A 114,235-nucleotide genomic window follows, 5' to 3' on the forward strand; every position below is an offset into this window, starting at 1 on the left:
GCCCCCATCACCTTCTTCCGCTCGATCGGCGACGAGATCAACCAGGCGCTGGACCCGGTGGTGACGGCACTGACGGGCGTACGGGCGCGCGACTGAGGTCTGCCGGGTGGCGGTCCGGCGGACGGAGTCCGACGCAGCGGCCCGATACCCGGGAGGCCCCTCGGGGCCGAGCGGTGCGAGGGGCGCGTCGGGGATTGGGTCCCGTACGGCGCCCCCATCACCTTCTTCCGCTCGATCGGCGACGAGATCAACCAGGCGCTGGACCCGGTGGTGACGGCACTGACGGGCGTACGGGCGCGCGACTGACGCCACCACGCGGGCGTACGGGCGCGCGACTGAGGCTCTCGCGCTTCGGCGGGCGGGGTGGGGTTCCGGTGCCTACATTGGTGACATGTCGGTCACCGCTCCACCCGCCGAGGAACTCGACGTCCTGCGTCGGCAGGACCCGGAGGTCGCCGACGTGCTGCTCGGCGAGGCGCGGCGGCAGGCCGACAGCCTGCAGTTGATCGCCGCCGAGAACTTCACCTCGCCCGCCGTGCTCGCCACCCTCGGCTCCTCGCTCGCCAACAAGTACGCCGAGGGCTATCCCGGCGCCCGTCACCACGGCGGCTGCGCGTACGCCGACGCCGCCGAGCGGATCGCCGTGGAGCGGGCCACCTCGCTCTTCGGCGCCGACCACGCGAACGTCCAGGCCCACTCGGGCTCCTCGGCCGTCCTGGCGGCGTACGCGGCCCTTCTCAGGCCCGGTGACACGGTGCTCGCGATGGGCCTGAACCACGGCGGGCACCTCACACACGGTTCCCCCGCGAACTTCTCCGGCCGCTGGTTCGACTTCGTCCCGTACGGCGTGGACGCCGAGACCGGGCTCGTCGACTACGAGCAGGTCGCCGCGCTCGCCCGCCACCACCGCCCCAAGGCGATCGTGTGCGGCTCCATCTCCTACCCCCGCCACCTCGACTACGCGATCTTCCGCGAGATCGCCGACGAGGTCGGCGCCTATCTCATCGCCGACGCCGCCCACCCCATCGGCCTGGTCGCCGGGGGAGCGGCCCCCAGCCCCGTCCCGTACGCCGACGTGGTCTGCGCCACCACCCACAAGGTGCTGCGGGGCCCGCGGGGCGGAATGATCCTCTGCGGCGACGACCTCGCGGGGCGGATCGACCGCGCGGTGTTCCCGTTCACCCAGGGCGGCGCCCAGATGCACACGATCGCGGCGAAGGCGGTGGCCTTCGGCGAGGCGTCCACCCCGGCGTTCACCGCGTACGCCCATCAGGTGGTCGAGCACGCCAGGGTCCTCGCGGCCGCGCTCGCCGCCGAGGGCTTCGCGCTGACCACCGGCGGCACCGACACCCACCTCATCACCGCCGACCCCTCGCCCCTCGGCATCGACGGCCGCACCGCCCGCACCCGCCTCGCCGCCGCCGGCATCGTCCTCGACACCTGCGCCCTGCCCCACGGGGACGCGCGCGGCATCCGGCTCGGCACGGCGGCCGTCACCACGCAGGGCATGGGCACCCCCGAGATGGCCAGAATTGCCGCACTGTTCACCGCCGCGCTACGCGACGACGCCGGGGAGACCGCCCGCGTACGGGCGGAGGTACGGGCGCTGACCGCACGTTTTCCCCCGTATGGGCGCTGAGGGAAGATCGCGGAAAACCCGAACGCAACCGTTCGGCGCCCCCGGGTGTCTCCAAGCACATGGACGGCACGGCTAGGGTGTGGGGCTGAGATGGCCAGCGATTCCTGTGGGGCAGCCCGTGCGTGATTACCTGCTGACGCTCTGTGTCACGGCCGCGGTGACCTATCTGCTCACCGGTCCGGTGCGGAAGTTCGCCATCGCGACCGGGGCGATGCCGGAGATCCGCGCCCGCGACGTACACCGAGAACCGACTCCGCGGCTCGGTGGCATCGCCATGTTCTTCGGGCTGTGCGCGGGACTCCTCGTCGCCGACCACCTGCAGAACCTGAACAGCGTCTTCGAGCTCTCCAACGAGCCCCGCGCGCTGCTCTCCGGTGCCGCCCTGATCTGGCTGATCGGCGTCCTGGACGACAAGTTCGAACTGGACGCCCTGATCAAGCTGGGCGCGCAGATGATCTCCGCGGGCGTCATGGTCGCGCAGGGTCTGACGATCCTGTGGCTGCCGATCCCGGGCGTCGGCGTGGTCTCCCTGACCCCCTGGCAGGGCACGCTCCTGACCGTCGCCCTGGTCGTCCTCACCATCAACGCCGTCAACTTCGTCGACGGTCTCGACGGTCTCGCCGCCGGCATGGTCTGCCTCGCCGCCGCCGCCTTCTTCCTGTACGCCTACCGCCTCTGGTACGGCTACACGATCGAGGCCGCCGCCCCCGCGACGCTCTTCACCGTCATCCTCATGGGCATGTGCCTCGGCTTCCTGCCGCACAACATGCACCCGGCGCGGATCTTCATGGGCGACTCGGGCTCGATGCTGATCGGTCTGATCCTGGCGGCCTCCGCCATCTCGATCACCGGCCAGGTCGACCCGGACGCGCTGAAGATCTTCGAGGGCTCCACCCGTGAGGCCACGCACGCCGCCCTGCCGGTCTTCATCCCGCTGCTGCTGCCGCTGACGATCATCGCGATCCCGATGGCGGACCTGGTCCTCGCGATCGTGCGCCGTACGTGGAAGGGCCAGTCGCCGTTCGCGGCCGACCGCGGGCACCTGCACCACCGGCTCCTGGAGATCGGGCACTCGCACAGCCGCGCGGTGCTGATCATGTACTTCTGGTCGGCCCTGATCGCCTTCGGGACGCTGGCGTACTCGGTCCACTCGGCCTCGATGTGGATCGTCCTCTGTGTCGTCGGGCTGAGCGCGATCGGTCTGGTGCTGCTCCTGCTGCCGCGCTTCACGCCGCGGGCCCCCCGCTGGGCCGAGTCGGTCGTACCGCCCCGCTACCGGCGCCGCAAGCGGATTCCCGTCGTGGAGGCCGTCCCGGAGCCCGTCGAGGCCGAGGAGGAGCGGATTCCGGTGCCGGCCGGGCTCCACGGCTCCACGGCCATCGGCAACCGCGCGCGCTTCACGGACCGGCGGAAGGCCGGAACGCCAAGTTGACGAAAGCCGCAACCGCGGCGAATACCAGACAAGGTGCCTTCCTGTCGCGCACACACGCGCGGAGTAACTCTCATGTGTGACAGTTGGCACACCTTCTGGGTAAAGACCTATTCAAATAGTTTGTGATACGGTTCACGAGACCCGGCGCCAGAGCCGAAAGACCGTAGTGCGACGGTCTGTTGGCCCCGAGACCCACCTCGGACCGGGCATACGCTCGTCCACGACGCACCATCGCCCCCTTCAGCAAGCGGAGACACCGCCATGCCGTCCAACGACGCACGCATCCTTGTGCACACCGCCGTACCCACCGCAGCCGTCGGCGTCGTCGCCACGGTCATCAGCGGGGTGGTCGCCGGTGGCAAGGGTGCGATCGGAGCCGTCGTCGGCACCCTGGTGGTCCTCCTCTTCATGGGGATCGGGCAGCTGGTCCTCCAGCGGACGGCGAAGTCCTTCCCGCACCTCTTCCAGGCCATGGGGCTCATGCTCTACACGGCCCAGCTGCTGGTGCTCTTCATCTTCCTGGCCTTGCTCAAGAACACGACGCTGTTCGACTTCAAGGCCTTCGCCTTCACCCTGCTCGCGGCGACCGTGGTGTGGGTCGCCGCACAGGCCCGGGCGTACATGAAGGCCAAGATCACCTACATCGACCCCGGGAACACGGGGTCGAAGTCGTGAAGGGTAGGCCCGGGATAAAGCCGCGTTCGGCTTCCTGCTATCGTCCGGTGCCAACTGCGGCACTGCGGGCGCGGGCATCCGAGACGCCTGTCCCAGCGCGAGGCTCGATGCCGAACCGCCGCCCCCTTATCCGTAAGACCAGTCCAGTGCCGACCCGCGGCTGCGTGCCGCGCCGACACATCGAGGTTGCCGTACCCATGCGCCACGCTGAAGGAGCCCGCGGTGAGTGCTGACCAGACGCTTGCCTTCGACCCGGATTGCCACATCTTCAGTGGATGTGGCTTCCCGGCGCCGGGCCTGCACACGTTCATGTACGAGCCCGTCGCGACGGTGGCCGGCATCGAGCTCACCAAGCCGATGCTGCTCGCCATCCTCGGCTCCATCGTGATCGTCGGGTTCTTCTGGGCCGCCTTCAGCAAGCCCAAGCTGATCCCCGGCAAGCTCCAGATGGTCGGCGAGGCCGGTTACGACTTCGTACGCCGCGGCATCGTCTACGAGATCATCGGCAAGAAGGACGGCGAGAAGTACGTCCCCTTCATGGTGTCGCTGTTCTTCTTCGTCTGGATCATGAACCTCTGGTCGATCATTCCGCTCGCCCAGTTCCCGGTCACCTCGCTGATCGCCTTCCCGGCCGGTCTCGCGCTGATCGTGTACGTGATGTGGATCTCGCTCACCTTCAAGAAGCACGGCTTCGTGGGTGGCTGGAAGAACATCGTCGGCTACGACAAGTCCCTCGGTGCGATCCTCCCGATGGTCGTCGTCCTGGAGTTCTTCTCGAACCTCCTCATCCGGCCGTTCACCCACGCGGTGCGACTGTTCGCGAACATGTTCGCCGGTCACCTGCTGATCGTGATGTTCTCGCTGGCCACCTGGTACCTCATGAACGGCCTGGGCTTCGTCTACGCCGGCGCCTCGTTCGTGATGGTCCTCGTGATGACCGCCTTCGAGCTCTTCATCCAGGCCGTCCAGGCGTACGTCTTCGTGCTCCTGTCCTGCAGCTACATCCAGGGCGCGCTCTCCGAGCACCACTGAGCCGATCCGTCCCGGATCGTAGCTTCACCCCCAATCCAACAGTCGTCCGGTGGCCAACCCCCACCGGGTCATTGAAAGAGAAGGAAGTAACGGCATGTCCGCTGCTCTCGAACTGGTCAACCTCGCCGCCCCCGGTGACTCCGCCAAGACCACCCTCGTCGGCAACGTCGCGTCCATCGGCTACGGCCTCGCGGCCATCGGCCCCGGCGTCGGCGTCGGCATCATCTTCGGTAACGGTACGCAGGCCCTCGCCCGCCAGCCCGAGGCCGCCGGTCTGATCCGCACCAACCAGATCATGGGCTTCGCCTTCTGTGAGGCGCTCGCCCTCATCGGCATCGTCATGGGCTTCGTCTACCAGTAAGCCGGACCGACTGCCCGATTCTTTTTACGGAAGGCACTGATGTGAACGCTCTGCTTCTTGCGGCAGCGGAGGAGCCCCAGCCTCCTCTGCTCCCGCATCTCGACGAGCTCGTCATCGGCCTGATCGCCTTCGTCATCGTCTTCGGCTTCCTCGCCAAGAAGCTCCTCCCGAACATCAACAAGGTTCTGGAGCAGCGTCGCGAGGCCATCGAGGGTGGCATCGAGAAGGCCGAGTCGGCCCAGATCGAGGCTAAGAGTGTGCTGGAGCAGTACAAGGCCCAGCTCGCCGAGGCCCGCCACGAGGCCGCGCGTCTTCGCCAGGAGGCGACGGAGCAGGGCACCGCGATCATCCAGGAGATGAAGGCGGAAGGCCAGCGCCAGCGCGAGGAGATCATCGCGGCCGGTCACACGCAGATCGAGGCCGACCGCAAGGCCGCCTCTGCGTCGCTGCGCCAGGACGTGGGCAAGCTCGCCACCGACCTGGCCGGCAAGCTGGTCGGCGAGTCCCTCGAGGACACCGCCCGTCAGAGCCGCACCATCGACCGCTTCCTCGACGAGCTCGAGGAGAAGGCCGAGGCGGTCCGATGAACGGAGCGAGCCGCGAGGCAATGTCCGCCGCCCGTGAGTCCCTCGACGCGCTGACCGACAACACGTCGGCCGACGCGACGAAGCTCGCGGACGAGCTGGCCGCAGTCACCGTGCTGCTCGACCGTGAGGTGTCGCTGCGCCGGGTCCTGACCGACCCCGCGCAGTCGGGTGAGGCCAAGGCCGAGCTCGCGCAGCGACTCCTGAGCGGTCAGGTGGGCGGCGCGACCGTCGACCTGATGTCCGGCATGGTGCGTTCCCGCTGGTCGCGTTCGCGTGACCTGGTCGACGCGGCCGAGGAGCTGGCGAACACCGCCGACCTCACCGCGGCGCAGAAGGCGGGCGCCCTCGACGACGTCGAGGACGAGCTGTTCCGGTTCGGCCGGATCGTGTCCTCCAGCCCCGAGCTCCGCTCGGCGCTGACGGACAAGGCCGCCACGGCCACCGCCAAGGGCGCGCTGCTCCGCAGCCTGCTCGGCGGCAAGGCCCACGCGACCACCGAGCGCCTGGTCGTCCGTCTGGTGACCCAGCCCCGGGGACGTAGCCTGGAAGCGGGACTCGAGTCCCTGTCCAAGCTCGCCGCGGCGCGCCGGAACCGGATGGTCGCCGTCGTCACCTCGGCGGTGCCGCTGTCGGACCAGCAGAAGCAGCGCCTCGGTGCCGTCCTCGCCAAGCTGTACGGCCGCGAGATGCACCTGAACCTGGACGTGGACCCGGCGGTCCTCGGCGGGATCACCGTGCAGGTCGGCGACGAGGTCATCAACGGGTCCATCGCGGAGCGCCTCGACGAGGCGACCCGTCGACTGGCCGGCTGAGGCAGCCACCCCGGCACAAGGCATCACAGCACAAGGCATCACAGCATCACAGCACCACCTGCGGCCCGGTTGGGCCGTGCAGAGATTGCAGAAGATTCCTGGGGGTCGGCCCCCAGACCCCTTAAGAAACTTCGGGCCCAACAAGGAGAGCAGGGAACCCAGATGGCGGAGCTCACGATCCGGCCGGAGGAGATCCGGGACGCACTGGAGAACTTCGTCCAGTCGTACCAGCCGGACGCGGCCTCGCGCGAGGAGGTCGGCACGGTCAGCCTGGCCGGTGACGGTATCGCGAAGGTCGAGGGTCTTCCCTCGGCCATGGCGAACGAGCTGCTGAAGTTCGAGGACGGGACCCTGGGTCTCGCGCTGAACCTCGAAGAGCGCGAGATCGGCGCGATCGTCCTCGGCGAGTTCAGCGGCATCGAGGAGGGGCAGTCGGTGCAGCGCACCGGCGAGGTCCTCTCCGTCGGTGTCGGTGAGGGATACCTGGGTCGCGTCGTCGACCCGCTCGGCAACCCGATCGACGGTCTCGGCGAGATCGCGACCGAGGGCCGCCGCGCCCTCGAGCTGCAGGCCCCGGGCGTCATGGCCCGTAAGTCGGTGCACGAGCCGATGGAGACCGGTTACAAGGCCGTCGACGCCATGACGCCGGTCGGCCGTGGCCAGCGTCAGCTGATCATCGGTGACCGTCAGACCGGCAAGACCGCGCTGTGCGTCGACACGATCATCAACCAGCGTGACAACTGGCGCTCGGGCGACGTGAACAAGCAGGTCCGCTGCATCTACGTCGCCATCGGCCAGAAGGGCTCGACCATCGCGTCCGTTCGCGGCGCCCTGGAAGAGGCCGGCGCGCTCGAGTACACGACGATCGTCGCCGCCCCGGCGTCCGACCCGGCCGGCTTCAAGTACCTGGCGCCGTACACCGGCTCCGCCATCGGTCAGCACTGGATGTACCAGGGCAAGCACGTCCTGATCGTCTTCGACGACCTGTCGAAGCAGGCCGACGCCTACCGCGCCGTGTCCCTGCTGCTGCGCCGCCCGCCGGGCCGTGAGGCCTACCCGGGTGACGTCTTCTACCTGCACTCGCGTCTCCTCGAGCGCTGCGCGAAGCTCTCGGACGAGCTCGGTGCCGGTTCGATGACGGGTCTCCCGATCGTCGAGACCAAGGCGAACGACGTGTCGGCGTTCATCCCGACCAACGTCATCTCCATCACCGACGGCCAGTGCTTCCTGGAGTCCGACCTGTTCAACGCCGGCCAGCGTCCGGCCCTGAACGTCGGTATCTCGGTCTCGCGTGTCGGTGGCTCCGCCCAGCACAAGGCGATGAAGCAGATCTCCGGTCGCCTCCGTGTGGACCTCGCCCAGTTCCGTGAGCTGGAGGCGTTCGCTGCCTTCGGTTCCGACCTGGACGCGGCCTCCAAGGCGCAGCTGGAGCGTGGACAGCGCATGGTCGAGCTGCTCAAGCAGGCTCAGTACCAGCCGATGCCCACCGAGAACCAGGTCGTCTCCGTCTGGGCCGGCACCACCGGCAAGATGGACGACGTCCCGGTGGCCGACATCCGCCGCTTCGAGGCCGAGCTCCTGGCGTACCTCCGCCAGAGCCACTCCGGTCTCATGACCTCCATCCGTGAGGGCGGCAAGATGTCGGACGACACGCTGCAGTCCGTCGCCGACGCGATCGCGGAGTTCAAGAAGCAGTTCGAGACCTCTGACGGCAAGCTGCTGGGCGAGGACGCTCCTGCCGCCGTCAACGTCTCGAAGTGACGACGGAAGGGACCTGACTCATGGGAGCTCAGCTCCGGGTCTACAAGCGTCGCATCAAATCCGTCACCGCGACGAAGAAGATCACCAAGGCGATGGAGATGATCGCCGCCTCGCGTGTCGTCAAGGCGCAGCGCAAGGTACAGGCGTCGACTCCGTACGCGACCGAGCTGACCCGCGCGGTCACGGCGGTGGCCACGGGTGCCAATGACAAGCACCCGCTGACCACCGAGGCGGAGAACCCGATCCGTGCCGCGGTCCTGCTCCTCTCGAGCGACCGCGGTCTGGCCGGCGCATTCAACTCCAACGCCATCAAGGCGGCGGAGAAGCTGACGGCGAAGCTCGAGGGCGAGGGCCGCGAGGTCACCGTCTACGTCGTCGGCCGTCGAGGCATCGCGCACTACAACTTCCGCGAGCGGAAGCTGGCCGGTACGTGGACCGGGTTCACGGACCAGCCGTCGTACGGCGACGCCAAGACGATCGCGGCACCGCTGATCGAGGCGATCGAGCAGGACACGGCCGAGGGCGGCGTGGACGAGCTCCACATCGTCTACACCGAGTTCGTCTCGATGATGACGCAGACGGCGGTCGAGGCCCGGCTGCTGCCCCTCAGCCTCGACGAGGTGGCGAAGGAGGCAGGCGAGTCGGACACGCTCCGCCCGCTGTACGACTTCGAGCCGTCGGCGGAGGACGTCCTCGACGCCCTGCTGCCCCGGTACGTCGAGAGCCGTATCTACAACGCGCTGCTCCAGTCGGCTGCTTCCAAGCACGCCGCCACGCGCCGCGCGATGAAGTCGGCGACCGACAACGCGGGAGACTTGATCAACAATCTCTCCCGACTTGCCAACGCGGCCCGCCAGGCCGAAATCACCCAGGAAATCAGCGAGATCGTCGGTGGCACCGCAGCCCTGGCCGACGCGACCGCGGGGAGTGACAAGTAATGACGACCACTGTTGAGACGGCCGCCGCCACGGGCCGCGTCGCCCGGGTCATCGGCCCGGTCGTCGACGTGGAGTTCCCCGTCGACGCGATGCCGGCGATCTACAACGCGCTGCACGTCGAGGTCATGGACCCGACCGTGGAGGGCGCGACCAAGACGCTGACCCTCGAGGTCGCCCAGCACCTCGGTGACGGCGTCGTCCGCGCCATCTCCATGCAGCCCACCGACGGTCTGGTCCGCCAGGCCCCGGTGACCGACACGGGCACGGGCATCACCGTCCCGGTCGGCGACGTCACCAAGGGTCGCGTGTTCAACACGCTCGGCCAGGTGCTGAACGACGACGAGTCCACCGTGGCCGACGCGCCGCGCTGGACGATCCACCGCAAGGCCCCGGCCTTCGACCAGCTCGAGTCCAAGACCGAGATGTTCGAGACCGGCCTGAAGGTCGTCGACCTTCTCACCCCGTACGTCAAGGGTGGAAAGATCGGTCTGTTCGGTGGTGCCGGTGTCGGCAAGACCGTTCTGATCCAGGAAATGATCGTCCGTGTGGCCAAGCTGCACGACGGTGTGTCGGTCTTCGCGGGCGTCGGCGAGCGTACCCGTGAGGGTAACGACCTGATGGTCGAGATGGAGGAGGCCGGCGTTCTCGACAAGACCGCGCTGGTCTTCGGCCAGATGGACGAGCCCCCGGGCACCCGTCTGCGCGTGGCCCTCGCCGGTCTGACCATGGCGGAGTACTTCCGCGATGTGCAGAAGCAGGACGTGCTGTTCTTCATCGACAACATCTTCCGCTTCACCCAGGCCGGTTCCGAGGTGTCGACCCTGCTCGGCCGTATGCCCTCCGCGGTGGGTTACCAGCCGAACCTGGCCGACGAGATGGGTCTCCTCCAGGAGCGCATCACCTCGACCCGTGGTCACTCGATCACCTCGATGCAGGCGATCTACGTCCCCGCGGACGACCTGACCGACCCGGCTCCGGCCACCACCTTCGCCCACCTCGACGCGACGACGGTTCTCTCCCGTCCGATCTCCGAGAAGGGCATCTACCCGGCCGTGGACCCGCTGGACTCCACGTCCCGGATCCTGGACCCGCGCTACATCGCGCAGGACCACTACGACGCCGCCATGCGCGTCAAGGGAATCCTGCAGAAGTACAAGGACCTCCAGGACATCATCGCGATTCTCGGTATCGACGAGCTGAGCGAGGAGGACAAGCTCGTTGTCCACCGCGCCCGCCGTGTCGAGCGATTCCTGTCCCAGAACACCCACGCGGCGAAGCAGTTCACCGGTGTGGACGGTTCGGACGTTCCGCTCGACGAGTCGATCTCCGCGTTCAACGCGATCTGCGACGGTGAGTACGACCACTTCCCCGAGCAGGCGTTCTTCATGTGCGGTGGCATCGAGGACCTCAAGAACAACGCCAAGGAACTCGGCGTCTCCTGAGCCTCGCGCCACCCGAGGGGGGCGGGACCTGTCCCGCCCCTCTCACCACGCCCACTAGAATTGACCCCAACACCCGGCACGACCGCCGGGTGGTGACCCGAGGAGCCACCCTTGGCTGCTGAGCTGCACGTCGAGCTGGTCGCCGCGGACCGGAGTGTCTGGTCCGGCGAGGCCACCCTGGTCATCGCGCGTACCACCTCCGGCGACATCGGCGTCATGCCCGGCCACCAGCCGCTGCTCGGTGTGCTGGAGTCGGGCCCGGTGACCATCCGTACCAGCGAGGGCGCGACCGTCGTCGCCGCCGTCCACGGTGGATTCATCTCGTTCGCCGACGACAAGCTGTCTCTGCTCGCGGAGATCTGCGAGCTGGCGGACGAGATCGACGCCCAGCGCGCCGAGCGCGCGCTGGAGCGTGCGAAGTCGGACTCCGACGCCGCCGCCGAGCGGCGCGCCGATGTCCGGCTGCGCGCGGTAGCGGTCCGCTGACGGTCCGCGCCGAGTAGTGCCCTCAGCCGCGGCACGGTCCGGAATTTTCCGGAGCGTGCCGCGGCTGAGGCGATGCAGATGCAGGTTGTATTCGGTTCTGCCGGTGATGCCGGCTACGGGACGCAGCGAGGAGGTCGGTGAAGATGTTCCTCGCTCTGCTCGTGTGCGGCCTGGTCGTCGCACTGGTGGTGATCGGGCTCTTCGTCTTCGGCTTGCGCCGGAGGCTGATCCAGCGTGCCGGCGGCACCTTCGACTGTTCCCTGCACTGGAACGTCCCGGACGATCCGGATCCGAGCGGCAAGGGCTGGGTGTACGGCGTCGCCCGCTACAGCGGTGACGAGATCGCCTGGTTCCGGGTCTTCTCGTACTCGCCCCGCCCGCGCCGGGTCCTCGAGCGCTCGTCGATCGTGGCCCTGGAGCGCCGGTCGCCGGAGGGCGAGGAGGAGCTCGCGCTGCTCTCCGACGCGGTGATCCAGCCCTGTATGTACGAGGGTGTGCGTCTGGAGCTCGCGATGAGCGAGGACGCGCGGACCGGTTTCATGGCCTGGCTGGAGGCGGCGCCTCCGGGCCAGAGGGTGAACGTCGCCTGAGTCGCCTCAGGCGTGAAGAAGCGGGGGACGGCGTGCTGCGCCGTCCCCCGCTTCTCGCTTTTCGGGGCGGGGTTACTTCAGGCCGGGTTACTTCAGGCCGGTGTTGATGGCGCCGACGAGTTCGCCGTTGCCGGTGTCACCGCTGAACTCCCAGAAGAACGCGCCGCCCAGGCCCTGGTTCTTCGCCCAGCTCATCTTGGACGTGACCGTGGCCGGGGTGTCGTAGCTCCACCAGTTGCTGCCGCAGTGGGCGTACGCCGTGCCCGCGACGGTGCCGGTGGCGGGGCAGGAGCTCTTGAGGACCTTGTAGTCCTCGATGCCCTGCTCGTAGGTGCCGGCCGCCGGGCCGGTCGCCGTACCGCCGGGGGCGGACTGGGTGACGCCGGTCCAGCCGCGTCCGTAGAAGCCGATGCCGAGCAGCAGCTTGTTGGCGGGGACGCCCTTCGCCTTGAACTTGGCGATCGCCTCGGCGGAGTTGAAGCCCGCCTGCGGGATGCCGGCGTACGAGGTGAGCGGGGAGTGCGGGGCCGTCGGGCCCTTGGCCGCCCAGGCGCCGAAGAAGTCGTACGTCATGACGTTGAACCAGTTCATGTACTGCGCGGCGCCGCCGTAGTCGGCGGCGTCGATCTTGCCGCCGGCGGAGGCGTCGGCCGTGACGGCCGCGGTGACCAGGTTGTTGGTGCCGAACTTGGCGCGCATGGCCTGCATCATGTTCTTGAACGAGGCCGGGCCGCTGGTGTCGCAGGAGAGGCCGCAGGCGTTGGGGTACTCCCAGTCCAGGTCGATGCCGTCGAAGACGTCGGCCCAGCGCGGGTCCTCGACCAGGTCGTAACAGGACTGGGCGAAGGCGGTCGGGTTCTGCATGGCCTGGCCGAAGCCGCCGGACCAGGTCCAGCCGCCGAAGGACCAGAGGATCTTGATGTTCGGGTAGGCCTTCTTCAGCTTGCGCAGCTGGTTGAAGTTGCCGCGCAGCGGCTGGTCCCAGGTGTCGGCGACGCCGTCGACGGACTGGTCGGCGGTGTAGGCCTTGTCGTAGTCGGCGTAGGCGTCACCGATGGTGCACTTGCCGCCCGTGACGTTGCCGAAGGCGTAGTTGATGTGGGTGATCTTGGACGCGGAGCCCGAGGTCACGATGTTCTTCACGTGGTAGTTGCGGCCGTAGACGCCCCAGTTGGTGAAGTAGCCCATCTTCACGGCGTTGGGGTTCGGCTGGCCGCCACCGCCGCCGGTGGTGCGGACGGCGACCGGTCCTGCGGCGGGGCCGGTCTGGTCGATGGTGTCGCGGGCGACGACCGTGTAGCTGTAGTCGGTGCCGGCGGTCAGGCCCTGGTCGGTGTGGGTGAGACCGGTGACCGTGGCGACCTTGGCGCCGTCGCGGAGGACGTCGTAGTTCTTGATGCCCTTGTCGTCGGTGGCCGCGGTCCAGGTCAGCTTCACCGAGGTGTCGGTGATGGCGGAGGCGGTCGGGGCACCGGGGGCCGAGGGGGCGTTGTCGCCGGGCTGGCTGGTGCCGTCGCAGGCCGCGCCGTTGATCTTGCAGCCGGTGGGGGCGCCGGGGCCGGCGCCGTTGTAGCCGAAGGAGACGGAGGCGCCGGGGGCGAGGGTCCCGTTCCAGCCGACGTTCTTGGCGGTCCAGTGGGTGCCGGAGCTGGTGACGGTGGCGTCCCAGGCGGAGGTCACGGAGGTGCCGGCGGGGTAGTCCCACTCGACGGTCCAGGCGCTGATGGTGGTGGTGCCGGTGTTCTTGATGGTCCAGTTGGCACCGAATCCGGTGCCCCAGTCCTGGGTCTTGGTGTACGTGGCGGTGGCCGAGGTGGCGGCTTCGGCGGGGGTGGCGAGGCCGACCATGGCGGCCAGGGGCAGGATCAGGGCGGTCAGTCCGGCGGCGGCCCGGTGTCTGAACCCTGTTCTGCGCGTCGGTGCTTGAGTGCTCAACGGTGCTCCTCAAGTTGCGGACGGACATGGGGTGGGGGTGGTCCGTGGAGATGCGCGCGCCCCGAGAGCGTAGGAAGGTCTGGACCAATCGTCAAGAGGTCCAGACCAACGTCGCCGCCGTCTCCTCAGACGCCCAACTCCTGCGCGAGGACCGCCGCTTGGACCCTGCTCCGCAGCTCCAGCTTCCCCAGCACCTTGCTGACGTGCGTCTTCACCGTCGCCTCCGCCATGTCGAGCCGCACCGCGATCTCCGCGTTCGACAGACCGCGGCCGAGCGCGGCCAGCACCTCCCGCTCCCGGGGCGTCAGCGACGTCAGCACCCCGGGATCCGCCTTCCGCGCGGGCCGGCTCGGCGCCGCGAACTCCGCGATGAGCCGCCGGGTCACCGCGGGGGCGATCAGACCCTCGCCGCGCGCCACCGTCCGTACCGCCTCGATCAGCTCCCCCGCCTCCGCGTTCTTCAGCAGGAAGCCGGACGCCCCCGCCCGCAGCGCCCCGAAGACGTACTCGTCCAGATCGAACGTGGTCAGGACGAGCACGTCCGCGAGCCCCTCCGTCACCACGATCCCCGTCGCCGTCACCCCGTCCATCCGGGGCATCTGCACATCCATCAGGACCAGGTCCGGCCGCAGCTCGCGCGCCAGCTCCACCGCCCGCTCCCCGTCCGCCGCCTCCCCGACCACCTCGATGTCCGGCGCGCTGCCCAGGATGAGGACGAGCCCCGCCCGTACCGCGCTCTGGTCGTCGGCGACCACCACCCGCACCGTCATGCCCGCTCCCCGTCGTTCCTGTCCATGGGCAGCTCCGCCCGTACCCGCCAACGCTTGTGACCCTCGCCGTCCGGCACCGGACCCGCCTCGAAGACCCCGTCGAGCAGGGCCACCCGTTCCCGCATCCCCACCAGACCGGCGCCCGACCCGGGCGCGGTCGGCCCCGGGCGCTCCCCGTACGGACTCGTCACCCGTACGGAGAGCGAGTCCGGCCCCTGCGCGAGCGTGACCCGCACCTCGCCGGGGGCCGCGTGCTTGAGCGCGTTCGTCAGCGACTCCTGCACGATCCGGTACGCGGCCAGCTCCACCGGCGCCGGAAGTCCTCCGGTCGTCTCCCGGGTGTCGTCCAGGGCGAAGGTCAGCCCGGCGGGGCCGCTGTTCGCCCCCGCCTGCGCGACCAGCGCGTCGAGGCCGGCCAGTGTGGGCGCGGCGGCCGGTTCCGTCTCCGCGCCGCTTTCCCGCAGCAGCCCGATGAGCCGCCGCATCTCCGTCAGGCCCGCCACGCTGTTCTCCCGGATCACGGTGAGCGCCTGCCGGGTGGTGGCCGGTTCGTCGAGCGACAGCGCCGCCGTCGAGTGGATCGCGATCGCCGAGAGGTGGTTCGCCACCATGTCGTGCAGCTCGCGCGCCATCCGGGCCCGCTCCGCCACCACCGCCTGCGCCCGGTCCATCTCGGCGAGCAGCGCCGTCTGCTCCGCGCGCAGCCGGGCGGCGTCCGCCGCGTTCCGGTGGTTGCGCACGATCGAGCCGGTCACCGCGGGCAGGAAGGAGATCATGCCGGTGAGCGCGCCCACGAGCAGCGCGATCGCGTTCTGCCACCAGACCAGGAGGACGCCCGTGGTCGCGACGGTGACGAACGCCGTGGTGTACGGGACGCGCCGGGCCAGGCCGGGGGAGCCGTACACCACCGCCGCGTAGACCACGTCCGTGAACATCAGGACCGTGGCGAGATTGCCGTGGGTGAGCTGGTCGCCGGCGATCGCCAGGGTGGCGACGACGAGGGCGAACCGCGGTGCGGTACGGCGCAGGGCCTCCGTCGCGGCCATCACGGTCAGCGGGATCAGCGTCGCCCACCGTTGTCCGAAGACGTGGTCGTGCGTCACGTAGAGACCGAACGACCACAGGAGCAGGCCGCCGGCGAGACCGCAGAAGGCGATCAGCAGGTCGACGCGGTGCGGGCGGGGGAGCCGTGCGAGTGTCACGTACTCATCCAACACGGGCGTCGGCGCCGTGACCTCCTCGTCCGGGTCGATCCGCCCCTCCGTCGAAGGATGTAGACGCGTTTCGTCACCGGCGACGACGAACGCCGCCGAAAGCCACGGGACGCTGAGGGGGATCGAAAGGGGAACCGTCGTGATCGTCACGCTGATCGTCATCTGCGAAATCGGTTTCTGGGTCCTGCTGGCCGCCGGACTCGCCGCCCGCTACCTCCTGAAGATGCCCCGGACGGGTGTCGCGCTCCTCCTGTGCGAGCCGCTCCTGGAGGTCCTGCTCCTCGTCGTCACGGCGATCGACCTGAAGAACGGCGCCGACCCCAGCTGGAAGCACGGCGTCGCCGCCCTCTACATCGGCTACACCGTCGGGCACGGCCACCGCACCGTGAAGTGGCTCGACGGCCACGCCGCGCACCGCTTCGGCGGCGCCCCGCCGCCCCCGAAGCCGCCGAAGTACGGGATGGCCCGCGCGCGCCACGAGGGTGCGATCTGGCTCGGCTCGGTGGTCGCGGGCGCCGTCGCCTCGGGCCTGCTGCTCCTGGCGATGTGGTACGTCGGCGACGACGGGAACACCGACGGGCTGCGCGACTGGATCTTCATCGCCTGCCGGGCGGTGGGCATCCACGGCCTGATCGCGCTCAGCTACGCGATCTGGCCGAAGAAGGCCCCGCACGGCGCCTCACGTGAGGGTTCAGCGGTCCCCGCCCGGGACCCAGAGCACGTCCCCGACCTCCTTGTTGGCCGTACGCGCAAGGATGAAGAGCAGGTCTGACAGGCGGTTGAGGTACGTGGCGGTCAGGGCGTTCATCGTCTCCCCGTGGACCTCGAGGGCCGCCCAGGTGGACCGCTCAGCCCGCCGGACCACCGTGCACGCCTGGTGCAGCAGGGCCGCGCCGGGCGTGCCGCCCGGGAGGATGAAGGAGCGCAGCTTCTCCAGCTCCTCCAGGAAACGGTCGCAGTCGGCCTCCAGCTTGTCGACGTACGACTGCTCCACCCGCAGCGGCGGATACTTCGGATCCTCCACCACCGGCGTGCAGAGGTCCGCGCCCACGTCGAAGAGGTCGTTCTGGACCCGGACGAGGACCTTCGCGACCTCCTCGTCCAGCTGCCCGAGGGCGATCGCCGTACCGATGGCGGCGTTCGCCTCGTTGGCGTCGGCGTAGGCCGAGATCCGCAGATCCGTCTTGGCGGTCCGGCTCATGTCGCCGAGCGCCGTGGTGCCCTGGTCGCCGGTACGGGTGTAGATGCGCGTCAGATTGACCATGGGTCCAGCCTAGTTACGCTCCGGCGCTCCGGAACGTGCGTGTGCCCACTGTCACGGCGAGCGCTGCCACCGCGAGGGCGACGAGGACCCCGTACAGCAGGGTGGGGGTCGTGTAGTGGCCGATGTACGCCTCCCGGACCGCGTCCACCAGATAGCGGAACGGCGTGAAGCGCGAGAGCACGTCGAGCCAGCCGGGGGCGAGCGTCATCGGCAGCATCAGGCCCGAGAGGAGCATCGCCGGCATCGCGAGCGTGTTGATCGCGGGGCCGAACTCCTGCGGGGTGCGCAGCTTCAGCGCGAGGGCGTACGAGAGCGAGGCGAGCGCCACCGAGAGCAGGGCGACGAAGCCGAAGCCGATCAGGATCCCGGCGAGCGGCGCCCTCAGCCCCATCGGCAGGGCCACCAGGACGAGCAGGACCGCCTGGAAGACGAAGAGCGCGGCGTCCCGCAGGACCCGGCCGAGCAGCAGGGCGAGCCGGCTCACCGGCGTGACCCGCATCCGGTCGAAGACGCCCCAGTTCTTCTCCATGATGATCGAAAACCCGGCGAACGAGGCGCCGAAGAGCCCGAGTTGGAGCAGCAGGCCGGGGACGAGGATCTGCCAGGAGTCGCCCTCGCGGCCCAGCGGGAGGCCGGTGAGCAGCGGCCCGAAGAAGAGCAGATAGAGCAGCGGCATGAGGACGCCGAAGAAGATCTGGAACGGGGAGCGCAGGGTCTGGCGGGCGTAGCGCCCGAAGAGGAGCGCGGTGTCACGGAGAAGCATCGGGTGTCCTTGGGGGCTGCGGGGCACGGGCTAGACGGCTACGGGCGTGGTGTCGACGGGGGCCGGGCCGCGCCCGGTGACGGCGAGGAACGCGTCCTGGAGGGTGGCCGCGCCGTGGGCGGCCTTGAGGGCGGCGGGGCTGTCCTCGGCCACGACGGCGCCCTTGTCCACGATCACCAGGCGGTCGGCGAGGGCGTCGGCCTCGTCCAGGTAGTGGGTGGTGAGGACGACGGTGGTGCCGTACTCGTCGCGCAGCCGCCGCACCAGGTCCCAGAGGTCGGCGCGGCTGCCGGGGTCGAGCCCGGTCGTCGGCTCGTCGAGGAAGAGGACCTCGGGCCGGTGGGTGAGTCCCATCGCGAGGTCGAGCCGTCGGCGCTGGCCGCCGGAGAGCGCGGGGGTGGCGCGGTCGAGGAGGTCGGTGAGCCCGAGGTCGGCCGCGAGTTCCTCGGCGCGGGCCGTCGCGCGGGCCCGGTTCATGCCGTAGAGCCTGCCCTGGGTGACGAGCTCGGAGCGGACGGTCTCCTGCGGGTCGAGGCCGCCGGACTGGGCGACGTACCCGATGCGGCGGCGTACGGCCGCGGGGTCCCGTACGAGGTCGTGTCCCGCGACGGTGGCGGCGCCCGCGGTGGGCGGCAGGAGCGTGGTGAGCATCCGGAGGGTGGTGGTCTTTCCGGCGCCGTTGGGTCCGAGGAGTCCGAGGATCTCGCCGGGCCGGACGGTCAGGTCGATCCCGCGGACGGCCTCCACGGGGCCGTTCTTGGTCGAGAAGGTCCGGGCGAGCCCGGCCGTGCTGATGATGGGCATGGCGACTACAGAAACAGAGTGACTGAAATTTTGCAACGTCCCCAAGTTTTATGTGTAGCCAAAAATGGAGAGCCATCGAACTTTCAGGGAGCCTAGGATGAGCGCATGGCCGAGGGACTCAGGGAACGCAAGAAGCGCGAGACGAAGCAGCGGATCTCGGACATCGCGACCGGGCTCTTCCTCGAACACGGCTTCGCGCAGGTGACCGTCGCGGACGTCGCCGAGGCGGCGGACCTCTCCGTCAACACCGTCTACAACTACTTCCCGGCGAAGGAGGACCTCTTCCTCGACCGGATGGACGGCGTCACCCAGCGCCTCGCCCGGATGATCCGCGGCCGCGACAAGGGAGAATCCGCCGCCCAAGCCGTCCTGCGCGGACTCCGCCAGGACATCGGCGCCGTCTCCCCCGCGTACGGACTCATGGACGGCTTCGACGCCTTCATGAACGTCATCGAGCACGCCCCCACCCTCAAGGCCCGGCTCTTCCACGTACAGCAGCAGGTCCAGGACGCCGTCGTCGCCACCCTCCGCGAGGAGACCGGCGCGCCCGCCGACGACCCCCTGCCGCTGCTCGTCGGCGGGCAGCTCACCTGGGTCGAGAACGCCGTCGTCGGGTACATCACCCGCGCGATGACCGCCGGAGGCGGGGCGACGACCGTCTCCCGCGAGGCGCTCGTGCTCCTCGACGAGATCGAGGAGCTGCTGAGCGAGAGGGTGCTGACCTACGCGGTACGGGAGGGCTGACGGGCGGCGACCGCCGCCAGCGCGTGGGCGGCGCGGACCGCCTCCGCCTCCGTGCTGAAGCGGCCGAACGCGATCCGGACGCTGCCCCGGATCCGCTCGGGCGGCAGCCCGATCGCCCGCAGGACGTGCGAGGGCTCCTGCGCCGAACTGTTGCAGGCGGAACCCGTCGACACGGCGAGGTCTGCGACCTCCAGGAGCACCTGCTGCGCGTCCACGTCCGCGAACGACAGGTTCACCGCGTGCGGCAGGAAGCCCGCCCCCGTACCGCTGTTGAGCGTGTACGGGACCAGGTGCGCCAGCTCCGTCAGGAACCGGCCCCGCAGCCCCGCGAGCCGCACCGCCTCCTCCTCCCGGCCCGCCGCGAGCACCCCGACGGCCGCGCCGAGGCCGATGACGGCGGCGGTGTTGAGCGTGCCCGCGCGCAGCCCCCGCTCCTGGCCGCCGCCGTGCAGCAGCGGCACCAGGGGCGCCCGGTCCGAGAGCCGGTTGGAGACGTACAGGACGCCGACGCCCTTCGGGCCGTAGATCTTGTGCCCGGAGAACGTCAGCAGGTCGACCCCGAGGGCCCGTACGTCCACCGGCAGCGAGCCGACCCCCTGGGTCGCGTCGCAGTGCAGCGGGACGCCCGCCGCCCGGGTCAGCGCGCCGATCTCGGCGACCGGCTGGACGGTGGAGACCTCGTTGTTCGCGAGCATCACCGACACCAGCGCGGTGTCCGGCCGCAGCGCCGCCGCCACCTGCCCCGGGTCGACCCGGCCCTCGCCGTCGACGGGCAGCACCGTCACCTCGTGCCCCGCCTCGCGCAGCGAACGGCAGGTGTCGAGCACGGACTTGTGCTCCACCGCCGTCGTCACCACATGGCGGCGCCCGTCCGGACGGACCACCCCCTTGATCGCCAGGTTGTTGCCCTCCGTCGCGCCGGAGGTGAAGTAGATCTCGCTGCGCCCGGCGCCGATGAGCCGGGCGACCGCGCCCCGGGCCCGCTCGACCTCGCGGAAGGCGCGGATGCCGGCGGCGTGCGGGCTGGACGGGTTGGCGTAGCAGTGGGTGGCGGCGAAGTTCATCGCCTCGACGACCGCCGGGTCCATCGGGGTGGTCGCCTGGTGGTCGAGATAGATCGTGGCCATGCCGGTTCTCTCCCTGTTCCGCTGTGACGGGTGGTCGGAAGGCGGGTGGTCAGAAGTCGTACGCGGTGTAGGTCAGGGCCAGCGGATCGGCGCAGGCCGCGTCGGCGAAGACCAGCACGATCTCGTCCCCGGGCGCGCCCAGGGTGCGGAGGTAGATCTCGGCGCCCTTGGTCACCTTGTCCCGGTCGGCGAGCGAGTTGATGTCGACGACATGGCGGTGGGCGCAGTCGGGGAAGGCCCGCAGCCGGGCGAAGTAGCGGGCGAAGTACTCGGCGACGATCAGCGGGCAGCGCGGCACGACGTGGTCGCCCTTGACGACACCGGCGAGCACCTTCTCGTACTGGCGGGAGCGGAAGACGATCTCGTCCCCGTCCCGGGCGAAGAGGGGCTCGGCCGCGGGCTCGCGGAGCCACCGTTTCATCGACCGTGCGGCGCGGTTGCGCAGGTTCCGCTCGCGGGTGACGGTGAAGGCCGTTCCGGCCTCGGCGGCCGCGGCGGTGAGCGGGGAGAGGTCGGTCTCGGCGGGGCCGGCCGCCGGCAGCGTACAGAAGTCGGTGGAACAGGACATGCCGAGGTCGTTGACGATGACGTCGTACAGGACCTTGTTGCCCCGGTGGAGTCGGCGGGCGGCCGCGCCGGTCTCCTGGGCCAGGGCGAAGGAGTTCAGCGAGAACGCGCCGATGCCGGCGGTCGTGTCGAAGTAGCCGCCCGCGACGAGGAGCGCCGAGCGGGACGTGGTGGAGACGGTCTCCAGGAGGGGCGCGACCCGGGCCGGGACCTCGCGGGTCCGGCGCGCGGGCGGGTTGGTCGTGTGCGTCGTGCGGGTGGGGCTGGTCGTGCGCGTCGGGTGGGTGGGGCTGGTCGTGCTGCTGGTCATAACGGCACTCCGTTCTTCCGGGACGGGGATCGATCGGACGGTGCTAGCGGCGGGTCGGGTGACATGTCCGCGGCCCGGCCCGTGCCGACGGCCGCGCCCACCACGCAGAGCACGGCCGCCCACTGGACCCACGAGAGCCGCTCGCCGAGCAGGGCGAGCCCGACCAGGGCCGCGATGACCGGCTCCACCGTCGACAGGACGGCGAAGACCCGCGGCGGCAGCCGCCGCAGCGCGGCGAACTCCAGCGAGAACGGCACCACGGTCGTCAGGACGGCCACCGCGAACGCGAACCCCAGTACCCCCGGATCGAGCAGGACGCCGGGGGAGGGGAGGCCGAGGGCGGGGGCGGTGGGCAGCGCGAGGACGGCGGCCACCGTCAGGCCGAGGGCGAGTCCGGAGCCGCCGGGGACGGCCCTGCCGACCCGGGCGCCGAGCAGGATGTAGCCGGTGAGCGCCGCTCCGGTGAGCAGACTCGCGGCCAGGCCGACCGGGTCGTCCATGCCCTTCGTGCCGCCGAGGACGAGCAGGCCGATGCCCGCGAGCGCCACCCAGAGCCGGTCGAGCGCGCGCCGCGAGGTGAGGGCGGCGAGCAGCAGCGGCCCGCTGAACTCCAGGGTCACCACGACCCCCAGCGGAAGCCGTGAGGTGGCCTCGTAGAACGCGAACTGCATCACGGCGAAGACGGCCCCGTAGGGGAGCAGCAGCCGCCGGTGACGGAGGAGGAGGCGGGGCGCGGGCCGGGAGAGCAGACAGAGCAGGGCGGCGGCGATGAGCAGCCGTAACAGGGTCGCTCCGGTCGGACCGGTCTCCTCGAAGAGCCGTTTCGCGAAGGCGGAGCCGAACTGGAGGCTGACCATGCCGGTCAGCAGGAGCAGCGGGGCGGGGGTGGTTTCCAGGGCGTACGGACGCATGACGGCAGCTCCTCTCGGACGACGACCGCCGGACAAGGTGCACTCGACTATATACCCCCCAGGGGTATACGGCGCCCGTGGGGGCACCCGAACGGGGTGCTGTGAGTGTGACGTCCGTCAAACAAGGCGTGACGCGCATTACTTCGCGGTCACATCACGCCCCCCGACCGCTAATCTCCGCCGGAGAGCCAGAAGTGAACATGCGTTAAAGGGGTGGAACATCGTGGCCAGGAAGCTCGCCGTCATCGGGGCCGGACTCATGGGGTCCGGAATCGCGCAGGTCTCGGCCCAGGCGGGCTGGGACGTCGTCCTGCGTGACGTCACCGACGCCGCCCTCACCCGCGGCACCGACGGCATCAAGGCGTCGTACGACCGGTTCGTCGCCAAGGGCAAGCTGGACGCCGCCGACGCCGAGGCCGCGCTCGGCCGGATCACCGCCACCACCGAGCTCGAAGCCGTCGCCGACGCCGACATCGTCGTCGAGGCCGTCTTCGAGAACCTCGACGTCAAGCACGAGATCTTCCGCTCGCTCGACAAGGTCGCCAAGGACGGCGCCGTCCTCGCCTCCAACACCTCCGCGATCCCGATCACCAAGATCGCCGCGGTGACCGGGCGCCCCGAGGCCGTCGTCGGCACCCACTTCTTCTCCCCGGTCCCGATGATGCAGCTCTGCGAGCTCGTCCGCGGCTACAAGACCAGCGACGAGACCCTCGCCGCGGCCCGGGAGTTCGCCGAGTCCGTCGGCAAGACCTGCATCGTCGTCAACCGCGACGTCGCCGGCTTCGTCACCACCCGGCTCATCGCCGCCCTCGTCGTCGAGGCCGCCAAGCTCCAGGAGTCGGGCGTCGCCACCGCCGAGGACATCGACATCGCCTGCAAGCTCGGCTTCGGCCACGCCATGGGCCCGCTCGCCACGGCCGACCTCACCGGCATCGACATCCTGGTGAACGCCGCCAACAACATCTACACCGAGTCCCAGGACGAGAAGTTCGCGCCGCCGGAGCTGATGCGCCGGATGGTGGACGCGGGTGACATCGGCCGCAAGAGCGGGCAGGGCTACTACAAGTACTGAGCCCGGCCCGCCATCCCGCCCTCACCCCGTGGGGTGAATTTCGGTACCGGTTCGCTGACAAGGCGCAACGCTTCTGCCGGTGTGGCAGTCAGTTGTTGCGAAGACGGAGCACTCTCGGGGAGCGTATATGCACATCAGGGGCGATCATGTCGAGCTGGTCGTCGGGGGCCGCCTCGACGTCCGTAGCGCGGCGGACGCCCGTACGGTCCTGCACTCGGCAGTCGACGACGGAGTCGGCGACCTGGTACTCGACCTGACCGGCCTCGACTCGTGGGACGCGACCGGGCTCGGCGTCATCATGGGCGCCCACCGGCGGGCGGGCCGCTGCGGCCGGCGGCTCGTCCTGCGCGGGGTGCCGCCGCAGATGCAGCGGCTGCTCGTCGCCACCAAGCTGCACCGCATCCTCGCCATCGAGGGCGGCCTCGCCCTGGAGTCCCTGCCCCGGGTGTGAGCCTCCGAGGCTCCCGCCTCTGGGCAGCAGCCGCGTGCAGCAGCCGCGTGCACCAGCTGTGTGAAGCAGCTGTGTGAACCCGGCGTCACGCTCAATCCTCACAAGACCGTGACGTCTTGGTCTCCCGGGGACCCCACCTGTTCCCGAGCGCCTGACCACGGTCTAGGGTTCGGTCGCCTGCACATTGACGGACCCACCCGGCGGGCACCGGACACCGCTTCTTGGGGGCTTGACCATGGACCCGATCAACCGGGCGCCGGAGGAGTACGGACACGAGTCCGAAGGCGACGACACCCGCCAGGGGCGCGGCACCCCCGCCCCGGCCCCCGCACCCGCGCGTGCCCGGGTCGTCCGGCTCGTCTCCGGCGACCTGCTCGTCACCGTCAACCCCGTCGACGGCAGCGAGGTCGAACCCTGCCCGCCCGGACAGGAACCCGCCGCCTCCCGCCCCCGTACCCCCGAGGAACGCGCCGAGGCCGCCCGCGCCGCCGCCCCGCCCGTCCCGCCGGGACCCACCGCGCCCGAGCTGCCCCTCCTCGAACGCCAGGAGGAACGCGAGCGCCTCACCGGCATCCTCGGCCGCGGCCGCTCCGCCCGCCTGACCGGTCCCGCCGGATCCGGCCGCACCGCCCTCCTCGACGCGGTCGCCGCCGACTGCGCCGGGCTCGCCCCCGACGGCGTCGTCCGGCTCTCCGGCCACCACCGCACCCCGGCCGAGCTCCTCCACGAGCTCTTCGCCGCCGTGCGGTACGCCCCCGACCACCGGCCGGGCCGCGACGGCCTCCTCGACCGGCTCCGTGACGTCGGTGCCGTCGTCGTCGTCGACGACCTGGAGTTCGGCGGCGCCGCCCTCGACGAACTCCTCGCCGCCGCCCCCGAGTGCGCCTTCCTCCTCGCCGCGGGGCCCGACGTCCCCGCCCCCTCGCCCGACGCCCACGTCGAGGAACTCCACCTCGCGGGCCTCGGCCGCGGCGCCGCCCTGAAGCTCCTGGAGAGCGCCGTCGGCCGCACCCTCACCGACGACGAGGCCAACTGGGCCGGCGACCTCTGGTTCGAGTCCGAGGGCCTGCCGCTCCGCTTCGTCCAGGCCGGGGCCCTGCTCCGCCAGCGCGACCGGCTGCGCGTCACCCCCGCCGAGTTCGACGCCTTCGGCGCCCTCGAAGAGGCCTTCGGGCCGACCGACCCCGACGCGGCCGCGGCCGCCGCGGCCGCCGCCTTCGACGGCATCGAGGACCCCGACGTCGAACTCCGCGAGATACCCCTCCCGAGCCTCGGCGAGGGCGCGGCCCCCGCCGCCCTGCTCGCCTCCCGGCTCAGCCGCTCCGCCCAGACCACGCTCCGCTTCGCCGTCGCCCTCGGCGGCGAGGTCCCGCACCAAGCCCATCTGCCGGCCCTGGTCGGCGACACCCACGCCGACGCCGCCCTCGGCGAACTCAGGGCCTGCGGCCTGCTCTCCCCGGTCGGACCCCGCTACCGGCTCGCCACCGGGGTCCTCACCCAGCTCCTCGCCCAGGGGTACGAGACCGAGGCCGCCGAGCGCGCCCACACGGTCGCCCAGCACTACGCCTGGTGGACCGCCCACCCCTCCGTCACCCCGGAGCGGGCCGTCGCCGAGTCCGACGCCCTCCTCGCCGCCCTGACCGTCCTCGTCGCCGGAGCCGGAGCCGGAGCCGGGACGGGAACAGGGGCCGGTGCACGAGGTGCCAAGGGGGCGGGAGCCGGTACCGGAGCCGACGCCGGGACCGGCGCCGGGAGCGGCGCCGACGTCACCGCCGAGCACCGCGCCACCGCCCTCCTGCTCGCCCGCGCCGCCGCGCCCGCCTTCGCCGCCGGGCTGCACTGGGGCGCCTGGGAGCGTGCCCTGCGCGCCGGACAGGAGGCCGCCCGGCTCACCGGCGAGGTCGCCGAGGAGGCGTACTTCCACCACGAACTCGGCGTCCTCGCCCTCTGCACCGGCAGCCTGGAGCGGGCCCGCGCCGAGCTGGAGGCCTCCATCGCCCTGCGCGGTGTGCTCGCCGACAAGCGCGGCACGGTCGCGGGTCGCAGGGCGCTCGCCCTCGTCTCCGACCTCTCGGGGGAGCATGGCACCCCGGCCGCGGCCCACGCCGAGGAGCCCGTATCCCCGCCGCGCGGCACCCCCGCCCTGCGCAAGCCGGCCGCCCTCCCCGTACGGCAGGTGCCGGAGCCCGTCACCGCGCCGCTGCCGGGCGGGCCCGTACGGACGTCCCCGCTGCCCGGCGGCGCCGGACGGCCCCCGGCGGCCGCCCCGGTCCCCGCGTTCCCCGACTTCCCCGACTTCGCCGCCTTCGCCGACGAGGGGCCGACGCTCGTCGCCCGTCCCGACACCGCCGGCGGCCGCGGTCGGGCCGGCCTGCGGGGCGGCATCCTCAACGGCGCCCGCCGCAACCTCACCGCTGTCGGCGCGGGCGCACTCCTCGTCGCCGTCCTTGGCACCGTCGTGACCCTCGGCGCCACCTCCGGCAACGGCGAGGACCCGGCCACCAACCGCGTCACCTCCGACAGCACGGCCACCGAGGGCGCCACCGACGACGGCCTGGACGGCGAGGAGGCGCCGGCGGAGGGCGAGGGGGGCAGGCCGGGCGAGACCGGCGACCCCACCCACTCCGGCTCCCCGAGCCCGTCCGGCTCCGACAGCACGTCGACGTCGGACCCGTCGAGCCCGGCCGCCTCCACCACGTCCGGCACCCCGTCGTCCTCGGACAGCCCCACGACCACCACGGCACCCACAGCTCCCACGGAGACGACGGCCCCGCCGTCGAACCCCACCAAGACGACCGGGCCGCGTCCGACGACCACGAGACCGTCGCCCTCGTCGTCGACGCCCAAGCCGCCGAACTCGTCGTCGACGACCCCGCCGCCGACGACCGAGCCGCCCACGGAGACCGCGACGCCGACCCCGAGCAGTTCGTCGACGACGGCGGAGGCTCCCAGCAACTCCGCCTCCACCTCGCTCGACAGCCCGTCCGCCTCGGGCGACTCCACCGCCCCGGAGACACCCGCCTGACCGACGTACGACACGTACCGACGTACGGACACGTAGCGACGTACCGACGTACGGGAACGGCAACGGCCCCGGGTGCGCTCACCGCACCCGGGGCCGTCCCCGTACCGCCGTCCTCGCCGCCGCTAGAACAGCCTCAGCTTGTCGTCCTCGATCCCGCGCATCGCGTTGTAGTCCAGGACCACGCAGCCGATCCCGCGGTCCGTCGCGAGCACCCGCGCCTGCGGCTTGATCTCCTGCGCGGCGAAGACGCCCTTCACCGGCGCCAGGTGCGGGTCGCGGTTGAGCAGCTCCAGGTAGCGGGTCAGCTGCTCGACGCCGTCGATCTCACCGCGCCGCTTGATCTCGACCGCGACCGTCGCGCCGTCCGAGTCGCGGCACAGGATGTCCACCGGGCCGATCGCCGTCGGGTACTCGCGGCGGATCAGGGTGTATCCCTCGCCGAGCGTCTCGATGCGGTCGGCGAGAAGTTCCTGGAGGTGCGCCTCGACGCCGTCCTTGATGAGACCGGGGTCCACACCCAGTTCGTGCGAGGAGTCGTGGAGGATCTCCTCCATCGTGATGATCAGTTTCTCGCCCGCTTTGTTGATCACCGTCCAGACGCCGGCATCGCCGTCGGCACCCTCCTTCAGGGTGCACGGCGGGGACATCCAGTTGAGCGGTTTGTACGCCCGGTCGTCCGCGTGGATGGAGACGCTGCCGTCTGCCTTGATCAGGATCAGACGGGGTGCGGAGGGCAGGTGGGCCGTGAGCCGGCCCGCGTAGTCCACGGAGCAACGGGCAATGACGAGACGCATGGTCGGCAACGCTACAAGACGGGCGCTCTTCCGCGCGATTCGGGCATGGGCCGGGTACCGCCGGGGCATGATCCTGAGCCGAACACCCGTCGGTTATCAGCCGGTTGTGTTCCCAAGCTCCTGGTGCGGTCAGGACTGCGCGCTTACCGTGGAAGCTGGAGGTCGTCGTCCGTGCACGCTGCGTGGCGGCCGACCGGCTTTCGCCCTGCCCGCAAGACCCCGTACGCGGGGTCGCGAGAGGAGAACCCATGTCGCTCGACGTCTCACCGGCACTGTTGGAACAGGCCGAGCGAGGCGAGGTCGACGAAGCCGACTTCGTCGACTGCGTCCGGACCTCCCTGCCCTTCGCATGGGAGATGATCAGTTCTCTGGTGGCTCAGCTGAAGGTCGACGGCGGAGAGTTCGCCGACAACCAGACGCCGCCGCCGAATGAGCAGGCACGTGGTCAGCTGCTGCGCGCGCTCGCGAGCGACGCCATTCGTGGTGCGCTGCAGCGGCATTTCGGGGTGCGTCTCGCCTTCCAGAACTGCCACCGGGTGGCGGTGTTCCCGCTGGACCCGTCCGTGGACGAGCGGCTCGCCCGCTTCACGTCCGTACGGGGGCAGCTGCTGAACCAGTCGCCGGAAATGCGCGACTGCTGAGACATGGTGCTGCCGCTCCGCGTCGCGGGAGACGTGGCCGACGCGTGCCGACACGCGTCGACCACGGACAGATGCCGGAGCGGCGGCACAGTCCCGAACACGGTTCGTGCGAGTCACACGACTCACACGGTTCGCACGCGTCGCACGCGTCGCACGCGTCACACGAGGAGCGGCAGGACCTCCGCGCCGAGCCTCCGGACGTTCTCCTCGGTCGCCGCGAGGTCGCCCGAGCCCTCGGCGAGCAGGGCGAAGCGCGTGATGCCCGTACGCTCCGAGGTCGCCGCGAGCCGGTCCGCCGCGCGCCGGGGCGTGCCCACCGGGTGCAGCCCGCACAGCAGCTCCGTGTACGCCACGGGGTCCCGCATCGCGCGCTCTCGGCCGTCGACCGTCACATGCGCGTCGAGGCCCTGCTTCAGCCAGCCCGGCATCGCCTTCACCAGCGCCTCCGCCGCGTCCGCCCCCCGGTCGGCGAGCTGGGCGACCCCCGCCGAGACATGGCAGGACCCGATCCGCGCGATCTCGTCCGGGTCCCGGCCGGCCTCCCGCGCGAAGCGCGCCCAGGCCGCGACCATCTCGGCCTTGTCCGCGTCGCCGCAGTGCATCCCGAGCAGCATCGGCAGTCCCCGCTCGGCGGCGAGCCGCACGCTCTTCGGCGACGTGCAGGCCACCACCACCTCGGGGGACGCGGCCCCGCCGATCAGTTCGCCGGGGCGGGGCACCACCAGCACCTCACGGAAGGCGAATCGTTCTCCCCCGGCGCCGACGCGCGGCTCGGTGAGCCAGCGCAGCAGCAGGTCGAGCGATTCGGGGAAGCCGCTCTCGTACGCGTCGAGTCCCGCGCCGAACACCTCGAGGTCGACCCAGGGACCGCCCCGGCCCACCCCCAGGGTGAACCGGCCGCCCGAGGTGAGGTGCAGCAGCGCCGCCTGCTCGCCCAGGGCGACCGGGTGGACGGTCGGCAGGACACTCACCGCCGTGCCCACCCGCAGCCGCCGTGTGCGGCCGAGGAGCAGCGCGGCCAGCGTCACGGCCGACGGGCAGACCCCGTACGGCACGAAGTGGTGCTCGGCCAGCCAGACCGAGTCGAGGCCCGCCTCCTCGGCCACCTCCGCGGTCCGCACCGCCCGGTGCAGGGCCTCACCCTGCCCCTGGCCCGGGAACTGGGCGGCCAGAACGAACGTACCCACGCGCATCGCCTTCTGCCTCCTTGCGGCCGACGCGTAACTCCCCTCGCACTGGCAACAACGTCTGACACGTGCCATAGGCAACGGCCGTTCATGAAGTTCTTGCGATTTTCGGCTAAGCCCTGTCGGACGGGGCCCGGGGCACCGCGTCGCGGCCCGTAGGCTTGAGGGAACGGTCCGTGTTCCCAGACCCCGTGAGGTGTGCCCGTGTCCCCGCGCCACAACCGCTCCCGAGGCGGCGTGAAGCCCACCGAGCAGGGCGACCCCGGCGACCGGTACGGCGGTGTGCAGCGCACCGAATCCTGGCAGGGCGAGGAGTGGTACGTCAGCCTCGTCGCCGGGGCGAGCGGGCCCGGCAAGCGCTACCGCTGCCCCGGCTGCGACCAGGAGATCCCCGGCGGCGCCCCGCACGTGGTCGCCTGGCCGGAGTACGGGGGAGTCGACGACCGGCGCCACTGGCACAAGGCCTGCTGGAACGCGAAGGACCGCCGCACCAGCAGGGTGCAGCGGTCCCGTAACGCGCCGAAGTACTGAGCCTCCGGCTCCTCTCACACGTCCCGGTTGTTCAGCACGGCGAACGCGCCGGCGAGGGCGACCCCCGCCACCCCCGTCATGATCAGCAGCGGCTCCCAGCCCGCCGGGCCCTCGGCGCCGAACGGCGGCCGCGCCGCGTACAGCGCGATCATCTGCGAGGGGATGGCATGGGTGAAGAGCCACTCCTGCACGGACCGCAGGGCCTCGGAGAACATGAACATGGCCGCCACCAGCGGCAGCAGCAGCACACCGATCATCACCGTGATCGCGCCCGCCGAGTGGCGGATCAGCGTGCCGAGCGCCAGCGACAGCAGTCCGAGCATCGCCAGGTAGCCGGCCGCTCCGACCGTCGCCCGCAGCCACTCGGCCGCCGTCGGGTCCCTGCCGTCGACGAGGGCGACCTGCCCCGCGCCCACGATCGCCGCGACGACCACGGTCACCGAGAAGACCAGCAGGAAGAAGACGATCGCCTTCGCCATGAGCACCCGGGCCCGGCTCGGGCAGGCCGTCAGGGTCGTACGGATCATGCCCGTGCCGTACTCGGACGCGATCGTGAGCACCCCGAGCGTGATCACACAGATCGAGGCGGGCAGCATCCCGAAGAAACCGAAGCCGAGCGCGGACTCGTCGCCCATCGGGGCCTCGGAGGCCGAGGCGATCGCCGCCACCCCCAGGCCGATGACGAGCATCAGCAGGACCATGACGCCGAGCGTCCACAGCGTCGAACGCACCGAGCGGATCTTCGTCCACTCGGAGGCGAGGGCGTCACCGAGATGCGCCCTGCGGACCGGGATGGGGGAGACGTAGGAGTGCGGCGCCGGGGCGTGGTGCGGGGCGGGGGCGGTCATCGGGCGTCCTTGGGGGTGTCGCTCGGCTGAGGGGTGCCCGGCTGCGAGGCCGGAGGGGCGTACGGGCCCGGCACGGGCGGCTGCCCGGGAGCCCCGGCGTACGGGCCCGGCGCGGGAGCCTGGCCGGGAGCCCCGGCGTACGGGTTCTGTCCGGGCGGCGGCGGGGCGTACCAGCCCTGCTGCGGCGCTTCCTGGACCACCGGCTGCGGCGGCATCCCGTACCCCGGCTGCCCGGGCTGGAGCGGCGGCTGGAGGTGCGCGAGCCGGTCGTCGGTGGAGCGGTAGTCCACGGCGCCCTGCGTCAGCCGCATGTACGCCTCTTCGAGGGAGGCCTGGTGCGGGGACAGCTCCCAGAGCTGTACGTCCGCGCCGTGCGCGACGTCGCTGATCCTGGGCAGGGGCAGGCCCGTCACCCGCAGGGCGCCGTCCGGCTCGGAAAGCACCTGGCCGCCGGCCTCCATCAGCGCCGCCGTCAGCTTCTCCCGCCGGCCCGGATCGGACCCGGCGGTCCGTACCCGCGCGAAGTCGGCGGAGTTCGCCGAGATGAAGTCCGTGACGCTCATGTCCGCGAGCAGCTGCCCCCGGCCGATCACGATCAGATGGTCGGCCGTCAGGGCCATCTCGCTCATGAGGTGACTGGAGACGAAGACCGTCCGGCCCTCGGCGGCCAGCTTCTTCATCAGGTTCCGGACCCAGAGGATGCCCTCGGGGTCCAGACCGTTGACCGGCTCGTCGAAGAGCAGCACCTGCGGGTCGCCGAGGAGCGCCGCCGCGATGCCGAGCCGCTGGCCCATGCCGAGCGAGAAACCCTTGGAGCGCCGCTTGGCCACGTCCTGCAGACCGACCACGCCCAGGACCTCGTCGACGCGCTGCGCGGGAATGCCGGCGAGCTGCGCCAGCGACAGCAGATGGGTGCGCGCGCTCCGCCCGCCGTGCACGGCCTTGGCGTCGAGGAGCGCGCCGACCTGCCGGGGCGCGTTCGGCAGCTGCCGGAAGGGGTGGCCGCCGATCGTGACATGCCCCGCGGTGGGCTGGTCGAGGCCCAGGATCATCCGCATCGTGGTCGACTTGCCGGACCCGTTGGGCCCCAGGAAGCCGGTGACCACACCGGGCCTCACCTGGAAGGAAAGGTTGTACACGGCCGTCTTGGCGCCGTAGCGCTTCGTCAGGCCGACTGCCTCGATCATTGTCCAGCCCCATCGACAGGTCGGTCGCATCCATGTCGGGGCGTGGCGGCCGTCGGCCGGAGCCCCCCGTATGAGCTAGGAGCTTATCGAGCCATTGACGGTTCCGGTGAAACGGACGAGAACCTCCGGGGGAACCCCTGGCCGCCCCCTACGGGTCAGGCGTCACGCTTCTTCAGGACCAGATAGCCGCCGAGCAGCGCGGCCACCACCCAGAGCACCATGATCCCGAGCCCGCCCCACGGGCCGTACGGAGCCTCCTCCGAGTTCAGGGCGTCCGGGACGACCTGCATGATCTTCGCGCCGGCCTGGTCCGGGAAGAACTGGGCCACCTCCTTGGCCTTCGGCACCGCCGCGAGAATGCTCGAGACGAAGAGGAGGAACGGCACCAGGATGCCGAGCGACAGCACCAGCGAGCGCAGCATCGCCGTCACACCCATGGAGAACAGGGCGATCAGACCCATGTAGAGCCCGGCGCCGAACACCGCGCGCAGCACGTTGTCGTCGCTGATCGACGCCCGGTACTCACCCAGCAGCGCCTGCCCCAGGAAGAAGGTGACGAAGCTCGTCGCGAGCCCCACCAGGAGGGCGAGGGCTCCCCCCACCGCGATCTTCGAGAAGAGGAACGTCGCCCGCTGCGGCACGGCGGCGAGCGAGGTGCGGATCATGCCCGTGGAGTACTCCGACCCCACCACCAGGACACCGAAGACCACCATCGCCAGCTGCCCCAGGATCATCCCGGAGAAGCTGATCAGGGTCGGGTCGAAGGTGAGCCGCTCGGCCTCGCTCAGCTGGTCGAAGGTGGAACGCACCAACGCGCTCAGCCCCGCGCCCATCGCCACCGTGACGAGGAAGGCGCTCGCCAGCGTCCAGACGGTCGACGACACCGTCCGGATCTTGGTCCACTCGGACTGCAGGACCGCGGATGCCGCTGCCATCGTTCAGGCTCCCTTGGTGGTCGTGCCCCACTGGGGGCCGGGCGCCGGAGCGCCACCGTGTACGTCCGTGCCGTGCGCGTGGTACTCCACCGCACCGGCCGTCATCTGCATGAAGGCCTCTTCGAGCGAGGCGCGCTGCGGGCTCAGCTCGTGCAGGACGAGACCGTTCTCCGCAGCCAGTTCGCCCAGCTTCTCGGTCGTCGCCCCGTCCACCTCAAGGGTGCCGTTGCCCGCCTCGACCGCGACGAACCCGTGGGCGTGCAGCACGTCCTTGAGCCGCTCCTGCTGCGGCGAACGCAGCCGCGCGTAACTCCGGGAATTCTGCTGGATGAAATCCGCCATCGACGTGTCGGCCAGCAGCTTTCCCTGCCCGATCACGATCAGATGATCGGCCGTCAGCGCCATTTCACTCATCAGATGGCTGGAAACGAAGATCGTCCGGCCCTCGGCCGCCAACGCCTTCATCAGATTGCGGATCCAGTGAATTCCCTCGGGATCCAGGCCGTTGACGGGTTCGTCGAACATCAGGATCTCGGGATCACCGAGCAGCGCGGACGCGATCCCGAGCCGCTGCCCCATGCCGAGCGAGAAACCCTTCGACTTCTTCCGCGCGACCGGCGTCAGACCCACCAGGTCGAGCACCTCGCCCACCCGGCGCTCCGGGATGCGGTTCGCCTGCGCGAGACACAGCAGGTTGTTGTACGCCGAGCGGCCGCCGTTCATCGCCTTGGCGTCGAGCAGCGCCCCGATGTACTTCAGCGGCTCCGCCAGCTCCCGGTAGTGCTTGCCGTCGATCCGGACCGTCCCGCTCGTCGGGTTGTCCAGATCCAGCATCATCCGCATCGTCGTCGACTTGCCCGCCCCGTTCGGCCCGAGGAAGCCGGTGATCACCCCAGGACGCACCTGGAAGGAGAGATGGTCGACCGCGGTCTTCGCCCCGTAACGCTTGGTCAGGCCCTCAAGCTCGATCATGTGTCCCAACCTACGGGCGCGCAAAACCCCCCGCCACCGGAATGACGGGGGGTTCGGGCAACGCTACGCAGTTGTTACCAGATGTGCATCTGCTACCGGGGCTGCGACCGCCACCAGGTGTGCGTCTGCCACCCGGTGCGCGTCAGCTGCCGGGCGTGCGTCAGCGGGACTGCTGGGCCGGGACGCCGGCCGCGCGCTCGTCGTCGATCGGGGAGCCGGCCGCCGCCACCGCGGCACCGGTCAGCGTCGCCAGCATCTCGCGGACGTTGGTCAGCTGCGCGTTGATCGAGTCCCGGCGGTTCGTCAGGGCCGCCAGCTCGCGCTCCGACTCGCTGCGGATCCGGTCGGCCTTCGCGTTCGCGTCGGCCACGATGTCCTCGGCCTGGCGCTGCGCGGTCTCGACCGTCTGACGGGCCCGGCGCTCCGCGTCCGTACGCAGCTTCTCGGCCTCAAGGCGGAGCTGCTCGGCGCGGTGCTCGATCTCCGCGAGGCGCTTCTCGGCCTTCGCCTGACGCGAGGCCAGGTCGCGCTCCGACTGCTCGCGACGCTTCGCCAGGTTCGTCTCGAAGTCCGCGGCGGCCTGGGCGGCCTTGGCGCGGGTCTCCTCGAAGAGGGCGTCCGCCTCCTCGCGCTTCGACTGCGCGTCCTTCTGCGCCTCGGCACGCAGCGAGTTGGCCTCGCCCTGCGCCTTCTCGACGATCCGGACGCCCTCGTCCTCGGCCTTCGACTTGCGCTCGGCCGAGAACGACTCCGCGTCGTTGCGCACCTGCTGGGCCGCCGACTCGGCCAGCTCGCGGTGCTGCTCGGCGGCGCGACGGGCCTCCTCACGCAGGTCCTTCGCCTCCTCCTCGGCGAGCCGGAGGATCTTCTCGACCCGGGCGCCGAGCCCCGCGTACGACGGCTCGGCGTCGGTGACCTGCGCCTGCGCGTTCTGCGTCTCGAGGTGGAGCTCCTCGATCCGCTTCTCCAGAGAGGTGATGCGGGACAGAGCACTGTCACGGTCGGAAACGAGCTTGGTAATGCGGTCGTCCACCTGACCGCGGTCGTAACCGCGCCGCACGAGCTCGAAGCCGAAGGGGGAGGATGTGTCGCTCATGGGTTTCCTGTCGAATGAGACCGGTGAGGTGTTAGAGGGAATCCTAGGGGCCGAAGCGGCGTGTCATCGAGCGTATGCCCGTTTGATCTGGAGAATGTCCAGCCTTTTGAGTGGCTAGCCGTCCTGGGACTTGCCACCCGAACGAGTGGACCCCGCTGAAGCGCCCGCCGCCGCGGTGGACTTCGTACCCGCAGAAGGAGTCTCGAAAGACTCCAACGCCTCCAGGACGTCCTGGACACGGGAGATCTCGGCATTGATGTCCTTGCGACGGCGCACGAGCACCTCCAGTTCGCGCTGGCCCTCCTCGATCGTCTTCTCGGCCTCGGCCTGCGCCTCGGCCCTGATCCGCTCGGCCTCCGCCTTGATGCCCTCGGCCTCCGCGACGAGCGAGGCCTTCTTCTGCTCGGCCTCCTTGAGGAGCGCCTCCGCCTTGCGGACCGCGGCGATACGGACCTTGCTCGCCTCCGAACTCGCCTCGGAGACCAGCTCCTTCGCCTTCTCCTCGGCCTCGGCGCGCTGCTCCGTCGCGGCCGTCACCAGCTTGTCGACCCGCTCGCCCGCCGTCTTCATCTGCTCGGCGTTCTCACGGCGCGCCCGCTCGTGCAGCTCCTCGATCTCGCCCTCGATCCGGCTCCGCAGCTCCTCGGCCCGGTCCCTTATGGCCGTCGCGTCGCCGCGCGCCCCGACCAGGAGCTCGTCCGCGTCCGTACGGGCCTTCTCCACCAGCGAGTTGCCCTCGACGGTGGCCTCGGCGACGATCCGCTCGGCCTCCTTGCGGGCCGCGCCGACCATCGTGTCCGCCTGCGTCTCGGCCTCGGTGGTGGCGCGCAGCGCCTCCTCCTGGGCCTTGGCCATGAGTTGGTCCGCCTGCTCGGCCGCGTCCGAACGCTTCCGGGCCCCGGCCTCCCGCGCCTCGTCGAGGGTGCGGTCCGCCTCCTCGCGGGCCTCCGACCGCATCTGCTCGGCCGCCGCCTCGGCGTTCGCCTTCAGCCGCTCCGACTCGGCACGGATCCGCTCGGCGTCCCGCTGCGCGGAACCCACCGTCGACTCCGCCTCGGCGCGCGCGTCCGCCGTGACCGCGTCGGCGAGCTCGCCCGCCTCACGGGTGACCCGCTCCGCCTCGGCGTTCGCCTCACGCGTGACCCGCTCCGCCTCGGCGTTCGCCTCACGGGTGAGGCGCTCGGCCTCGCTGGTGGCCTTGGCGAGGAGCGCGTCGGCCTGTTCGGCGGCGTCCGAGCGGCGCTTGTCGGCGGCCTTGCGGGCCTCGTCGAGGACCTGCTCGCCGTCCGCGAGTGCCGCGGCCCGCAGGGCCTGGGCGTGCGCCTCCCCGTCGATCTTGACCTGTTCGGCCTCGGTACGGAGCCGCCGGGCGTCCTGCTCGGTGGTCTCCATGAGCTCGACCGCCTCGGCGGTGAGCCGCTCCGCCTCCGCGTTCGTCTCACGGGCGAGGCGCTCGGCCTCGCTGGTGGCCTTGGCGAGGAGCGCGTCGGCCTGTTCGGCGGCGTCCGAGCGGCGCTTGTCGGCGGCCTTGCGGGCCTCGTCGAGGACCTGCTCGCCGTCCGCGATCGCCGCCGTCCGCAGCGCCTCCGCGTGCGCCTCCCCCTCGGCCTTGACCTGCTCGGCCTCGGCACGCAGCCGCCGGGCGTCCTGCTCGGCGGTCTCCACGAGCTCGACCGCCTCGGCGGTGAGCCGCTCGGCCTCGCTCGTCGCCTTCGCGAGGAGCGCGTCGGCCTGCTCGGCGGCGTCCGAGCGCCGCTTGTCCGCGGCCTTACGGGCCTCGTCCAGGACCTGCTCCGCCTCGGCGGAGATCCGGTCCGCCTCCGCGCGCGCCTCACCGACCAGCGACTCGGCACGCTCGGCGGCCTCCGAACGGATCCGGTTCGCGTCCTCCCGGGCGTCCGCCCGGGTACGGGCCGCGTCCTGCTCGGCCGAGGCGAGCGAATCCGTCGCCTCGGTCCGTACCCGCTGCGCGTACTCCGCGGTGTCCGTCCGCAGCTTCTCCGCCTCGGCGATCGCGTCCGTGACCGTCCGCTCGGCCAGCGCCTTCGCGGCCTCCGTCTCCTCCTGGGCGCGCGCCCGGACACGGCCGGCGTCCTCGGTCGCCCGCTCCCGCTCCTCGTGCGCGTCGGCGCGGACCCGGTCCGCCTCCTCCTGCGCCTCGGAACGCGTCCGCTCCGCCGCGTGCTCGGCGGCGCTGCGCAGCCCGGCGATCTCCTCCTCGGCCTGCTCGCGCAGACCCGCCACCGAGTCCCGTACCTCCTGGGCGGTGTGCTCGGCCGCGGTGACCATCTCGGTCGCCCGCGTGTCCGCCTCCTCGACCAGGCGCTGCGCCTCGACCTGCGCGTCCTCGACCCGCTTGCGGGCGGCGGCGAGCAGCTCCTCCGACTGCTCGCGGGCGTGCTCACGCTCCCGGCCGGCCTCGGAACGGGCCGACTCGAGCGTCGACTCGGCCTCCCGGCGGCGCCGTACGGCCTCCTCCTGCGCGGCGGCGAGCGCCTCCGCGGCCTCGGCCGCGACCCGCTCGGCGGCCGCCGCTGCCTCGGCCCGTACCCGGTCGGCGGTCTCCTGGGCCTCCGACCGCAGCCGCTCGGCCTCCTCGGCGGCCTCCGAGCGGAGCCGCACCGCGGCGCTCTCGGCCTCCGTACGCGTGGTGGAAGCGTCCGAAGCGGCCTCGCCGCGCAGCCGCTCGGCCTCCTGCTCGGCCTGCTCCTGGAGGGTACGGATCCGCTCGGCGGCCTCGGTCCGCAGCCGCTCCGTCTCCTCGGCGGTCTCGCGGCGGATCCGCTCGCTCTCGGCGCGCGCGTCGGTGAGCTCCTGACCGGCCGCCGCCACCTTCGCCTCGGCGTCGGTGTGCAGCCGGGTCAGCTCCTCCGCGGCCTCCGCGCGGCGCGCCTCCGCGGCCCGCTCGGCGTCCGCGCGCAGCCCGGCGGCGGCCTTCTCGGCCGCGTCCTTGACCGACTCGGCCTGCTCCTCGGCCTCGGCGCGCAGCCGCTCGGCCTCCGCGCGGGTGCGCTCCAGGGTCTCCTCGGCCTGCGTCCGGAGCGTCTGGGCGCGCTCCATGGCCTCCGACTTGACCCGCTCGCTCTCGGCCCCGGCCTTGGCGCGCAGTCCGTCGGCGTCCGTACGCGCCTTGGTGAGGAGCTCCTCGGCGGTCCTCGCCGCCTCCTCGATCTGCTGGACGGCCTCACGGCGTGCCTCGCCGCGGATCCGCTCGCCCTCGTCGATGGCCTCGGCGCGCAGCTGCTCGGCCTCGCCGCGCAGCCGGCGCGCCTCCTCCTGGAGCTCGACCGTCTTGGCGCGGTACTCCTTGGTGTCGTCCTTCGCCGAGCCGAGCAGTTCGTCGGCCTGCTCCTCGGCCTGGGCGCGCAGCCGGTCGGCCTCGGTCTCGGCCTCGCGGCGGACCCGCTCGGCCTCCTCGGACGCCTTGCGGGTGGTCTCCCGGGCGTCCTCGGACGCCTTGGTGAGGATCTCCTCCGCGTTGCGCGCGGCCTTGGCGAGCGCGGCGGCCGAGTCCTCGGCGGCGGCCGTACGGGCCTTCTCCGAGGCCTCCGTGACGAGCTTCTCCGCCTCGGCGGTCGCCTCGCGCAGCTTCTCCTCGGCCTCGGCCTTGAGGGCCTCGGCGTCCTTGGTGGCCTCGCCGACGAGCCGGGCGATCTCCGTCTTCGCGGTACGGGTGCGCTGCTCGTTGACCGACTCGGCGGAGGCGAGCTGCCGGGCGGCGGTGTCCTTGGCCTCGGCGAGGGCCTTCTCGGCCTCGGCGCGGGCGACCCGGAGCTTCTCCTCGGCCTCCTGCATGCGCTGCTCGGCGGCGCGGGAGAGCTCGGTGGCCTGCCGGCGGGCCTGGTCGGTCTCGGCGGTGGTGGTCGAGCGGAGCTGCTCGGCGTGGCTCGTGGCCTCCTGCGCCTGGCTGGACGCGGCGCTGAGGAGCCGCTCGGCGTCCTTGCGGGCGCGCAGCAGAATCGCTTCGGCCTCGGCACGGGCCGCCTCGGCGTCGGCGCCGACGCGGCGGCTGGTCTCCTCGGCGAGCCGGGTGGCCTCGGCCCGGGCGGCGGCGAGCGACTGCTCGGCCTCCGCGCGGGACTCCTCCATCAGACGGCGGGCCTGGGCCTCCGTACGGGCGCGGAGCTGCTCGGCCCAGGCGACGTTCTCGTTGACGTGCGCCTCGACGGTCTGCCGGCGCTCGTTGAGCTCCTGGTCCAGCTGCTGGCGCCGCTGGACCGCCTCGTTGTGCAGCTCGGCCTGGAGCCTGGCCTGGTGCTCGGCATGCTCCTGGAGGATGCGCTGCGTCTGCGCCCTGGCCTCCCGCAGCTCGCGCTCGGCGTCCTGGCGCAGCTGCTCGGCCTGCGCCTGCGCGTTCCGCAGCAGCTGCTCGGCCTGGTAGCCGATGTCGGCACTGTCGTACGCGGGCCTGGACGCGATGGTGCGCCGCGCCTCGTGGAGCTTGGCGCGCAAGACCTCGACCTGGTATCCGAGGTCCTCGGCGTGCTGGACGGCCTTCTCGCGCTCGGTCTTCAGCCGGTCCATCTCGGCTTCGAACCTGGCGAGATGGTCGTCTTCAGCTCGGTGGCTCTCCTGGCGTTCGTAGCCCCGCACTGCGCGGTCCATCCGTCCCCTGGTCGCAACACTCCAACGAGCACGCCCTCACGGCCGAGGACGGACCCCCGGGGGATCGTGACAGATCGGACGACCCCGACATCCCGACTTCGGTGCCGCACGGAGCGGCCCCGACCGGCCCCGGCCCGGAGTCGCCCACTCTACCGGGCCAGGAATCCGGAGGTCAGTGCTCCGCTGAGGAGTGGTCAGCAGACGGCTCGGCCGAGGTGACCAGTTCCGTGAGCACGCCGTGACAGTCCTTGGGGTGGAGGAAGGTGATCCGGGAGCCCATGGAGCCGATCCGCGGCTCGTCGTAGAGGACCCGGACGCCCTTGCCGCGGATGGCTTCGGCGTCGCCGTCGACATCCGCCGTACCGAAGGCGATGTGGTGCACGCCCTCGCCGTTCTTGGCGAGCCACTTGCCCACCGCGGAGTCCTCCCGGGTCGGCTCCAGGAGCTGGAGGTACGAGGCTCCGCCGTCCGAGGTGTCGTTGATCTTCAGCATGGCCTCGCGGACGCCCTGCTCCTCGTTGACCTCGGAGTGGAAGACCTCGAAACCGTACGTGGCACGGTAGAAGTCGACAGTCTTGTCCAGGTCGAAACAGGCGATCCCGATGTGGTCGATTCGCGTCAGCATGCCTCCAGTGCAGCGCCGGGAAGGTGGTTACGCAACGTGCGCGCCGTCACACCGGCTGCCCGGTGACCGCGCGCGGCGCCCCTCAGTACATTGGCGGTAAACCCTCGTTCACTCCTCATCCCTAGGGGCCGTGCCTCATGTCTGGAACGACCGGTACCACCTCAGTGATCGTCGCGGGCGCCCGCACGCCCATGGGTCGCCTGCTCGGCTCGCTCAAGTCCTTCTCGGGCGCGGAGCTCGGCGGCTTCGCCATCAAGGCCGCCCTCGACCGGGCCGGCATCGGCGGCGACCAGGTCCAGTACGTGATCATGGGCCAGGTGCTCCAGGCGGGCGCCGGGCAGATCCCCGCCCGCCAGGCCGCCGTCAAGGCCGGCATCCCGATGAGCGTCCCGGCCCTCACCATCAACAAGGTGTGTCTCTCCGGCCTCGACGCCATCGCCCTCGCCGACCAGCTCATCCGCGCCGGCGAGTTCGACATCGTCGTCGCCGGCGGCCAGGAGTCGATGACCAACGCCCCGCACCTGCTCCCGAAGTCCCGTGAGGGCTTCAAGTACGGCGCCATCGAGATGCTCGACTCCATGGCGTACGACGGCCTCACGGACTCCATGGAGGGCATCGCCATGGGCGAGTCCACCGAGAAGCACAACACCCGCCTGGGCATCAAGCGGCCCGAGCAGGACGAGATCGCCGCCCTCTCGCACCAGCGCGCCGCCGCCGCCCAGAAGAACGGCATCTTCGAGGCCGAGATCACCCCGGTCGAGATCCCGCAGCGCAAGGGCGACCCGGTCGTCTTCGCCAAGGACGAGGGCATCCGCGCCGAGACCACCGCCGAGTCCCTCGGCAAGCTCCGCCCCGCCTTCCCTGGTGGTGCCCCTGACAGGGCCGGGACGATCACCGCCGGCACCTCCTCGCAGATCTCCGACGGCGCCGCCGCCGTCGTCGTCATGAGCAAGGCCAAGGCCCAGGAGCTGGGTCTTGAGTGGATCGCCGAGATCGGCGCCCACGGCAACGTGGCCGGCCCCGACAACTCGCTCCAGTCGCAGCCGTCCAACGCGATCCGGCACGCCCTGAAGAAGGAGGGCCTGGGCGTCGAGGACCTCGACCTGATCGAGATCAACGAGGCCTTCGCCGCGGTCGCCGTGCAGTCAATGAAGGACCTCGGCGTTACCCCCGAGAAGGTGAACGTCAACGGCGGCGCCATCGCCCTCGGCCACCCGATCGGCATGTCCGGCGCCCGTGTGGTGCTCCACCTGGCCCTGGAGCTCAAGCGGCGCGGCGGCGGCATCGGCGCGGCGGCCCTGTGCGGCGGCGGCGGCCAGGGCGACGCGCTGATCGTGCGCGTCCCCGGCAACGGCAAGTAAGCACCCGGCTCAGGCAAGGAGCAAGCGCAGATGGTGGACGTCCCCGAACTCGTCGCCCAGGCACGGGAGGGCCGGCCGCGGGCCGTGGCCCGGCTCATCTCCCTCGTCGAGGGGGCGTCCCCGCAGCTGCGCGAGGTGATGGCGGCCCTCGCGCCGCTCACCGGCGGCGCGTACGTGGTGGGCCTGACGGGTTCCCCGGGCGTCGGCAAGTCCACGTCGACGTCCGCGCTCGTCTCCGCCTACCGGCGGGCCGGCAAGCGGGTCGGCGTCCTGGCCGTCGACCCGTCCTCGCCGTTCAGCGGGGGAGCGCTCCTCGGTGACCGGGTCCGGATGTCGGAGCACGCCTCCGACCCCGGCGTCTACATCCGGTCCATGGCGACCCGCGGCCATCTGGGCGGGCTCGCCTGGTCCGCCCCGCAGGCCATCCGCGTCCTGGACGCGGCCGGCTGCGAGGTGATCCTCGTGGAGACCGTCGGCGTCGGACAGTCGGAGGTCGAGATCGCCTCCCAGGCCGACACCTCGGTCGTGCTCCTCGCGCCCGGCATGGGCGACGGGATCCAGGCCGCGAAGGCGGGCATCCTGGAGATCGGCGACGTGTACGTGGTCAACAAGGCCGACCGGGACGGCGCGGACGCCACCGCCCGCGAGCTCAACCACATGCTGGGACTCGGCGAGGCACGGGGGGCGGGCGACTGGCGGCCGCCGATCGTCAAGACGGTCGCGGCGCGCGGCGAGGGCATCGACGAGGTCGTGGAGGCCCTGGAGAAGCACCGCGCCTGGATGGAGGAGCACGGGGTCCTCGCGGAGCGCCGCAGGACCCGTGCCGCGCGCGAGGTCGAGACCATCGCGGTCACGGCCCTGCGCGAGAAGATCGGCGACCTGCACGGCGACCGGCGCCTCGACGCGCTCGCGGAACGAATCGTGGCGGGCGGCCTCGACCCGTACGCGGCCTCCGACGAACTGGTCGCGAGCCTGACGGGCAACTGAGTCGCACCCGCGCACGGGTGCACGAGGAAGGGCCTCCCCGGTCACCCGGAGAGGCCCTTCCTCGTATGCGTACGCGTCTGCGTCTATGTCAGGTCACGGCTTGCCGCGCCGTCCGCGCAGCTGCTCGGCGACCGGCTTCAGGGACGCGTGGAGGTCACCGAGGGCGTCTCCGCCGATCTGGTCGATGAAGTGCCTGCGCACCGACTCGACGTGGTGCGGGGCGACCTTGCGCATGGTCTCCATGCCGTCGTCGGTGAGGACGGCGTACAGCCCGCGACGGTCGGACTCGCAGTTCTCACGCCGGACGAGCCCGGCGTTCTCCATCCGGGTGATCTGGTGCGAGAGCCGGCTCTTCGACTGGAGGGTGGCCGCGGCCAGATCGCTCATGCGCAGCCGCCGCTCCGCCGACTCCGAGAGGTTCACCAGGATCTCGTAGTCGTTCATCGTCAGGCCGAAGGGCTGGAGATCCCTCTCCAGCTGGTACGTCAGCATCCTCTGGACGTCCAGGAACGTGCGCCAGGCGCACTGCTCGCCGTCGCTGAGCCACGGGGTGGCGATCTCGGTCTCCATGTATGGATTCTACCTAAGAAGTTGAATGCTTGACGAAATCAGGGAGCGCACGTTCGAGTGCGTCACACTCCGCAGACTACCGCTCACAGACCGAAGCGACGCTGGAGGTCCCCCAGCTGGCCGGGAAGACGCGGTGCCGAGCCCGGGGACGCCTGGCCGGAACCGTGCGCTCCGTGTCCGCCCGGGACGCCCGCCTGGGCCGGAGGCCCGCCGATCGCACGGTCCGCCATCAGCATCTCCGTCGACTGGAGCAGCACCGTGCCCGCGCCCACGAACTCGAACTGGTGCTCCTCGCCCGAGGTGCCGCCGAGGCCCGTCAGAGCCCGTACGCCGCCCATCACGCCCGTCATGTAGCCGTGGTCGTAGTGGTGACACGGCGAAGGGCAGTCCGCCCAGCCCACCAGGGCCTGCGGGTCCACCCGCATCGGCGGCTCCATGAAGACCACGGGGCCGTTCGACGCGGCCACGAACTTGCCCGTACCGATCAGCGTCACGAAGCCCGGCACGATCGACTGCTTCAGGGCCAGCGTCGGCTGGTAGGCGAGCAGGTTCCCCGAACGGATCGTCAGGTTGCCCTGGTCCAGGTCGAACGAGTTCACGTCGAACGCCCGGTCCGCCAGCAGCATCTTCCCGCTGCCCTCGGCCACCACCCAGTCGCTCGCGTGCAGCGGCGAGTGGAAGGACGTCCGGACCAGGCGGTCCAGCCGCCCGAGCCCGATGCCGTTGAACTCGATCCGCCCGTAGTAGGCGATCATCTTGCCCTTCTGCAGGAACCACTGGGAGCCCTTGAGCTCCACGCAGAAGGTGTACGGGTTCACGTTGTCGTCCGACGGCAGGGTCGTCGGGTCGTGGATCACGGGACCGGTCACAGCTTCTCCTCCGAGGCCTGCACGTACACCGCACCACTGCCGCTCAGCTCCAGCTGGAACGCCTCGCCCGAACCGCGCCCCACCATGTCGCGCCAGCCCAGCGCGGTGGACAGCTTGTTCCGTACGTCGCCGTGGTGGGCCACGTACGCCTGCGGGTCCACGTGGACCGGGCGGCCCGGGGTGATCGGCAGCTCGATGACGCCGCCGTGGGCCATGACGGCCACCGCGCCGTGACCCTTGAGGGTGGTGGTGAAGAGGCCCTGGCCGGTGACCTGGCCGCGGACCATGCCCATGACCCCGCCCTGCGAGCCCATGAACATCGTGCCCTGTTCGAGCGTGCCGTCGAAGGCGAGCAGCCGGTCGGCCTCCACGTACAGGGTGTCGCCCGTCAGGCCGATCACCTGGATGTGGTGGCCGCCGTGCCCGAACATCACCGTGCCGTTGCCCTCGACGGTCATCAGCGGCGTCGCCTCGCCGGCCACCCGGCGGCCGATCATCGACATCAGGCCGCCCTGGCCGCCCGCCGTGTTCGGCGTGAAAGTGACGTCGCCGCGGTACGCGAGCATCGCGCCGCGCTGGCTGAACATCCGCTGCCCGGGGATGACGGTCGCCTCGACCATCTTCGAGTTGATCTCGCGGAACGGCATCAGACGTCGCCCCCGATCGTGTTCCGCTCGCTGGGCTGGACGTAGACAAGACCGTCGCCCTCGAAGCGGATCTGGAAGGCCTCGCCGCCGCCCTCGCCCATGAAGGTGCGGAAGGTCACACCGGACTGGAAGTGCTGCTGGAGGTTGCCCTGGTGCGCGATGTACGCGCCGGGGTCGACCTGGAGCGGGTACTGCGGAGTCACCCGCAGCACGACCGCCGGGCCGTCGGACATGAGCGCCGCCTGGCCCGTGCCCTCGACCGTGGTCGTGAACAGGCCGTTGCCGGTGGCGCCGCCACGCAGCCCGGTGAAGGTCGTACCGGTACGGAGCCCCGCGTCGGTGCAGAGCAGATTGCTCGCCTCGACCCAGAGCTTCTCGCCGTGCAGGCTGACGAGGTTGATCTCGGAGGCCCGGTCGGCGAACCAGCAGGTCCCCTGGCCGCGTACCTCCATCACCTCCATCTGCTCGCCGGTGAGCCGGCGGGTCACCATGCCGCGCAGGCCCTCACCACCGCCACTCATCTTCTTGAACGCCATCTGGCCGTCGTAGGCGACCATCGAGCCGTTCTTCGCCTTGACGGCGTCGCCTGTCAGGGAGACGGCGAGCACTTTGCTGCCTTGGAGTCGGAACGTTGCTGCCACCCGTCGAAGGTACTGGGGACCCGGATAAAGAGACAGCAAAGTCGGCGTGCACAATGGACGGGCCCTTGTGCATCCGTTCACAAGATCCCGTTCAAAGATCGAACGAAGGTGACCCCCTCCGTGGACATCAAGACCGCTTCCTCCCTCCACCGGCTCCGGCTCGTCTCCGCGCCGGAGGCCGTCTCGTTCCTGCTCCTGCTGGTCTGCTCGGTGCTCAAGCGGACGACGGACTTCAACGCGGTGCCGGTCATGGGTGCGATCCACGGCGTGCTGTTCATCCTCTACGTCCTGTTCTGGCTCGACGCCTGGAACCGCACCAAGTGGAGCTTCGGCACCGCCGCCCTCTACTTCGCCCTCTCGGTGCTGCCCCTCGGCGGCTTCTACGCCGAGCGGAAGCTGAAGCGCGAGGCCGAGGCCGCGGTCATCGCCTCCCGCGCCCGCGCCGCGGCCTCCGACGGCGCGGTGAAGGCGTGATCGTCGCGTTCTCGGTCACCCCGCTGGGCGTGGGTGAGGAAGTCGGCGAGTACGTCGCCGAGGCCGTCCGGGTCGTCCGCGAGTCCGGCCTCCCGAACCGCACCGACGCCATGTTCACGTCCATCGAGGGCGAGTGGGACGAGGTCATGGACGTCGTGAAGCGTGCCGTCGCCGCCGTGGAGGCCCGTGCGCCGCGCGTCTCGGTCGTCATGAAGGCCGACATCCGCCCCGGTGTGACGGACGGCCTGACCTCGAAGGTCGAGACGGTGGAGCGCCACCTCGGCGCCTGACGCCACGAAGTCCGCGTCGAAGCCCCCGGTCCTGTTCCTCAGGGCCGGGGGCTTCTTCGTATCCCATGGTTGAGCGACCGCTCAAAATCGGTTACCTTCAGCCGCAGGCGGTTTTGAGCAGTCGCTCAAGATGCCGGATGAGCTGGGAGAACACCCCCATGGGTCTCTACGTCGAGACACGGGTCCACGCGGACCTGGAGACGCTCTGGGAACGCACGCAGGAACCCGGCCGCCAGCAGCGGTGGGACCTGCGGTTCACGGAGATCGCCCACCTCCCGCGCGCCGAGGGCGAGCCGCAGCACTTCCGGTACGCGACCCGCGTCCTGCCCTTCCTGGTCGTCGCCGGCACTGGTGTCTCCGCGGGGGAGCGCCACCGGGCCGGCGGCGACCGGGTCTCCGCCCTCCGGTTCGCCTCCGGGCATCCGCGCTCGCTCCTCGCCGAGGGCAGCGGCTACTGGCGGTACGTCCCCACCCCGGACGGCGTCCGCTTCCTCACCGGCTACGACTACCGGCCCCGCTGGGGCCGTTTCGGCCGCGTCGCCGACCGGCTCGTCTTCCGGCCCCTCATGGGCTGGGCCACCGCCTGGTCCTTCGACCGGCTGCGGCTCTGGTGCGAGCGGGGCATCACCCCGGAACGCTCCCGCGACCGCTGGCTCGTCGAGGTCGCCGGGCGCCTGCTGCTCGTGGCCGTGCCGGCCGCCCTGGCCTTCCTGCCGCTCGGCGCGCTGTCGCTCGCCGCCGTGCCGCTCACCGTCCTCGGGCTCGCCGCCGCCGTCCTCGTACCGCCGTCGTCGCGCACCCCCGCGGCCCGGCGCTGTCTGCGCACCCCGCCCGCCCGCACCCGGGAGCCGCGCCTCCTCGCGACCCTGGAGCAGCCGTGACCTCGATCTTCCGTGCTGCCATGGGCGACACCGCCTTCGAGCGGCTGCACCCGGAGCTCCAGCGGCGCTTCTCCGTCGGGCTCACCAGCGGGGAGCTGTGCGTCGGGCGGGGCGTCATGGACCGGATCTGGCACGGCCGGGCGTTCGTGAAGCCGTTCCTCGCGGTCGGCGGGCTGCGGAACATCCTGCTGCCCCGGACCGGCAGGGACGTCCCCTTCGTGATCGAGAACGTGCCGTACGCCGACTCGTACGGACGCGAGACCGTCACCTTCGTCCGGACCTTCGACCTGCCCGGCGGGCCCCGGCGCTTCGACGCCACGATGGTCCACAGCCCCGAGCGGGGCTGCCTCCTCGACTACCTCGGCACCCACCAGCACCTCGCCAGCGATCTGCACCTCTCCGCCGAGCCCGACGGCTCGCTCCTCGTCGTCTCCGGCGAACACCGTTTCCGCGAGGGCCCGTTGGACGTGCGCGTGCCGGAACTGCTGGGCGGCAGGGCCGAGGTGCGTGAGTCCTTCGACGAGCGCACCGGCCGCTTCCGTATCAACGTGCGGGTGGAGAACCGGTACTTCGGTCCGCTCTTCGGGTACGAGGGGTCGTTCGCCGCCGCATACGCTGACGTACGATCCCGCGGGGTGCGCGCGGGGCTGCGCCCGGTGCGCGAGGAGGTGCGGGCATGAGCGGGACGACCGCGGAGGGCGTGAAGGAGCGGGACGCCCGGAGCCAGGAGACCCGGGAGAAGCTGCTCGAAGGCGCCCTGCGCACCCTCGTCGAGCAGGGCATCGCCAAGGCCTCCGCCCGCGCCATCGCGGCCACCGCCGGAGTCAACCAGGCCCTGGTCTTCTACCACTTCGGCTCCGTCGACGAACTGCTCGCCGCGGCCTGCCGGCACGGCGCCGAGCTGCGGGTCGCCCGCCATCGCGAGCGGCTCCGCTCCGTCGGCAGCCTCGGTGAGCTGCTCGCCTTCGGGCGTGCGCTGCACGCGGAGGAGCGGGAGGCCGGGCACGTCGACTTCCTCGGGCAGCTGCTCGCCGGGGCGCGGGCGCATCCCCGGCTCGTGCCGGCCACCGCCGCCGGGCTGGACCTGTGGATCAGCGAGATCGAACAGGTGCTCACGCGAGTCCTCGTGGGGACCCCGCTCGCCGAGTTCACCGACCCCGCCGGGCTCGCCCGCGCGGTCGCCGCCTCGTTCGTCGGGCTCGAACTGTACGAGGGGGTCGACCCGGCCGGCGCGGAGGCGGCCTTCGCCGCGCTCGAGCAGCTCGGCGCGCTGATGGCGGCCGTCGAGGAGCTGAACCCGGTCGCCCGGAGGGCCGTCACGTACGCGCTTCGGCGCCAGGGAGCCCGTACCCGGTAGGCCCCTCGCCCGTACCCGCCAAAAACCCTCACTCGGACGACTCCAGTCGACACGCCGAACGATGTCCCCTTTTGTTGGGGTATCGACCCGTTCGACGACAGCTGGAGGCACCGTGCGGCCGGGAGGCTACGACTACGAAACCTACAGCCGACTCGCCGGCCCGCTCACCGAACCGGACCCGGCGGCCTACAAGGTGCGGTACCGAAGCCTGCTCGCGAAGGAGCCGCACCGAATACGAGCCGTCCTCCTCATGAGCCTCGCGCCGCTCCTCTCGGCGCTGCTCCTCGCCTACCTCGTCTGGCCCAGTCACTGGACCGTCCGCGAGGGCGGCGACCGCTGGCTCGTCCACCTCGACACCGTGATGCTCGTGTCGATCGGGCTCATCTGCTTCTTCATGCTGGTGAACGTCACGTCGATCGCCCACGCCACCATGGTCGCCCGCGACCCGATACCCGTGTACGCCGAGCCGGGAACCCGCGTCGCCTTCCTCACCACGTACGTCCCGGGCAAGGAACCGCTCTCCATGGTCCGCGGCACCCTCGAAGGCGCCACCAGGCTGCGGCACGAGGGGACGCTCGACGTCTGGCTCCTCGACGAGGGCGACTCCGACGAGGCCAAGGCCCTCTGCGTCGAACTGGGCGTCCGCCACTTCACCCGCGCCGGCGTCCCCGAGTGGAACCGCAAGAAGGGCGTGCACAAGGCGAAGACCAAGCACGGCAACTACAACGCCTGGATCGCCATGCACGGCGACGCCTACGACTACTTCGCCTCCGTCGACACCGACCACGTCCCGCTCCCCAACTTCCTGGAGCGGATGCTCGGCTACTTCCGCGACCCGGACATCGCCTTCGTCGTCGGACCGCAGGTCTACGGCAACTACACCAACCTCGTCACCAAGGCCGCCGAGTCCCAGCAGTTCCTCTTCCACGCCCTCATCCAGCGCGCCGGGAACCGCTACCACGCCCCCATGTTCGTCGGCACGAACAACGTCGTCCGGATCTCCGCGCTCAAGCAGATCGGCGGCCTGTACGACTCGATCACCGAGGACATGGCCACCGGCTTCGAACTGCACCGCAGGAAGAACCCGCTCACCGGCCACTACTGGCGCTCCGTCTACACCCCCGACGTCCTCGCGGTCGGCGAGGGCCCCGCCTCCTGGACGGACTTCTTCACCCAGCAGCTGCGCTGGTCCCGGGGCACGTACGAGACGATCGTCAAGCAGTACTGGAAGGCGCCCTTCCGTACCCCGCCGGGGCGCTTCCTGAACTACACCCTGATGCTCGTCTACTACCCGATGACGGCCATCAACTGGCTCCTGGGCATCCTCAGCGGCGTCCTCTACCTCTGGTTCGGCGCCTCCGGCACCCAGGTCTCCACCTCGGTGTGGCTGATGATCTACAGCGACGCCGTCGCCCTCCAGATCGGCCTCTACCTCTGGAACCGGCGGCACAACGTCTCCCCCCACGAGCCCGAGGGCTCCGGCGGCCTCGCCGGCATGGCGATGTCCGCGCTCTCCGCCCCGATCTACCTCAAGTCCCTCGGCTCGGCGATCCTCCGCACCCGCGGCCGCTTCGTCGTCACCCCCAAGGGCGGCGCGGCCAGCCCCGACCGGGTCCTCACCTTCCGCATCCACCTCTACTGGGCGGCCGTCCTCGTCGCCTCGCTCGCCGCCTCCGTGTACTACGGGCACACCCACGCGGCCATGCGCACCTGGGCCGCCCTCGCCCTCGTCATCGCCCTCGCCCCGGTCTCCGTCTGGGCCTGGACGACCTTCCGGGAGCGGCGTGTCCTGCGCGTCCGCGAGCACGCCCGGGCCCGCGCCCGTGCCCGCGGTCTCGCCGACGCCCGCGAAGGGGTCGAGGTCCGGGCCGCCGCCACCCTCCCGCCCACCCCCGCAGCCCCGGCCCCCACGACGACCGGAGGGAACTGAGCCATGGCCTACCGGCCGTCCCAGAAGTTCAAGAAGACACTGCTCGGCGGCGGCGCGGTCGTCGTCCTCGCGGCGCTCAACGCCCCCGCCGCCGTCTCCTTCGCCGAGGAGAAGTACCACGCGTACAAGATCGCCCAGCCCGGCTACAAGCGGGCCTTCGGCTCCTGGGCGCCGGTGAACGTCCCCGCCCCGTACAGCGTCAACGCCATCCACGCGGCCCTGCTGCACACCGGCAAGGTGCTGCTCATCGCAGGCTCCGGCAACAGCCAGAAGAGCTTCGACGCCGGCACCTTCGACACCGTCCTCTGGGACCCGGTGAAGAACACCTTCAAGAAGGTCCCCACCCCCGAGGACTTCTTCTGCGCCGGCCACACCCAGCTCCCCGACGGGCGGCTCCTCGTCGCCGGCGGCACCGCCCGGTACGAGATCCTCAACGGCGAGGTCAAGAAGGCCGGCGGCGGCATGCGGGTCAAGAACGAGAACCCCGACAAGGCGGTCACCCTGAAGAAGGGCACCGTCTTCCGCTCGCCGTCGGGGGTCGAGTACGTCTCCAAGTTCGACGTGACCGTCCCCAAGGCGAAGCGCGAATTCGAGATCTCGTACTTCAAGAGCGGCCAGATGAAGCCGTGGCAGACGAAGGTCACCGCCGCCGAGGCCCGGGTCTTCGTCGAGGCCCGCGAGGAGGGCCCGCAGGCCCTCACCACCGAGGCCGCGCAGTACGAGGTCGTCGGCCTCAAGGGTGACGCGGCCGACGACGTCTACGGCCTCGCGCAGAAGCTCACCACCGAGAAGCAGGACTTCCAGGGCATCAAGAGCGCCTACGAGTTCGACCCGAAGGCGGAGAAGTACATCCCGGTCGCCCCCATGAAGGACGCCCGCTGGTACCCCACCCTCGTCACCCTCGAGGACGGCAAGGTCCTCGCCGTCTCCGGCCTCAACGACGTCGGCGACGTCGTCCCCGGCGACAACGAGATCTACGACCCCGCCACCAAGAAGTGGTCCAAGGGGCCCTTCCGCTACTTCCCCACCTACCCGTCCCTCTTCCTCACCAAGGGCGGCAAGCTCCTCTACAGCGGCTCCAACGCCGGTTACGGCCCCGCCGAGAAGGGCCGCGAGCCGGGCCTGTGGGACCTGAAGAAGAACTCCTTCACCAAGCTCTCCGGACTCACCGACCCCGACCAGCTGGAGACCTCCGCCTCCCTGCTGCTGCCCCCCGTCCAGAACCAGAAGGTCATGGTCCTCGGCGGCGGCGGGGTCGGCGAGTCGTCCAAGTCCACCGCCCGCACCTCCATCATCGACCTCTCCAAGGACAGCCCCGTCTTCACGGACGGGCCGACGCTCCCGCAGGGCACCCGCTACCTCAGCAGCGTCCTGCTGCCCGACGACACGGTCTTCACCACCGGCGGCTCCGAGGACTACCGCGGCCGCAGCGGCAGCGACATCCTCAAGGCGCAGTTCTACGACCCGAAGGCCAACGCCTTCGCCGAGGCCGCCGAGCCCACCGTCGGCCGCAACTACCACTCCGAGGCGCTGCTGCTGCCCGACGGCCGGGTCGCCACCTTCGGCTCCGACCCGCTCTTCGACGACAAGGACAACACCAGGCTCGGCACCTTCGAGCAGCGCATCGAGGTCTTCACCCCGCCCTACCTCCACAAGGCGGGCGACGACCGGCCCGTCCTCGGGGAGGGCCCGCGGGAACTCGACCAGAACGGCCGCGCCACCTTCAAGACCAAGGACGCCGGCCGGATCGCGAAGGCCCGGCTGATGCGACCCAGCGCCGTCACCCACACCACGGACGTCGAGCAGCGGTCCGTGGAACTCAAACTGACGAAGGGGCAGAACGGGACGACCGTCACCTTCGACGTACCGAAGGACCGGACCCTCGTACCGCCCGGCTGGTACATGCTGTTCGTCACCGACGCGAACGGCATCCCGTCCGAGGCCAAGTGGATCCAGGTGGACTGACGTACGCGGGTCAGGCCTGCGCCCCGGCGCGGTCTCGGCTTCCCGGTCAGACCTTCGCCCTGCGCGCCAGGCCCAGGGCGTAGTCCGGCCACCAGGTCCCCGCCGCCGGGCCGCCCCGGCACTGGCCGTCCGAGTCGCCGGGGCGCTTGATCCACAGATACGCGTCGACCAGCGCGTCCCCGGTCCGGTCCGTCGGCGGTACGCCGAGGGACCGGCCCGGCGGATTGCACCAGGCCTCCGCCCGGTCACCCGGGAGGGGTCCTGCGCCGTTGCGGCTCGTGTCCACCGTGAAGTGGATGCCGCCGAGGAGCTCCGAGAGCGAGGCGCCGAAGTCGCGTACGGTCTCGTTCCGCTGGAAGTTCGAGACGTTGAGCGCGAAGCCGTCCGCCCGGGCGACACCCGCCCGGCGCAGCGGCTCCACCAGCTTGCCCGGGTCGTCGATCCAGGCCGGATTGCCCGCGTCCAGATAGACCCGGGTGCGCGGCTGCCGCTTGAGCCGCTCGATCGCGCCGGCGAGCAGCTCGTACCGCTCGTCGTGGTACTGGGCCGGGGTGCAGCCGTCCACGACGTGCGGCACCGCGTCCGGCTCCAGGACGACGATCGCGGAGGCCTCCCCGATCGCGGTGGCGAACGAGTCGATCCAGGTCCGGTAGGCCGCCGCGTCGTGCGCGCCGCCCGCCGAGTACATCCCGCAGTCGCGGTGCGGGATGTTGTACGCGACGAAGACCGCCGTACGGTCCTCCGCCGCCGCTCCCCGGACCGCCCGGGTGATCTCCGGTACGGGATCGTCGCCGGCCGGCCAGTCCGCGACCGGCCGGTCCGCGATCCGCTTCAGGACCCGGGCGTCCTCGGTCCTGCCCTGCGCCTCGTACTCACGGACCTGCTTGGCCGCGTCGCTCTCCGGGTCGACCCAGAACGGGGAGCCGCTCGCGGGGGCGGCCGCGGACGCGCTGCGCGTCGACGGCGGGCCGACGGGGCCCTTCCGGGGCTCGTCCTCGCCGCACCCGGCCAGGAGCAGCGCGGAGACGAGGGTCAGGGCGACGGCGGTGACGGTGCGGCGGGACATCCGGCCCCCAGGGTCGGGTACGGAACGGGACGGAAGGTTACGTTCTGCAATATTCCGGGCCATCGTGACACGGGGGTCCACCGCTGCCGGTCTGCGACACCGCGATCCCGGCCGGGGCCGCCCGGGCGACCGAAAGGCGAGACAGGGCTGACCGCCATATGACCAGTCGGTAAGGTCGACGCGTGCCGAAGCCGCTCAGTCTCCCCTTCGACCCCATCGCCCGAGCCGACGAGCTCTGGCAGAAGCGCTGGGGCCCGGTCCCCTCGATGGCCGCGATCACCTCGATCATGCGCGCCCATCAGATCCTCCTCGCCGAGGTCGACGCCGTCGTCAAGCCGTACGGGCTGACCTTCGCGCGGTACGAGGCCCTGGTGCTGCTCACCTTCTCGAAGGCGGGCGAGCTGCCGATGTCGAAGATCGGCGAGCGGCTGATGGTCCACCCCACCTCCGTGACGAACACGGTGGACCGCCTCGTGAAGTCCGGTCTCGTCGCCAAGCGCCCCAACCCGAACGACGGCCGCGGCACCCTCGCGACCATCACGGAGAAGGGCCGCGAGGTCGTCGAGGCCGCGACCCGCGACCTGATGGAGATGGACTTCGGCCTCGGCGCGTACGACGCGGAGGAGTGCGGGGAGATCTTCGCGATGCTGCGCCCGCTCCGGGTCAGCGCGCGGGATTTCGACGAGAGCTGACCGGGAGCGCCCCTTGGGCGGACCCGCGCGAAGATCGCCCGGAACGTGCCGTTACGCTCGACGGCATGAAATCCAGTGTGTTGACCCGTTACCGCGTCATGGCGTACGTGACCGCCGTCATGCTGCTCGTGCTGTGCACCTGCATGGTCTTCAAGTACGGGTTCGACATGGGCGAGGACGTGACCTTCGCGGTCTCCCAGGCCCACGGTGTCCTCTACATCATCTACCTGGTCTTCGCCTTCGACCTGGGCTCCAAGGCCCGCTGGCCGTTCGGCAAGCTCCTGTGGATCCTGGTGAGCGGCACGATCCCGTTCGCCGCGTTCTTCGTCGAGCGCAAGGTCGCCGCCGAGACGCTTCCGCTGGTCAGCGGCGCGCAGCCGGCTCCGGCCAAGGCGTAACCCCGGGCCCCGCACTGATGTGCGGGGCTTTCCCATCGACATTTACTAGGACGTCCTAGTAAATTTGAAGCATGGACGCTGACGCGATCGAGGAAGGCCGCCGTCGCTGGCAGGCCCGTTACGACAAGGCCCGCAAGCGCGACGCCGACTTCACGACGCTCTCCGGGGACCCGGTCGAGCCCGTCTACGGGCCCCGGCCGGGGGACACGTACGAGGGGTTCGAGCGCATCGGCTGGCCCGGCGAGTACCCCTTCACCCGGGGTCTGCACGCGACCGGCTACCGGGGCCGGACCTGGACCATCCGCCAGTTCGCCGGCTTCGGCAACGCCGAGCAGACCAACGAGCGGTACAAGATGATCCTGGCCGCCGGCGGCGGCGGCCTCTCCGTCGCCTTCGACATGCCCACCCTCATGGGCCGCGACTCCGACGACCCCCGCTCCCTCGGCGAGGTCGGCCACTGCGGTGTCGCCATCGACTCCGCCGCCGACATGGAGGTCCTCTTCCAGGACATCCCGCTCGGCGACGTCACCACCTCGATGACGATCTCCGGCCCCGCCGTGCCCGTCTTCTGCATGTACCTGGTCGCCGCCGAACGCCAGGGCGTCGACCCCGCCGTCCTCAACGGCACCCTCCAGACCGACATCTTCAAGGAGTACATCGCGCAGAAGGAGTGGCTCTTCGAACCCGAGCCCCACCTGCGCCTCATCGGCGACCTGATGGAGCACTGCGCGCAGGGCATCCCCGCGTACAAGCCGCTCTCCGTCTCCGGCTACCACATCCGCGAGGCCGGGGCGACGGCCGCGCAGGAGCTCGCGTACACCCTCGCGGACGGCTTCGGCTACGTCGAGCTGGGCCTCTCCCGCGGCCTCGACGTCGACGTCTTCGCCCCCGGCCTCTCCTTCTTCTTCGACGCCCACCTCGACTTCTTCGAGGAGATCGCCAAGTTCCGCGCCGCCCGCCGCATCTGGGCCCGCTGGATGAAGGAGGTCTACGGCGCGAAGACCGACAAGGCGCAGTGGCTCCGCTTCCACACCCAGACCGCCGGCGTCTCCCTCACCGCCCAGCAGCCCTACAACAACGTCGTCCGCACCGCGGTCGAGGCCCTCTCCGCCGTCCTCGGCGGCACCAACTCCCTCCACACCAACGCCCTCGACGAGACCCTCGCGCTCCCCAGCGCCCAGGCCGCCGAGATCGCCCTGCGCACCCAGCAGGTCCTGATGGAGGAGACCGGCGTCGCCAACGTCGCCGACCCGCTGGGCGGCTCCTGGTACGTCGAGCAGCTCACCGACCGCATCGAGGCCGACGCCGAGAAGATCTTCGACCAGATCAGGGAGCGCGGCCGCCGCGCCCACCCGGACGGTCAGCACCCCATCGGCCCGATCACCTCCGGCATCCTCCGCGGCATCGAGGACGGCTGGTTCACCGGCGAGATCGCCGAGTCCGCCTTCCAGTACCAGCGGTCCCTGGAGAAGGGCGACAAGCGGGTCGTCGGCGTCAACTGCGCCCACGGCTCCGTCACTGGCGACCTGGAGATCCTGCGGGTCAGCCACGAGGTCGAGCGGGACCAGGTCCAGGCCCTCGGCGAGCGCAGGGCCCGCCGCGACGACGCCAAGGTCCGCGCCTCCCTCGACGCCATGCTCGCGGCGGCCAAGGACGGCTCGAACATGATCGCCCCGATGCTGGACGCCGTACGGGCCGAGGCCACGCTCGGCGAGATCTGCGACGCGCTCAGGGACGAGTGGGGCGTCTACACGGAGCCGCCGGGCTTCTAGAACCGGTTTGTGCGGCCGGTGACGGGAGTGTTCGCCTCATCGGGACGGTCGACGTCTGCGCGCCACAGCCCGGGAGGTGACAGCGGCTGTGTCGGTCGGGGCTTCTGCCGGTCGGCCTGGACGACGCCGGGTGCGTCTGCGTGGCTCAGGGCCTGGGTGGCGGTCAGCGCTGCCGTACCGCCGAAGGTGAGTGCTGCCACGACCGCTGCGGCCGCGGCCCTGCGGGTGATGATCATGGCCTGTCCTGAAGGGGAGGGCCAGGAGCGGGCCGCTCGCTCCACCCCTGGCTCTTCCCACCTAACCCTGGGGGTGCCCGGCGGCGCGTGGGCCGTCCCCGCCGAACGCGGACTCCCGGCCGGTCAGACGAGGATGCCGAGGTCGGAGTCGGGCCGGCAGATCTCGCAGGCCGGAAGGCCGCCTTCGGCCGGGGCGTGGCGGGCTTCGTCGCGGGTGAGGGGCCGGGTGTGCCGCCCGGCGAGGTGGCAGTCGCCGATGTGGGCGGCGGCGGGGTACGGGGCGGCCGCCTTCGCGGAGGTGAGCGAGGACCCAGCCGGGCTCTGCCGGCCCGGCGCGTACGGTCCGCATCGCTTCCTCGCGCCGCTCGGCCTCGGCTGTCCGGGCCCGGACACGGGCCAGGGACATCACGAGCCACGTCTCCAGGGTGCGAAGACGGGGAGGTCGGGCGGCAGCTCGGACATCAGAGACCCGCAGGCGTACCGAGCTTCTCGAGCATCTGCTGTTGGTGACGGTGGCCGACCGTCTCGTAGCCGATCACGGTGACGAAGGGCGCGAGCATGACCACGAGCAGGCACACCGCGATGGCAACGCCCGCGGCGGCCAGGAGGACTGCCGCGAGCAGTACGGCGATGGTGAGGGCGACCAGAAGGATGTGGAAGCGGTCTGCCGTGGACAGCAGCAGGGTGTGCAGGAGGTAGACCATCAGCATGTAGAGGCCGACGGGGAGAGCGAGGGCGAGGACGACGGCGGTGCCGGAGATCTTGGCGTGGTGTTCCATGTACAGGCCTGCCACGTGCAGCCCGGCGCCGGCTCCGGCGACGCCGATGAACAGGGGGATGTGACCGTAGCCGAAGAGGTATCCGCGGCCGCGGCGGTGCACCAGGATGTCGCCGAACGGCGTCAGGAAATACATCCACCACATACCGAAGGTCAGACCGACACCGGCGATGACGACGGCGACGGCGTTCCAGGTCCAGTGTGTGCCGTCCCCGCCTCCCAGGAGGTCTCCGGAAGAGGCGACCGTACCGACGACGCCCTCGCCGAGGACGATGATCGCGAAGAGTCCGTACCGTTCGGCGACGTGGTGCGGGTGCCAGGGGGTGCCGCCCGCGGAGCCCTGCGTCAGCACCGGCAGGACAAGTTCGAGGGCGCCCAGGACGGCGAACGCGGCGAAGACGACGCCGATCGGCATGTGCACGAAGGCCACGACGATCCAACCGGCCTGGACGATCACCGTCCAGCGGATGTTGGCCATCCCCACGTCGTGGAACGACGGGGACTGGCGGGCGGCACGCCACCACTGGAGCACCATCGCGATCCGCATCACGACGTAGCCGATGACCATGGCACGCAGTTCGAGGTGGTTGCCCTCCTCGACGGAGTGGAACATCGCGGGCAGGCCGAGCGAGAACACGACGACGCCGATCATCTGCAGCATCGTCACGGCCCGGTAGAGCCAGTCGTCGGTGGCGAACGCGGAGGCGAACCAGCTGAAGCTGATCCAGGCGATGCTGATCGCGAACATCGCCAGGACGAACGCGATGACCGCCTGGCCGGCATGCCCCTCGGCGACCATCTCGGCGAACTGGAACGCCGCCGTACCGACGGCGACCACGAAGGTCAGGTCGAACAACAGCTCCAGCGGCGAGGCGGTCCGGCCGTGCTCTTCCGGGTCACGGCCGGTCATGGGGACCAGCCGTCGCGACAGACCGAGCTTGCCGGGCCTGCCGGTGGGTGGGGAATCATTCATGTGCAGCAGTATTTCTGACGCTGCCCCTGTCGGCCCGGCCGCACTGCCGACGCAGAGCACTCCGGCCACAACGGCGAAACGCTGTACCCGCCCGGCCACAGCGGCATGTGGCTGTACGGGCAGCGGTCTCTCCTGGACATACCTCTGCGCTCGTCCCTGACGTGCCCGTCGGTGTCTGCCAGCAGCACGGCCGCAGGCTCCGGCTGCCAGGCCGTCCTCAATGCCGAGCAGCATCTCGCGGCCCTCGCAGACTCGGAGCAAGGCCGCCGCGAGCGTCACAGCCTGAGGCAGCACCCGGGCCCGTCGGTCCTCGGAACACCACCTCCTGCCCGTCGCGTTGGCGGATCCGACGGGCAGGAGCTGGCTGGTGAACCCGCGACCGTGTGTTCCTCACCCGCGTTGGTCGAGGGCTCGGGTCAGATCACGATTCGCGGACCTCGCGGCGTCGAGTTCCTCCTGGATCTCTTCCAGGCGCCGCTTGACCTCGACGTTGCTGCGCGGGCGGCTCGGGTGATGGCCGAGGCGATCAGCGGTGTGCCGTCACGCAGCGCCGCTGTGATGGCGTCCTGGACGCGGCGACGACGCCGGTCGGTCCCGGCTTGGCGGCCGTCAGCCATCTCGCCGGTCATGCCGGATTCCTCGTGGGCCGGACGTCGGGCAGGGGCTGGCGGACGCGTGGCATGCCGAGCAGGACGGTGCGGCTGCGGCGGACGAGGGTGACAGCCTGATCGATCTGGGTGCGTCTTCGGGGGTGAGGTCGTCGAGATCGTTCTGGACCCGCTCGGCGGCTGCCCTCGGCGCATGAGTGCGCAGAAGGCGATGGCTCTGGCACAGCAGCTAGGGCCCGTCCGGCGGATCATGGCCGGATTCGGAGTACGTCTCATGCGTCAGGGGCGGTACGGGGTACCCCGTACCGCCCCTGACGCGTACGCGGACCGTCAGTGGGCGAGCGCCCCCAGGCCGCCCACGAGGAGTGCGGAGAGACGCGCCACCCACGGCTCGTCCACCGGCTCCGCGCTCACCAGGGCACGGTGCACGACCGCGCCCGCGATCACGTCGAAGATCAGGTCGTCGGTGGCGTCCACCGCGGCCGGGTCGCGGTCCGCCGGAAGCTCGCCGCGCCGCTGCGCCCGTATCCGGCCCTCCAGGACGAGCCGCTTCTGCCGGTCGACGATCGAGGTGCGGATCCGCCGGCGCAGCGGCTCGTCGCGGGTCGACTCGGCCACGACCGCCATCAGGGCCGTCTTGGTCTCGGGGCGTTCGAGGAGGGCCGCGAACTGGAGGACGACGTTCTCGATGTCGGCCTGGAGGGAACCCAGGTCGGGCAGTTCGAGTTCGTCGAAGAGGACGGCGACGGCGTCCACCACGAGCTCGTTCTTGTTGGCCCAGCGGCGATAGAGGGTCGTCTTCGCAACCCCGGCGCGGCCGGCGACGTCTCCCATCGTGAGCTTGGACCAGCCCAGCTCGACCAGGGCCTCGCGGGTCGCCTCCAGGATGGCCGCGTCGGCCTCGGTGGAGCGGGGACGCCCGGTACGGCCGCTCGGGGGGCGGGTGCGGCTACACACCGACGGCATGGACGACATGGACGTCGACCATACCCGCCGGTACGTACGGCGCCAGGGGCGGGGCGTGTGAGGCAGTTCACGACGGAGGGCTCCCGTCGGGCCCCCGCCCCGAGTTACGCTACGACCTGTAGCGAAAGGCATTGAGCGGCCTGAGCGACAACCACTGCACCGGGTGGGGACCCGGTGTGAACCGATGACAAGAACCGTGTCGCCCCACGTCTCGCACACCGGCGGGAGACGTGCGGACGGCACGGTTCAGCCATGGCTTACCGGTTACGCGCGCGGAAGGGGGAGGATGTACGCATGCAGCCCCGAAACATGTCCATGAGCGGCGTCGTCGATCTCGCCGCGGTGAAGGCGGCCGGAGAGGCCAAGGCGAAGGCGGAGCAGGTGCGCGCCGAAGCCGCCCGACAGGGTGGCTCCGCGGCGGTGTCGCCGTCCGCCCTGGTGATCGATGTCGACGAGGCGGGCTTTGAGCGCGATGTGCTCCAGCGCTCCGCCGAGGTCCCGGTCGTCCTCGACTTCTGGGCCGAGTGGTGTGAGCCGTGCAAGCAGCTCGGCCCGCTCCTCGAACGGCTCGCCGTCGAGTACAACGGCCGCTTCCTCCTCGCGAAGATCGACGTCGACGCCAACCAGATGCTGATGCAGCAGTTCGGCATCCAGGGAATTCCGGCCGTTTTCGCGGTGGTCGCCGGTCAGGCGCTGCCGCTCTTCCAGGGTGCGGTGCCCGAGGCCCAGATCCGCGAGACCCTCGACCAGCTGATCCAGATCGGCGAGGAGCGCTTCGGTCTCACCGGGATCGCCGTCGACGCGGGCGCCTCCGAGGGCGCTGCGGCGACCGAGCTTCGCGCCGGCCCGTACGACGCGCTCCTCGAAGCGGCCCTGTCCGCGCTCGACGCGGGCGACCTGGCCGGCGCGGTCCAGGCGTACAAGAACGTGCTCGCCGACGACCCGGCCCACCCGGAGGCCAAGCTCGGCCTGGCCCAGGCCGAACTGCTCGCCCGGGTGCAGGACCTGGACCCGGCCGCCGTCCGTAAGAACGCCGCGGAGAACCCGGCGAACGTCACCGCCCAGATCGCCGCCGCCGACCTCGATCTGGTGGGCGGTCACGTGCAGGACGCCTTCGGGCGCCTCGTGGAGACCGTGCGCCGCACGGCGGGCGAGGACCGGGACGCGGCGCGGCTGCGGCTCCTGGAACTGTTCGAGGTGATCGGAGTCGACGACCCGAGGGTCACGGCCGCGCGCCAGGCGCTGGCCCGCGTGCTGTTCTGAGGTCTTCTCGCCCCGAATTGGCAACGCAGTGACAAATGGCAGCCGTGATTTACCAAATCTTGGTAATCACGGCTGCTGTTACTTGCAGTAAGTCGGTCCTGGTCTTCTGTCCGTATTCATACGGCGATCTCCCGACATTCCCGCGCACGCGAACGTACCCTCTGTGCCCGTTCGGTCCCATGCCGCCATGGCCCGGTTACTCGCCCGTTACCAGTCAGTAATGAGCCCCCTTGTGTCACGGCGCGGAATGGACCACGATCGGCGACGCTCGGTCCGAACCGCACCACCCCGGCAACCACCGGGACCGCGGCGAAGGTCCCCACCGGGCGGACCGGTGTTCCGGCACCGGTCGTGGACAGGGGGGTTCCCGATCTCACCGAACGGGGCCTGTCCAATCAGGCCGCGTGCAAAGGCGTGGCCCATGGTTGTCGCTCGGGGGTGATCGCCGGTGATTCGGACGCGCATCGCGCCGCCTGATGCCTCGGCGCTCTCCTTCCCGAGGACGTAGCTCTTCTCCCATCCCGGGACGGGCCCCCGCCCCTTCCGGAGATGTACGTCCGAGAAGGAGGAATTCTCATGCAGTCCCAGGTTCGTGGCGGAACCAGATGGAAGCGGTTCGCCGTCGTCATGGTCCCGAGTGTGGTCGCGACGGCCGCGATCGGTGTCGGCCTGGCTCAGGGCGCGCTGGCCGCGTCCTTCGCCATCTCCGGCCAGGAGTTCAAGGTCTCCACCGACAGCCTTGTCGGTGAGCAGTTCGTTCAGTACGGCAGCGTCGCCAAGGGTCACACGCTGGACGGCAAGCCCTTCGGGGCCCCGGTCGCAGTGTCCGGCTTCGACAACGCCCGGATCACCAACATGTGCCAGTCGGTCGTGACGCCGGTCCCCGGGCTCGGCAACGTCACCCTCCGTCTGACGGCGGGTAACAGCGACGAGGCCAAGGGCGGTGACGAGGACAGGCAGGTCTACGCCGAGGAGCTCTACCTCGACGTCTCCGACCTCAAGGCCGACGCCAAGTTCACCAACATCGACATCGGTGTCGCGGCTGGCTCCCTCCCCAAGAAGCCCGGTGGACAGGGCACCCAGCCCGGCGTCGACCCGGAGAGCTACAGCAAGCAGGGCTTCGCGCAGCGTGCTGAACACGTCACGCTGACCAACGTCAGGCAGAAGGCATGGGCCACCACGGCCGCCACCTTCCGCCTTCCCGACCTGAGCCTGTCCCTGCACCGGGGCACCGACAAGGAGTGCTTCAAGGGCTGACCAAGTCCTGAAGGTGCGGGCCGCCGCGGCGGCCCGCACACTCTCCGGGGCCCGGCCCCACTTCTCTCCACATCTTTCAGCAACACCGCTTCCAGGGAGCTGTTTTCCATGAGCGCCGAGACCACCGCCTCCCGCGAAGTCCCCCAGGACAATCCGTTCAAGGTCTGGCGGCAGACCCGGCCCTTCTGGGCGGGACTGTTCACCATGATCGGTGGCCTGCCGATCGCGTACCTCCCCTACGGGGACATGCGACTCGGCAACATCACCCTCGCGATGAAGACGACCGCCGGATCCAGCGCGCTGATCATCGGCGTCCTGCTGATCACGCTCGGCCTGACCATGTGGTTCCACTCCATCGTGCGCGTCTTCGCCGGTGTGGCGTCGATCATCCTGGGGCTGGTCTCCATCCCGGTGTCGAACTTCGGCGGTCTGGTCGTCGGGTACCTGTTCGCCCTCGTCGGCGGCGGCATGTCCATCGCCTGGGCGCCCGCGCCACCGGTCGAGGAGGCAATCGACGCCGAGGACGACGGCGAGCGGAGGGCCTCCGCCGAGGTCGAGGGCGTACTGGCCGCCGGCGTCCCGGAGCAGCGCGAGGCGGAGCACCACGCGACCGAAACGACGATCGACGCCAACGGCGGGAGGAACAGTGCGGGGTGACGAGACTCAGTCGGCGCTCGCGAAAGGTGGCCCGCGGCACGCGGCCCCGCGCAAGTCGCTGCTGAACAGGATCCAGGGCCCCGCGGGCAAGGCGATGGCGCTGGCCGCCATGCCGACCGCGGTGTTCATGGGCATGGGCCTCACGCCCAAGATCGCCCTCGCCGACGAGAAAGACATCCCCTTCGCGCCCGGCCCCTGCGTCACCCGCTCCGACGAGCCGGTGACGGAGGAGACGACCAAGCCGGCCGAGACGGCGAAGCCGACCCCGTCCACGACGCCTTCGGTGACCGCGTCGGCCACCCCGACCGCCACGGCCACCGCGACCGCCACCCCCACCCCGACGCCGACCGCGACGGAGACCGGGCAGGCGACGACCCAGCAGACGCAGGAGCAGGCGAAGGTCACCGCCGCGCCGACCGCGACCCCGACGGCGACACCCACGCCGACCAAGTCGGTGAACCCGTTGGACCCGCTGGGCGCGGGTGACGCGCTCAGGGACCTGTTCGACGGCCCGGATCCGAAGCCGACGGTCACACCCACGACCGCGGCCCCGACGACGCAGGCCCCGGCAGAGCCGGCGACGCCCGGCGACGCGCCGGCCACCACGCCCGCGCCGAAGCCGACGACCACCGCTCCGAAGGCGAAGGCGACCGTAGACCCGGCCGCCGAGAAGGCGAAGGCCGCGATCGAGAAGGCCGCCGAGAAGGCGGGCGTCACGGTCAAGGAGCTGCCGGAGAGCGCGAAGGGCCTCGACGCCAAGAAGGACGAGGACATACCCGACGGGGCCAAGCCCCGCTTCCCGTGCCCCGAGCCCGACCCCGAGGCGCTCGCGGCGGCCGAACTGGAGCCCGGCCTCCCGCTGCTCCCGGACGAGCCGTGGCGCCTGGAGAGCTCGCTGCTCAAGCTGTACGGCCTGAAGTACCACGGCATCGTGGAGGTGAAGACCTACGGCGGCAAGATCAAGAAGGTGCTGAAGTTCACCGCGTCCAAGGTGGACATCCACGACCTGCACCAGATGACGGTCCACTCCGACGGGTACACGGCCCACGTCCGCTCCAGCAAGAAGGACGAGTCGACCATCCGCGACGGCACGGTGACCATGTACACGGAGGAGCTGAAGGGCAATCTCTTCGGCCTCATCCCGGTCACCTTCAGCCCGGCGTCCCCGCCCCCGCTGGACGTCCCCTACGCCGAGTTCACCAAGGTGAAGCTGAAGCAGGCCGGCCAGTTCGGCGGCACCCTCAGGGTCCCGGAGCTCAGGAACACGATCGAGCCCGACTGATTCCCGTACCTCTCATGACGAAGCCCCCGTCCACCGGACGGGGGCTTCGTCATGCGTCAGGCGCGGCACCGTCAGGCGTGCTCGCCGCCGCCGAGGTGGTGGACGCGGACCATGTTCGTCGTGCCCGGGACGCCGGGAGGCGAGCCGGCCGTGATGACCATGGTGTCGCCCTCGTTGTAGCGCTGGAGCTTCAGGAGCTCGGCGTCCACGAGGTCGACCATCGCGTCCGTGGTCTCCACGAACGGGACGAGGTAGGACTCGACGCCCCAGCTCAGGGTGAGCTGGTTGCGGGTGTTCTCGTCCGTCGTGAAGGCGAGGATCTGCTGCTGCGTGCGGTAGCGGGAGAGGCGGCGGGCCGTGTCGCCGGACTGGGTGAAGGCGACCAGGGCCTTGCCGCCCAGGAAGTCGGCGATCTCGCAGGCCGCGCGGGCGACGGAGCCGCCCTGGGTGCGCGGCTTCTTGCCCGGGACCAGGGGCTGGAGGCCCTTGGAGAGCAGCTCCTCCTCGGCCGCGGTGACGATCTTCGACATCGTCTTCACGGTCTCGATCGGGTACGCGCCGACCGAGGACTCGGCCGACAGCATGACCGCGTCCGCGCCGTCCAGGATCGCGTTGGCGACGTCGCTCGCCTCGGCGCGCGTCGGGCGCGAGTTGGTGATCATCGACTCCATCATCTGGGTGGCGACGATGACCGGCTTGGCGTTGCGGCGGCACATCTCGACGAGACGCTTCTGCACCATCGGGACCCGCTCGAGCGGGTACTCGACGGCCAGGTCGCCACGGGCCACCATGACCGCGTCGAAGGCCGCGACGACGGCCTCCATGTTCTCGACGGCCTGCGGCTTCTCGACCTTGGCGATGACGGGGACCCGGCGGCCCTCCTCGTCCATCACCTTGTGGACGTCCTTGACGTCGTTCGCGTCGCGGACGAAGGAGAGCGCGACCATGTCGCAGCCCATCCGCAGGGCGAAGCGGAGGTCGTCGACGTCCTTCTCGGACAGGGCGGGGACGTTGACCGCCGCACCGGGCAGGTTGATGCCCTTGTGGTCGGAGATGACACCGCCCTCGACGACGATGGTCTTGACCCGGGGGCCCTCGACCTCGACGACCCGCAGTTCGACGTTGCCGTCGTTGATGAGGACCTGGTCGCCCTTGGAGACGTCGCCGGGCAGACCCTTGTAGGTGGTGCCGCAGATCGACTTGTCGCCGGGGACGTCCTCGGTGGTGATGGTGAACTCGTCACCGCGCACCAGCTCGACGGGGCCCTCGGCGAAGGTCTCGAGGCGGATCTTGGGACCCTGGAGGTCGGCGAGGACGCCGACGGCGCGCCCGGTGTCCGCGGAGACCTGCCGGACGCGGTCGTACCGCTCCTGGTGCTCTGCCTGGGATCCGTGGCTGAAGTTGAATCGGGCCACGTTCATGCCGGCCTCGATGAGAGCCTTCAGCTGCTCATACGAGTCGACGGCGGGGCCCAGCGTGCAGACGATTTTGGAACGGCGCATGAGGCGGATCCTATCGGTTTGTTTCACTGCGGAATATTCCGTCTGGCGGAAAGTACAAATGGGCGCGGGGCCGCTCAGGCGTTCACTCGTTCGAGCCCGCTGTGCTCTGAACGAGCGCGTGACTCTGGCGCGCGATCTCCAGCTCCTCGTCCGTCGGTACCACGGCCACCGCCACCCGCGCGTACTCCGGCGAGATCAGCCGCGCCTCGTCGGACCGCACGGAGTTGAGGCCCGCGTCCACCGCGAGCCCCAGCTCCTCCAGGCCCGCGATCGCAGCCTCCCGCACCGGGGCCGCGTTCTCGCCGACCCCCGCCGTGAACGCCACCGCGTCCACCCGGCCGAGCACCGCGTAGTACGCGCCGATGTACTTCTTCAGCCGGTGGACGTAGATCTCGAAGGCGAGCGCCGCCCGCTCGTCGCCCTCGTCGATCCGGCGCCGGATCTCCCGCATGTCGTTGTCGCCGCAGAGCCCGACCAGGCCGGACTTCTTGTTGAGCAGGACGTCGATCTCGTCCTCGTCCATGCCCGCCACCCGCTTCAGGTGGAAGGTGACCGCCGGGTCGATGTCGCCCGACCGGGTGCCCATGACCAGGCCCTCAAGAGGGGTGAGGCCCATCGAGGTGTCCACGCACCGGCCGCCCCGCACCGCCGACGCGGAGGCGCCGTTCCCCAGGTGCAGCACGATCACGTTCACCTCCTCCGGCTCCTTGCCGAGCAGCCGCGCCGTCTCCCGTGAGACGTACGCGTGCGAGGTGCCGTGGAAGCCGTACCGCCGGATCCGGTACGCGTCCGCCGTCTCCACGTCGATCGCGTACCGCGCGGCCGACTCCGGCATCGTCGTGTGGAAGGCCGTGTCGAAGACCGCGACCTGCGGCAGGTCGGGGCGCAGCGCCATCGCCGTACGGATGCCGGTGAGGTTCGCCGGGTTGTGCAGCGGCGCCACCGGCACGAGCCGCTCGATCTCCGCGAGCACCTCGTCGTCGATCACCGTCGGCTCGGTGAACCGCAGCCCGCCGTGCACCACCCGGTGGCCGATCGCCGCGAGTTCGGGGGAGTCCAGGCCGAGACCGTCCGCCGCGAGCTCCTCGGCGACCGCCTTCAGCGCGGCCGCGTGGTCGGCGATCGGACCGCTCTTCTCGCGCTTCCCTCCGCCGCCCTGGAGCGGGGTGTGCACGAGCCGCGAGGTCTCCTCGCCGATGCGCTCCACCAGCCCCTGGGCGAGACGACTGTCGTCGCGCATGTCGAGCAGCTGGTACTTCACCGACGAGGAGCCGGAGTTGAGGACGAGTACACGAGAGGCGGTCATGCGGTGGGCTCCTGACCCTGGGTGGGGACCTGGGGGACCTGGGGGACCTGGGAGGTCTGGGGGATCGGGGGGACCTGGGACTGGATCGCCGTGATGGCGACCGTGTTCACGATGTCGCTGACGAGCGCGCCGCGCGAGAGGTCGTTCACCGGCTTGCGCAGGCCCTGGAGCACCGGGCCGACGGCCACGGCGCCGGCCGAACGCTGCACGGCCTTGTAGGTGTTGTTGCCGGTGTTGAGGTCCGGGAAGATCAGGACGGTCGCCTGCCCCGCCACCTCCGACTCCGGCAGCTTCGTCGCCGCCACCGAGGGCTCCACGGCCGCGTCGTACTGGATCGGGCCCTCGATCCGCAGCTCCGGGTGCGCCTCGCGGACCAGCTTGGTCGCCTCCCGCACCTTGTCGACGTCCGCGCCGGAGCCCGAGGTGCCGGTGGAGTACGACAGCATCGCGATCCGCGGATCGACGCCGAAGCGGGCCGCGGTGGCCGCCGACTGGGCGGCGATGTCCGCGAGCTGCTCGGCGTTCGGGTCCGGGTTGACCGCGCAGTCGCCGTACACGAGGACCTTGTCGGCCAGGCACATGAAGAAGACCGAGGAGACGATCGAGGCGTCCGGCTTCGTCTTGATGATCTCGAAGGCCGGGCGGATCGTCGCGGCCGTGGAGTGCACCGAACCGGAGACCATGCCGTCGGCCAGGCCCTCCTGCACCATCAGGGTGCCGAAGTAGTTGACGTCCGAGACGACGTCGTACGCGAGCTCGACGGTGACGCCCTTGTGGGCGCGCAGCGCCGCGTACTTCTCCGCGAAGGAGTCCCGCAGCTCCGAGGTCTGAGGGTCGATGACCTGCGTGTCGGCGAGCGGGATGCCCAGGTCGGCGGCCTTCTTGCGGATGGTCTCGATGTCGCCGAGCAGCGTCAGGTCGCAGACGTCACGGCGCAGCAGTACGTCGGCTGCGCGCAGCACCCGCTCCTCGGTGCCCTCGGGGAGCACCACTCGGCGCCGGTCGGCGCGCGCCTGCTCGATGAGCTCGTGCTCGAACATCATCGGGGTGACCCGGCCGCTGCGGGCGACCGAGACCCGCTTGAGGAGGTCGGCCGTGTCCACGTGCCGCTCGAACAGGCCGAGGGCCGTCTCCGCCTTGCGGGGGGTGGCGGCGTTCAGCTTGCCTTCGAGGGCGAAGAGTTCGGCGGCGGTCGGGAAGCTGTTGCCCGGTACGGAGATGACCGGGGTGCCCGGCGCCAGGCGGGCCGCCAGGGTCAGGACCTCCTCGCCGGGCCGCTCGTCGAGGGTGAGCAGTACGCCGGCGATCGGCGGGGTGCCGGCCGAGTGCGCGGCGAGCGCGCCGACGACCAGGTCGGCCCGGTCCCCGGGGGTGACGACCAGACAGCCGGGGGTCAGCGCGTGTAGGAAGTTCGGCAGCATGGCGCCGCCGAAGACGAAGTCGAGGGCGTCCCGCGCGAGACCCGCCTCGTCGCCGAGGACCACGGAGGCGCCGAGCGCGTGGGTGATCTGGGAGACGGTGGGCGCGGCAAGGGCCGGCTCGTCCGGCAGGACGTAACAGGGCACGGGAAGCCGGGCGGTGAGCCGCTCGGCGATGGCCTCACGGTCCTCGCCCGCGACCCGGTTGACGACCATCGCGAGGACGTCGCAGCCGAGCCCGTCGTACGCCCGGAAGGCGTTGCGCGCCTCGGCGCGTACGGACTCCGCCGACTGGCCCTTGCCGCCGACGACCGGTATGACGGAGGCGCCGAACTCGTTGGCGAGCCGGGCGTTGAGCGCCAGCTCGTCGGGGAGCTGGGTGGCGGCGAAGTCGGTGCCGAGGACGAGGACGACCTCGTAGTCGCGGGCGACGGCGTGGAAACGGTCGACGAGCCGCGAGACCAGCTCGTCGGTGCCCCGCTCGGCCTGGAGCGCGGCGGCCTCGTGGTAGTCCATGCCGTATACCGTCGAGGCGTCCTGCGAGAGCCGGTAGCGGGCGCGCAACAGGTCGAAGAGCCGGTCGGGACCGTCGTGCACCAGGGGCCGGAACACCCCCACCCGGTCCACCTGGCGGGTGAGGAGCTCCATGACTCCCAGCTCGACGACCTGGCGGCCGTCTCCGCGGTCGATCCCGGTCACGTACACGCTGCGCGTCACGCCGTGGTCTCCTGTCCAGTCCTGCGGAACTCGGGGTGCTGCCGCCACCGCCGGTCCAGTGCCTGTCGTCCACTGCCTGTCAATCCAGGGCCTGCCGGATCGGGCGCCTGCCAATCCAGCGTCTGTCAATCCAGTGCCCTCAGAATGGCCCGATAGGGCGGCATTACCCCCTTGACAATACCCCCGCCGATGGTTACGTCGCCCGCCGGACGAAGGGCCCGGAAACCCGGGACGAAAGGCCTCCGGGGGCCCGGCCGACGGGGCGCGCGGAGCGGCGGCGAGCGCGCCCGTCAGGTCCGGCGTGTGAGAATTGCGGTGGCTCACCCGGACCGCGACCGAGCAGGAGACAGAGCACGATGCGCATCGGAGTCCTCACCGCAGGCGGCGACTGCCCCGGCCTGAACGCAGTGATCCGGTCGGTCGTGCACCGGGCGCTCACCGGTCACGGCGACGAGGTCATCGGCTTCGAGGACGGGTTCAAGGGCCTCCTCGACGGCCACTACCGCCCCCTCGACCTGAACGCCGTCAGCGGCATCCTCGCCCGCGGCGGCACCATCCTCGGCTCCGCCCGCCTGGAGCGGAACCGGCTGGCCGAGGCCGCCGAGTCCGCGCCCGACCTCGCCCGCGAGTACGGCATCGACGTCCTCATCCCGATCGGCGGCGAAGGCACCCTGACCGCCGCCCGGATGCTCTCCGACGCCGGCATGCCCGTCGTCGGCGTCCCGAAGACGATCGACAACGACATCTCCTCCACGGACCGCACCTTCGGCTTCGACACCGCCGTGGGCGTCGCCACCGAGGCCATGGACCGCCTCAAGACCACCGCCGAGTCCCACCAGCGGGTGATGGTCGTCGAGGTGATGGGCCGCCACGCCGGCTGGATCGCCCTGGAGTCCGGCATGGCCGGCGGTGCGCACGGCATCTGCCTGCCCGAGCGGCCCTTCCAGGTCGACGACCTCGTCAAGATGGTCGAGGAGCGCTTCGCCCGCGGCAAGAAGTTCGCCGTCATCTGCGTCGCCGAGGGCGCCCATCCGGCCGAGGGCTCGATGGAGTACCAGAAGGGCGAGATCGACCAGTTCGGCCACGAGCGCTTCCAGGGCATCGGCAACCAGCTCGCCGTCGAGCTGGAGCGTCGCCTCGGCAAGGAGGCCCGCCCGGTCATCCTCGGCCACGTCCAGCGCGGCGGCACGCCGACCGCGTACGACAGGGTGCTCGCCACCCGCTTCGGCTGGCACGCGGTCGAGGCCGCGCACCGCGGCGACTTCGGCCGGATGACGGCGCTGCGCGGCACGGGCGTCGAGATGGTGCCGCTGGCCGAGGCCGTGACCCGCCTGAAGACGGTCCCGGCGGACCGCATCCGCGAGGCGGAGTCGGTCTTCTAGCGGCAGGCCGGCCGCCCGGCCCCTGACGCGCACGAGTGGCCCCGACCGTACCCCCGTGGACGGTCGGGGCCACTCCGCTGTGCCCGGCATCCCTCCCGGAAATGCCGAGTTCCACTCTTGAGCCGGAGCGCGAGATCAACAAGGCTTGGGGCCTGTCCCGGACATGTCCCAACCCTGTCCGGCGGAAGGGAGAGCCGCGCATGACACCGGGGGAGCACAGCCCCGACCCGCGGGGGGCGGGGACCCCCGCCGAGTTCCTCGCGCGCCTCCAGGCACTCAAGGACTGGTCGGGCCTGACCTACCGCGAGCTCGCGGCCCGGGCGGAGGTGCGCGGGGACGTCCTGCCCCGGTCCACCGTGGCGAACATGCTGGCCCGCCCCACCCTGCCCCGCGAGGAGCTGCTCCTCGCCTTCGTCCGTGCCTGCGGGGTCGCGCCGGCCGCGCTGGAGGACTGGCGGACGGTACGGAGGGAGCTCGCGCGCCGGGGGACGTACGAACCGGTGGAGGAGGGTCCTGCGACGGACCTGACAGCGGATCCGGCGACGGACACGGACGCGAGCGGGGACGGGGGCGCGGGCATGGACGCGAACGGGGACGGGGGCGCGGACACGGACGCGGACGCGGCGAATGCGGGGGTGGTCGGCCCTCCCGACGCGTCCGCCGGTCCCTCGGAGGACTCCGCCCCGCCGCCCGCCTGGCCCGGCTCCCCCTCCCCTTCCCCTTCCCCGGACGGGCGGCCCGGTACGTCGTCCCGGATACGGCGGGCCCTCGTCGCGACGGTCGCGGTCGCCGGGCTCGTCCTCGCCGGCGTCAGCGTCGTCGCCGTCCTCCGGGACGGCGGCACCGGGCACGCCGGGCAGCAGCCTCCCCGTACCCCCACCGCGCCGACCGCCCCAGCTCCCGCCGCAGGGGACGTACGGATCCGGGTGACCGGCACGGAGTTCTGTCTCGGGGAGCGGCGGGGCACCCGTACCGGACAGGTCCATCAGGTGCCGTGCGCCGAGGCGGGCTTCCCGCTCTACTCCCTCGCCGCGGTGGCCGCCGGCCGGTGGAGGATCGTTTCGCACCACCCCGACTTCGGACCCGGCTGCTCCGGCATACCCTCCGGCGGCCGGATACCCGACGCCGCGTACGAGGACTCCGAGTGCGGGGACCCGAGCCGGGTCGAGGCCTTCGCCCTGGAGCCGTACGGCACTCCCGTCCGGGGCCACCGGATCGTCCCGGTCGGCTCCGCGACGCCCGGCAGCTGCGTCACGGTCGTCGGTGACCGCACGGCCGCCTGGGCGCGGCTGGCCCAGGCGCCCTGCGCGCCGGACGCGGCGGGCCAGCTCTTCTCCTTCGAGCGCCGCCCCTGAGGGTGCCCTGGTGCTGCCGATGTCCGCGGCCCGGCCCTAAGGCCGCTCCACCAGCCGGGCCCTCAGCGCCGGCACCACCGCCGGGTCGAGGCCGATGTGGTCGGTGACGTACGCGTCGACCGAGCCGTACCGGGCGCGCAGGTCCGCGAGGAACAGGCGGATGACGTCGGCGGGCGCACGGCCGTAGCCGGGCCAGCGCAGTTCGCGGCCCGGGTGCGTCGCCCGCCAGTCGGCGACCAGCCGTTCGGTGGCCAGCTCGGTGAGCGCGAAGTCGGCGTGGATCTCCTCGTCCGGGACGCCGACGAGGGCGAGGACGAGGGCGGCGAGCAGTCCCGTACGGTCCTTGCCGGAGGCGCAGTGGAAGACGAGCGGTCCGTCGGACGCGGCGATGAGTTCCAGGGCCGTACGGAGTTCCACCGCGCCGTCCTCGGCGACCTCGGCGAACCGGTCGGCGAGGTAGCGCCACGGGTCGAGGTCCGGGTCGATCTCCGCCTGGTCGTACGGGCGGTGCTCGATGGAGAGGTTGTGCCAGGAGACGCCCTCGGTCTCCGGGAGGCGGCCCTTGGCGGCGATCTCCCACGGGTAGCGCAGGTCGATCACCGTGGCCACGCGCAGCGCGCGGAAGCGTTCGAGGTCGGCGGGGTCGGCGTCCGCGAGCTTGGCGAGGGAGTCGGAGCGGTAGAGGGTCTCCCACCGCACGGTCCCGCCGTCGGCGGTCCGATAGCCGCCCAGGTCGCGGAAGTTGTGGAGTCGTTCGAAGGGTACGTGTCGTCTCACGGAGCCAATCTACGGCTCGGATCTACGGCTCCGGTCTGATTCAAGGCTCCGGTTCACGGCCCCGGTCGGCGGCGCCGATGCGCGGCGGCCCGCCCGGGTCACTGACCGACGGCCGCCCAGAAGTGGCCGGTTATCCCGTCCAGATACGCACGCCCCTCGTCGCCGGTCGCGCCCGACGCGCCCCAGCTGCTCGTCGCCACCATCCGGGCGTGGTACTCCGCGTGCAGCCGCTGCAGGGCGAACTCCAGGGTCCGCTTGGGCAGCGGCAGCATCTTCACCGCCGGTTTCACGTACGCCTGCCAGCGGGTGGTGGCGGCGTCGCGCAGCAGCTCGGCGAGGCGTTCGTCGCCGCCGGTCGCGGTGATCAGGGCGCGCGGGCCGAGACCGAGGACCTCCGCGAGCGTGGCCGTCTGGCGTTCGTTGCCGCGCCAGCGGCCCTCGTCCTCCATCCGCTGGTACGCGTGGGCGGTGACGCCCACCAGCCGGGCGAGCTCCTCGGCGGCGAGGCCGCGCGTGAGCCGGTGCTCGCGCAGGGTCGTGGCGGCGGCGATCAGCTCGGAGGGGGAGCACCACAGGACGCCGGCGAGGGCGGTGAGCTCCTGTTCGTCGGGGGCGGCCCGGCCGCGTTCCCACGCGACGACGGTGTCGGGATTGACGAAGAGGCCGTACTGGGCGCGCAGGCCGTAGGCGACATGACCGGGGTCCATGCCGAGGGCTTCGCGCAGCCGGCGGGCGGCCGGGGCGTTGAAGGGTGGTGAGGGTTGGTGCACCCGGCTCACGGTAGGTGCGCAGGGTAACGGCTGGCTACGGTGCGTTCCCCCAACGTGCAACGTCGTAGGAAGGTGGGAACCGGCCGGTAACCGAGCGCGATGATCATGGAAACAATCAGTGACCGCGCACTGGGCCTTCGAGCCAGCGGTACTGGAGCTCCGGGCGCCCGATCTGACCGTACTGCGGGGCGCGTACGGCGCGACCCTCCGTCACCAGGTGCTCCAGGTAGCGGCGGGCGGTGATCCGGGAGATCCCGACCACCGTGGCCGCCTCGGCGGCGGTGAGCCCGGCCGGGGTGGACCGGAGGGTACGGGTGACGGCCTCCAGGGTCGGTGCGCTCAGGCCCTTGGGGAGGGTGGCGGGGTGCGGCGCCCGGAGCGTGGCGAGCGCCCGGTCCACCTCGTCCTGCCCGGAGGCCTCGCCGGCCGTCGCCCGGAACTCGGCGTACCGGGCGAGCCGGTCCCGGAGGGTCGCGAAGGCGAAGGGCTTCAGGACGTACTGGACGACACCGAGGGAGACGCCCTCGCGGACGATCGCGAGGTCGCGGGCGGAGGTCACGGCGATGACGTCGGTGGAGTGCCCGGCGGCGCGCAGCGCGCGCAGCAGCTGGAGGCCGTGGCCGTCGGGGAGGTAGAGGTCGAGCAGGATCAGGTCGACCGGTGTCCGTTCGAGGACCCGCACGGCGGCGGCCCGGGAGTGGGCGACCCCGACGACGGTGAAGCCCTGGACCCGCCCCGCGTACAGCGCGTGGGCGTCGGCGGCGACGGGATCGTCCTCGACGACGAGTACCCGCAGGGAGGCAGCGCTCACGAGGCCACCTCGGCTTCGGGGGAGGGGCGGGGGCTGGGGGCGCGGCCCGGGTTGGGGGGGCCGTCGGGGGCGGGGGCGCTGCCCGGGCCGGGGGGCCCGTCGGGGGCGAGGGCGCTGTCCGGGTTGGGGGGCCCGGCTGTGTCCGGTCCGGGGGCCCCGGGCCGTCCCGCGGCTGTGGCCGGCCTGGGGGGTCCGGCCTGGCCGGTGGCCATGCCCGGCTCGGGTGCCTTGTCGTTCGGCGTCCCGGGCCGCGGGGGCAGGGCGGCGTCCCTGGCAAGGGGCGAGGCGGCGCCCTGTCGCGGCGGCGGCGTCGGCAAGGGCAGTCGTACCGTGAACTCCGCGCCGCCCTCCTCCGCGTCTGTGACGGCGAGCGTGCCCGACGCGCGGGTGACCGCCTGGCCCACCAGGGCCAGGCCGATGCCGCGGCCGGGGCCGCGGGTGGACCAGCCGCGGCCCAGGACCGCGTCCCGGTCGGCCGGGCGGACGCCGGGGCCGTTGTCACCGACCCGGAGCAGCAGCTCCCCGTCACCCGTGCGGGCCGCGACCGTGACGGTCACGCGCGCGTGCGGGGTCCCGCCGGCCGCCTCCACCGCGTTGTCGATGAGGTTGCCCAGGATCGTCACCAGGTCCCGGGCCGGCAGGGCCGCCGGAACGAGCCCGTCGTCGATACGGCTGTCGTCGGTGAGGACCAGCTCCACACCCCGCTCGTTGGCCTGCGCCGCCTTGCCGAGCAGCAGCGCCGCGAGCACCGGCTCCCCGACGGCGTCCACGACCCGGTCGGTGAGCGCCTGGGCGAGCTCGAGCTCCGCCGTCGCGAACTCCACCGCCTCGGCCACCCGCCCCAGTTCGATGAGCGAGACCACCGTGTGCAGCCGGTTCGCCGCCTCGTGGGCCTGCGACCTGAGCGCCTCCGTGAAGCCACGCTCGGAGTCCAACTCGCCGGACAGCGACTGGAGTTCAGTACGGTCCCTGAGCGTGACGACCGTCCCGCGCCGCTCCCCGCCCACCACCGGCCGGGTGTTGACCACGAGGACCCGGTCGGCCGTCAGATGCGTCTCGTCCACGCGCGGCTCCGAGGACAGCAGCGCACCCGTCAGCGTCGCGGGCAGCCCGAGCTCGGCCGCCGGCCGGCCGACGACCCCCTCGTCAAGCCCGAGCAGCTCCCGCGCCCCGTCGTTGATGAGGGCGATCCGCCGCCGCCCGTCGAGCATCACGAGCCCTTCGCGGACCGCGTGCAGCGCCGCCTCGTGGTAGTCGTGCATCCGGCTCAGCTCCGTCGCGTTCATGCCGTGCGTGTGCCGGCGCAGCCGCGCGTTGACCACGTACGTCCCCGCCCCGCCGAGCGCGAGCGCCGCGCCCGCCATGCCGAGCAGCGCGGTGACCTGCTCCCGTACCTGCTCGCTGATCGTGTCGATCGTGATGCCCGCGCTGACCAGCGCGACGACCCTGCCGTCGTCGAAGACGGGCGCCACCGTCCGTACGGAGGGGCCGAGTATCCCCAGATGGGTCTCGGAGTACGTCCGGCCCGCCGCGGCCTCCTCGATGTGGCCGAGGTACGTCCGGCCGATCTGCGCGGGCTCCGGGTGGGTCCAGCGGGTGCCGTCCGGGGCCATGATCACCACGAACGCGACACCCGCGTGGCCGCGCAGGGACTCGGCGTACGGCTGGAGCACCGCCGTCGGGTCCGCGGAGCGGGCCGCCGCGACCACGGACGGGGAGTCGGCGACGGCCGCGGCGGTCGCGGTGGCCTGGCGCCGCGCGGTCTCCTCGGCCTGCGCCCGGTCCGTCACGTACGCGAAGACCGCGCACCCCGCCACGACGACGGCCACGAGCACGACCTGCATCGCGAAGAGCTGGCCGGCCAGGCTGCGGGGGTGGGGGAGGGGGAGGCGGACACGCATGCGGGTAAGTGTGCACGCCGGAATGTGCGCCGGAGCGTGACGTTCCCGAATCGTTCCTTTTCCGCAGTCGCTGCCGTCGCCGCTTCCGTCGCCGCGCGCGATGCCCGCCGACGTGCGCCGATGCCCGCCCGGCGCCAGTCCGGCGTTTCGGTCGTGAACGAAACGTACGCAACCGTGACCCCGGTCACAGGCTGATGAATAGTCGCGGTGGTCCACCGGGACGTGGACATGGACACCCCCAGCGCGAGGAGGACCCCGTGGCCGCACGACGGGACCGCACCCACTATCTGTATCTGGCCGTCATCGGCGCCGTACTGCTCGGCATCGCGGTCGGCTTCCTGGCGCCCGGCGTCGCCGTCGAGCTCAAGCCGCTGGGCACCGGCTTCGTCAACCTGATCAAGATGATGATCTCGCCGATCATCTTCTGCACGATCGTGCTCGGAGTCGGATCGGTCCGGAAGGCCGCGAAGGTCGGCGCCGTCGGTGGCCTCGCCCTCGGCTACTTCATGGTCATGTCCACCGTCGCCCTCGCCATCGGCCTGCTCGTCGGCAACCTCCTGGAGCCCGGCTCCGGGCTCCACCTCACCAAGGAGCTGGCCGAGGCCGGTGCCAAGCAGGCCGAGGGCGCGAGCGAGTCCACGCCGGACTTCCTGCTCGGGATCATCCCGAAGACCCTCGTCTCCGCCTTCACCGAGGGCGAGGTCCTCCAGACCCTCCTCGTCGCCCTGCTCGCCGGCTTCGCACTCCAGGCCATGGGCGCGGCCGGAGAACCGGTTCTGCGGGGGATCGGGCACATCCAGCGGCTCGTCTTCCGCATCCTCGGCATGATCATGTGGGCCGCCCCGGTGGGCGCGTTCGGCGCGATCGCGGCCGTCGTCGGCGCGACCGGCGCCGCCGCGCTGAAGTCCCTCGCCGTCATCATGATCGGCTTCTACCTGACCTGCGCGATCTTCGTCTTCGTCGTGCTCGGGCTGCTCCTCAAGCTGGTCGCGGGGCTCAACATCTGGTCCCTCCTGAAGTACCTGGGTCGCGAGTTCCTGCTGATCCTCTCGACGTCGTCGTCGGAGTCCGCGCTGCCCCGGCTCATCGCGAAGATGGAGCACCTGGGTGTCAGCAAGCCGGTCGTCGGCATCACCGTGCCGACCGGCTACTCCTTCAACCTCGACGGCACCGCGATCTACCTGACGATGGCCTCGCTGTTCGTCGCCGAGGCGATGGGCGACCCTCTGTCGGTCGGCGAGCAGATCTCCCTCCTCGTCTTCATGATCATCGCCTCGAAGGGGGCCGCCGGCGTCACCGGAGCCGGACTCGCGACCCTCGCGGGCGGACTCCAGTCGCACCGGCCCGAGCTGGTCGACGGGGTGGGCCTGATCGTCGGCATCGACCGCTTCATGAGCGAGGCCCGCGCCCTCACCAACTTCGCGGGCAACGCCGTCGCCACGGTGCTGGTCGGCACCTGGACGAAGGAGATCGACAAGGCGCGGGTCTCCGAGGTCCTCGCCGGCCGGGTCCCCTTCGACGAGAAGACCCTCGTCGACGACCACGCCCCGGCGTCCCCCGTCCCGGACCAGCGAGCCGACGACGCCGGGGAGAAGGCCCGCGCGGGCGTCTGAAGACCCCGGGTCCCGGGCCTTGAGCCGGATCCGGGCCCCGGGAGAAGGGCGGCCCCCAACGGGGTCGCCCTTTTCGCGCGCCGACCACCCCCGCCGGCCGGCCACCCCCGACCGGCTGCCCCTCACCGACCACCCCCGGCCGGCTGCCCCTCACCGACCACCCCCGACCGGCTGCCCCTCACCGACCACCCCCGGCCGACTGCCCTCACCGGCCGACCCCACCGGCCACCCCTCACCGGCCGTCCAGTTCCGCCAACTCCCCTCCCGTCAGGACGAGAGCGGCCGCCGCCGCCGAGTCCCGGGCCGACTCGGGACGGCTCGCGCCCGGGATCGGCAGGACCGTCTCCGAGCGGGCGAGCAGCCAGGCCAGTGCCACCCGCTGCGGGCTGACCCCGTGAGCCCGCGCCACCCGGTGGAAGGCCCCGAACTCGGGGTCCTCCTCCCGCGCCGACGCCCCGTCCAGGGAGCTGCGCGAGATCCCGCCCAGCGGGCTCCACGGCAGGAAGGCGAGGCCGAGTTCGGCGCACAGCCGCAGTTCGGGCTCGCTGTCCCGTACCGCGGGCGAGTAGCGGTTCTGTACGGAGACCAGCCGGTCGCCCAGGATCTCGCGGGCCAGCAGGATCTGCGCGGTGTCCACGTTCGAGATCCCGGCCAGCCGGACCGTCCCCGCGTCCAGCAACTCCCGTATCGCGCCGAGCGATTCGGCGTACGGGACGGCCGGGTCCGGCTTGTGCAGCTGGTACAGGCCGATCGGGCCGCCCCCGAGCCGTCGCGCCGACGCCTCCGCCGCCCGCCGCAGGTGCTCGGGCCGGCCGTCGACCGTCCAGCCGCCGTCGTCCGTGCGGCCACGGCCGCCCTTGGTCGCGACCAGGATGCCGTCGGTGCGACCCCCGTACGCGGCCAGGGCCCGGCCCACGAGCAGCTCGCCCTCGCCGGGTTCGCCGCCCGGCGGGTGGTAGGAGTCGGCGGTGTCGAGGAGTGTGACGCCCGCGTCGAGCGCCGCGTGCACGGTGGCGAGGGCCCGCGCCTCGTCCGGCCGGCCCTCGATCGAGAGCGGCATCGTGCCCAGACCGACCGCCCCGACCCGTACGTCCCCCAGCGTCCTTTCGTTCCCCGGCATCCGTGCGTCCCCCGCTGTCCGTGCGTCCCCCGGCATCCCTGCATCCCCCACCATCCGGTCCCGCGTCACAACTTCACCCCCAGCGTCTCCGACACGGCCCGCGGCAGCCACTCCGAGGAATGCGAGAAGGCATAACCGAGCTCACCCGCCCGCGCGTTGTCCATCGCGTACGAACGGGCGAAGGAGAACGGTGAGACCTCGCCGACCTCCACCTCCTGGTAGACCGCCCGGCCGCCCACCCGCTTCTCGATCTCCGCGCAGATCTCGGCCGTGGTCAGCGGGCCATGGGAATGGGCGTTCACCGGGCCGGTGAATTCCGCCTCGACCGCCCACGCGAGGAACGCGGCGATCTCCTCCACGTACACATAGGTCGCCGGACGGTTCACCACAGGGACGGCGATCGGCTCGCCCGCCCGGATCCGCCGCGCGTAGTGGTCGAGCCGGCCGGTGAAGTCGTCCTCGCCGCCGAGCACATGGGCCACCCGCACCGAGGTCCACGCGAAGGGTGGCCCCGCCGCGAACACCGCCTCCGCCTGCCGCTTCCCCTCCCCGTAGTGCGCCTCGCGGAACTCCGGGTGGTCCCAGGCCAGGCCCGTGTCGACGAGGACCGTGTCCAGGTCGAGGACGGACTCGGCGACCGGCACGGCCGAGTCCTCGTACGCGTACACCTCGACCGTCGACGTCATCACGTACCGCCCGGTGCGCGGGCCGAACACGCGCCGGGCGATCTCCGCCTGGCGCGGGGTGTAGCAGACCTGGTCGACGACGACGTCGAAGGTGCGGCCCGCGAGGACGGATTCCAGGGCGGATTCGTCGTCCCGGTCGGCGACGAGGTGCTCGATTCCCGCGGGCGCCCCCGAAGAGCCCCGGTTGAGCATCGTGATCCGATGCCCGGATTCCCGCAGAAGGGCGATGAGCCGCTTTCCGAAATAGCGATTCCCGCCGATGACCAGAACGTCCATCAATTCCAACTCCCTTGTGTCACGGGACAAGTGTTACGTTGATCCGTCGCCGTCTGAAGGGGGAAACATGGGAGTCCCGGCCGCCGTACCGAAGGAACCACGGCCTTCGCGTCCCGCCACCGTCGAAACCTCGGCGGGCGCTTTCGACGCCGTCGACCGGCGGATCCTGGACCTCCTCCAGAGCGACGGCCGCATCAAGCTCAGCGAGCTGGGCCGCCGCGTCCGGCTCAGCCCGGCCGCCGTCACCGAGCGGGTCCGCCGCCTTGAGGCGAGCGGCGCGGTCACCGGCTACGGCGCGCATGTCTCCCCGGCCCGGCTCGGCTACGGCATCCAGGCCTTCATCCGTGTGAACCCGCACGGCGGCTACACCCTGAAGCACCCCAGGACCCTGGAGCTGACCGCGCGCCCCGAGGTCCTGGAGGTCCACCACGTGGTGGGTGAGGACTGCTGGATCCTCAAGGTCGCCGTCACCGACACCATCCACCTGGAGGAGATCCTGGAACAGACGTCGGCCCTCGGCCGGACCACGACCTCGATCGTCCTGTCGTCCCCCGTGTCCCGGAAGCCCCTGCTGCCGCCCGGCTGAGCCCGTTCCCACCACGTCCCCCTTGCCTTGACGTCGGCGTCAAGGCCTACGGTCGGGGACATGCGCATCGGAGAGCTGGCCGAGCGGGCCGGGACCACCACGCGGACTCTGCGGTACTACGAGTCCCGGGGTCTCCTGACCGCCCGGCGCACGGAGCAGGGGTACCGCACGTATGACGAGGACGACCTGCGGCTCCTCCAGCAGATCAGGACCCTTCAGGACTTCGGGTTCGAGCTGGAGGACACGCGGCCGTTCGTCGACTGCCTCCGCGCGGGGCACCCGGCGGGGGACTCCTGTCCCGCGTCGATCGCCGTCTACCGGCGGAAGGTCGCCGAGCTCGACGGCCTCATCGAACAGCTCCAGGCGGTACGCGCCCAGATGGGCGCCCAGCTGCTGCGGGCCGAGGCGGAGCTGCCGCACGGCCCGGAGCCCCGGTGCGCACTCGAAGCGGACACGGATACGGAGGGGTGACGGAGATGACGACGTCCACACAAGGCGTGACCGAGGTGACGGACGCGGACTTCGCGGCGGAGGTGCTGGGATCCGGGCTGCCGGTCCTGGTGAAGTTCACCGCGGAGTGGTGCGGGCCGTGCCGGCAGCTGAAGCCGGTACTCGCCGCGATCGCCGCGGAGGAGGCGGCGCGGCTGCGGATCGTCGAGATCGACGTCGACCGCAACCCGGAGACCACGGTGCGGTACGGGGTGCTCGCGACCCCGACGATGATGGTCTTCCGGGCGGGGGAGCCGGTGAAGTCGATCGTCGGAGCCCGCCCGAAGCGCCGCCTCCTGGAGGAGCTGGAGGACGTGCTCGCCTGACATCCGCCCCGCAGGGCATTCCGGCAGGGCATACGGAAATACCCCGACTAGAATTGACAGTCGGGGTATTTCATCGCGTATATTGATGGATTCCGTGTCTGGAAAGACCACAGACGCAGAGAAGTTCAATAAACGCACTGTATCGCGCCGGGAGTGGAATTGTCAACCGAGGAATTTCGGAACGAGCAGCAATTCATCACCGATCTCTACACGCGGCTCGACGACCTGAGGGACCAGGCCGAGGCCGCCGTCGAGCAGGCCCTGCGCACCCCGGGGGCCGGCAGCAACCAGGGCCGGCTCGAACGGGACGTCATGGTCGCCGAGCAGTCCGGGCTGCTGGCCGCGTTCAACGCGGGGGAGAGCGGGCTCTGTTTCGGGCGTCTCGTCTTCAAGGACGGGCGCGACCACCACATCGGCCGGCTCGGCATCCGCGAGGACGACCCGAACCGCACCCCGCTCGTCGTCGACTGGCGCGCCGAGGTCGCCCGCCCCTTCTACCTCGCCACCGGGTACGAGCCGATGGGCCTCTCCCGCCGGCGGCACATCAGCACCCTCGGCCGCACGGTGACCGCCCTCCACGACGAGGTCCTGGACCTGGGCGACACCACCCGCACCGGGTACGAGAGCCGCGACGCCGACGAGGTGCTGCTCGCCGCGCTCGACGCGGCCCGCACCGGCCGGATGCACGACATCGTGCAGACCATCCAGGCCGAGCAGGACGCCATCATCCGCTCCCCGCACCGCGGGGTCCTCGTCGTCGAGGGCGGCCCCGGCACCGGCAAGACGGCCGTCGCCCTGCACCGCGCCGCGTACCTCCTCTACGCGCACCGCGAGCAGCTCGCCAAGCGGGCCGTCCTCATCGTCGGCCCCAACCCGGCCTTCCTCGGCTACATCGGCAACGTCCTGCCCTCCCTCGGCGAGACAGGCGTCCTCCTCGCCACCCCCGCCGAGCTCTTCCCCGGCGTCCGTGCCACCGGCACCGACACCCCGCGCGCCGCTGCCGTCAAGGGCTCCGCCGCCATGGCGGAGGCGCTCGCCGGGGCCGTACGCGACCGCCAGCAGGTCCCCGAGCGCGGCGAACCGCTGATCGTCCCGCACGAGGACGGCGACCTGGTCATCGACTGGGACATGGCCCTCGAAGCCCGCCACAAGGCCCGCGAGACGGCCCTCCCGCACAACCTCGCCCGCCCCTACTTCGTCTTCCGGATCCTGGACGCGCTCGCCGAGCAGCTCGCCGACCGGATCGGCGCGGACCCCTACGGCGGCCCCAACTTCCTCGGCCCCGACGACATCGCCCTGCTTGCCAAGGACATCGCGGCCAACCCCGACGTCTACGCGGCGGTCGACACCCTCTGGCCCGCCCTCACCCCGCAGGACTTCCTCGCCGACTACCTCACCGAACCCACCCACCTCCCCGAGGCGGACGCCGCCGAGATCCGGCGCGAAGGCGGGCCCTGGACCCCCGCCGACGTGCCGCTGCTCGACGAGGCCGCCGAACTCCTCGGCGAGGACGACTCGGCCGTCCGCGCCGCCGAGGAGGCCGAACGGCAGAAGCAGATCCAGTACGCGCAGGGCGTCCTCGACGTCTCCTACGCCTCCCGCACCTACGAGTTCGAGGACAAGGAGGAGCAGGACAAGGACGCATCCGAGGTCCTCTCGGCGCACGACATCATCGACGCCGAACGCTTCGCCGAGCGGCACGAGGAGGCCGACCACCGCACCGCCGCCGAACGCGCCGCCGCCGACCGCACCTGGGCCTTCGGGCACATCATCGTCGACGAGGCCCAGGAGCTGTCCGCGATGGCCTGGCGGCTCCTCATGCGCCGCAGCCCGAACCGCTCGATGACCCTGGTCGGCGACCCGGCCCAGACCGGCGACCCGGCGGGCGTCGGGTCCTGGGAGCGGATCCTCGCCCCGTACGTGGAAGACCGCTGGGAGCTGGTGCGGCTCGGCGTCAACTACCGTACGCCCGCCGAGATCATGGCCGTCGCGGCCGAGGTCCGGCGGGCCGACGACCCCGGGTTCGAGCCGCCGAGCTCCGTGCGTTCCACGGGAGTGGAACCCTGGGACCGGACCGTCGACGACCCGGTGAAGGAGGCCGCCGACGCGGTGGCGGCCGAGTTGCGCAACGAGGGCCGGATCGCCGTCATCGCCCCGCCGGAGCTGCACCCCGGCCTGGTCGCGGCCCTCCCGGACGCCGCGTACGGCCCGGCACCCGACCTCACCCGGCCGGTGGTCCTGCTCGATCCCCGGCAGGCGAAGGGCCTGGAGTTCGACACGGTCCTCGTCGTCGACCCGGAGGCCGTCGTGGCCGGCGCCGCGCACGGCACCAACGACCTGTACGTGGCGCTGACCCGGGCGACCCAGCGGCTCGGCATCATCCGGACGACGGCGGCGCGACCCCGCCCGTGACGCCGGACGCCCCCGACCACACAGAGTGGGCGGGGGCGTCCGGGGCTCACGCGGGCCGCAGCCAGACCGTCGCGAGCGGCGGGAGCGTCATCCGGATACTCGCCGCGCGCCCGTGGTGCGGCACCGTCTCCGTCTTCAGCGGGTCGCGTCCCACCACGTCCCCGCCGCCGTACCGCCCGTCGTCCGTGTTCAGGACCTCCGTCCAGGCGACCACCGTGTCCGGCACACCGAGCCGGTAGTCGTGCCGCACCACCGGCGAGAAGTTGCAGACGGCGAGCAGCGGCGAGCCGGCCGCGTCGAAGCGCAGGAAGGCGAAGACGTTGTCCTCGGCGGCGTCCCCGACCACCCACTGGAAGCCCTCGGGGGCGGTGTCCCGCTCCCAGAGCGAGGGCGTCGCCGTGTACACCGTGTTCAGGTCGCGGACGAGATCCCGCACCCCCCGGTGGTCCGGCTCCGCCCCGTACGCCGGGTCGAGCAGCCACCAGTCGGGCCCGTGGTCCGCCGACCACTCCGCCCCCTGCGCGAACTCCTGCCCCATGTAGAGCAGTTGCTTGCCCGGATGGGCCCACATGAAGCCGAGGTAGGCGCGGTGGTTGGCGCGCTGCTGCCACCAGTCGCCCGGCATCTTCGACACCAGGGCCCGCTTGCCGTGCACCACCTCGTCGTGCGAGATCGGCAGGATGTAGTTCTCGCTGTACGCGTACACCATCGAGAAGGTCATCTCGTGGTGGTGGTACTTGCGGTGCACCGGCTCCTTCTGCACGTACTCGAGGGAGTCGTGCATCCAGCCCATGTTCCACTTCATGCCGAAGCCCAGACCGCCGAAACCGCCCGGCCCCACCTGGTCCGTCGCCCGCGTCACCCCGTCCCAGGCCGTGGACTCCTCCGCGAACGTGATGATCCCCGGGCAGCGCCGGTACACGGTCGCGTTCATCTCCTGGAGGAAGGCCACCGCGTCCAGGTTCTCCCGGCCCCCGTACTCGTTCGGCAGCCACTCGCCGTGCTCCCGCGAGTAGTCCAGGTAGAGCATCGACGCGACCGCGTCGACCCGCAGGCCGTCGATGTGGAACTCCTGGCACCAGTACACGGCGTTCGCCACCAGGAAGTTCCGCACCTCCTTGCGGCCGTAGTCGAATTCCAGGGTCCCCCAGTCGGGGTGGTGCGAGCGGCGCGGGTCCTCGTGCTCGTACAGCGGACGCCCGTCGAACTCCGCGAGCGCCCAGTCGTCCTTCGGGAAGTGCGCCGGGACCCAGTCCATCAGGACCCCGATCCCCGCCCGGTGCAGCGAGTCGACCAGGAACCTGAAGTCGTCGGGGGTGCCCATGCGGGCCGTCGGCGCGTAGAACCCCGTCACCTGGTAGCCCCAGGAGCCGCCGAAGGGATGCTCGGTGACCGGCATCAGCTCCACGTGCGTGAAACCGAGGTCACGGACGTACGCGGGCAGCTGCTCGGCGAGCTGGCGGTACGTGAGCCCCGGCCGCCACGACGGCAGATGCACCTCGTAGACCGAGAGCGGCGCCTCGTGGTGCGGGCGGTCGCCGCGCCGCTCCATCCACTCCGCGTCGTCCCACGTGTAGTGCGAGGCCGTGACGATCGACGCGGTGTTCGGCGGGCACTCGGTACGGCGGGCCATCGGGTCCGCGCGGAGCGTGTGCGTACCGTCGGGGCGCGTGATGTCGTACTTGTAGACCGCGCCCTCCCCGATCCCCGGCACGAACAGCTCCCACACGCCCGTCGCCCCCAGCGAGCGCATCGGAAGGCCCGTGCCGTCCCAGTGCGTGAACTCACCGGTGACCCGCACCCCGCGCGCGTTCGGCGCCCAGACCGCGAACCGCGTGCCCGACACGCCCTCGTGGGTCATCGGGTGGGAGCCGAGCGCCGTCCACAGCTCCTCGTGCCGGCCCTCGCCGATGAGATGCAGGTCCAGCTCGCCGAGGGACGGCAGGAAGCGGTACGGGTCGTGCACGGCGAGCTCGTCGCCGTCGTAGCGGACGCGGAGCTCGTACGCCGGGACCTTGCGGAGCAGCGGCAGGAGCCCCGAGAAGAGGCCGTCGCCCTCGTCGCGCAGCGGCACGCGCTTGCCCTTGGCGAGGACGGTGACCTCCTTCGCCCACGGGCGCAGCACCCGCACCACGACCCCGCCGCGCACCGGATGCGCGCCGAGCACGCCGTGCGGGTCGTGGTGCTCCCCGGCGAGCAGCCGGGCCCGGTCACCGGGATCGAGCGGTGGCGGGGACGTGGTCCTGGTGGCCTTGGTCTTGGTGCTGCTGCGGGCCGTCTTGCCTGCGGGGCGGGCGGTCACCGGGGGTGCCTCCTAAGGGGTACGGGGCTACTGATGCGCAACGGTGAGGTGCGGGGGCGGGACACGCGGCCGAACGGGTCATGGGGTTGTCGACAGGCGTTCGATGGCGGACATGGGCACCGGGAGCCAGTCCGGGCGGTGGCGGGCCTCGTACACGACCTCGTAGACCGCCTTGTCCGTCTCGTAGGCGCGCAGGAGCGCCGGGTCCGCCCGGGGGTCCGCGCCCGCCGCCTCCGCGTACCCCGCGCAGAACGCCGCCCGGCACCGCGCCGCCCACTCCGCGTTCCACGGGCGGTGGGTGCGGGCCGCGTAGTCGAAGGAGCGCAGCATCCCCGCCACGTCACGGACCGTGGGCTGCGGGCTGCGCCGCTCGTCCAGCGACTTCGCCGGCTCGCCCTCGAAGTCGATGACGGCCCAGCCGCCGTCGGCCCCCCGCAGGGTCTGCCCCAGGTGCAGGTCGCCGTGGATGCGCTGGACCGCGCTGCCCCCGGCCGCACCGCTCGCCGCCGCGAACACGGCCCGCAGGCCGGGCACGTGCGGCAGGAGCGCGGGCACGGCCTGCGCCGCCGAGTGCAGCCGCCGGTCCATCGCGGCCGCGAGCTGCTCGGTCTCGGCCCGGGCGAGCCGCCGGGTCGGCAGGGCCTCGGCGAGGGCGAGGTGGACCTCGGCCGTGGCCCGGCCGAGGTCCCGCGCCTCGGCGGTGAACTCCCTTTCGTCGGCCAGCGAGTCGAGCGCGAGCCGCCAGCCGTCCCGTGAGTCCCGCAGATAGGGCTGGAGGACACCGAGGGTCGATGCCCCCGACTCGAACCAGGCGACCGGCGCGGGGACCCGGTCGCAGCCGGCCCCGGCGAGGGCGAGCGGCAGTTCCAGGTCGGGGTTGGCACCGGGGCTGACCCGGCGGAAGATCTTCAGGATGTACGAATCGCCATAGACAAGGGACGAGTTGGACTGCTCGGCGTCGAGGACGCGGGGCGCGAGCGCGGCCGGAAGGGCCGTCGTGGCGTGGAAGCGCAGGGGGCCGGTCCGGCCCGGTGTGCGCAGCCGCTCGTAGAGGAGGCCGGCGAGCCGCGGGTCGCGCAGCCCTTCGTACACGGCGCGTCCGGCGAGCGGCCCCTGCCGGATGCGCCCGAGCAGGGCGGGCGCGAGCCGGGGCGGTAGCTGGCTCCGTACGCCAAGGAACACCTGGTAGCAGTCGGTGGGTGTGCCGGGCGGGCGGCTCGGCTGTTCGACCCGTACGAGCAGATGGAGGAGTCCGGGGCCCGGGCCGTCCAGGGGCAGCAGCTCGGTGGCCGCTTCGAGCGTGAATCCGGTGACCCGGCGGCCCTTGCCCGCGAACCAGCGCTGCCTGGGCAGCCATTCGTGGAGCAGAGGTGCGAGGGACGGAAGGAGGGCGTCCGGGGCCCGGGTGGTGGATGCGGTCTCCGGCATGGCATCGCGTCCTTTCCCCGGGGCGCGCAGTTGACTTTCGTATGCGTTCAAATGCGCAGAGTGTCCCGGATGGCGGCTAGGGCTGTCCGGATGTGCGGGACGTGTCGGAGGGGGAAGATCCGTATGGGCCCGGCAAGAAGGCCCGGATGGACCTGAATCGTGACGTGGAACCTGTGTGGGACAAAGTGCCCAGAGGGGGACGGGGGAAACCGTCCCACCCCGGACGAATCCGAACTGACCGGCGGTCAGCTCTCCTTGAGACGGAACCAGTAGAAGCCGTGTCCCGCAAGGGTCAGGAGGTACGGCAGCTGGCCGATGGCCGGGAACTGCACCCCGCCGATCAGCTCGACCGGATGGCAGCCGGCGAAGCTCCGCAGGTCCAGTTCGGTCGGCTGCGCGAACCGCGAGAAGTTGTTCACGCAGAGAACGAGATCGTCACCATCTTCCCGGAGGAAGGCGAGCACCGCCGGGTTGGACGACGGGAGTTCGGTGTACGTGCCCGTCCCGAAGGCCCGGTTCTGCTTACGGATCTCGATCATCCGCTTCGTCCAGTGCAGCAGCGAGGACGGTGAGGCCATCCCCGCCTCGACGTTGGTCACCTGGTAGCCGTGGACCGGGTCCATGATGGTCGGCAGGTAGAGCCGCCCCGGGTCGCAGGAGGAGAAGCCCGCGTTCCGGTCGGGCGTCCACTGCATCGGGGTGCGGACCCCGTCCCGGTCTCCCAGCCAGATGTTGTCGCCCATGCCGATCTCGTCGCCGTAGTACAGCACCGGTGAGCCCGGCAGCGAGAAGAGCAGCGCGGTGAACAGCTCCATCTGGTTGCGGTCGTTGTCGAGGAGCGGGGCGAGCCGGCGCCGGATGCCGATGTTGGCCCGCATGCGCGGGTCCTTGGCGTACTCGGCGTACATGTAGTCGCGTTCCTCGTCCGTGACCATCTCGAGGGTGAGCTCGTCGTGGTTGCGGAGGAAGATGCCCCACTGGCAGCCGGAGGGGATCTGCGGGGTCTTCGCCAGGATTTCCGAGACCGGGTAGCGCGACTCGCGCCGTACCGCCATGAAGATGCGCGGCATGACCGGGAAGTGGAAGGCCATGTGGCACTCGTCGCCGCCCGAGCCGAAGTCACCGAAGTAGTCGACGACGTCCTCGGGCCACTGGTTCGCCTCGGCGAGCAGCACCGTGTCCGGGTAGTGGTCGTCGATCTCCTTGCGGACCCGCTTGAGGAAGGCGTGGGTGGCGGGGAGGTTCTCGCAGTTGGTGCCCTCCTGCTGGTACAGGTACGGCACCGCGTCGAGCCGGAAGCCGTCGATCCCCAGGTCCAGCCAGAACTTCAGCGCGGAGAGGATCTCCTCCTGCACGGCCGGGTTCTCGTAGTTGAGGTCGGGCTGGTGCGAGAAGAACCGGTGCCAGTAGTACTGCTTGCGGACCGGGTCGAAGGTCCAGTTCGAGGACTCGGTGTCGACGAAGATGATCCGGGCGTCCGCGTACTGCTTGTCGTCGTCCGCCCAGACGTAGTAGTCGCCGTACGGGCCTTCCGGGTCGCGCCGCGACTCCTGGAACCACGGGTGCTGGTCGCTCGTGTGGTTCATGACGAAGTCGATGACCACGCGCATCCCGCGCTGATGGGCCGAGTCGACGAACTCGACGAAGTCCGCCAGGTCGCCGAACTCGGGGAGCACCGACGTGTAGTCGGCGACGTCGTAGCCGCCGTCCCGCAGCGGGGACTTGAAGAACGGCGGCAGCCAGAGGCAGTCCACGCCCAGCCACTGGAGGTAGTCCAGTTTGGACGTGATGCCCTTCAGGTCTCCGACGCCGTCCCCGTTGCTGTCCTGGAAGGACCGGACGAGGACCTCGTAGAAGACGGCCCGCTTGAACCAGTCGGGATCACGGTCCTTGGCTGGGGTGTCCTCGAAGGTGTCGGGGACGGGCTCGTTGACAGTCATGATGTGGGTGACCCTCCGGTCTGCGGGGACGGTCGCAGGACGAGGACGTGCGCGGGCGTGACACCCGGCTCTAGGCGTACGTAACTGGTCCTGCCCCAGTGATAGGTCTCGCCGGTGAGCTCGTCGCGCACCGGCACGGTCTCGTGCCAGTCGAGGCCGAGTTCCGGCATGTTCAACGAGACCGTCGCCTCCTGGGTGTGGTGCGGGTCGAGGTTGACGACCACCAGAACGGTGTTCGAACCGGAGCGCTTGCTGTACGCGATCACCTGCGCGTTGTCCGTGTCGTGGAAGCTCAGGTTCCGCAACCGGCGCAGGGCCGGGTGACGGCGCCTGATCCGGTTCAGAGCGGTGATGAGAGGAGTGATCGTCCTCCCCGACCGCTCCGCCGACTCCCAGTCACGCGGACGCAGTTGGTACTTCTCCGAGTCGAGGTACTCCTCACTGCCGGCCCGCAGCGGGGTGTTCTCGCACAGCTCGTACCCGGCGTACACACCCCAGGTCGGCGAGAGCGTCGCCGCGAGCACCGCCCGCACCTCGAACGCCGGACGCCCGCCCTCCTGGAGGTAGGCGTGCAGGATGTCCGGGGTGTTCACGAAGAAGTTCGGCCGCATCTGCGCCGCCGTCTCCCCGGACAGCTCCGTCAGGTACTCCGTGAGCTCCTCCTTGGTGTTCCGCCAGGTGAAGTACGTGTACGACTGCTGGAAACCGATCGCGCCCAGCGTCCGCATCATCGCGGGCCGGGTGAAGGCCTCCGCCAGGAAGATCACGTCCGGATCGGCCCGGTTGATCTCCCCGATCACCCGCTCCCAGAACACCACCGGCTTGGTGTGCGGGTTGTCGACGCGGAAGATCCGGACCCCGTGGTCCATCCAGTGCCGCAGGACCCGCACGGTCTCCGCGACGATCCCGTCCATGTTGTCGCCGGCACCGTCGAAATCGATCGGATAGATGTCCTGGTACTTCTTCGGCGGGTTCTCCGCGTACGCGATCGAACCGTCCGGACGGTGGTGGAACCACTCCGGGTGCTTCTCCACCCACGGGTGGTCGGGGGAGCACTGGAGCGCGAAGTCCAGGGCGATCTCCAGCCGCAGCTCCCGGGCCCGCGCCACGAAGGCGTCGAAGTCCTCGAAGGTGCCGAGGTCCGGGTGGAGCGCGTCGTGCCCGCCCTCCGGCGACCCGATCGCCCACGGCACGCCCACGTCGCTCGGCGAGGCCGAGAGGGAGTTGTTGGGGCCCTTGCGGTGGGTCTCGCCGATCGGGTGCACCGGCGGCAGGTACACCACGTCGAAGCCCATCGCCGCGACCGCCGGAAGCCGCTCGGCGGCGGTACGGAAGTTCCCCGGAACCGTACGGCCCTTCACCTTCCGTACGCCCTCCGAGCGCGGGAAGAACTCGTACCAGGAGCCGAACAGGGCGCGTTCCCGCTCCACCTGGAGCGGCAACGCGGGGGAGGCCGAAAGGAGTTCGCGCAGCGGGTGGCGGTCGAGGACCTCGACGACCCGGGGCGTGAGCGCCGCCGCGAGCCGGGCCGCGGCCGACCGGGACGTGTCGCGCAGCGCGTCGGCGGCGGCGAGCACGGACTCCCGGCCGCCGCCCTTCTTCGGGACGCCCTTCGCGGCCCGTTCGTGCAGCTCGGCGCCCTCGGCGAGGACCAGTTCGGAGTCGATCCCGGCCGGGATCTTGATCCTCGCCGTGTGGCGCCAGGTGGCCACCGGGTCGCTCCACGCCTCGACGGTGTACGTCCAGAGGCCCTCGGAGCCCGGGGTGACCACGGCGCCCCACCGGTCGGTGCCCGGCGCCAGTTCGCGCATCGGGGTCCAGGGGCCGGGGCGGCCCGAGGGGCCGCGCAGCACGACATTGGCGGCGACGGCGTCGTGGCCCTCGCGGAAGACGGTCGCCGTCACCTCGAAGGACTCTCCGGCCACCGCCTTCGCGGGGCGCCGACCGCAGTCGACCAGAGGGCGGACGTCCAGTACGGGAATGCGTCCCATGAGCGGATTCACAGCATCACCTGACGGGTTACGGGGGTGCGGGTGGTGGTGCGCTCTTTCTAGCTCCGACGACGGCCGGCGGGTTGCGGGCATGGCCGCTCCTGTCCGCGTTCACTCGGATGGCGGGTTCAGAGGGATGAAGAAGGGGCACGGGGAGACGGGTTCGGGGCCGTACCGCAGGAGCCTTCCCCCGGTTCCCGGGTGGGCAATCCAGACTCTTTGTTAACTACTAGGGCGTAGCCACTCGGGCAAGTCGGGGGCGCGGGGAAAGAAGAAACCCCGCCCTTGTGGGGCGGGGCTTGATTCCGTCGGTCAGCGGCGGGGTGTCGCGTCCGGTTCGTCCGCGTCCGTCGACCAGACCTGCCAGGGTTGGCGGGCCACCCATTCCTCCACCGGGGCCGGTTCCAGGGCCAGGACCTCCGTCGACACCCCGTCGTCGTCCGCCATCAGGAGCGGATCGGCACCGCTCGCCATGTAGTGGTAGATACCGGCCACCCCAGCAGCCGTCTCCGGCCCCAGAAGCTGCGCGAGCCCGCGCTCGAAAGCGGCTGGATCCAGCTCCTCGTACCGCACCGCACGACCCAGCCCCCGGCCGAATGCCGCCGCGAGCTCACCGCCCGTCAGGGAGCGGTCGCCGCCGATGTCGAAGGTCCGCCCGTCCAGGCCCTCCCGGGTCAGCGCCGCGAGCGCCGCCTCCGCGAGGCCCCGGTGCGAGAGCCACGCCGTCCGCGCGGACGCCGGCAGCGGATAGGCGAGCACGCCCTCCTCGACCAGGGCGGGGCCGTTCCACGGCGAGAACAGGTTGTCCAGGTACACCGGCGGCCGGATCACCACCAGCGGCACCCCGCTGTCCCGCAGCACCCGCTCGGCCAGCCGCCGCGTCTCGAACGCCGCCACGTCCGTCGGCCCCAGCGGGATCCGGGTGTTGGCGTTGAAGACCAGACGGACCGTCCCCGCCTCCAGGGCCGCCTCCGCGATGTTCCGCGCGTACGCCTCCACCCGGTCGGCCTCGTACACCAGCGGCATCGTGACGAACCCGTGCGTCGTCCCCTCGAAGAGCCGCCGCACGTCCTCCGGCCGCCCCAGATCACCGGCGACGAAGAAGGCCCCGGGAAGCGGCGGCCGGTCGGCCGCGGGCCGCCGGGTCAGGGTCCGCACCCGGTGCCGCCGCTCGGCCAGCAGACGGGCCACCGCGCCGCCCTGGAACCCGGTCGCGCCCACGACCGCCACCCGCATCGGAATCTCACTGGACATGTGTGTCTGAGGCCCTTCGATAGGCTGTCGTCGCTGCCGTGTCGGCGTCCTCCAGGCTCGCCGGAGCGGCTTTGGCCGTTCAATTAACAAACCGGGGCGGAAGTTGAAGGATCGTCCATGGACACCGTGGGAACCGACCGTCACGCACCGCACGACGAGCCGGAAGACCTGCTGAGCGAACTGCTCAAACCCCTCCGGCTCACCGGGGTGTTCGACAGCCGCTGGCACGTCCGCGCACCCTGGGCCATCGAGGGCGACGCCGAACGCAGCTGCGCCGTCCTCCACTACGTCGTCGAGGGCGACTGCTGGATCACCACCGACGACGAGCCCCCCGTCCACCTGCTCGCCGGAGACCTCGTCGTCTTCCCCACCGGCGCGGCGCACCGCCTCTCCGACCGGCCCGAACGCCAGGGCGTCCCGCTCAAGGCCGTCCTGCCCGAGCGGCAGCCCGGCACCTCGGGCGAGATCGTCATCGGCGGCAGCGGCCCCGAGAGCCGGCTGCTCTGCGCCGGGCTCCACTACGACGCCAGCGCCGCCACCGGCCTCTACACCTCCCTGCCTTGGGCGCTCGTCCTCGACGGCGCCCAGGTCGACCGCGAGCCGCTGCTCCGCGACACCCTCCGGCTGCTCGCCGCCCCCGACCGGCCCGTCGGCCCCGGAGACCGGCTCATCACCCTGCGCGCCTTCGAGATGGCCCTCGTCCTCGCACTCCGCCCGCTGCTCCGCGAACTCGCCGTCAACCCGGCCTCCCTGCCCCTGCTCCAGCACCCCGGGATCAGCAGGGCGGTCGTGATGATGGCGACCCGGTTCGCCGAACCGTGGACCATCGACTGCCTCGCCCGCGAGGTCGGCATGTCCCGCTCCGCTTTCACCGCCGCCTTCCGCGACCTGGTCGGCGAGTCACCGGCCCGCTACCTCGCCGCCCGCCGGATGCAGGAGGCGGGACGGCTGCTCGGCGAGACCTCCCTCCCGCAGTCGGCGGTGCCCGCGCGCGTCGGCTACCAGAGCGCCGTCGGCTTCCACCTCGCCTTCCGCAAGTGGTTCGGGGTGACCCCGGGGGAGTACCGCGCGGGAGGCGCCCGGGCGGCCTGAACGGTTCCAGGTCGGCCGACCTGACATCTTCGGGGCCGCCTGGACGGTTCTTAAGGACCCCTGGACGGACGTTCATTGTCCGGACGGGGGGACGCCGGACAGTCTCGGGACCGGCACAAGCCGTGACACCCGAGGAGAGGCGATACACCGGTGACGAGGTCCGGGCAGGAGTATCTGGAGGGACTGCGCGACGGGCGCGAGATCTGGCTCGACGGGGAACGGGTCAAGGACGTCACCGCCCACCCCGCCTTCCGGGCCACCGCGGCCTCCTTCGCCGGGCTCTACGACCTCGCCGACGACCCCGTCCACCACCCCGTCCTCGTCCAGGGCGGGGTCCGCCGCGCCTACGCCGTACCCCGCTCCTACGAGGACCTCGTCGCCCGCCGCCGCGCCTTCCGGGCGACGGCCGAGGCGAGTTACGGCTTCCTGGGCCGCACCCCCGACTACATGGCCGCCGGCGCGGCCGGATTCGCCGCCGCGCCCGCCGTCTTCACCGGCGAGGCCTTCGACGGCGCCGAGCACGCCCTCGCCTTCCACCGCCGGCTCGCCGAGGGCGACCTGCACACCGCCTTCACCCTCACCAACCCCGCCCCCGGCCACGGCGGCGACGACCTCACCCTGCGGGTCGTCGCGGAACGGGACGGCGGGATCGTCGTCAGCGGCGCCAAGACCATCGGCACCGGCGCGGTCTTCGCCGACGAGGTCCTCGTCGGCACCATCGAACCGCTCGCCGCCGACGACACCGGGCACGCCCTGACCTTCGCCCTGCGCCTCGACACCCCCGGCCTGAGACTGATCTCCCGCACCTCCTACGAGGGGCGCTCCCGGTCCGTCTTCGACCACCCGCTCTCCAGCCGGTACGACGAGAACGACGCGATGCTGGTCTGCGAGAACGTCTTCGTGCCCTGGGAACGGGTCCTGACCTACCGGGATCCGGCCACCACCGGCGCGATCTGGTGGGAGACCCCCGCCTACCTGAACTTCGTCCACCAGTCCGCGACCCGCTTCTGGACCAAGCTGGAGTTCCTCACCGGACTCGCGATCCTCCTCACCCGCTCCCACGGCACGGAGAAACTGCCGCCCGTCACCCAGGCCGTCGGCCGGCTCCTCGGCATGGTCGCCCAGGCCAAGGCGTTCGTCCTCGCCGCGGAGGCCTCGTACGAGGAGGTCGACGGCGGGCGCGGCGGCGTACGCCCCGGACAGGAGATCTCCTTCGCCCAGCGGATCATGGCCGGCGAGCTCTACCCCCGCGCCGTCCAGGACATCAAGCTCCTCGCGGGCGGCGCCCTCGTCCAGCTCCCCGCCAGCGGCCGGGACCTCCTCCACCCCGACCTCGGGCCGCTGGTCCGCCGCTACTTCTCCACCACCGGCCACCCCGCGGAGGACCGGATCAAACTCCTCAAACTCGCCTGGGACGCCCTCGGTTCCGAGTTCGCGGGACGCCACGAGCAGTACGAGCGCTTCTACCACGGCGCCCCCCACGTCTACCTGACCATGCAGACCTGGGCCGGAGCCGCCGGGAACTGCGAGAGCCTCGCGCAGGCCTGCCTCGACGGCTACGACCTGGGGACGACCCGGTGACCGCACCACCACCGGGGCCCCGGCGCGGGGCGCTCGCGCTGCTCGCCTCCACCCAGCTCCTGCTGATCACGGACACCGCGATCGTCAACGTGGCGCTGCCCTCCGTCGGCGACGACCTCGGCTCCGGCTCCGCCGGCCTCTCCTGGGTCGCCAACGCCTACCTCATCACCTTCGGCGGCCTGCTCCTCCTCGGCGGCCGCGCCGCCGACCTCCTCGGCCACCGGCGGGTCTTCCTCGGCGGCCTCGGCCTCCTCGCCGTCGCCTCCGCCGCCGGTGGTCTCGCCCCCGGCGCCGACGCCCTCGTCGCCGCCCGCGCCGCCCAGGGCGTCGGCGCCGCCCTCGCCGCGGCCGCCGCCTTCGCCCTGCTGCTCCTGCTCTTCCCCGACGGCCCCGCCCGGCACAAGGCGCTCGGCGCGTTCGCGGCGATGGGCGGCCTCGGCGGAGTCCTCGGCACGGTCCTCGGCGGCGTCCTCACCGACCTCCTCGGCTGGCGCTCCACGTTCTGGCTGAACGTGCTGCTCGCCGCGGTCCTCGCCGCCCTCGCCCTCCGGGTCCTCGACGACCGCACCGGCCGTCCCCGCCCCGGCGGCTTCGACCTCGCCGGGGCGCTCACCGCGACCGCAGGCCTCGGGCTCGTCGCCTACGCGCTCGTCGGCGCCGCGGAAGCCGGGTGGCTGTCCGCCCGTACGCTCGGCGCCGGAGGAGCGGGCCTGGCGCTGCTGCTCGCCTTCGCCGCCGTCGAGACCCGGGCCGCCGCGCCGCTCGTCCCGCCCCCGGTGCTCGCCCGCCCCGCGCTCCGCCTGGCCAACGCCCTGGCCGCGCTCGCCCAGACGACGCTCTTCCCGATGTTCTTCCTGGTCAGCCTCTACCTCCAGAGCGTCCTCGGGTACGGGCCCCTCGGCGGCGGCCTCGGACTGCTTCCGCTGTCGCTCGTCGTCGTCGCGGTCGCCCCGCAGACCGGCCGGATCATCTTCCGGCTCGGACTGCACCGTTCCATGACCCTCGGCTTCGTCCTGTTGTGCGCCGGCACCCTGTGGCTGGCCCTCGCGCTCACCCCCGACGGCACGTTCGCGAGCACCGTCCTCGGCCCCAGCCTCCTCATCGGCGCCGCCCTGCCCCTCGTCATGGTCACCACGAACGTGGCGGCGACGGCGGAGGCCGCGCCCGAGGAGACCGGACTCGCCTCCGGACTCGTCAACACCAGCCAGCAGTTCGGCTCCGTCCTCGGCCTCGCCGTCCTGGTGGCCGTCGCCACCACCCGTACCGAGGCCGTGGACGCGGCCCGCGCCGCCGCCGAGACGGCCGGCCACCGCGCCGCCCTGCTCACGGGCGCCGCCTTCGCCGCCGTGGCCGCCCTCCTCTCCGTACGCCTCCACCTGCCGAGACCGGGCCCGGCCCCGTCTCCGTCCCCCGACGACCGGATCCCGCACCGGCGCTGACGACCGGCCGACACCCCTACCGCACGATGCCCACGACCACCGGCGGGTGAGCCGTGTTTCCGGCGAACCGAGCCCTGAAAGCAAAGGAGCGTCGTCGTGTTCGGCGATGTGCTTCACACGACCGAGGACATACGCGCCGCCGACCCCCTCGGCGCCGACGCCCTGCTCGCCGCGGTGCCCGCGATGAACGCGGAGGCCGACGTGGCCGCGCTGACCGTCGCGCTGCGCGCCCTGGTGCCGGACCTGGACCGGGCCGCCGAGTGGAGCGTCGACGGGGCCCTCGCGGCGATGCGGGACCTCGGCATCCTGCTCGGCTCGCTGAAACGTCACGGCGTGCAGCCGCTCGCCGCCGTACCGGAGGCGCTGCCCGTCCTCGAACTCCTGGGCCGCCGCACCGACATGGTGCCCCGCGACACCGTCCACCACTACACGACCTGGAACCCGGTGGGCGCCCGCCGCCGCTCGTACACCGGCCACCCGACGGAGGCCCTGCTCCAGGAAGCCGTACGGATGGTGTTCCCCGGTCTCGTCGCGGCGCTCGACGACTGCGGACGGGTCGCCCGCCTCGAACCGTACGACCCGGGCTTCGCCACGGCCCTCGACCGGGTGGCCCGCCACGTGCGGGCGATGGTCGACTCCATCGACCTCACCGTGGCGCGGGTGTCGCCCGAGTACTTCGCGGTCACCCTGCGCCCGTACTTCGAGGAGGTCGAGGTCGGCGGCCACGACTACCTCGGCCCGGCCGCCGCGCAGGTGCCGCTCTGGCTGGTCGACCTGACCCTGTGGCAGTGCGACCGGCCCGACCCGGCCTACGACGCCTTCCTGGACGAGTCCGTGCCGTACGCGCTGCCGGCCTGGCGCGCGTTCCGCGCCCGGCACCGCGGCGGGGTGTCGGCCGTCAGCAAACTGTCGGCGGCCGTGAGCTGGGAGGGCGCCGACCGGCTGCCGCCCGCGCTCACCGCGTCGGCGGAGGCGCTCGGCCGGGTGCTGCGCCTCCTGAAGACCTTCCGCGCCCGCCACCTCGGCATCGCCCGCAAGGCGTACAGCGAGGAGGTGCGCCTGTACGAGGAGGGCAGCGGCGGGGCCCCGGTCGCGCTGCTGCGTTCGGTCCTGGACCTGACCAGGGAGAACGAGACCATGGTGCGCCGCGCGACCGTGCAGCGCCGTCCCGCAGGGGCCCCCGTCGGGCCGTCGGCCGCGTAGCGGCGCCGAAGGAGCAATCGAGATGTCCCTCCCCACCCCCGGCCCGTACGGACAGGGCTTCCCTTCCGGCTACGGGCAGAGCCCGCACGTGGTGATCGCCGGCGGCGGCATCGCCGGCCTCACCGCCGCGCTCGCCCTGCACGCCGCCGGTTTCGAGCGGGTGACGGTCGTCGAGGCGGCGCCGGCGATCCGCCCGGTCGGCGCCGGGCTCAACCTGATGCCGAACGCGGTCCGCGAGCTGGACGCCCTCGGCCTGCTCGACGCCCTGGAGGCGGGCGCCCTGCGCACCCGCGAGCTGCGCTACTACCACCGCTCGGGCGGCCTCATATCCAGGGAGCCGCGCGGGCTCGGCGCCGGCTACCGCTGGCCGCAGCTGTCGATCCACCGCGGGCACCTCCAGCAGGTCCTCGCGGGGGCGGTACGGGCCAGGCTCGGGCCGGCGGCCCTCGTCACCGGGGTCCGGGTGAGCGGGGTGGAGCTGCTGCCCGACGGCAGGCCGCGGCTGCGCCTTGAGCACCGGGAGGGCGCCGTCCGGGGCCGGGCCTCGCTCGAACCGGACGTCCTCGTGGGCGCGGACGGCATCCGTTCGGCGGTGCGGGCGGCGCTGCACCCGGGGGAGGGCGGGCCGCCGTGGAACGGGATGCTGGTGTGGCGCGGGGTGTCCCGGATGCCGGCGCGGGCCGTAGGAGCGTTCATGCTCATCGCGGGCGACGACCGGCAGAAGGCCGTGGTGTACCCGATGGGCCGGCCGACCGGTCAGACCCGGGAGGTCCTGGTCAACTGGGCGCTCGCCAGGCCCGCGGAGCCCACGTGCGCCTCGCCGGAGGAGCGGCTCCGGGGGGACTGGAACCGGCCCGTACCCGTGGAGGCGTTCCTCCCGTACTACGCGGGCTGGGAGTTCGACGGCGTCAGCGTCCCCGACATCCTGCGCGCCGCCGACTCCGCGCACGAGTACCCGATGGTCGACCGCGAGCCCCTCGACCGCTGGACCCACGGCCGCACCACCCTCATCGGCGACGCCGCCCACGCCATGTACCCCGTCGGCTCCAACGGCGCGACCCAGTCGATCGTCGACGCCCGCGCCCTCGCCCACGCCCTCGCCCGGCACCCCGACCCCGCCGAGGGACTCGCCGCGTACGAGCGGGAGCGCAGGCCCGTCACCACCGCGCTCCAACGCGCCAACCGGGAGCGCGGACCCGAGGTCGTCATCGACCTCGCGCACGCGCGCGCCCCGCAGGGCTTCACCGACATCCACGAGGTCATCCCCGCCGAGGAACTCGCCGCGATATCGGGCCGGTACGCCGCCACGGGCGCCTTCGATCCGACGACGGTGAACCAGGGCTCCCCGTACGAGGTGCCGCTCCCCGCCACCGGCTGACCGCGCCGCCGCGCCCCCCGCGCGCCGTGGTCCCGCGGCGGCCCATGCCCTAACGTCGGAGCGGAACGACGGACGCACAGCGTGGTGCGTCCACTCCGCTCCGTACTCGCCTGCGAAGGTGGAACACGTGAAGGCAATCCGTCGATTCACCGTGCGTCCCGTCCTCCCCGACACCCTTCGACCCCTCGCCGACCTCGCGCACAACCTGCGCTGGTCCTGGCACGAGCCCACCCGCGCCCTCTTCGACTCCCTCGACCCCGAGGGGGCGCCCGGCGCCGACCCCGTGCGGACCCTCGGCACCCTCGAAGCGTCCCGGCTCGCCGCCCTCGCCGCCGACCAGGACTTCCTGGCCCGGCTGCGGACCGCAGCCGAGGACCTCGACAGTTATCTGCACGCCCCCCGCTGGTACCAGCGGCAGTCCGGCGACCTCCCGGCCGCCGTCGCCTACTTCTCACCCGAGTTCGGCGTCACCGCCGCCCTGCCCCAGTACTCCGGCGGCCTCGGCATCCTCGCCGGCGACCACCTCAAGTCCGCGAGCGACCTCGGCGTCCCCCTGATCGGCGTCGGCCTGCTCTACCGGCACGGCTACTTCCGGCAGTCCCTCGGCCGCGACGGCTGGCAGCAGGAGCAGTACCCCGTCCTCGACCCCGGCGAGCTGCCGGTCAGCCTGCTCCGCGAGGCCGACGGCTCCCCCGCCCGGATCACCCTCGCCCTGCCCGGCGGCCGCAGCCTCCACGCCCACCTGTGGATCGCCCGGGTCGGCCGCGTCCCGCTCCTCATGCTCGACTCCGACGTCGAGGAGAACGCCCCCGGCGAACGGGGCGTCACCGACCGGCTGTACGGCGGCGGCAGCGAGCACCGGCTCCTCCAGGAGATGCTGCTCGGCATCGGCGGCGTCCGCGCCGTCCGTACGTACACCCGGCTCACCGGCACCCCCGACCCCGAGGTCTTCCACAGCAACGAAGGCCACGCCGGCTTCCTCGGCCTCGAACGCATCCGCGAACTCCAGGGCGAGGGGCTCGACTTCGCCGCCGCCCTGGAGACCGTCCGGGCCGGCACCGTCTTCACCACCCACACCCCCGTCCCGGCCGGTATCGACCGCTTCGACCGGAGCCTCGTCGCCCGCCACCTCGGCGAGGACGGGGAACTCCCCGGCGTCGACACCGCCCGGATCCTCGCTCTCGGCGACGAGACCCCGCTCGGCGGCGAACCCGGCGTCTTCAACATGGCCGCCATGGGCCTGCGCCTCGCCCAGCGCGCCAACGGCGTCTCCACCCTCCACGGGGCCGTCAGCCGGGCCATGTTCGCCGGGCTCTGGCCGGGCTTCGACGCCGACGAGGTGCCGATCACCTCCATCACCAACGGCGTCCACGCCCCCACCTGGGTCGCCCCCGAGGTCGGCAGGCTCGGCCCCGACGCGGCCGACCGGGAGCTGTGGGAGCTGCGCCGCACCCTCCGCGAACGGCTCGTCACCGACGTACGGGAACGCCTCCGCGCCTCCTGGCGGCAGCGCGGCGCCGCCGACGCGGAACTCGGCTGGACCGACTCCGTCCTCGACCCCGACGTCCTCACCATCGGCTTCGCCCGCCGGGTCCCCTCGTACAAGCGGCTCACCCTGATGCTCCGCGACAAGGACCGGCTGCGGGCCCTGCTTCTCCACCCCGAGCGGCCCGTGCAGCTCGTCGTCGCCGGCAAGGCCCACCCCGCCGACGACGGCGGGAAGCGGCTCGTGCGGGAACTCGTCCGGTTCGCCGACGACCCCCGGGTCCGGCACCGGATCGTCTTCCTGCCCGACTACGGCATGGCGATGGCCCGCGGGCTCTACCCCGGCTGCGACGTCTGGCTCAACAACCCGCTGCGCCCCCTGGAGGCGTGCGGTACGAGCGGGATGAAGGCCGCCCTCAACGGCTGCCTCAACCTCTCCGTCCTCGACGGCTGGTGGGACGAGTGGTTCGAGCCCGACTTCGGCTGGGCCATCCCCACCGCCGACGGCGCGGCCGCCGCCGACGAGGACCGCCGCGACGACCTGGAGGCCGCCGCCCTCTACGAACTGATCGAACGCCGGGTCGCCCCCCGCTTCTACGACCGGGGCCCCGACGGGGTGCCCGCCGACTGGACGGCGATGGTCCGGCGCACCCTCACCGACCTCGGCCCGAAGGTGCTCGCCGACCGCATGGTCGGCGAGTACGTGGAGCGGTTGTACGGGCCCGCCGCCACCGCCCGCCGGGCGCTCACCCCGGCCCGCGCCCGGGACCTCGCCGACTGGAAGGCCCGGGTCCGGGAGGCCTGGCCCAAGGTGGCCGTCGACCACGTCGAGGTGGGTGACGGGCTCGCGGACGACCTCGCGGACGCGGAGCTCGGCGCGACCCCCGTGGTCCGGGTCCGGGTGGCGCTCGGCGCGCTCGGCCCCGACGACGTCGAGGTGCAGGCCGTCACCGGCCGGGTCGACGCCGACGACACCCTCACCGACCCCCGTACCGTCCCGCTGAAGCCGGCGGGCGGCCCGGACCTGGAGGGCAGGCTGACCTACGCGGGCACCCTGGAACTCGACCGCACCGGCTCCTTCGGCTGCACGGTCCGCGTCCGCCCCTCCCACCCGCTGCTCGCCCACCCGGCCGAACTGGGCCTGGTGGCCGTACCGGAGGAGACGACGGGGGAGGGGGCGGGGGTGCTGCTGAGGTAACCGGGCCGGCCCCTAGGGCACCTCGGCCTTGTCGGCGAGGTGCCCATCGACGAAGCAGAGCCGGTACACCGGGATCGCGGCGAGCATCGTCGACCGGTAGTACCGGCACTCGTCCATCCCGGGCGGCTCGGCCGACACGGCCTGCGGGGGGCCGTCCAGCGGGTGCTCGGGCCAGTCCTCCGCGTCCTCGTCGATCTCCGTGAGCGTCTGCCCGACCTGGAGCCGGGCGTAGTCCGCGGGCTCCAGGTACGACCGGGCCTGCGTCCACAGGGCGACCCCGGCCATCAGCAGACCGAGCGCGGCGAGGAGCGCGAGCGGGATCCAGATCGCCCGCGCCAGGCCCTTGCGCACCTCGCGCCGGGCCCGGTCCAGCTCCCGGGCCGAGGTGGGCGCGGCGGGCAGCGGCGCGGGGGGATTCCGGGGCAGTACGGCGGTCAGGGCGAAGCCGCCGTCGGCGGTGACCCGGTGACCGAGGGCGCCACCCACGAGCCGCACCCGCTCGCCGAGCCCCACGAGCCCGGTGCCGGTGCCGGTGCCTCCGCCCGTGGTGACGCCGGGGCCGCTGACCACGCTGACCCGGACGTCGGACGTGTCCTGGGTGACGGTCACCGAGACGGCGGCGCCGGGCGCGTGCTTGGCCGCGTTGGTGAGGCCCTCCTGCACGACCCGGTGCAGCGCGAGCCCCGGCATCCCCGGCAGGGTGGGCACGGGCGTCGGGGTCAGTGTGACCGCGAGGCCCGACGCGCGGGCGCGGGCGGCCAGCTCCTCGACCGTCTCACCGGGCGGGCTCGTCGGGGCGGCGGCGTCGTCCTCGCGCAGCACGCCGATGATGTCCCGCAGCCGGGCCGTCGCGTCCGCCGCCGCACGGCGCAGTTCGCCGGCCGCCCGCTGCTGCTCGGGACCCAGGTCGGGGGAGACCTCAAGGGCACCCGCGCGGACCGCGATCAGGGCCAGGTCGTGACCGAGGGAGTCGTGCATGTCGCCCGCGATCCTGGACCGTTCCCGCAGCCGCTCCCGGTCCGCGACGACCGCCTGCTCGCGCTCCATCCGGTCGGCCAGCTCCCACCCGCTGCGCACCAGCCGGTCGTACTGGCGTACGTAACGGCCGATCAGCCAGGGCGCGACCACGGCGAGGGCCAGCGCGAGCAGCAGCGTGAACCACTGCCCCAAGGAGGTCCGGGTCACCCAGGTGAGCAGGAGCCCCGTCCCCGCCACCGCGCCGAACAGCCAGAGCGCCGCCCGGGTGTGCTCCTGGCGCCGGCCCGCGAGGTACCCGAAGGCGACCAGGGCCAGGCTGTACGACGGCGTGAACAGCTCCAGGGTGGCGGGCAGGCTCGCCGCGACCGTGGCGCCGAGCGCGACGAGCGGCCACCGCCGACTGACCGCGACACAGCCGGCGAGGACCGTCACGCCGGCGGCGACCTGGAGCCAGCTGCCGCCGTCGTTCGGGTCCGACCTCAGCAGGACGGGCACGCAGAGCAGCAGCCAGAGGCCCAGGTCGAAGAGCCGCTCACGCACCGGGGACCAGGCCCGCCTCGTACGCGAGGACCGCGAGCTGGACCCGGTTGCGCAGGCCAAGGCGGCCGAGGACGGCGCTCACATGCGCCTTGACGGTGCCCTCGACGACGTACATGCGGTCGGCGATCTCCTGGTTGGAGAGCCCGGCGGCGAGGAGCGCGACGACCTCCCGCTCCCGGCCGGTGAGCGGTTCGAGGCGGGTCCGGGCGTCGGCGGCGCGGGTGAACCGCTCGCCGCCGAGGGTGTCGATGACCCGGCGGGCGACGGTGGGGGAGAGGGCGGCGCCGCCCCCGGCGACGGCCCTGACGCCCGCGATGAGTTCGCGCGGGTCGCCGGACTTGAGGAGGAAGCCGCTGACGCCGCTGCCGAGGGCGCGGGCGATGTACGTGTCCTCGGAGAAGGTGGTGAGCATGACGACGGCCGCGTCCGGCACGGTCCCGCGCAGCTCCTCGGCCGCGCCGAGCCCGTCGAGCCGGGGCATCCGGATGTCCAGGAGGACGACGTCGGGCCGGTGCTCGCGGGCGAGCTCCACGGCCTCGTGGCCGTCGCCCGCCTCGGCGACCACCTCGATCCCGGGGTCGGTGGTGAGGATGGCCCGCACCCCGGCGCGGATCATCGTCTCGTCGTCGGCGAGCAGCACCCTGATCATGCGGTCCAGCCTACGGAGGGGTGAGCGGACGCGCGGGCGCCCGGAGGGAACGTTCCCTCCGGGCGCCCGGTGTGCTTCGTGCCGGCCTTACGGGAAGGTCAGCTTGAAGGCGTTGATGCGGCCGACGTCGGCCGAGGCCTTGTCCTGCGCGCGGAGCTTCCAGGCACCGTTGGCGACCTCGGAGGAGGCGTTCACGGTGTAGGTCTGGAGGATGTTGTCGGCGCTGCCGCCGGACCGGTTGTGCAGGTTGTAGACCGAGCCGTCGGGGGCGACGAGGTCGACCACGAGGTCACCCTTGTAGGGGTGGACGATGTCCACGTCCACCTTGAGGGTGGAGGGCGCGTTGCCGGTGATGCCGGTGACGTTGACCGTGGAGGTCACCGCGGCGCCGTTGTCCGGGATGGCCACGTCGGCCGTGTTCTCGAAGACCTTGCCCACGGGCGGCTCGGTGCCGCCGGGGCGGGTTCCGACGTTGACGCCGGCCCAGGCGTGCTGGACGGCGAGGACCTCGGGGCTGCCGGCGCCGTACAGCTCCGTGGCCACCGCGACGGTGCCCGTGCGGGCGCCGGCGTAGTTGGTCGAGGAGTTGAACTTGGTGGTGAGCGCCTTGAACCAGATCAGCGAGGCCTTGTCCCGGCCTATGCCGGTGACGGGCAGGCCGTCGGAGGTCGGCGAGTCGTAGTTCACGCCGTTGACGGTCTTGGTGCCGCTGCCCTCGGAGAGCAGGTAGTACCAGTGGTTGGCCGGGCCCGAGGAGTAGTGGACGTCGACGCTGCCGATGCCGGAGTACCAGTAGTCCTTGGACGAGCCGTCCTTGCTGGGCTTGTCCATGTAGCGCAGCGGGGTGCCGTTGCCGCGGATGTCGATCTTCTCGCCGACGAGGTAGTCGCCCTGGTCCTGGGCGTTGTTGGCGTAGAACTCGACGGCCGCCGCGATGATGTCCGAGGTGGCCTCGTTGAGGCCGCCGGACTCGCCGCTGTAGACCAGACCGGCGGTGGCGGAGGTCAGGCCGTGCGTCATCTCGTGCGCGGCCACGTCGATGGAGGTGAGCGGCTTGGCGTTGGCCGCGCCGTCGCCGTACGTCATGCAGAAGCAGGAGTCCTGCCAGAAGGCGTTGACGTACGCGTTGCCGTAGTGGACCCGGGAGTACGCGCCGACGCCGTCGCCGCGGATACCGGAGCGGCCGTGCACGTTCTTGAAGTAGTCCCAGGTGAGGGCGGCGCCGTAGTGCGCGTCGGCGCCGGCCGTCTCCAGGTTCGACGGGGTGCCGTTGCCCCAGACGTCGTCGGTGCCGGAGAACAGCGTCCCGGTGCCGGACGTACCCCGGTTGAGGTTGTACGTCTTGTGGTTGCCGCGGGTCGTGTCGGTCAGCGTGTACGAGGGCGCGGTGCCGAGGGTGACCGTGCCGCTGTACTGCGTGTTGCCGGTGCCGTTGTGCACGGCCTGCCACTCGTACAGCTTCGCGCCGGTCTTCGCGTCCGTCACGACGTGCAGCTCGTTCGGGGTGCCGTCGTGCTGGAGGCCGCCGACGACGGTCTCGTACGCGAGGACGGGGGCGCCCGAGGCCATCCAGACGACCTTGCGCGGGGCGCGCTCGGCGGCGGCCTTCTTGGAGCCCTCCGCCTGGGCGAGGCCGAGGGCCTGCTTCTCGGCGGCGGCCGGGGCCACGGAGGCGGCGAGGTCGACGTTCCTCAGCTCGGCGCGGGAGGACTTGGTGACGCCCGTCGTGGCGCCGGCCTTGCTCTCGGCGACGATCAGGTCGCCGCCCAGGACGGGCAGCCCGGCGTAGGTCCGCTCGTAGCGCGTGTGGGTCGTGCCGTCGCGGTCCTGCACGACGTCACGGACGACCAGCTTCTCCTGGGCGCCGAGGCCGAGTTCCTTGGCCTTGGCGGCCTTGTCGGCGTCGGCCGCCTTGATGAGCGCGGTGCGCTCGGCGGGGGTGAGGTCGGCCGGGAGCTTGCCGGGGTTCGCCGACGTGCCCTGCTGGGCCTTCGGGGCGATGGACGTCCCATTGACGGGACCATCTGCCGCGGTGGCGGATCCGGTCTGGACGCTCACGGCGAGCATGGCGGCGGCCGCGATCAGAGCGCCGGTCGCGGTGGCGCGACGGCTGGGCGTGGATCTCACGCAGACTCCTTCTTGCGAGGGGGGTACCGGCGGACTGGGTGGGCCCGTCCGGGCGGAGCAAGCAGAGCTGTGGAGCACGTTCGGGATGGCGCGGTACGCGTTCGGGATGGCGCGCCACTCGTGCTGTGGCGCGTTACTCGATCGGGTGAAGCGGCGAACAGTGATGCGAAGAGCCGGGGAGAGAGTGACAGGAATGACGGGGACCTGTCATGGGGGTGGCGGGAAGTTGGCCGGAAATCGTCCGGTGCCCGGAAGTCGGTGTTCGTTAACCGGACGTTTCGTCGATCATGGACGCGATGCCGTCCAGTGTTCGCCGGAGCCCGAATTCGAAGAGCGCGTCCAGGTCCAGACCGAAGTCGCCGCCGCTGGTCACCGAGTTCAACTCGGGGTACGAGCCACTCGCCTGGAGCGCGTCGAGCCGTGGCTCATTCTGTTCCATCCACTCGCCGTCGGAGATCCCCGTGTCCTGGCGCGCCTGCTCCTCCAGATCGTCGGCCATCGAAAGCCCCTGGACGTAGGCGAAGATCAGCAGATGCGTGTGGAGCTTCTCCTCGTACGTCAGCGGAGTCCCCCGCAGCGACCGCAGCACCCACTCCAGGTACGCCAGCGCGTTCGGTGTCGCGACCGGCCGCGTGAACGAGGCCATCGCGTGCGCCATCCACCGGTGCCGGGAGTACACCCCGCGCAGCCAGCGCGCACCCTGCTCAAGCCCTGTCCGCCACTGCGTCGGCACCGGCCCCAGCGGCACCTCCCCGCACGCCGCGTCCGCCATCAGGCGCACCAGCTCCGCCTTCCCCGGCACATGGCGGTACAGCGCCATCGTCGAGACCCCCAACGCCGTCGCCACCCGGCGCATCGTCAGCGCGTGCAGGCCCTCCGCGTCGGCCAGTTCCAGCGCCGCCCCGACCAGTCGCTCCCGCGACAGCGGCTCGGCGTCCGGGCCCGGCTGTCCCGCCCGTCCCGCCGGCCCCATCGATCCCGCCCGTCCCGCCCGTCCCGCCGGGGTCACGACCACCGTGCCCACCCCCGGCTCCGGCCGCACCAGACCCTCCTGGCGCAGCACCCCCAGCGCCTTCGTGGCCGTCGCCATCGCCACGCCCCACTCGCGCGTGATGGCTCGCGTCGACGGCACCCGGTCACCCGGGGCCAGCTCCCCCGACCGGACCCGGCGGCGGAGCTCGGCGGCGATGGCCCGGTAGGGCGGTTCGGTCGTCACGACGGGGAGTGTACTAGTGCGGCTGGACGCTGTACGCGTAGACGCGGCAGGTCACAGGGGCGTACGAACCCGGTGCACTAGGACGTCGATGGTCCTGTACGCGGTGCGCTGCTTCCGTGTCCTCATGACACTCACCACCTCATCCGGACCCGGCGCCGGGCCCGCCCTCGCCGGGCGTCGCGAATGGGCCGCGCTCGGCGTCCTCATGCTGCCCCTGCTGCTCGTCTCCATGGACATCTCCGTCCTCTACTTCGCCATCCCCTCCATCGCCGCCGACCTGCGCCCCGGCGCCACCGAGCAGCTGTGGATCCTCGACATGTACGGCTTCGTCCTCGCCGGGCTCCTCATCACCATGGGCGCCCTCGGCGACCGCGTCGGCCGCCGCCGGCTCCTCCTCGGCGGCGCCGCCCTCTTCGGCCTCGCCTCCGTCGCCGCCGCGTACGCCCACAGCCCCGGCACCCTCATCGGCGCCCGCGCGCTCCTCGGCGTCGCAGGCGCCTGCCTCATGCCGTCCACCCTCGCCCTCATCCGCAACCTGTTCCACGACCCCGCCCAGCGCGCCCGGGCCGTCACCCTGTGGACCGCCGTCATGGCGAGCGGCATCTCACTCGGGCCCGTCGTCAGCGGCGCCCTCCTCGAACACTTCTGGTGGGGTTCCGTCTTCCTCGTCAACCTGCCGGCGATGGGGCTGCTCCTGATCCTCGGGCCCCTTCTGCTTCCCGAGTCCAAGGGCGTGGGCGGTGGCCGATTCGACCTCTTCAGTTCCCTGCTCTCGCTGGCCGCGCTGTTGCCCCTCATCCACGGCATCAAGTCGCTCGCCGAGGATGGTTGGGATCCGGTGGCCGGGCTCGGCATCGGTGCCGGGGTGCTTCTCGCCGTCGTCTTCGTGCGCAGGCAGGGGCGTCTCGCCCAGCCCATGGTCGACCTCGGGCTGATCCGGCAGCGGGCCTACGGCGGCTCCGTGCTCGTCAACCTGCTCGCCATGGTCGCGACCGTCGGCTTCGCCGTCTTCCTCACCCAGTACCTGCAGTCCGTCCTCGGCCAGAGCCCCTTCGAGGCCGCGCTCTGGAGCCTCGTCCCCACCGGCGGCGTCCTCGTCGCCGCACCGCTGGCCGCCGCGCTCGCCCGGCGGGTCGACCGGGCGTACATCATGGGCGGCGGGTTCCTCGTCGCGGCCGTCGGCTTCGGCTGGCTCGCCGGGATCGACCGCGCCACGCCCCTGTGGGTCGTCCTCGTCGGCGGCTGTGTCTATGCCGCCGGGCTCGTCTCCGCGATGACCCTCGCGACCGAACTCGCCCTCGGCGCCGCCCCGCCCGAGCGTGCGGGGTCCGCCGCCGCCGTCCTCGAATCGGGGCAGGAGCTCGGCGGGGCGCTCGGGATGGCGGTCCTCGGGTCGATCGGCGCCGCCGTGTACAGCGCCGCGATGCCCGCGTCCGCGCCGGCCGCCGCCCGGGAGACGTTGGGGGGCGCGCTGGGGTCACCCCCGGGCGTGCTCGACGCCGCCCGCAGTGCCTTCGTCGAGGCCATGGGTGGGGCCGCTGTCGGGGCGTGCCTGCTGATGCTGGTCGCGGCTGGGGTTGCTGTTGTTCTGTTGCGGGGGGCGTCGCGGGGGTGACATCCGTGGGGGGCCGGCTGTCTCGTTCTCAGCCGACCAGGCTCTCCCGCCAGGCGCGGTGCAGGTTCGCGTAGCGGCCCTCGCCTGTTACCAGGTCCGACGGGGTGCCGTCCTCGACGATCCGGCCCGACTCCATCACCAGGACCCGGTCCGCCACTTCGACCGTGGACAGACGGTGGGCGATCACTACGGCTGTACGGCCCTTCAGGACCGTGTCCATGGCCCGCTGCACCGCCCGCTCGCCCGGTACGTCCAGGGAGCTCGTCGCCTCGTCGAGGATCAGGACCGCCGGGTCCGCCAGGAGGGCGCGGGCGAACGCGACCAGTTGGCGCTGACCCGCCGAGATCCGGCCGCCGCGCTTGCGTACGTCCGTGTCGTAGCCGTCCGGGAGGCCCGCGATGAACTCGTGCGCCCCGATGGCGCGGGCCGCCTCCTCGATCTGTGCGCGGGTCGCGTCCGGGCGGCCGATGGCGATGTTCTCGGCGACCGTGCCCGAGAAGAGGAACGCCTCCTGCGTCACCATGACGACTCCTCGGCGGAGTTCCGGGGTGGCCAGGTTTCGGAGGTCCACGCCGTCGAGGCTCACCGCTCCGTCCGTGGGGTCGTAGAAGCGGGCCAGGAGCTTCGCCAGGGTTGATTTGCCCGCGCCTGTCGCTCCGACCACCGCCACTGTCTGGCCGGGTGGGATCGTCAGGTCGAAGGGAGGCAGGATCTCGCCGCCCGTCCGGTAGGCGAAGCGGACCTTGTCGAAGGTCACTTCGCGGCCCGGGGTGCCCTTGAGCGGGGGGAGGTGGTGGGGATTCGTGGTTTCCGGTACGCCCGGCTCCTGGGCCAGTAGGCCCGCGATCTTCGTGAGAGACGCCGCTGCTGATTCGTACGAGTTGAGGAACATGCCCAGGCGGTCGATCGGGTCGTACAGGCGGCGCATGTAGAGGACCGCTGCCGCCAGGACGCCCAGCTCCAGGGAGCCCGAGGCCACGCGGTAGGCGCCCCACAGGCACATTCCGGCTACGGCCGTGTTCGCCACGAGGCGCGAGCCGACTACGTAGCGGGCCATTTCCAGGAGCGCGTCGCCGTTGCTTCGTTCGTGGCGGTGGTTGAGGGCCGCGAACTCCGTGTCGTTGATCTCCTCCCGGCGGAACGCCCGTACGGGACGGATGCCGTTCATCGTCTCCGCGAACTTCACGATCACGCCCGCGATCGCCGTCGAGCGTTCGGAGTAGACCCGGCCGGCACGTCGGCGGTAGAGGCGGATGAGGAGGTGGAGGGGGAGGAAGGACGCAACCGCGAGCGCTCCGATGCCCAGGTCCAGCCAGAGCAGGATCAGGGAGATCGAGAGGAACGAGAGGACTACGCCTATCAGTTCCTGGAGGCCCTCGGAGAGGAGTTCCTGGAGGGATTCGACGTCGGTCGTCGAGCGGGAGATCAGACGGCCCGAGGTGTAGCGCTCGTGGAAGTCGACGCTGAGCACCTGGGCGTGGCGGAAGATCCGGCCGCGCAGGTCGAGCAGGACGTCCTGGTTGATGCGGGCCGCTCCCCGTACGAAGACGTACTGGAGTGCGCCGGACAGCGTCGCGCAGAGGGCGTAGCCCACCGCGACCGCGATGACCGGTCCGTGGTTCCCCTCGCGGAACGCGGGGACGCCCCGGTCGATGGCGTACGCGACGAGCAGCGGGCCCGCCTGGATCGCGGCCTCTTTGACGAGGATGACGAGCGCGGCGAACGCGACTCGGATCCGGTGTGCGGTGAGGAGCGAGCGGAGCAGCGCGCCTGTCGCCCCGGGCGGGGCCGGCAGGTCGTCGCGGTCGAAGGGGTCCCCGGCCGGGGTCTGTTCCTCGGTGGGTGCGGTGTCCTTCATCGGTCCTCGTCCTTGCCTTCGCCGGACATCAGCCAGGCGTACTCCTCGCTGGTACGCAGCAGTTCCTGGTGCGTGCCCACGGCCGCGATCCGGCCCCGGGACAGCAGCGCCACCCGGTCGGCCAGCATCACCGTCGACGGGCGGTGCGCCACGACCAGGGCCGTCGTCTCCCGCAGTACCTCCCGCAGGGCCGCCTCCACCCGCGCCTCCGTGTGCACGTCGAGCGCCGACAGCGGGTCGTCCAGGACCAGGAAACGGGGGCGGCCGACGACCGCCCGCGCCAGCGCGAGCCGCTGCCGCTGACCGCCGGACAGGCTCAGGCCCTGCTCGCCGACCTGGGTCGCCACCCCCTCGGGCAGCCGGTCCACGAAGCCGTCCGCCTGCGCCACGCCGAGCGCGCGGCGCAGCTCCGGTTCCCCGGCCCCGTCACCGGCGCCCATCAGGACGTTCTCGCCGACGCTCGCCGAGAACAGCGTCGGCTCCTCGAACGCCATCGACACCAGGGCCCGCAGCCGCTCCCGTTCCATCAGGGCGATGTCCTCGCCGTCGAGGAGGATGCGGCCGCCGGACGCCTCGTGCAGCCGCGGTACGAGCGCGGTGAGCGTGGTCTTGCCGGAGCCCGTGCCGCCGACCAGGGCCAGGGTCTCGCCGGGGCGGATGTGCAGGTCGATGCCGTCGAGGACCGGCGGGGAGTCCGCGGGGGCGTCCGGGTAGTGGAACGAGACGCCTTCGAAGCGCACCCCGTCGGGGCCGTCCGCCGTCGTCGTCCCAGGGGTGTCCGGTTCCACGTCGGTGTCCATCACCTCGAAGTACCGCTCCGTCGCGGTCGCCGCCTCCTGGCTCATCGCGAGCAGGAAGCCGATCGACTCCACCGGCCAGCGCAGCGCCAGGGCCGTCGACAGGAACGCGACGAGCGTGCCCGCCGACAGGTCCCCGTCCGCCACCTGCACCGTGCCGAGGACGAGCGCCGCCCCGATGGCCAGTTCCGGTACGACGGTGATGACCGCCCAGATCATCGCGAGCAGCCGGGCCTTGACCAGTTCCGTGCCGCGCAGATGGCCGGCGAGCTCGCGGAAGGCCCTGGCCTGGCTGCGGTTGCGGCCGAAGCCCTTGATGATCCGGATGCCGAGGACGCTCTCCTCGACGACCGTCGTCAGATCGCCCACCTGGTCCTGCGCGCGCCGCGCGACCACCCCGTACCGGCCCTCGAAGACCGAGCAGACCAGCACCAGGGGGATGACCGGGGTCAGGAGGATCAGGCCGAGCGACCAGTCCTGGGCGAGCAGCAGGACGTAACCCGCGAGGATCGTCACGCCGTTGACCAGGAGGAACGTCAGCGGGAAGGCCAGGAACATCCGGACCAGCATCAGGTCGGTCGTGCCGCGCGAGAGCAGCTGCCCGGACGCCCACCGGTCGTGGAAGGCGATCGGCAGCCGCTGGAGCCTGCCGAACAGGTCGGCCCGCATCCGCGCCTCGACCCCGGACAGCGGCCGCGCCACCAGCCAGCGCCGGTACCCGAAGAGCACCGCCTCGGCGAACCCGAGCAGCAGCAGGTACAGCGCACCCAGCCACACCCCGCCCGGGTCCCGGTCCGCCACGGGCCCGTCCACCAGCCACTTCAGGACGAGCGGGATGACGAGCGACAGGCAGGACGCGACGACCGCGACGAACGCGGCCGTGAACAGCCGTCCGCGCACGGGCCGCACATACGGCCAGAGACGGAGCAGCGCACGCACGGCGGAGCGTGAGGGAGCGGCGCCGGGGCCGGAAGCGGTGGGCGCGGGGGGCTCTGGGGCGACAGGTATCTCGGGCATCAGGCCCGACCATACGGTTCAGCCCTGACACGTCTCATCCGGTTTTCCGGCCGTCCTTCCCGGGCCCGGCCCGCCCGCCGCGCGGAGGGGGCCGCTCCGTAAGATCCCACCCCTGAAGACCGGCCAGGGGTGGGAAGAACGACGATGAGACATTCGAGAAGATTCGGCATGGCCGCGGCCACGCTGCCGCTGCTGTTCGCGGCCGTCGGCTGCGATACCTCCGGCCCGGGGGAGGAACCGGCCGCGAAGGCGGCCTCGCCGACCGGTAAGCCGGTCTTCGAGGAGCGGCTCCGCGACCAGCTGAACGCCGCCTCCCGGGCCACCGCCGCGAGCGGCTCCGCCCGCTTCACCGCCACCCTCACCTACGGCTCGGCCAGGGGCACCGCCGTAGAGCGGACCACCGGCGTCCTCGACTACGCGATGGACACCGCTCGCGTGGAGCGGTCCGTCGACATCCCGCGCGACTTCCCCGAGCTGGCGGCGACCGTGGACCTCGGTCACGCTCCGGGCACCACCGCCCGCGAGCAGTACACGGTCGAGGAGAACGACGTCAGCTACCGGACCTCGGCCGGCACCTGGCTGCGGTACTCCGCCTCCGGCTCCATGGAGTTCGCCGACACGGTCTCCGACTTTCTGGAGTACGCGGGCGAGACCGCCCCCTGGGGCCGCACCCTCGCCGAGGTGGTGCGCCACGCGGACCCGGAGCGGAACCCCGAGCCGACCCCCGACGGCGGCCGCCGGTACGAGCTGCGGATCGACGGCAGGAGCGCGGCGGTCGCCCTGCCGAAGGCCTTCGGACACGCCCTGGACCAGGACAGGACCGCCGAGGTACCGCTGACGGTGGTCCTCGACAAGGACGGCCGCCTCCTGCGGGCCGAAGCCGACTACGAGGCGGTGCTCGATGCCCTGCACATCCGGGGCGTGCTCGGCGGCGTCACCTCGCTGCGCGCGGAGTACGTCCTGACCGATCACGGGAAGGCCCCGGTCACACCCGTGCCCGTCCGCGAGCGGTCCCAGGACGCCGAGCAGGCGACCACCACCCTGCAAGGCGTGAAGCCCGGTGCCTGCGCCTCCACGGACACCGGCCTCGGGTCCATGGTCCGGGTCCGGCCGGTCCCCTGTGGGAAGGACGCCGACCTGCGCGTCTTCGGCCACGTACGCGTCGACATGACGGTTCAGGGCGACCCCCGGGGCGTGGGGGAGGAGGCGGCGGACGAGAAGTGCGGCGCCCGCCACCGCACGGCGCCCGGAGCGTGGACCGCGGGGGGCCGCCCCGCCGGCTCGTACCGGGTCGGCGGCGGCACGTCGATCAGCTACCGGTACACCGGTGCCGACTCCACCGTCTCCGGCGACTACACCTGCTACGTCCACCTGAACTGACCCGTCCGGACGCCGCCCGCCCCCGCCCCGCTACGTCCTCACCCGCAGCAGCACCACCGACCGGGCCCCCACCGTGAGCGTCCCGCCGCCCCGGTGGACCGTGCCCGGAGGTGCCGACTGGTCCTCCCGTGAGGTGTCCACCACCAGTTCGTACGACTCCGCCCAGGGCGGGCCCGGGAGGCGGAAGTCGAGCGGGTGGGGGCCCGCGTGGAGGACGGCGAGGAAGCTGTCGTCGGCGATCTGTTCGCCGCGTTCGTCCCGGCCCGG

General features: G+C 71.7%; 98 protein-coding genes and 2 pseudogenes (1 of these 100 cut by a window edge). 52 read left to right on the forward strand and 48 right to left on the reverse strand.

Going from position 1 to position 114,235, the window contains the following annotated elements; translation table 11 throughout:
- From ACIRB7_RS25300 to ACIRB7_RS25365, 14 genes and pseudogenes are all read left to right on the forward strand, one after another.
- Positions 1-96, forward strand: a pseudogene (locus tag ACIRB7_RS25300) (protein-tyrosine-phosphatase); the annotation flags it as partial.
- A 105-nt stretch (positions 97-201) separates the two neighbouring features.
- Positions 202-306, forward strand: a pseudogene (locus ACIRB7_RS25305) (protein-tyrosine-phosphatase); the annotation flags it as partial.
- A gap of 85 nt (positions 307-391) precedes the next feature.
- Positions 392-1,639, forward strand: coding sequence for a serine hydroxymethyltransferase (glyA, locus tag ACIRB7_RS25310; protein ID WP_403602822.1), 1,248 nt, complete (start codon positions 392-394; stop codon positions 1,637-1,639).
- Positions 1,640-1,757: 118 nt separating this feature from the next.
- Complete coding sequence (locus ACIRB7_RS25315) at positions 1,758-3,071, forward strand: MraY family glycosyltransferase (RefSeq protein ID WP_351215320.1); 1,314 nt, start codon at positions 1,758-1,760, stop codon at positions 3,069-3,071.
- Between the two features lie 261 nt (positions 3,072-3,332).
- Positions 3,333-3,746, forward strand: coding sequence for a hypothetical protein (locus ACIRB7_RS25320; protein WP_403602825.1), 414 nt, complete (start codon positions 3,333-3,335; stop codon positions 3,744-3,746).
- A gap of 222 nt (positions 3,747-3,968) precedes the next feature.
- Positions 3,969-4,778, forward strand: a complete 810-nt coding sequence (gene atpB / locus ACIRB7_RS25325; protein ID WP_351215316.1) for a F0F1 ATP synthase subunit A — start codon at positions 3,969-3,971, stop codon at positions 4,776-4,778.
- 94 nt (positions 4,779-4,872) lie between these two features.
- On the forward strand, positions 4,873-5,139 hold the full coding sequence (atpE, locus tag ACIRB7_RS25330; protein WP_055599282.1) for an ATP synthase F0 subunit C: 267 nt from the start codon (positions 4,873-4,875) through the stop codon (positions 5,137-5,139).
- Between the two features lie 41 nt (positions 5,140-5,180).
- Entirely contained in the window at positions 5,181-5,726 is a 546-nt protein-coding gene (locus ACIRB7_RS25335) for a F0F1 ATP synthase subunit B (protein ID WP_351215312.1), read from the forward strand.
- A complete protein-coding gene (locus ACIRB7_RS25340) occupies positions 5,723-6,538 on the forward strand; it encodes a F0F1 ATP synthase subunit delta (RefSeq protein ID WP_403602828.1) in 816 nt (271 codons plus the stop codon). The genes ACIRB7_RS25335 and ACIRB7_RS25340 overlap by 4 nt, the downstream gene beginning before the upstream one ends.
- A 162-nt stretch (positions 6,539-6,700) precedes the next feature.
- Positions 6,701-8,299 carry a F0F1 ATP synthase subunit alpha gene (gene atpA / locus ACIRB7_RS25345; RefSeq protein WP_403602830.1) on the forward strand — a complete coding sequence of 533 codons (1,599 nt, stop codon included), beginning with the start codon at positions 6,701-6,703 and terminating at the stop codon, positions 8,297-8,299.
- Between the two features lie 20 nt (positions 8,300-8,319).
- Positions 8,320-9,237, forward strand: a complete 918-nt coding sequence (locus tag ACIRB7_RS25350) for a F0F1 ATP synthase subunit gamma (protein WP_403602832.1) — start codon at positions 8,320-8,322, stop codon at positions 9,235-9,237.
- Positions 9,237-10,679: a F0F1 ATP synthase subunit beta gene (atpD, locus tag ACIRB7_RS25355; RefSeq protein WP_403602834.1), complete on the forward strand. Its 1,443-nt coding sequence runs from the start codon at positions 9,237-9,239 to the stop codon at positions 10,677-10,679. The genes ACIRB7_RS25350 and atpD overlap by 1 nt, the downstream gene beginning before the upstream one ends.
- A 111-nt stretch (positions 10,680-10,790) precedes the next feature.
- Positions 10,791-11,165: a F0F1 ATP synthase subunit epsilon gene (locus ACIRB7_RS25360; RefSeq protein WP_024761909.1), complete on the forward strand. Its 375-nt coding sequence runs from the start codon at positions 10,791-10,793 to the stop codon at positions 11,163-11,165.
- A 143-nt stretch (positions 11,166-11,308) separates the two neighbouring features.
- The gene (locus tag ACIRB7_RS25365) at positions 11,309-11,755 is read left to right on the forward strand and encodes a DUF2550 domain-containing protein (protein ID WP_403602836.1); all 447 of its coding nucleotides are present in this window, start codon (positions 11,309-11,311) and stop codon (positions 11,753-11,755) included.
- Between the two features lie 87 nt (positions 11,756-11,842).
- Here the strand turns inward: ACIRB7_RS25365 and ACIRB7_RS25370 are convergent, their stop codons facing one another.
- From ACIRB7_RS25370 to ACIRB7_RS25380, 3 genes are all read right to left on the reverse strand, one after another.
- On the reverse strand, positions 11,843-13,690 hold the full coding sequence (locus ACIRB7_RS25370; RefSeq protein ID WP_403602838.1) for a glycosyl hydrolase family 18 protein: 1,848 nt from the start codon (positions 13,688-13,690) through the stop codon (positions 11,843-11,845).
- Positions 13,691-13,815: 125 nt separating this feature from the next.
- A complete protein-coding gene (locus ACIRB7_RS25375; RefSeq protein ID WP_403602840.1) occupies positions 13,816-14,460 on the reverse strand; it encodes a response regulator in 645 nt (214 codons plus the stop codon).
- Positions 14,457-15,662, reverse strand: a complete 1,206-nt coding sequence (locus ACIRB7_RS25380; RefSeq protein WP_403602842.1) for a sensor histidine kinase — start codon at positions 15,660-15,662, stop codon at positions 14,457-14,459. Before ACIRB7_RS25380 ends, ACIRB7_RS25375 begins: the two co-directional genes overlap by 4 nt.
- A 151-nt stretch (positions 15,663-15,813) precedes the next feature.
- Between ACIRB7_RS25380 and ACIRB7_RS25385 the strand changes: the two genes are divergently transcribed.
- Positions 15,814-16,446 carry a hypothetical protein gene (locus ACIRB7_RS25385; RefSeq protein ID WP_403602844.1) on the forward strand — a complete coding sequence of 211 codons (633 nt, stop codon included), beginning with the start codon at positions 15,814-15,816 and terminating at the stop codon, positions 16,444-16,446.
- On the opposite strand, the gene ACIRB7_RS25390 is transcribed toward ACIRB7_RS25385, so the two are convergent.
- From ACIRB7_RS25390 to ACIRB7_RS25400, 3 genes are read right to left on the reverse strand one after another with little or no spacing between them, the layout of a single operon-like run.
- Positions 16,366-16,938: a cob(I)yrinic acid a,c-diamide adenosyltransferase gene (locus ACIRB7_RS25390; RefSeq protein ID WP_403602846.1), complete on the reverse strand. Its 573-nt coding sequence runs from the start codon at positions 16,936-16,938 to the stop codon at positions 16,366-16,368. The two genes, ACIRB7_RS25385 and ACIRB7_RS25390, sit on opposite strands and share 81 nt — an antisense overlap.
- Positions 16,939-16,951: 13 nt before the next feature.
- Positions 16,952-17,701, reverse strand: coding sequence for an ABC transporter permease (locus tag ACIRB7_RS25395; protein ID WP_403602848.1), 750 nt, complete (start codon positions 17,699-17,701; stop codon positions 16,952-16,954).
- A gap of 30 nt (positions 17,702-17,731) precedes the next feature.
- Positions 17,732-18,505 (reverse strand): ABC transporter ATP-binding protein, encoded by a 774-nt coding sequence (locus ACIRB7_RS25400; RefSeq protein WP_403602850.1) that lies wholly within the window; start codon positions 18,503-18,505, stop codon positions 17,732-17,734.
- Positions 18,506-18,610: 105 nt separating this feature from the next.
- On the opposite strand from ACIRB7_RS25400, the gene ACIRB7_RS25405 reads away from it, so the two are divergent.
- Positions 18,611-19,249 (forward strand): TetR/AcrR family transcriptional regulator, encoded by a 639-nt coding sequence (locus tag ACIRB7_RS25405; protein WP_403602852.1) that lies wholly within the window; start codon positions 18,611-18,613, stop codon positions 19,247-19,249.
- Here the strand turns inward: ACIRB7_RS25405 and ACIRB7_RS25410 are convergent.
- From ACIRB7_RS25410 to ACIRB7_RS25420, 3 genes are read right to left on the reverse strand one after another with little or no spacing between them, the layout of a single operon-like run.
- Positions 19,228-20,376: a cysteine desulfurase family protein gene (locus ACIRB7_RS25410; protein WP_403602854.1), complete on the reverse strand. Its 1,149-nt coding sequence runs from the start codon at positions 20,374-20,376 to the stop codon at positions 19,228-19,230. The two genes, ACIRB7_RS25405 and ACIRB7_RS25410, sit on opposite strands and share 22 nt — an antisense overlap.
- A gap of 49 nt (positions 20,377-20,425) precedes the next feature.
- Complete coding sequence (locus ACIRB7_RS25415) at positions 20,426-21,253, reverse strand: hypothetical protein (RefSeq protein ID WP_403602857.1); 828 nt, start codon at positions 21,251-21,253, stop codon at positions 20,426-20,428.
- Positions 21,250-22,164 carry an EamA family transporter gene (locus ACIRB7_RS25420; protein ID WP_403602859.1) on the reverse strand — a complete coding sequence of 305 codons (915 nt, stop codon included), beginning with the start codon at positions 22,162-22,164 and terminating at the stop codon, positions 21,250-21,252. The genes ACIRB7_RS25415 and ACIRB7_RS25420 overlap by 4 nt, the downstream gene beginning before the upstream one ends.
- Positions 22,165-22,387: 223 nt before the next feature.
- Here ACIRB7_RS25420 and ACIRB7_RS25425 point away from each other — a divergent pair, with 223 nt between their 5' ends.
- From ACIRB7_RS25425 to ACIRB7_RS25435, 3 genes are all read left to right on the forward strand, one after another.
- Complete coding sequence (locus tag ACIRB7_RS25425; protein WP_351215280.1) at positions 22,388-23,236, forward strand: 3-hydroxyacyl-CoA dehydrogenase family protein; 849 nt, start codon at positions 22,388-22,390, stop codon at positions 23,234-23,236.
- Between the two features lie 127 nt (positions 23,237-23,363).
- A complete protein-coding gene (locus tag ACIRB7_RS25430) occupies positions 23,364-23,687 on the forward strand; it encodes an STAS domain-containing protein (RefSeq protein WP_015036221.1) in 324 nt (107 codons plus the stop codon).
- A gap of 235 nt (positions 23,688-23,922) precedes the next feature.
- Complete coding sequence (locus ACIRB7_RS25435; protein ID WP_403602862.1) at positions 23,923-26,712, forward strand: ATP-binding protein; 2,790 nt, start codon at positions 23,923-23,925, stop codon at positions 26,710-26,712.
- A 122-nt stretch (positions 26,713-26,834) separates the two neighbouring features.
- Here ACIRB7_RS25435 and nucS read toward each other — a convergent pair whose 3' ends face one another.
- Positions 26,835-27,506, reverse strand: coding sequence for an endonuclease NucS (nucS, locus tag ACIRB7_RS25440; protein ID WP_351215276.1), 672 nt, complete (start codon positions 27,504-27,506; stop codon positions 26,835-26,837).
- Between the two features lie 248 nt (positions 27,507-27,754).
- On the opposite strand from nucS, the gene ACIRB7_RS25445 reads away from it, so the two are divergent.
- Positions 27,755-28,147: an SCO5389 family protein gene (locus ACIRB7_RS25445; protein WP_351215273.1), complete on the forward strand. Its 393-nt coding sequence runs from the start codon at positions 27,755-27,757 to the stop codon at positions 28,145-28,147.
- 158 nt (positions 28,148-28,305) lie between these two features.
- Here ACIRB7_RS25445 and ACIRB7_RS25450 read toward each other — a convergent pair whose 3' ends face one another.
- On the reverse strand, positions 28,306-29,340 hold the full coding sequence (locus ACIRB7_RS25450) for an LLM class flavin-dependent oxidoreductase (RefSeq protein WP_403602865.1): 1,035 nt from the start codon (positions 29,338-29,340) through the stop codon (positions 28,306-28,308).
- Positions 29,341-29,538: 198 nt separating this feature from the next.
- Between ACIRB7_RS25450 and ACIRB7_RS25455 the strand changes: the two genes are divergently transcribed.
- On the forward strand, positions 29,539-29,865 hold the full coding sequence (locus ACIRB7_RS25455) for an ATP/GTP-binding protein (RefSeq protein WP_403602867.1): 327 nt from the start codon (positions 29,539-29,541) through the stop codon (positions 29,863-29,865).
- 14 nt (positions 29,866-29,879) lie between these two features.
- Here the strand turns inward: ACIRB7_RS25455 and ACIRB7_RS25460 are convergent, their stop codons facing one another.
- From ACIRB7_RS25460 to mce, 7 genes are all read right to left on the reverse strand, one after another.
- Entirely contained in the window at positions 29,880-30,713 is an 834-nt protein-coding gene (locus ACIRB7_RS25460; protein WP_403602869.1) for an ABC transporter permease, read from the reverse strand.
- Positions 30,710-31,900, reverse strand: coding sequence for an ATP-binding cassette domain-containing protein (locus ACIRB7_RS25465; protein ID WP_403602871.1), 1,191 nt, complete (start codon positions 31,898-31,900; stop codon positions 30,710-30,712). The genes ACIRB7_RS25460 and ACIRB7_RS25465 overlap by 4 nt, the downstream gene beginning before the upstream one ends.
- A gap of 155 nt (positions 31,901-32,055) precedes the next feature.
- Positions 32,056-32,835 carry an ABC transporter permease gene (locus ACIRB7_RS25470; protein WP_403602873.1) on the reverse strand — a complete coding sequence of 260 codons (780 nt, stop codon included), beginning with the start codon at positions 32,833-32,835 and terminating at the stop codon, positions 32,056-32,058.
- 3 nt (positions 32,836-32,838) lie between these two features.
- A complete protein-coding gene (locus tag ACIRB7_RS25475) occupies positions 32,839-33,807 on the reverse strand; it encodes an ABC transporter ATP-binding protein (RefSeq protein ID WP_403602875.1) in 969 nt (322 codons plus the stop codon).
- 160 nt (positions 33,808-33,967) lie between these two features.
- Entirely contained in the window at positions 33,968-34,903 is a 936-nt protein-coding gene (locus ACIRB7_RS25480; protein ID WP_351215259.1) for a cellulose-binding protein, read from the reverse strand.
- Positions 34,904-35,017: 114 nt separating this feature from the next.
- Positions 35,018-39,496: a polarized growth protein Scy gene (gene scy / locus ACIRB7_RS25485; protein ID WP_403603259.1), complete on the reverse strand. Its 4,479-nt coding sequence runs from the start codon at positions 39,494-39,496 to the stop codon at positions 35,018-35,020.
- A gap of 184 nt (positions 39,497-39,680) precedes the next feature.
- Positions 39,681-40,133 carry a methylmalonyl-CoA epimerase gene (gene mce, locus ACIRB7_RS25490; protein WP_403602878.1) on the reverse strand — a complete coding sequence of 151 codons (453 nt, stop codon included), beginning with the start codon at positions 40,131-40,133 and terminating at the stop codon, positions 39,681-39,683.
- Between the two features lie 137 nt (positions 40,134-40,270).
- Between mce and ACIRB7_RS25495 the strand changes: the two genes are divergently transcribed.
- The gene (locus ACIRB7_RS25495; RefSeq protein WP_403602880.1) at positions 40,271-41,494 is read left to right on the forward strand and encodes an acetyl-CoA C-acetyltransferase; all 1,224 of its coding nucleotides are present in this window, start codon (positions 40,271-40,273) and stop codon (positions 41,492-41,494) included.
- A 30-nt stretch (positions 41,495-41,524) separates the two neighbouring features.
- Positions 41,525-42,481, forward strand: coding sequence for a methylmalonyl Co-A mutase-associated GTPase MeaB (gene meaB / locus ACIRB7_RS25500; RefSeq protein ID WP_403602882.1), 957 nt, complete (start codon positions 41,525-41,527; stop codon positions 42,479-42,481).
- A gap of 93 nt (positions 42,482-42,574) precedes the next feature.
- On the opposite strand, the gene ACIRB7_RS25505 is transcribed toward meaB, so the two are convergent.
- The 4 genes from ACIRB7_RS25505 to ACIRB7_RS25520 all read right to left on the reverse strand — a co-directional run bounded on the left by ACIRB7_RS25505 (position 42,575) and on the right by ACIRB7_RS25520 (position 45,208).
- Positions 42,575-43,051: a MarR family winged helix-turn-helix transcriptional regulator gene (locus ACIRB7_RS25505; protein ID WP_403602884.1), complete on the reverse strand. Its 477-nt coding sequence runs from the start codon at positions 43,049-43,051 to the stop codon at positions 42,575-42,577.
- 83 nt (positions 43,052-43,134) lie between these two features.
- Positions 43,135-43,920, reverse strand: coding sequence for an AIM24 family protein (locus tag ACIRB7_RS25510; RefSeq protein WP_403602886.1), 786 nt, complete (start codon positions 43,918-43,920; stop codon positions 43,135-43,137).
- Positions 43,917-44,567, reverse strand: coding sequence for an AIM24 family protein (locus ACIRB7_RS25515; protein WP_351215245.1), 651 nt, complete (start codon positions 44,565-44,567; stop codon positions 43,917-43,919). The genes ACIRB7_RS25510 and ACIRB7_RS25515 overlap by 4 nt, the downstream gene beginning before the upstream one ends.
- Entirely contained in the window at positions 44,567-45,208 is a 642-nt protein-coding gene (locus tag ACIRB7_RS25520) for an AIM24 family protein (protein ID WP_403602888.1), read from the reverse strand. Before ACIRB7_RS25520 ends, ACIRB7_RS25515 begins: the two co-directional genes overlap by 1 nt.
- 120 nt (positions 45,209-45,328) lie before the next feature.
- On the opposite strand from ACIRB7_RS25520, the gene ACIRB7_RS25525 reads away from it, so the two are divergent.
- The 7 genes from ACIRB7_RS25525 (at position 45,329) to ACIRB7_RS25555 (ending at position 52,105) form a co-directional block, all read left to right on the forward strand.
- A complete protein-coding gene (locus ACIRB7_RS25525; RefSeq protein WP_403602890.1) occupies positions 45,329-45,682 on the forward strand; it encodes a DUF3817 domain-containing protein in 354 nt (117 codons plus the stop codon).
- The gene (locus ACIRB7_RS25530) at positions 45,679-45,972 is read left to right on the forward strand and encodes an MTH1187 family thiamine-binding protein (RefSeq protein WP_056644158.1); all 294 of its coding nucleotides are present in this window, start codon (positions 45,679-45,681) and stop codon (positions 45,970-45,972) included. The genes ACIRB7_RS25525 and ACIRB7_RS25530 overlap by 4 nt, the downstream gene beginning before the upstream one ends.
- Before the next feature lie 158 nt (positions 45,973-46,130).
- Positions 46,131-46,853: a hypothetical protein gene (locus ACIRB7_RS25535; protein ID WP_403603261.1), complete on the forward strand. Its 723-nt coding sequence runs from the start codon at positions 46,131-46,133 to the stop codon at positions 46,851-46,853.
- Positions 46,850-47,533, forward strand: coding sequence for a DUF4166 domain-containing protein (locus ACIRB7_RS25540; protein ID WP_403602893.1), 684 nt, complete (start codon positions 46,850-46,852; stop codon positions 47,531-47,533). Before ACIRB7_RS25535 ends, ACIRB7_RS25540 begins: the two co-directional genes overlap by 4 nt.
- Complete coding sequence (locus ACIRB7_RS25545; RefSeq protein WP_403602895.1) at positions 47,530-48,210, forward strand: TetR/AcrR family transcriptional regulator; 681 nt, start codon at positions 47,530-47,532, stop codon at positions 48,208-48,210. Before ACIRB7_RS25540 ends, ACIRB7_RS25545 begins: the two co-directional genes overlap by 4 nt.
- Before the next feature lie 112 nt (positions 48,211-48,322).
- Positions 48,323-50,140, forward strand: a complete 1,818-nt coding sequence (locus tag ACIRB7_RS25550; RefSeq protein ID WP_403602897.1) for a glycosyltransferase family 2 protein — start codon at positions 48,323-48,325, stop codon at positions 50,138-50,140.
- Positions 50,141-50,143: 3 nt separating this feature from the next.
- Positions 50,144-52,105 (forward strand): galactose oxidase-like domain-containing protein, encoded by a 1,962-nt coding sequence (locus tag ACIRB7_RS25555; RefSeq protein WP_403602899.1) that lies wholly within the window; start codon positions 50,144-50,146, stop codon positions 52,103-52,105.
- A gap of 46 nt (positions 52,106-52,151) precedes the next feature.
- Here the strand turns inward: ACIRB7_RS25555 and ACIRB7_RS25560 are convergent, their stop codons facing one another.
- Entirely contained in the window at positions 52,152-53,171 is a 1,020-nt protein-coding gene (locus ACIRB7_RS25560) for a glycoside hydrolase family 6 protein (protein WP_403602901.1), read from the reverse strand.
- Between the two features lie 182 nt (positions 53,172-53,353).
- Here ACIRB7_RS25560 and ACIRB7_RS25565 point away from each other — a divergent pair, with 182 nt between their 5' ends.
- The 3 genes from ACIRB7_RS25565 (at position 53,354) to ACIRB7_RS25575 (ending at position 56,033) form a co-directional block, all read left to right on the forward strand.
- The gene (locus ACIRB7_RS25565) at positions 53,354-53,863 is read left to right on the forward strand and encodes a MarR family transcriptional regulator (RefSeq protein WP_250761806.1); all 510 of its coding nucleotides are present in this window, start codon (positions 53,354-53,356) and stop codon (positions 53,861-53,863) included.
- A gap of 65 nt (positions 53,864-53,928) precedes the next feature.
- Entirely contained in the window at positions 53,929-54,261 is a 333-nt protein-coding gene (locus ACIRB7_RS25570; protein WP_351215225.1) for a DUF3817 domain-containing protein, read from the forward strand.
- A gap of 71 nt (positions 54,262-54,332) precedes the next feature.
- A complete protein-coding gene (locus tag ACIRB7_RS25575) occupies positions 54,333-56,033 on the forward strand; it encodes a methylmalonyl-CoA mutase (protein ID WP_403602904.1) in 1,701 nt (566 codons plus the stop codon).
- On the opposite strand, the gene ACIRB7_RS25580 is transcribed toward ACIRB7_RS25575, so the two are convergent.
- From ACIRB7_RS25580 to ACIRB7_RS25595, 4 genes are all read right to left on the reverse strand, one after another.
- Positions 56,030-56,269 carry a hypothetical protein gene (locus ACIRB7_RS25580; RefSeq protein WP_403602906.1) on the reverse strand — a complete coding sequence of 80 codons (240 nt, stop codon included), beginning with the start codon at positions 56,267-56,269 and terminating at the stop codon, positions 56,030-56,032. The two genes, ACIRB7_RS25575 and ACIRB7_RS25580, sit on opposite strands and share 4 nt — an antisense overlap.
- A 123-nt stretch (positions 56,270-56,392) precedes the next feature.
- Positions 56,393-56,662: a DUF6233 domain-containing protein gene (locus ACIRB7_RS25585; RefSeq protein ID WP_403602908.1), complete on the reverse strand. Its 270-nt coding sequence runs from the start codon at positions 56,660-56,662 to the stop codon at positions 56,393-56,395.
- A 68-nt stretch (positions 56,663-56,730) separates the two neighbouring features.
- Positions 56,731-58,020, reverse strand: a complete 1,290-nt coding sequence (locus tag ACIRB7_RS25590) for a low temperature requirement protein A (RefSeq protein ID WP_403602910.1) — start codon at positions 58,018-58,020, stop codon at positions 56,731-56,733.
- A 938-nt stretch (positions 58,021-58,958) separates the two neighbouring features.
- Positions 58,959-59,603: a TetR/AcrR family transcriptional regulator gene (locus tag ACIRB7_RS25595; protein ID WP_403602912.1), complete on the reverse strand. Its 645-nt coding sequence runs from the start codon at positions 59,601-59,603 to the stop codon at positions 58,959-58,961.
- Between the two features lie 285 nt (positions 59,604-59,888).
- Here ACIRB7_RS25595 and ACIRB7_RS25600 point away from each other — a divergent pair, with 285 nt between their 5' ends.
- The 4 genes from ACIRB7_RS25600 (at position 59,889) to ACIRB7_RS25615 (ending at position 64,053) form a co-directional block, all read left to right on the forward strand.
- The gene (locus ACIRB7_RS25600) at positions 59,889-60,857 is read left to right on the forward strand and encodes a tetratricopeptide repeat protein (protein WP_403602914.1); all 969 of its coding nucleotides are present in this window, start codon (positions 59,889-59,891) and stop codon (positions 60,855-60,857) included.
- Between the two features lie 576 nt (positions 60,858-61,433).
- On the forward strand, positions 61,434-62,114 hold the full coding sequence (locus ACIRB7_RS25605; RefSeq protein WP_403602916.1) for a DUF6230 family protein: 681 nt from the start codon (positions 61,434-61,436) through the stop codon (positions 62,112-62,114).
- A gap of 108 nt (positions 62,115-62,222) precedes the next feature.
- Positions 62,223-62,771 (forward strand): DUF6114 domain-containing protein, encoded by a 549-nt coding sequence (locus ACIRB7_RS25610; protein ID WP_403602918.1) that lies wholly within the window; start codon positions 62,223-62,225, stop codon positions 62,769-62,771.
- Positions 62,761-64,053: a hypothetical protein gene (locus tag ACIRB7_RS25615; RefSeq protein WP_403602920.1), complete on the forward strand. Its 1,293-nt coding sequence runs from the start codon at positions 62,761-62,763 to the stop codon at positions 64,051-64,053. Before ACIRB7_RS25610 ends, ACIRB7_RS25615 begins: the two co-directional genes overlap by 11 nt.
- A gap of 71 nt (positions 64,054-64,124) precedes the next feature.
- Here ACIRB7_RS25615 and pyk read toward each other — a convergent pair whose 3' ends face one another.
- The 3 genes from pyk to pta all read right to left on the reverse strand — a co-directional run bounded on the left by pyk (position 64,125) and on the right by pta (position 68,996).
- On the reverse strand, positions 64,125-65,555 hold the full coding sequence (gene pyk, locus ACIRB7_RS25620; protein WP_403602922.1) for a pyruvate kinase: 1,431 nt from the start codon (positions 65,553-65,555) through the stop codon (positions 64,125-64,127).
- A gap of 82 nt (positions 65,556-65,637) precedes the next feature.
- Entirely contained in the window at positions 65,638-66,861 is a 1,224-nt protein-coding gene (locus ACIRB7_RS25625; protein ID WP_403602924.1) for an acetate kinase, read from the reverse strand.
- Positions 66,858-68,996 carry a phosphate acetyltransferase gene (pta, locus tag ACIRB7_RS25630; RefSeq protein ID WP_403602926.1) on the reverse strand — a complete coding sequence of 713 codons (2,139 nt, stop codon included), beginning with the start codon at positions 68,994-68,996 and terminating at the stop codon, positions 66,858-66,860. The genes ACIRB7_RS25625 and pta overlap by 4 nt, the downstream gene beginning before the upstream one ends.
- Before the next feature lie 356 nt (positions 68,997-69,352).
- On the opposite strand from pta, the gene ACIRB7_RS25635 reads away from it, so the two are divergent.
- Together ACIRB7_RS25635 and ACIRB7_RS25640 are read left to right on the forward strand one after the other, a co-directional pair.
- Complete coding sequence (locus ACIRB7_RS25635) at positions 69,353-70,378, forward strand: ATP-dependent 6-phosphofructokinase (protein WP_403602928.1); 1,026 nt, start codon at positions 69,353-69,355, stop codon at positions 70,376-70,378.
- A 200-nt stretch (positions 70,379-70,578) separates the two neighbouring features.
- On the forward strand, positions 70,579-71,733 hold the full coding sequence (locus ACIRB7_RS25640) for a helix-turn-helix domain-containing protein (RefSeq protein ID WP_403602930.1): 1,155 nt from the start codon (positions 70,579-70,581) through the stop codon (positions 71,731-71,733).
- Positions 71,734-71,769: 36 nt separating this feature from the next.
- Here ACIRB7_RS25640 and ACIRB7_RS25645 read toward each other — a convergent pair whose 3' ends face one another.
- The 4 genes from ACIRB7_RS25645 to ACIRB7_RS25660 all read right to left on the reverse strand — a co-directional run bounded on the left by ACIRB7_RS25645 (position 71,770) and on the right by ACIRB7_RS25660 (position 75,992).
- Positions 71,770-72,510: a tyrosine-protein phosphatase gene (locus tag ACIRB7_RS25645; RefSeq protein WP_403602932.1), complete on the reverse strand. Its 741-nt coding sequence runs from the start codon at positions 72,508-72,510 to the stop codon at positions 71,770-71,772.
- A gap of 98 nt (positions 72,511-72,608) precedes the next feature.
- Positions 72,609-73,217, reverse strand: a complete 609-nt coding sequence (locus ACIRB7_RS25650) for a helix-turn-helix domain-containing protein (RefSeq protein WP_403603263.1) — start codon at positions 73,215-73,217, stop codon at positions 72,609-72,611.
- A 178-nt stretch (positions 73,218-73,395) separates the two neighbouring features.
- Positions 73,396-74,091: a response regulator gene (locus ACIRB7_RS25655; RefSeq protein ID WP_403602934.1), complete on the reverse strand. Its 696-nt coding sequence runs from the start codon at positions 74,089-74,091 to the stop codon at positions 73,396-73,398.
- Entirely contained in the window at positions 74,088-75,992 is a 1,905-nt protein-coding gene (locus tag ACIRB7_RS25660; RefSeq protein WP_403602936.1) for an ATP-binding protein, read from the reverse strand. Before ACIRB7_RS25660 ends, ACIRB7_RS25655 begins: the two co-directional genes overlap by 4 nt.
- A gap of 194 nt (positions 75,993-76,186) precedes the next feature.
- Between ACIRB7_RS25660 and ACIRB7_RS25665 the strand changes: the two genes are divergently transcribed.
- A complete protein-coding gene (locus ACIRB7_RS25665; RefSeq protein ID WP_403602938.1) occupies positions 76,187-77,605 on the forward strand; it encodes a cation:dicarboxylate symporter family transporter in 1,419 nt (472 codons plus the stop codon).
- Positions 77,606-77,837: 232 nt separating this feature from the next.
- On the opposite strand, the gene ACIRB7_RS25670 is transcribed toward ACIRB7_RS25665, so the two are convergent.
- Together ACIRB7_RS25670 and ACIRB7_RS25675 are read right to left on the reverse strand one after the other, a co-directional pair.
- Complete coding sequence (locus ACIRB7_RS25670) at positions 77,838-78,725, reverse strand: aldo/keto reductase (RefSeq protein ID WP_403602940.1); 888 nt, start codon at positions 78,723-78,725, stop codon at positions 77,838-77,840.
- A gap of 65 nt (positions 78,726-78,790) precedes the next feature.
- Positions 78,791-79,687 (reverse strand): NAD-dependent epimerase/dehydratase family protein, encoded by an 897-nt coding sequence (locus ACIRB7_RS25675; RefSeq protein WP_403602942.1) that lies wholly within the window; start codon positions 79,685-79,687, stop codon positions 78,791-78,793.
- A 67-nt stretch (positions 79,688-79,754) separates the two neighbouring features.
- Here ACIRB7_RS25675 and ACIRB7_RS25680 point away from each other — a divergent pair, with 67 nt between their 5' ends.
- The 4 genes from ACIRB7_RS25680 to ACIRB7_RS25695 all read left to right on the forward strand — a co-directional run bounded on the left by ACIRB7_RS25680 (position 79,755) and on the right by ACIRB7_RS25695 (position 83,500).
- Positions 79,755-80,273, forward strand: a complete 519-nt coding sequence (locus tag ACIRB7_RS25680) for an Lrp/AsnC family transcriptional regulator (protein WP_403602944.1) — start codon at positions 79,755-79,757, stop codon at positions 80,271-80,273.
- Positions 80,274-80,333: 60 nt separating this feature from the next.
- A complete protein-coding gene (locus ACIRB7_RS25685; protein ID WP_403602946.1) occupies positions 80,334-80,744 on the forward strand; it encodes a MerR family transcriptional regulator in 411 nt (136 codons plus the stop codon).
- Between the two features lie 5 nt (positions 80,745-80,749).
- Complete coding sequence (locus ACIRB7_RS25690; protein ID WP_403602948.1) at positions 80,750-81,088, forward strand: thioredoxin family protein; 339 nt, start codon at positions 80,750-80,752, stop codon at positions 81,086-81,088.
- A 159-nt stretch (positions 81,089-81,247) separates the two neighbouring features.
- The gene (locus ACIRB7_RS25695; protein WP_403603265.1) at positions 81,248-83,500 is read left to right on the forward strand and encodes a HelD family protein; all 2,253 of its coding nucleotides are present in this window, start codon (positions 81,248-81,250) and stop codon (positions 83,498-83,500) included.
- A 46-nt stretch (positions 83,501-83,546) separates the two neighbouring features.
- On the opposite strand, the gene glgB is transcribed toward ACIRB7_RS25695, so the two are convergent.
- The 5 genes from glgB to ACIRB7_RS25720 form a co-directional block, all read right to left on the reverse strand.
- Entirely contained in the window at positions 83,547-85,802 is a 2,256-nt protein-coding gene (gene glgB / locus ACIRB7_RS25700; RefSeq protein ID WP_403602950.1) for a 1,4-alpha-glucan branching enzyme, read from the reverse strand.
- 78 nt (positions 85,803-85,880) lie between these two features.
- Entirely contained in the window at positions 85,881-87,230 is a 1,350-nt protein-coding gene (locus ACIRB7_RS25705; protein ID WP_403602952.1) for a maltokinase, read from the reverse strand.
- A 245-nt stretch (positions 87,231-87,475) separates the two neighbouring features.
- Positions 87,476-89,170 (reverse strand): maltose alpha-D-glucosyltransferase, encoded by a 1,695-nt coding sequence (gene treS, locus ACIRB7_RS25710; protein ID WP_403602954.1) that lies wholly within the window; start codon positions 89,168-89,170, stop codon positions 87,476-87,478.
- The gene (locus tag ACIRB7_RS25715) at positions 89,167-91,161 is read right to left on the reverse strand and encodes an alpha-1,4-glucan--maltose-1-phosphate maltosyltransferase (protein ID WP_403602956.1); all 1,995 of its coding nucleotides are present in this window, start codon (positions 91,159-91,161) and stop codon (positions 89,167-89,169) included. The genes treS and ACIRB7_RS25715 overlap by 4 nt, the downstream gene beginning before the upstream one ends.
- 312 nt (positions 91,162-91,473) lie before the next feature.
- Positions 91,474-92,415, reverse strand: a complete 942-nt coding sequence (locus ACIRB7_RS25720; RefSeq protein ID WP_403602958.1) for an SDR family oxidoreductase — start codon at positions 92,413-92,415, stop codon at positions 91,474-91,476.
- A 117-nt stretch (positions 92,416-92,532) separates the two neighbouring features.
- Between ACIRB7_RS25720 and ACIRB7_RS25725 the strand changes: the two genes are divergently transcribed.
- The 6 genes from ACIRB7_RS25725 to glgP all read left to right on the forward strand — a co-directional run bounded on the left by ACIRB7_RS25725 (position 92,533) and on the right by glgP (position 101,791).
- Complete coding sequence (locus ACIRB7_RS25725; RefSeq protein WP_403602960.1) at positions 92,533-93,507, forward strand: AraC family transcriptional regulator; 975 nt, start codon at positions 92,533-92,535, stop codon at positions 93,505-93,507.
- Between the two features lie 150 nt (positions 93,508-93,657).
- A complete protein-coding gene (locus ACIRB7_RS25730; RefSeq protein WP_403602962.1) occupies positions 93,658-95,088 on the forward strand; it encodes a 4-hydroxyphenylacetate 3-hydroxylase family protein in 1,431 nt (476 codons plus the stop codon).
- On the forward strand, positions 95,085-96,527 hold the full coding sequence (locus tag ACIRB7_RS25735) for an MFS transporter (RefSeq protein ID WP_403602964.1): 1,443 nt from the start codon (positions 95,085-95,087) through the stop codon (positions 96,525-96,527). The genes ACIRB7_RS25730 and ACIRB7_RS25735 overlap by 4 nt, the downstream gene beginning before the upstream one ends.
- Before the next feature lie 96 nt (positions 96,528-96,623).
- Entirely contained in the window at positions 96,624-97,730 is a 1,107-nt protein-coding gene (locus ACIRB7_RS25740; RefSeq protein WP_403602966.1) for a monodechloroaminopyrrolnitrin synthase PrnB family protein, read from the forward strand.
- A 22-nt stretch (positions 97,731-97,752) separates the two neighbouring features.
- Positions 97,753-99,108, forward strand: a complete 1,356-nt coding sequence (locus ACIRB7_RS25745) for an FAD-dependent monooxygenase (RefSeq protein WP_403602968.1) — start codon at positions 97,753-97,755, stop codon at positions 99,106-99,108.
- A gap of 127 nt (positions 99,109-99,235) precedes the next feature.
- Entirely contained in the window at positions 99,236-101,791 is a 2,556-nt protein-coding gene (gene glgP, locus ACIRB7_RS25750) for an alpha-glucan family phosphorylase (RefSeq protein WP_403602970.1), read from the forward strand.
- 12 nt (positions 101,792-101,803) lie between these two features.
- On the opposite strand, the gene ACIRB7_RS25755 is transcribed toward glgP, so the two are convergent.
- The 4 genes from ACIRB7_RS25755 to ACIRB7_RS25770 all read right to left on the reverse strand — a co-directional run bounded on the left by ACIRB7_RS25755 (position 101,804) and on the right by ACIRB7_RS25770 (position 107,301).
- On the reverse strand, positions 101,804-103,309 hold the full coding sequence (locus ACIRB7_RS25755) for a sensor histidine kinase (protein WP_403602972.1): 1,506 nt from the start codon (positions 103,307-103,309) through the stop codon (positions 101,804-101,806).
- Entirely contained in the window at positions 103,302-103,958 is a 657-nt protein-coding gene (locus tag ACIRB7_RS25760; protein ID WP_403602974.1) for a response regulator, read from the reverse strand. The genes ACIRB7_RS25755 and ACIRB7_RS25760 overlap by 8 nt, the downstream gene beginning before the upstream one ends.
- Positions 103,959-104,045: 87 nt before the next feature.
- The gene (locus ACIRB7_RS25765; RefSeq protein WP_403602976.1) at positions 104,046-106,085 is read right to left on the reverse strand and encodes a M4 family metallopeptidase; all 2,040 of its coding nucleotides are present in this window, start codon (positions 106,083-106,085) and stop codon (positions 104,046-104,048) included.
- A gap of 265 nt (positions 106,086-106,350) precedes the next feature.
- A complete protein-coding gene (locus ACIRB7_RS25770) occupies positions 106,351-107,301 on the reverse strand; it encodes a TetR/AcrR family transcriptional regulator C-terminal domain-containing protein (protein WP_403602978.1) in 951 nt (316 codons plus the stop codon).
- A gap of 124 nt (positions 107,302-107,425) precedes the next feature.
- Here ACIRB7_RS25770 and ACIRB7_RS25775 point away from each other — a divergent pair, with 124 nt between their 5' ends.
- Positions 107,426-108,916 (forward strand): MFS transporter, encoded by a 1,491-nt coding sequence (locus ACIRB7_RS25775; protein WP_403602980.1) that lies wholly within the window; start codon positions 107,426-107,428, stop codon positions 108,914-108,916.
- Between the two features lie 28 nt (positions 108,917-108,944).
- Here ACIRB7_RS25775 and ACIRB7_RS25780 read toward each other — a convergent pair whose 3' ends face one another.
- A complete protein-coding gene (locus ACIRB7_RS25780) occupies positions 108,945-110,774 on the reverse strand; it encodes an ABC transporter ATP-binding protein (protein WP_403602982.1) in 1,830 nt (609 codons plus the stop codon).
- Positions 110,771-112,588, reverse strand: a complete 1,818-nt coding sequence (locus ACIRB7_RS25785; RefSeq protein ID WP_403602984.1) for an ABC transporter ATP-binding protein — start codon at positions 112,586-112,588, stop codon at positions 110,771-110,773. The genes ACIRB7_RS25780 and ACIRB7_RS25785 overlap by 4 nt, the downstream gene beginning before the upstream one ends.
- 168 nt (positions 112,589-112,756) lie before the next feature.
- Between ACIRB7_RS25785 and ACIRB7_RS25790 the strand changes: the two genes are divergently transcribed.
- Entirely contained in the window at positions 112,757-113,968 is a 1,212-nt protein-coding gene (locus ACIRB7_RS25790; protein ID WP_403602986.1) for a hypothetical protein, read from the forward strand.
- A 30-nt stretch (positions 113,969-113,998) separates the two neighbouring features.
- On the opposite strand, the gene glgX is transcribed toward ACIRB7_RS25790, so the two are convergent.
- Positions 113,999-114,235, reverse strand: the 3' portion of a protein-coding gene (gene glgX, locus ACIRB7_RS25795; RefSeq protein ID WP_403602988.1) for a glycogen debranching protein GlgX. The gene runs 1,965 nt beyond the window's last position; 237 of the gene's 2,202 nt are visible here — the last part of the coding sequence; its start codon lies off the right edge, out of view; it ends in the stop codon at positions 113,999-114,001.

It is taken from the genome of Streptomyces sp. NPDC093795 (assembly GCF_044764665.1).
Classification (GTDB): Bacteria; Actinomycetota; Actinomycetes; order Streptomycetales; family Streptomycetaceae; genus Streptomyces.

Excerpts from the sequence above, each read along its gene's own strand:
- glyA (WP_403602822.1), top strand. The coding sequence starts at position 392 with ATGTCGGTCACCGCTCCACCCGCCGAGGAACTCGACGTCCTGCGTCGG.
- ACIRB7_RS25320 (WP_403602825.1), top strand. The coding sequence starts at position 3,333 with ATGCCGTCCAACGACGCACGCATCCTTGTGCACACCGCCGTACCCACC.
- atpE (WP_055599282.1), top strand. The coding sequence starts at position 4,873 with ATGTCCGCTGCTCTCGAACTGGTCAACCTCGCCGCCCCCGGTGACTCC.
- ACIRB7_RS25340 (WP_403602828.1), top strand. The coding sequence starts at position 5,723 with ATGAACGGAGCGAGCCGCGAGGCAATGTCCGCCGCCCGTGAGTCCCTC.
- atpA (WP_403602830.1), top strand. The coding sequence starts at position 6,701 with ATGGCGGAGCTCACGATCCGGCCGGAGGAGATCCGGGACGCACTGGAG.
- ACIRB7_RS25350 (WP_403602832.1), top strand. The coding sequence starts at position 8,320 with ATGGGAGCTCAGCTCCGGGTCTACAAGCGTCGCATCAAATCCGTCACC.
- atpD (WP_403602834.1), top strand. The coding sequence starts at position 9,237 with ATGACGACCACTGTTGAGACGGCCGCCGCCACGGGCCGCGTCGCCCGG.
- ACIRB7_RS25365 (WP_403602836.1), top strand. The coding sequence starts at position 11,309 with ATGTTCCTCGCTCTGCTCGTGTGCGGCCTGGTCGTCGCACTGGTGGTG.
- ACIRB7_RS25375 (WP_403602840.1), bottom strand. The coding sequence starts at position 14,460 with ATGACGGTGCGGGTGGTGGTCGCCGACGACCAGAGCGCGGTACGGGCG.
- ACIRB7_RS25390 (WP_403602846.1), bottom strand. The coding sequence starts at position 16,938 with ATGGTCAATCTGACGCGCATCTACACCCGTACCGGCGACCAGGGCACC.
- ACIRB7_RS25395 (WP_403602848.1), bottom strand. The coding sequence starts at position 17,701 with ATGCTTCTCCGTGACACCGCGCTCCTCTTCGGGCGCTACGCCCGCCAG.
- ACIRB7_RS25400 (WP_403602850.1), bottom strand. The coding sequence starts at position 18,505 with ATGCCCATCATCAGCACGGCCGGGCTCGCCCGGACCTTCTCGACCAAG.
- ACIRB7_RS25405 (WP_403602852.1), top strand. The coding sequence starts at position 18,611 with ATGGCCGAGGGACTCAGGGAACGCAAGAAGCGCGAGACGAAGCAGCGG.
- ACIRB7_RS25410 (WP_403602854.1), bottom strand. The coding sequence starts at position 20,376 with ATGGCCACGATCTATCTCGACCACCAGGCGACCACCCCGATGGACCCG.
- ACIRB7_RS25415 (WP_403602857.1), bottom strand. The coding sequence starts at position 21,253 with ATGACCAGCAGCACGACCAGCCCCACCCACCCGACGCGCACGACCAGC.
- ACIRB7_RS25420 (WP_403602859.1), bottom strand. The coding sequence starts at position 22,164 with ATGCGTCCGTACGCCCTGGAAACCACCCCCGCCCCGCTGCTCCTGCTG.
- ACIRB7_RS25430 (WP_015036221.1), top strand. The coding sequence starts at position 23,364 with ATGCACATCAGGGGCGATCATGTCGAGCTGGTCGTCGGGGGCCGCCTC.
- ACIRB7_RS25435 (WP_403602862.1), top strand. The coding sequence starts at position 23,923 with ATGGACCCGATCAACCGGGCGCCGGAGGAGTACGGACACGAGTCCGAA.
- nucS (WP_351215276.1), bottom strand. The coding sequence starts at position 27,506 with ATGCGTCTCGTCATTGCCCGTTGCTCCGTGGACTACGCGGGCCGGCTC.
- ACIRB7_RS25445 (WP_351215273.1), top strand. The coding sequence starts at position 27,755 with ATGTCGCTCGACGTCTCACCGGCACTGTTGGAACAGGCCGAGCGAGGC.
- ACIRB7_RS25450 (WP_403602865.1), bottom strand. The coding sequence starts at position 29,340 with ATGCGCGTGGGTACGTTCGTTCTGGCCGCCCAGTTCCCGGGCCAGGGG.
- ACIRB7_RS25460 (WP_403602869.1), bottom strand. The coding sequence starts at position 30,713 with ATGACCGCCCCCGCCCCGCACCACGCCCCGGCGCCGCACTCCTACGTC.
- ACIRB7_RS25465 (WP_403602871.1), bottom strand. The coding sequence starts at position 31,900 with ATGATCGAGGCAGTCGGCCTGACGAAGCGCTACGGCGCCAAGACGGCC.
- ACIRB7_RS25470 (WP_403602873.1), bottom strand. The coding sequence starts at position 32,835 with ATGGCAGCGGCATCCGCGGTCCTGCAGTCCGAGTGGACCAAGATCCGG.
- ACIRB7_RS25475 (WP_403602875.1), bottom strand. The coding sequence starts at position 33,807 with ATGATCGAGCTTGAGGGCCTGACCAAGCGTTACGGGGCGAAGACCGCG.
- ACIRB7_RS25480 (WP_351215259.1), bottom strand. The coding sequence starts at position 34,903 with ATGAGCGACACATCCTCCCCCTTCGGCTTCGAGCTCGTGCGGCGCGGT.
- mce (WP_403602878.1), bottom strand. The coding sequence starts at position 40,133 with ATGCTGACGCGAATCGACCACATCGGGATCGCCTGTTTCGACCTGGAC.
- ACIRB7_RS25495 (WP_403602880.1), top strand. The coding sequence starts at position 40,271 with ATGTCTGGAACGACCGGTACCACCTCAGTGATCGTCGCGGGCGCCCGC.
- meaB (WP_403602882.1), top strand. The coding sequence starts at position 41,525 with ATGGTGGACGTCCCCGAACTCGTCGCCCAGGCACGGGAGGGCCGGCCG.
- ACIRB7_RS25505 (WP_403602884.1), bottom strand. The coding sequence starts at position 43,051 with ATGGAGACCGAGATCGCCACCCCGTGGCTCAGCGACGGCGAGCAGTGC.
- ACIRB7_RS25515 (WP_351215245.1), bottom strand. The coding sequence starts at position 44,567 with ATGCCGTTCCGCGAGATCAACTCGAAGATGGTCGAGGCGACCGTCATC.
- ACIRB7_RS25535 (WP_403603261.1), top strand. The coding sequence starts at position 46,131 with ATGGGTCTCTACGTCGAGACACGGGTCCACGCGGACCTGGAGACGCTC.
- ACIRB7_RS25545 (WP_403602895.1), top strand. The coding sequence starts at position 47,530 with ATGAGCGGGACGACCGCGGAGGGCGTGAAGGAGCGGGACGCCCGGAGC.
- ACIRB7_RS25555 (WP_403602899.1), top strand. The coding sequence starts at position 50,144 with ATGGCCTACCGGCCGTCCCAGAAGTTCAAGAAGACACTGCTCGGCGGC.
- ACIRB7_RS25560 (WP_403602901.1), bottom strand. The coding sequence starts at position 53,171 with ATGTCCCGCCGCACCGTCACCGCCGTCGCCCTGACCCTCGTCTCCGCG.
- ACIRB7_RS25570 (WP_351215225.1), top strand. The coding sequence starts at position 53,929 with ATGAAATCCAGTGTGTTGACCCGTTACCGCGTCATGGCGTACGTGACC.
- ACIRB7_RS25575 (WP_403602904.1), top strand. The coding sequence starts at position 54,333 with ATGGACGCTGACGCGATCGAGGAAGGCCGCCGTCGCTGGCAGGCCCGT.
- ACIRB7_RS25580 (WP_403602906.1), bottom strand. The coding sequence starts at position 56,269 with ATGATCATCACCCGCAGGGCCGCGGCCGCAGCGGTCGTGGCAGCACTC.
- ACIRB7_RS25590 (WP_403602910.1), bottom strand. The coding sequence starts at position 58,020 with ATGAATGATTCCCCACCCACCGGCAGGCCCGGCAAGCTCGGTCTGTCG.
- ACIRB7_RS25595 (WP_403602912.1), bottom strand. The coding sequence starts at position 59,603 with ATGTCGTCCATGCCGTCGGTGTGTAGCCGCACCCGCCCCCCGAGCGGC.
- ACIRB7_RS25600 (WP_403602914.1), top strand. The coding sequence starts at position 59,889 with ATGCAGCCCCGAAACATGTCCATGAGCGGCGTCGTCGATCTCGCCGCG.
- ACIRB7_RS25605 (WP_403602916.1), top strand. The coding sequence starts at position 61,434 with ATGCAGTCCCAGGTTCGTGGCGGAACCAGATGGAAGCGGTTCGCCGTC.
- ACIRB7_RS25610 (WP_403602918.1), top strand. The coding sequence starts at position 62,223 with ATGAGCGCCGAGACCACCGCCTCCCGCGAAGTCCCCCAGGACAATCCG.
- pyk (WP_403602922.1), bottom strand. The coding sequence starts at position 65,555 with ATGCGCCGTTCCAAAATCGTCTGCACGCTGGGCCCCGCCGTCGACTCG.
- ACIRB7_RS25625 (WP_403602924.1), bottom strand. The coding sequence starts at position 66,861 with ATGACCGCCTCTCGTGTACTCGTCCTCAACTCCGGCTCCTCGTCGGTG.
- ACIRB7_RS25635 (WP_403602928.1), top strand. The coding sequence starts at position 69,353 with ATGCGCATCGGAGTCCTCACCGCAGGCGGCGACTGCCCCGGCCTGAAC.
- ACIRB7_RS25640 (WP_403602930.1), top strand. The coding sequence starts at position 70,579 with ATGACACCGGGGGAGCACAGCCCCGACCCGCGGGGGGCGGGGACCCCC.
- ACIRB7_RS25650 (WP_403603263.1), bottom strand. The coding sequence starts at position 73,217 with ATGGACCCCGGTCATGTCGCCTACGGCCTGCGCGCCCAGTACGGCCTC.
- ACIRB7_RS25660 (WP_403602936.1), bottom strand. The coding sequence starts at position 75,992 with ATGCGTGTCCGCCTCCCCCTCCCCCACCCCCGCAGCCTGGCCGGCCAG.
- ACIRB7_RS25665 (WP_403602938.1), top strand. The coding sequence starts at position 76,187 with ATGAATAGTCGCGGTGGTCCACCGGGACGTGGACATGGACACCCCCAG.
- ACIRB7_RS25670 (WP_403602940.1), bottom strand. The coding sequence starts at position 78,725 with ATGCCGGGGAACGAAAGGACGCTGGGGGACGTACGGGTCGGGGCGGTC.
- ACIRB7_RS25675 (WP_403602942.1), bottom strand. The coding sequence starts at position 79,687 with ATGGACGTTCTGGTCATCGGCGGGAATCGCTATTTCGGAAAGCGGCTC.
- ACIRB7_RS25680 (WP_403602944.1), top strand. The coding sequence starts at position 79,755 with ATGGGAGTCCCGGCCGCCGTACCGAAGGAACCACGGCCTTCGCGTCCC.
- ACIRB7_RS25685 (WP_403602946.1), top strand. The coding sequence starts at position 80,334 with ATGCGCATCGGAGAGCTGGCCGAGCGGGCCGGGACCACCACGCGGACT.
- ACIRB7_RS25690 (WP_403602948.1), top strand. The coding sequence starts at position 80,750 with ATGACGACGTCCACACAAGGCGTGACCGAGGTGACGGACGCGGACTTC.
- ACIRB7_RS25705 (WP_403602952.1), bottom strand. The coding sequence starts at position 87,230 with ATGCCGGAGACCGCATCCACCACCCGGGCCCCGGACGCCCTCCTTCCG.
- treS (WP_403602954.1), bottom strand. The coding sequence starts at position 89,170 with ATGACTGTCAACGAGCCCGTCCCCGACACCTTCGAGGACACCCCAGCC.
- ACIRB7_RS25715 (WP_403602956.1), bottom strand. The coding sequence starts at position 91,161 with ATGGGACGCATTCCCGTACTGGACGTCCGCCCTCTGGTCGACTGCGGT.
- ACIRB7_RS25720 (WP_403602958.1), bottom strand. The coding sequence starts at position 92,415 with ATGTCCAGTGAGATTCCGATGCGGGTGGCGGTCGTGGGCGCGACCGGG.
- ACIRB7_RS25725 (WP_403602960.1), top strand. The coding sequence starts at position 92,533 with ATGGACACCGTGGGAACCGACCGTCACGCACCGCACGACGAGCCGGAA.
- ACIRB7_RS25745 (WP_403602968.1), top strand. The coding sequence starts at position 97,753 with ATGTCCCTCCCCACCCCCGGCCCGTACGGACAGGGCTTCCCTTCCGGC.
- ACIRB7_RS25760 (WP_403602974.1), bottom strand. The coding sequence starts at position 103,958 with ATGATCAGGGTGCTGCTCGCCGACGACGAGACGATGATCCGCGCCGGG.
- ACIRB7_RS25775 (WP_403602980.1), top strand. The coding sequence starts at position 107,426 with ATGACACTCACCACCTCATCCGGACCCGGCGCCGGGCCCGCCCTCGCC.
- ACIRB7_RS25780 (WP_403602982.1), bottom strand. The coding sequence starts at position 110,774 with ATGAAGGACACCGCACCCACCGAGGAACAGACCCCGGCCGGGGACCCC.
- ACIRB7_RS25785 (WP_403602984.1), bottom strand. The coding sequence starts at position 112,588 with ATGCCCGAGATACCTGTCGCCCCAGAGCCCCCCGCGCCCACCGCTTCC.
- ACIRB7_RS25790 (WP_403602986.1), top strand. The coding sequence starts at position 112,757 with ATGGCCGCGGCCACGCTGCCGCTGCTGTTCGCGGCCGTCGGCTGCGAT.